The 115,343-nt window shown below is 70.8% G+C and carries 100 protein-coding genes and 1 riboswitch (2 of these 101 only partly in view); of the genes, 56 read left to right on the forward strand and 44 right to left on the reverse strand.

The genetic code is table 11. The features are described from left to right. The 5 genes from GKS42_RS23000 to GKS42_RS23020 form a co-directional block, all read left to right on the forward strand. A protein-coding gene (locus GKS42_RS23000; protein ID WP_435529651.1) for an ABC transporter permease crosses the window boundary here: on the forward strand, positions 1–909 show its 3' portion. Its footprint begins 108 nt before the window's first position; 909 of the gene's 1,017 nt are visible here — the last part of the coding sequence; its start codon lies off the left edge, out of view; the stop codon is at positions 907–909. A 29-nt stretch (positions 910–938) separates the two neighbouring features. Then, positions 939–1,838 carry a carbohydrate ABC transporter permease gene (locus GKS42_RS23005; RefSeq protein WP_435529681.1) on the forward strand — a complete coding sequence of 300 codons (900 nt, stop codon included), beginning with the start codon at positions 939–941 and terminating at the stop codon, positions 1,836–1,838. Positions 1,839–1,909: 71 nt separating this feature from the next. Then, positions 1,910–3,580 (forward strand): ABC transporter substrate-binding protein, encoded by a 1,671-nt coding sequence (locus GKS42_RS23010; protein WP_154795940.1) that lies wholly within the window; start codon positions 1,910–1,912, stop codon positions 3,578–3,580. Between the two features lie 135 nt (positions 3,581–3,715). Then, entirely contained in the window at positions 3,716–4,402 is a 687-nt protein-coding gene (locus tag GKS42_RS23015) for a DUF624 domain-containing protein (RefSeq protein ID WP_168217960.1), read from the forward strand. Next, on the forward strand, positions 4,395–6,485 hold the full coding sequence (locus tag GKS42_RS23020; protein WP_154795942.1) for a beta-galactosidase: 2,091 nt from the start codon (positions 4,395–4,397) through the stop codon (positions 6,483–6,485). Before GKS42_RS23015 ends, GKS42_RS23020 begins: the two co-directional genes overlap by 8 nt. Positions 6,486–6,492: 7 nt before the next feature. Here GKS42_RS23020 and GKS42_RS23025 read toward each other — a convergent pair whose 3' ends face one another. Then, positions 6,493–7,491, reverse strand: coding sequence for a magnesium and cobalt transport protein CorA (locus GKS42_RS23025; protein WP_154795943.1), 999 nt, complete (start codon positions 7,489–7,491; stop codon positions 6,493–6,495). Between the two features lie 102 nt (positions 7,492–7,593). Here GKS42_RS23025 and GKS42_RS23030 point away from each other — a divergent pair, with 102 nt between their 5' ends. Beyond that, positions 7,594–9,015: an MFS transporter gene (locus GKS42_RS23030; protein ID WP_154795944.1), complete on the forward strand. Its 1,422-nt coding sequence runs from the start codon at positions 7,594–7,596 to the stop codon at positions 9,013–9,015. Between the two features lie 6 nt (positions 9,016–9,021). Here GKS42_RS23030 and GKS42_RS23035 read toward each other — a convergent pair whose 3' ends face one another. Continuing rightward, on the reverse strand, positions 9,022–9,318 hold the full coding sequence (locus tag GKS42_RS23035; protein WP_154795945.1) for a helix-turn-helix transcriptional regulator: 297 nt from the start codon (positions 9,316–9,318) through the stop codon (positions 9,022–9,024). Between the two features lie 66 nt (positions 9,319–9,384). Here GKS42_RS23035 and map point away from each other — a divergent pair, with 66 nt between their 5' ends. After that, entirely contained in the window at positions 9,385–10,176 is a 792-nt protein-coding gene (map, locus tag GKS42_RS23040; protein ID WP_154795946.1) for a type I methionyl aminopeptidase, read from the forward strand. A gap of 100 nt (positions 10,177–10,276) precedes the next feature. Continuing rightward, positions 10,277–10,939, forward strand: a complete 663-nt coding sequence (locus GKS42_RS23045) for a Type 1 glutamine amidotransferase-like domain-containing protein (RefSeq protein WP_154795947.1) — start codon at positions 10,277–10,279, stop codon at positions 10,937–10,939. A 14-nt stretch (positions 10,940–10,953) separates the two neighbouring features. Here GKS42_RS23045 and GKS42_RS23050 read toward each other — a convergent pair whose 3' ends face one another. Next, positions 10,954–11,529, reverse strand: a complete 576-nt coding sequence (locus tag GKS42_RS23050) for a CGNR zinc finger domain-containing protein (RefSeq protein ID WP_154795948.1) — start codon at positions 11,527–11,529, stop codon at positions 10,954–10,956. A gap of 102 nt (positions 11,530–11,631) precedes the next feature. Here GKS42_RS23050 and GKS42_RS23055 point away from each other — a divergent pair, with 102 nt between their 5' ends. After that, positions 11,632–12,804 (forward strand): epoxide hydrolase family protein, encoded by a 1,173-nt coding sequence (locus tag GKS42_RS23055; RefSeq protein ID WP_154795949.1) that lies wholly within the window; start codon positions 11,632–11,634, stop codon positions 12,802–12,804. A 1-nt stretch (position 12,805) separates the two neighbouring features. Here the strand turns inward: GKS42_RS23055 and GKS42_RS23060 are convergent, their stop codons facing one another. The 4 genes from GKS42_RS23060 to GKS42_RS23075 form a co-directional block, all read right to left on the reverse strand. After that, positions 12,806–13,822 (reverse strand): BadF/BadG/BcrA/BcrD ATPase family protein, encoded by a 1,017-nt coding sequence (locus tag GKS42_RS23060; RefSeq protein WP_154795950.1) that lies wholly within the window; start codon positions 13,820–13,822, stop codon positions 12,806–12,808. Next, complete coding sequence (locus GKS42_RS23065; protein ID WP_154795951.1) at positions 13,819–14,541, reverse strand: copper homeostasis protein CutC; 723 nt, start codon at positions 14,539–14,541, stop codon at positions 13,819–13,821. The genes GKS42_RS23060 and GKS42_RS23065 overlap by 4 nt, the downstream gene beginning before the upstream one ends. Before the next feature lie 5 nt (positions 14,542–14,546). Next, positions 14,547–15,884 carry an NADP-specific glutamate dehydrogenase gene (gdhA, locus tag GKS42_RS23070; RefSeq protein WP_154795952.1) on the reverse strand — a complete coding sequence of 446 codons (1,338 nt, stop codon included), beginning with the start codon at positions 15,882–15,884 and terminating at the stop codon, positions 14,547–14,549. Positions 15,885–16,045: 161 nt separating this feature from the next. Then, on the reverse strand, positions 16,046–16,471 hold the full coding sequence (locus GKS42_RS23075; protein WP_232847814.1) for a hypothetical protein: 426 nt from the start codon (positions 16,469–16,471) through the stop codon (positions 16,046–16,048). A 224-nt stretch (positions 16,472–16,695) separates the two neighbouring features. On the opposite strand from GKS42_RS23075, the gene GKS42_RS23080 reads away from it, so the two are divergent. Together GKS42_RS23080 and GKS42_RS23085 are read left to right on the forward strand one after the other, a co-directional pair. Continuing rightward, entirely contained in the window at positions 16,696–20,685 is a 3,990-nt protein-coding gene (locus tag GKS42_RS23080; protein ID WP_154795953.1) for a golvesin C-terminal-like domain-containing protein, read from the forward strand. Positions 20,686–20,712: 27 nt separating this feature from the next. Beyond that, positions 20,713–21,237 carry a tetratricopeptide repeat protein gene (locus tag GKS42_RS23085; protein ID WP_154795954.1) on the forward strand — a complete coding sequence of 175 codons (525 nt, stop codon included), beginning with the start codon at positions 20,713–20,715 and terminating at the stop codon, positions 21,235–21,237. Here GKS42_RS23085 and GKS42_RS23090 read toward each other — a convergent pair. The 9 genes from GKS42_RS23090 to GKS42_RS23130 all read right to left on the reverse strand — a co-directional run bounded on the left by GKS42_RS23090 (position 21,180) and on the right by GKS42_RS23130 (position 33,111). After that, complete coding sequence (locus GKS42_RS23090) at positions 21,180–22,418, reverse strand: LLM class flavin-dependent oxidoreductase (RefSeq protein ID WP_210769247.1); 1,239 nt, start codon at positions 22,416–22,418, stop codon at positions 21,180–21,182. The genes GKS42_RS23085 and GKS42_RS23090 overlap by 58 nt on opposite strands. A 23-nt stretch (positions 22,419–22,441) precedes the next feature. Then, positions 22,442–23,716: an NtaA/DmoA family FMN-dependent monooxygenase gene (locus tag GKS42_RS23095; RefSeq protein WP_154795955.1), complete on the reverse strand. Its 1,275-nt coding sequence runs from the start codon at positions 23,714–23,716 to the stop codon at positions 22,442–22,444. Beyond that, a complete protein-coding gene (locus GKS42_RS23100) occupies positions 23,716–25,365 on the reverse strand; it encodes an ABC transporter substrate-binding protein (protein WP_168217961.1) in 1,650 nt (549 codons plus the stop codon). The genes GKS42_RS23095 and GKS42_RS23100 overlap by 1 nt, the downstream gene beginning before the upstream one ends. Positions 25,366–25,491: 126 nt before the next feature. Next, the gene (locus GKS42_RS23105) at positions 25,492–26,643 is read right to left on the reverse strand and encodes an LLM class flavin-dependent oxidoreductase (RefSeq protein WP_154795957.1); all 1,152 of its coding nucleotides are present in this window, start codon (positions 26,641–26,643) and stop codon (positions 25,492–25,494) included. 105 nt (positions 26,644–26,748) lie between these two features. Further along, a complete protein-coding gene (locus GKS42_RS23110; RefSeq protein WP_154795958.1) occupies positions 26,749–28,377 on the reverse strand; it encodes an ABC transporter substrate-binding protein in 1,629 nt (542 codons plus the stop codon). Positions 28,378–28,417: 40 nt separating this feature from the next. Beyond that, the gene (locus tag GKS42_RS23115) at positions 28,418–30,121 is read right to left on the reverse strand and encodes a dipeptide ABC transporter ATP-binding protein (protein ID WP_154795959.1); all 1,704 of its coding nucleotides are present in this window, start codon (positions 30,119–30,121) and stop codon (positions 28,418–28,420) included. Beyond that, a complete protein-coding gene (locus GKS42_RS23120) occupies positions 30,118–31,038 on the reverse strand; it encodes an ABC transporter permease (protein WP_154795960.1) in 921 nt (306 codons plus the stop codon). Before GKS42_RS23120 ends, GKS42_RS23115 begins: the two co-directional genes overlap by 4 nt. Continuing rightward, positions 31,035–32,030: an ABC transporter permease gene (locus GKS42_RS23125; RefSeq protein WP_154795961.1), complete on the reverse strand. Its 996-nt coding sequence runs from the start codon at positions 32,028–32,030 to the stop codon at positions 31,035–31,037. The genes GKS42_RS23120 and GKS42_RS23125 overlap by 4 nt, the downstream gene beginning before the upstream one ends. Positions 32,031–32,382: 352 nt before the next feature. Then, positions 32,383–32,489, reverse strand: a riboswitch (SAM riboswitch). Positions 32,490–32,649: 160 nt separating this feature from the next. Next, positions 32,650–33,111, reverse strand: coding sequence for a carboxymuconolactone decarboxylase family protein (locus GKS42_RS23130; protein ID WP_154795962.1), 462 nt, complete (start codon positions 33,109–33,111; stop codon positions 32,650–32,652). Positions 33,112–33,229: 118 nt separating this feature from the next. Here GKS42_RS23130 and pdxR point away from each other — a divergent pair, with 118 nt between their 5' ends. Beyond that, positions 33,230–34,663, forward strand: a complete 1,434-nt coding sequence (gene pdxR, locus GKS42_RS23135; RefSeq protein ID WP_154795963.1) for a MocR-like pyridoxine biosynthesis transcription factor PdxR — start codon at positions 33,230–33,232, stop codon at positions 34,661–34,663. Between the two features lie 114 nt (positions 34,664–34,777). Beyond that, complete coding sequence (locus tag GKS42_RS27050; protein WP_435529682.1) at positions 34,778–35,011, forward strand: BP74-related protein; 234 nt, start codon at positions 34,778–34,780, stop codon at positions 35,009–35,011. A gap of 9 nt (positions 35,012–35,020) precedes the next feature. Here the strand turns inward: GKS42_RS27050 and GKS42_RS23140 are convergent, their stop codons facing one another. Both GKS42_RS23140 and GKS42_RS23145 read right to left on the reverse strand, forming a co-directional pair. Next, positions 35,021–36,445, reverse strand: a complete 1,425-nt coding sequence (locus GKS42_RS23140) for a mechanosensitive ion channel family protein (RefSeq protein ID WP_154795964.1) — start codon at positions 36,443–36,445, stop codon at positions 35,021–35,023. Between the two features lie 2 nt (positions 36,446–36,447). After that, positions 36,448–38,763: an adenylate/guanylate cyclase domain-containing protein gene (locus tag GKS42_RS23145; RefSeq protein ID WP_154795965.1), complete on the reverse strand. Its 2,316-nt coding sequence runs from the start codon at positions 38,761–38,763 to the stop codon at positions 36,448–36,450. A 104-nt stretch (positions 38,764–38,867) separates the two neighbouring features. Here GKS42_RS23145 and GKS42_RS23150 point away from each other — a divergent pair, with 104 nt between their 5' ends. Together GKS42_RS23150 and GKS42_RS23155 are read left to right on the forward strand one after the other, a co-directional pair. Beyond that, positions 38,868–41,162, forward strand: a complete 2,295-nt coding sequence (locus tag GKS42_RS23150) for an MSCRAMM family protein (RefSeq protein ID WP_154795966.1) — start codon at positions 38,868–38,870, stop codon at positions 41,160–41,162. Positions 41,163–41,208: 46 nt separating this feature from the next. After that, a complete protein-coding gene (locus GKS42_RS23155; RefSeq protein ID WP_154795967.1) occupies positions 41,209–41,592 on the forward strand; it encodes a VOC family protein in 384 nt (127 codons plus the stop codon). A gap of 244 nt (positions 41,593–41,836) precedes the next feature. Here GKS42_RS23155 and GKS42_RS23160 read toward each other — a convergent pair whose 3' ends face one another. Continuing rightward, positions 41,837–43,258, reverse strand: a complete 1,422-nt coding sequence (locus tag GKS42_RS23160; RefSeq protein WP_154795968.1) for an NtaA/DmoA family FMN-dependent monooxygenase — start codon at positions 43,256–43,258, stop codon at positions 41,837–41,839. Then, positions 43,255–44,541 (reverse strand): LLM class flavin-dependent oxidoreductase, encoded by a 1,287-nt coding sequence (locus tag GKS42_RS23165; RefSeq protein WP_154795969.1) that lies wholly within the window; start codon positions 44,539–44,541, stop codon positions 43,255–43,257. The genes GKS42_RS23160 and GKS42_RS23165 overlap by 4 nt, the downstream gene beginning before the upstream one ends. A 404-nt stretch (positions 44,542–44,945) precedes the next feature. On the opposite strand from GKS42_RS23165, the gene GKS42_RS23170 reads away from it, so the two are divergent. The 5 genes from GKS42_RS23170 to GKS42_RS23190 all read left to right on the forward strand — a co-directional run bounded on the left by GKS42_RS23170 (position 44,946) and on the right by GKS42_RS23190 (position 50,400). Continuing rightward, the gene (locus GKS42_RS23170) at positions 44,946–46,076 is read left to right on the forward strand and encodes an LLM class flavin-dependent oxidoreductase (protein ID WP_154795970.1); all 1,131 of its coding nucleotides are present in this window, start codon (positions 44,946–44,948) and stop codon (positions 46,074–46,076) included. Further along, the gene (locus GKS42_RS23175) at positions 46,073–47,479 is read left to right on the forward strand and encodes an NtaA/DmoA family FMN-dependent monooxygenase (protein WP_154795971.1); all 1,407 of its coding nucleotides are present in this window, start codon (positions 46,073–46,075) and stop codon (positions 47,477–47,479) included. The genes GKS42_RS23170 and GKS42_RS23175 overlap by 4 nt, the downstream gene beginning before the upstream one ends. Continuing rightward, entirely contained in the window at positions 47,476–48,804 is a 1,329-nt protein-coding gene (locus tag GKS42_RS23180) for an amidohydrolase (protein WP_154795972.1), read from the forward strand. Before GKS42_RS23175 ends, GKS42_RS23180 begins: the two co-directional genes overlap by 4 nt. A gap of 50 nt (positions 48,805–48,854) precedes the next feature. After that, positions 48,855–49,856 carry an ATP-grasp domain-containing protein gene (locus GKS42_RS23185; protein WP_154795973.1) on the forward strand — a complete coding sequence of 334 codons (1,002 nt, stop codon included), beginning with the start codon at positions 48,855–48,857 and terminating at the stop codon, positions 49,854–49,856. 67 nt (positions 49,857–49,923) lie between these two features. Continuing rightward, entirely contained in the window at positions 49,924–50,400 is a 477-nt protein-coding gene (locus GKS42_RS23190) for a hypothetical protein (RefSeq protein WP_154795974.1), read from the forward strand. A gap of 30 nt (positions 50,401–50,430) precedes the next feature. Here the strand turns inward: GKS42_RS23190 and GKS42_RS23195 are convergent, their stop codons facing one another. Together GKS42_RS23195 and GKS42_RS23200 are read right to left on the reverse strand one after the other, a co-directional pair. Continuing rightward, a complete protein-coding gene (locus GKS42_RS23195) occupies positions 50,431–52,581 on the reverse strand; it encodes an MMPL family transporter (protein ID WP_210769248.1) in 2,151 nt (716 codons plus the stop codon). A gap of 322 nt (positions 52,582–52,903) precedes the next feature. Further along, positions 52,904–53,968: a polyprenyl synthetase family protein gene (locus GKS42_RS23200; RefSeq protein ID WP_168217962.1), complete on the reverse strand. Its 1,065-nt coding sequence runs from the start codon at positions 53,966–53,968 to the stop codon at positions 52,904–52,906. A gap of 139 nt (positions 53,969–54,107) precedes the next feature. Here GKS42_RS23200 and GKS42_RS23205 point away from each other — a divergent pair, with 139 nt between their 5' ends. Both GKS42_RS23205 and GKS42_RS23210 read left to right on the forward strand, forming a co-directional pair. Further along, complete coding sequence (locus GKS42_RS23205) at positions 54,108–54,674, forward strand: MarR family winged helix-turn-helix transcriptional regulator (protein WP_435529652.1); 567 nt, start codon at positions 54,108–54,110, stop codon at positions 54,672–54,674. Positions 54,675–55,075: 401 nt separating this feature from the next. After that, positions 55,076–55,579, forward strand: coding sequence for an FBP domain-containing protein (locus GKS42_RS23210; RefSeq protein WP_154795977.1), 504 nt, complete (start codon positions 55,076–55,078; stop codon positions 55,577–55,579). Positions 55,580–55,617: 38 nt separating this feature from the next. On the opposite strand, the gene GKS42_RS23215 is transcribed toward GKS42_RS23210, so the two are convergent. The 6 genes from GKS42_RS23215 to GKS42_RS23240 form a co-directional block, all read right to left on the reverse strand. Beyond that, a complete protein-coding gene (locus GKS42_RS23215) occupies positions 55,618–58,050 on the reverse strand; it encodes a polysaccharide lyase 8 family protein (protein ID WP_154795978.1) in 2,433 nt (810 codons plus the stop codon). A gap of 101 nt (positions 58,051–58,151) precedes the next feature. Further along, positions 58,152–60,467: a phosphoribosylformylglycinamidine synthase subunit PurL gene (purL, locus tag GKS42_RS23220; protein ID WP_232847816.1), complete on the reverse strand. Its 2,316-nt coding sequence runs from the start codon at positions 60,465–60,467 to the stop codon at positions 58,152–58,154. 527 nt (positions 60,468–60,994) lie between these two features. Then, on the reverse strand, positions 60,995–61,657 hold the full coding sequence (locus GKS42_RS23225; RefSeq protein ID WP_154795980.1) for a TetR family transcriptional regulator: 663 nt from the start codon (positions 61,655–61,657) through the stop codon (positions 60,995–60,997). A gap of 65 nt (positions 61,658–61,722) precedes the next feature. Continuing rightward, a complete protein-coding gene (locus GKS42_RS23230; protein ID WP_232847817.1) occupies positions 61,723–62,547 on the reverse strand; it encodes an HAD-IIA family hydrolase in 825 nt (274 codons plus the stop codon). A gap of 62 nt (positions 62,548–62,609) precedes the next feature. Continuing rightward, the gene (locus GKS42_RS23235; protein ID WP_154795981.1) at positions 62,610–63,077 is read right to left on the reverse strand and encodes a hypothetical protein; all 468 of its coding nucleotides are present in this window, start codon (positions 63,075–63,077) and stop codon (positions 62,610–62,612) included. 68 nt (positions 63,078–63,145) lie between these two features. After that, a complete protein-coding gene (locus GKS42_RS23240) occupies positions 63,146–63,373 on the reverse strand; it encodes a hypothetical protein (RefSeq protein WP_154795982.1) in 228 nt (75 codons plus the stop codon). A 267-nt stretch (positions 63,374–63,640) separates the two neighbouring features. Between GKS42_RS23240 and GKS42_RS23245 the strand changes: the two genes are divergently transcribed. From GKS42_RS23245 to GKS42_RS23260, 4 genes are read left to right on the forward strand one after another with little or no spacing between them, the layout of a single operon-like run. Continuing rightward, on the forward strand, positions 63,641–64,171 hold the full coding sequence (locus GKS42_RS23245; RefSeq protein WP_154795983.1) for a universal stress protein: 531 nt from the start codon (positions 63,641–63,643) through the stop codon (positions 64,169–64,171). Next, positions 64,168–64,605: a fluoride efflux transporter FluC gene (locus tag GKS42_RS23250; RefSeq protein ID WP_154795984.1), complete on the forward strand. Its 438-nt coding sequence runs from the start codon at positions 64,168–64,170 to the stop codon at positions 64,603–64,605. The genes GKS42_RS23245 and GKS42_RS23250 overlap by 4 nt, the downstream gene beginning before the upstream one ends. Beyond that, positions 64,602–64,988: a fluoride efflux transporter FluC gene (locus GKS42_RS23255; protein ID WP_232847818.1), complete on the forward strand. Its 387-nt coding sequence runs from the start codon at positions 64,602–64,604 to the stop codon at positions 64,986–64,988. The genes GKS42_RS23250 and GKS42_RS23255 overlap by 4 nt, the downstream gene beginning before the upstream one ends. Positions 64,989–64,995: 7 nt before the next feature. Beyond that, the gene (locus GKS42_RS23260) at positions 64,996–65,463 is read left to right on the forward strand and encodes a spore germination protein GerW family protein (protein ID WP_154795985.1); all 468 of its coding nucleotides are present in this window, start codon (positions 64,996–64,998) and stop codon (positions 65,461–65,463) included. Here GKS42_RS23260 and GKS42_RS23265 read toward each other — a convergent pair. Next, positions 65,460–67,505 (reverse strand): heparinase II/III domain-containing protein, encoded by a 2,046-nt coding sequence (locus GKS42_RS23265; protein WP_168217963.1) that lies wholly within the window; start codon positions 67,503–67,505, stop codon positions 65,460–65,462. The genes GKS42_RS23260 and GKS42_RS23265 overlap by 4 nt on opposite strands. 225 nt (positions 67,506–67,730) lie before the next feature. Here GKS42_RS23265 and GKS42_RS23270 point away from each other — a divergent pair, with 225 nt between their 5' ends. The 11 genes from GKS42_RS23270 (at position 67,731) to GKS42_RS23325 (ending at position 80,612) form a co-directional block, all read left to right on the forward strand. Next, the gene (locus GKS42_RS23270) at positions 67,731–68,951 is read left to right on the forward strand and encodes a hypothetical protein (RefSeq protein ID WP_210769249.1); all 1,221 of its coding nucleotides are present in this window, start codon (positions 67,731–67,733) and stop codon (positions 68,949–68,951) included. Beyond that, positions 68,948–69,553, forward strand: coding sequence for an acyltransferase (locus GKS42_RS26820; protein ID WP_154795987.1), 606 nt, complete (start codon positions 68,948–68,950; stop codon positions 69,551–69,553). Before GKS42_RS23270 ends, GKS42_RS26820 begins: the two co-directional genes overlap by 4 nt. Positions 69,554–69,777: 224 nt before the next feature. Further along, positions 69,778–71,751 (forward strand): ABC transporter substrate-binding protein, encoded by a 1,974-nt coding sequence (locus GKS42_RS23280; protein ID WP_154795988.1) that lies wholly within the window; start codon positions 69,778–69,780, stop codon positions 71,749–71,751. 103 nt (positions 71,752–71,854) lie between these two features. Beyond that, entirely contained in the window at positions 71,855–72,847 is a 993-nt protein-coding gene (locus GKS42_RS23285) for an ABC transporter permease (protein ID WP_154795989.1), read from the forward strand. Then, positions 72,844–74,019, forward strand: a complete 1,176-nt coding sequence (locus tag GKS42_RS23290; RefSeq protein ID WP_154795990.1) for an ABC transporter permease — start codon at positions 72,844–72,846, stop codon at positions 74,017–74,019. Before GKS42_RS23285 ends, GKS42_RS23290 begins: the two co-directional genes overlap by 4 nt. Positions 74,020–74,027: 8 nt before the next feature. Continuing rightward, positions 74,028–76,493, forward strand: coding sequence for an ABC transporter ATP-binding protein (locus GKS42_RS26305; protein ID WP_210769250.1), 2,466 nt, complete (start codon positions 74,028–74,030; stop codon positions 76,491–76,493). A 56-nt stretch (positions 76,494–76,549) separates the two neighbouring features. Next, the gene (locus GKS42_RS23305; protein ID WP_168217964.1) at positions 76,550–77,365 is read left to right on the forward strand and encodes a helix-turn-helix domain-containing protein; all 816 of its coding nucleotides are present in this window, start codon (positions 76,550–76,552) and stop codon (positions 77,363–77,365) included. 124 nt (positions 77,366–77,489) lie between these two features. Then, a complete protein-coding gene (locus tag GKS42_RS23310) occupies positions 77,490–78,155 on the forward strand; it encodes an RraA family protein (RefSeq protein ID WP_210769251.1) in 666 nt (221 codons plus the stop codon). A 16-nt stretch (positions 78,156–78,171) separates the two neighbouring features. Beyond that, entirely contained in the window at positions 78,172–78,879 is a 708-nt protein-coding gene (locus GKS42_RS23315) for an SDR family NAD(P)-dependent oxidoreductase (protein ID WP_154795993.1), read from the forward strand. A gap of 30 nt (positions 78,880–78,909) precedes the next feature. Beyond that, positions 78,910–79,995 (forward strand): glycoside hydrolase family 88 protein, encoded by a 1,086-nt coding sequence (locus tag GKS42_RS23320; RefSeq protein WP_154795994.1) that lies wholly within the window; start codon positions 78,910–78,912, stop codon positions 79,993–79,995. A 59-nt stretch (positions 79,996–80,054) separates the two neighbouring features. Further along, on the forward strand, positions 80,055–80,612 hold the full coding sequence (locus GKS42_RS23325) for a pyridoxamine 5'-phosphate oxidase family protein (protein ID WP_154795995.1): 558 nt from the start codon (positions 80,055–80,057) through the stop codon (positions 80,610–80,612). Between the two features lie 20 nt (positions 80,613–80,632). On the opposite strand, the gene GKS42_RS23330 is transcribed toward GKS42_RS23325, so the two are convergent. From GKS42_RS23330 to GKS42_RS23345, 4 genes are read right to left on the reverse strand one after another with little or no spacing between them, the layout of a single operon-like run. After that, complete coding sequence (locus GKS42_RS23330) at positions 80,633–82,120, reverse strand: gluconokinase (protein WP_154795996.1); 1,488 nt, start codon at positions 82,118–82,120, stop codon at positions 80,633–80,635. Between the two features lie 34 nt (positions 82,121–82,154). Beyond that, positions 82,155–83,168: a GDSL-type esterase/lipase family protein gene (locus GKS42_RS23335; protein WP_154795997.1), complete on the reverse strand. Its 1,014-nt coding sequence runs from the start codon at positions 83,166–83,168 to the stop codon at positions 82,155–82,157. Positions 83,169–83,188: 20 nt separating this feature from the next. After that, entirely contained in the window at positions 83,189–84,049 is an 861-nt protein-coding gene (locus tag GKS42_RS23340) for a phosphotransferase family protein (protein ID WP_154795998.1), read from the reverse strand. 4 nt (positions 84,050–84,053) lie between these two features. Further along, a complete protein-coding gene (locus tag GKS42_RS23345) occupies positions 84,054–85,247 on the reverse strand; it encodes an aminotransferase class I/II-fold pyridoxal phosphate-dependent enzyme (RefSeq protein ID WP_154795999.1) in 1,194 nt (397 codons plus the stop codon). Positions 85,248–85,656: 409 nt separating this feature from the next. Here GKS42_RS23345 and GKS42_RS26310 point away from each other — a divergent pair, with 409 nt between their 5' ends. Further along, complete coding sequence (locus GKS42_RS26310; protein WP_210769252.1) at positions 85,657–86,442, forward strand: DUF222 domain-containing protein; 786 nt, start codon at positions 85,657–85,659, stop codon at positions 86,440–86,442. Positions 86,443–86,460: 18 nt separating this feature from the next. Continuing rightward, on the forward strand, positions 86,461–87,099 hold the full coding sequence (locus GKS42_RS26315; RefSeq protein ID WP_210769253.1) for an HNH endonuclease: 639 nt from the start codon (positions 86,461–86,463) through the stop codon (positions 87,097–87,099). 12 nt (positions 87,100–87,111) lie between these two features. Here the strand turns inward: GKS42_RS26315 and GKS42_RS23355 are convergent, their stop codons facing one another. The 4 genes from GKS42_RS23355 to GKS42_RS23370 are packed head-to-tail and all read right to left on the reverse strand — an operon-like array spanning position 87,112 to position 90,385. After that, positions 87,112–88,158, reverse strand: coding sequence for an Rv2578c family radical SAM protein (locus tag GKS42_RS23355; RefSeq protein WP_154796000.1), 1,047 nt, complete (start codon positions 88,156–88,158; stop codon positions 87,112–87,114). Between the two features lie 55 nt (positions 88,159–88,213). After that, a complete protein-coding gene (locus GKS42_RS23360; protein WP_232847819.1) occupies positions 88,214–89,053 on the reverse strand; it encodes an alpha/beta fold hydrolase in 840 nt (279 codons plus the stop codon). A 25-nt stretch (positions 89,054–89,078) separates the two neighbouring features. Further along, on the reverse strand, positions 89,079–89,480 hold the full coding sequence (locus GKS42_RS23365; protein ID WP_154796001.1) for a (R)-mandelonitrile lyase: 402 nt from the start codon (positions 89,478–89,480) through the stop codon (positions 89,079–89,081). Continuing rightward, a complete protein-coding gene (locus GKS42_RS23370; protein WP_154796002.1) occupies positions 89,477–90,385 on the reverse strand; it encodes a helix-turn-helix transcriptional regulator in 909 nt (302 codons plus the stop codon). Before GKS42_RS23370 ends, GKS42_RS23365 begins: the two co-directional genes overlap by 4 nt. 102 nt (positions 90,386–90,487) lie before the next feature. Here GKS42_RS23370 and GKS42_RS23375 point away from each other — a divergent pair, with 102 nt between their 5' ends. From GKS42_RS23375 to GKS42_RS23400, 6 genes are all read left to right on the forward strand, one after another. After that, positions 90,488–91,954: an MFS transporter gene (locus tag GKS42_RS23375; protein ID WP_154796003.1), complete on the forward strand. Its 1,467-nt coding sequence runs from the start codon at positions 90,488–90,490 to the stop codon at positions 91,952–91,954. 9 nt (positions 91,955–91,963) lie between these two features. Continuing rightward, positions 91,964–92,851, forward strand: a complete 888-nt coding sequence (locus tag GKS42_RS23380; protein ID WP_154796927.1) for an aldo/keto reductase — start codon at positions 91,964–91,966, stop codon at positions 92,849–92,851. 55 nt (positions 92,852–92,906) lie between these two features. Continuing rightward, complete coding sequence (locus tag GKS42_RS23385; RefSeq protein ID WP_174791111.1) at positions 92,907–93,956, forward strand: zinc-binding dehydrogenase; 1,050 nt, start codon at positions 92,907–92,909, stop codon at positions 93,954–93,956. Between the two features lie 53 nt (positions 93,957–94,009). Beyond that, on the forward strand, positions 94,010–94,375 hold the full coding sequence (locus GKS42_RS23390) for a DUF2255 family protein (protein WP_154796004.1): 366 nt from the start codon (positions 94,010–94,012) through the stop codon (positions 94,373–94,375). Between the two features lie 141 nt (positions 94,376–94,516). Next, complete coding sequence (locus tag GKS42_RS23395; RefSeq protein WP_154796005.1) at positions 94,517–95,848, forward strand: hypothetical protein; 1,332 nt, start codon at positions 94,517–94,519, stop codon at positions 95,846–95,848. A gap of 26 nt (positions 95,849–95,874) precedes the next feature. Further along, entirely contained in the window at positions 95,875–96,861 is a 987-nt protein-coding gene (locus tag GKS42_RS23400; protein ID WP_154796006.1) for an aldo/keto reductase, read from the forward strand. 55 nt (positions 96,862–96,916) lie between these two features. On the opposite strand, the gene GKS42_RS23405 is transcribed toward GKS42_RS23400, so the two are convergent. Beyond that, positions 96,917–97,945: an LLM class flavin-dependent oxidoreductase gene (locus tag GKS42_RS23405; protein WP_154796007.1), complete on the reverse strand. Its 1,029-nt coding sequence runs from the start codon at positions 97,943–97,945 to the stop codon at positions 96,917–96,919. 44 nt (positions 97,946–97,989) lie between these two features. Continuing rightward, entirely contained in the window at positions 97,990–98,847 is an 858-nt protein-coding gene (locus tag GKS42_RS23410) for a siderophore-interacting protein (protein WP_154796008.1), read from the reverse strand. Positions 98,848–98,928: 81 nt separating this feature from the next. On the opposite strand from GKS42_RS23410, the gene GKS42_RS23415 reads away from it, so the two are divergent. Further along, on the forward strand, positions 98,929–99,690 hold the full coding sequence (locus tag GKS42_RS23415) for an MBL fold metallo-hydrolase (protein ID WP_154796009.1): 762 nt from the start codon (positions 98,929–98,931) through the stop codon (positions 99,688–99,690). Positions 99,691–99,711: 21 nt separating this feature from the next. On the opposite strand, the gene GKS42_RS23420 is transcribed toward GKS42_RS23415, so the two are convergent. Further along, on the reverse strand, positions 99,712–101,799 hold the full coding sequence (locus GKS42_RS23420) for an acyl-CoA dehydrogenase family protein (protein WP_154796010.1): 2,088 nt from the start codon (positions 101,797–101,799) through the stop codon (positions 99,712–99,714). Further along, the gene (locus GKS42_RS23425) at positions 101,796–102,497 is read right to left on the reverse strand and encodes a TetR/AcrR family transcriptional regulator (protein WP_154796011.1); all 702 of its coding nucleotides are present in this window, start codon (positions 102,495–102,497) and stop codon (positions 101,796–101,798) included. The genes GKS42_RS23420 and GKS42_RS23425 overlap by 4 nt, the downstream gene beginning before the upstream one ends. Positions 102,498–102,659: 162 nt before the next feature. Between GKS42_RS23425 and GKS42_RS23430 the strand changes: the two genes are divergently transcribed. The 3 genes from GKS42_RS23430 to GKS42_RS23440 are packed head-to-tail and all read left to right on the forward strand — an operon-like array spanning position 102,660 to position 106,239. Then, positions 102,660–103,976: an acetyl-CoA C-acetyltransferase gene (locus GKS42_RS23430; protein WP_154796012.1), complete on the forward strand. Its 1,317-nt coding sequence runs from the start codon at positions 102,660–102,662 to the stop codon at positions 103,974–103,976. Continuing rightward, positions 103,973–105,322, forward strand: a complete 1,350-nt coding sequence (locus tag GKS42_RS23435; RefSeq protein ID WP_154796013.1) for a 3-oxoacyl-ACP reductase — start codon at positions 103,973–103,975, stop codon at positions 105,320–105,322. The genes GKS42_RS23430 and GKS42_RS23435 overlap by 4 nt, the downstream gene beginning before the upstream one ends. Then, a complete protein-coding gene (locus GKS42_RS23440) occupies positions 105,319–106,239 on the forward strand; it encodes a MaoC/PaaZ C-terminal domain-containing protein (RefSeq protein WP_232847820.1) in 921 nt (306 codons plus the stop codon). Before GKS42_RS23435 ends, GKS42_RS23440 begins: the two co-directional genes overlap by 4 nt. Positions 106,240–106,731: 492 nt before the next feature. Here GKS42_RS23440 and GKS42_RS26825 read toward each other — a convergent pair whose 3' ends face one another. Continuing rightward, the gene (locus tag GKS42_RS26825; RefSeq protein WP_290368038.1) at positions 106,732–106,854 is read right to left on the reverse strand and encodes a hypothetical protein; all 123 of its coding nucleotides are present in this window, start codon (positions 106,852–106,854) and stop codon (positions 106,732–106,734) included. 219 nt (positions 106,855–107,073) lie between these two features. Here GKS42_RS26825 and GKS42_RS23450 point away from each other — a divergent pair, with 219 nt between their 5' ends. The 3 genes from GKS42_RS23450 to GKS42_RS23460 are packed head-to-tail and all read left to right on the forward strand — an operon-like array spanning position 107,074 to position 110,221. Continuing rightward, positions 107,074–108,399 carry an ABC transporter substrate-binding protein gene (locus tag GKS42_RS23450; RefSeq protein WP_154796014.1) on the forward strand — a complete coding sequence of 442 codons (1,326 nt, stop codon included), beginning with the start codon at positions 107,074–107,076 and terminating at the stop codon, positions 108,397–108,399. Between the two features lie 3 nt (positions 108,400–108,402). After that, complete coding sequence (locus tag GKS42_RS23455; protein ID WP_154796015.1) at positions 108,403–109,359, forward strand: carbohydrate ABC transporter permease; 957 nt, start codon at positions 108,403–108,405, stop codon at positions 109,357–109,359. 10 nt (positions 109,360–109,369) lie between these two features. Beyond that, positions 109,370–110,221, forward strand: coding sequence for a carbohydrate ABC transporter permease (locus GKS42_RS23460; protein ID WP_413230923.1), 852 nt, complete (start codon positions 109,370–109,372; stop codon positions 110,219–110,221). Positions 110,222–110,314: 93 nt separating this feature from the next. Here GKS42_RS23460 and GKS42_RS23465 read toward each other — a convergent pair whose 3' ends face one another. Beyond that, complete coding sequence (locus tag GKS42_RS23465; RefSeq protein ID WP_168217966.1) at positions 110,315–111,088, reverse strand: sugar phosphate isomerase/epimerase family protein; 774 nt, start codon at positions 111,086–111,088, stop codon at positions 110,315–110,317. Between the two features lie 107 nt (positions 111,089–111,195). On the opposite strand from GKS42_RS23465, the gene GKS42_RS23470 reads away from it, so the two are divergent. Further along, complete coding sequence (locus GKS42_RS23470; protein WP_154796018.1) at positions 111,196–111,798, forward strand: HEAT repeat domain-containing protein; 603 nt, start codon at positions 111,196–111,198, stop codon at positions 111,796–111,798. Positions 111,799–111,821: 23 nt separating this feature from the next. Here GKS42_RS23470 and GKS42_RS23475 read toward each other — a convergent pair whose 3' ends face one another. Continuing rightward, positions 111,822–112,820, reverse strand: coding sequence for a LacI family DNA-binding transcriptional regulator (locus GKS42_RS23475; protein WP_154796019.1), 999 nt, complete (start codon positions 112,818–112,820; stop codon positions 111,822–111,824). A gap of 132 nt (positions 112,821–112,952) precedes the next feature. Between GKS42_RS23475 and GKS42_RS23480 the strand changes: the two genes are divergently transcribed. From GKS42_RS23480 to GKS42_RS23490, 3 genes are all read left to right on the forward strand, one after another. Continuing rightward, the gene (locus GKS42_RS23480; RefSeq protein ID WP_154796020.1) at positions 112,953–113,951 is read left to right on the forward strand and encodes an ABC transporter permease; all 999 of its coding nucleotides are present in this window, start codon (positions 112,953–112,955) and stop codon (positions 113,949–113,951) included. Continuing rightward, on the forward strand, positions 113,948–114,874 hold the full coding sequence (locus GKS42_RS23485) for a carbohydrate ABC transporter permease (RefSeq protein WP_154796021.1): 927 nt from the start codon (positions 113,948–113,950) through the stop codon (positions 114,872–114,874). The genes GKS42_RS23480 and GKS42_RS23485 overlap by 4 nt, the downstream gene beginning before the upstream one ends. A gap of 63 nt (positions 114,875–114,937) precedes the next feature. After that, positions 114,938–115,343, forward strand: the start of a protein-coding gene (locus GKS42_RS23490; protein WP_154796022.1) for an extracellular solute-binding protein. It continues 1,223 nt past the right edge of the window; the window shows 406 of its 1,629 coding nt (coding positions 1–406); the start codon lies at positions 114,938–114,940; its stop codon lies off the right edge, out of view.

Below are 115,343 nucleotides of genomic sequence, written 5' to 3' on the forward strand. Positions count from 1 at the left end.
GGCGGCAAGGTGACGTGGCGGCAGGCGCTGCGCAAGGACTGGCGCCTGTACACCTTCCTCGTGCTGCCCGTCGTCTTCCTGATCATCTTCCGGTACGTGCCGATGCTCGGGAACGTCATCGCGTTCCGCCGGTTCCGACCGGGCGGATCGATGTTCGGCGACGAGTGGGTGGGCCTGTACTACATCGAGATGTTCATCAACGACCCGACGTTCTGGCGGGTCTTCACCAACACTCTGATCCTCGGGGCGCTGACCCTGATCATCGTGTTCCCGCTGCCGGTCGTCCTCGCCCTGCTGCTCAACGAACTGCGCTCGCGCAAGTTCAAGCGGTTCGTGCAGACCGTGACCTACCTCCCGCACTTCATGTCGATCGTCATCGTGGCCGGGATCGTGCTGCAGCTGACGTCGCTGAACGGCACCATCAACCAGATCCTCGGTGCGATCGGCGCGGAGCAGATCTCGTTCATGCAGGAGCCGTCCTGGTTCCGGCCGATCTACGTCTCCTCCGAGATCTGGCAGACGGTCGGGTGGGGCACGATCCTCTACCTCGCCGCGTTGACCACGATCGACGACCAGCTGTACGAGGCGGCCCGGATCGACGGTGCGAACAGGTGGCGCCAGACCTGGCACATCACGCTGCCCGGCATCCGCCCGACGATGGTGGTGCTGCTGATCCTGAACATCGGCACGTTCATGGCGGTCGGGTTCGAGAAGGTCCTGCTCCTGTACAACCCGCTGATCTTCTCGACGGCGGATGTGATCTCCACGTACCTCTACCGGGTCGGCATCCAGTCCGGGAGCTACTCCTACTCCACGGCCATCGGCCTGTTCGAGGCACTCATCGGCCTCACCCTCGTCATGTCCGCCAACGCGATCTCGCGTCGAGTCGTCGGGAGTTCCCTGTGGTGACCACCGATCCGATCCAGGCCGCGTCCGACGTGCCGGACGTGAGCGCCGTGCGCCGGTCCACGACCGCGATCAAGGACACTCGCGGGTACCGGGCGTTCAGCGTCGTGAACGTGGTGGTGCTCACCCTCATCTGTGCGCTCACGCTGTACCCCTTCATCAACCTGGTCGCGAAGGCGTTCAGCTCGGAGGGGTTCATCATCGCGGGCCAGGTGAACCTGATCCCCCGCGGGTTCAACATCACCACGTTCACGGCGGTGCTGAGCGACGACATGTTCTGGATCAACTACAAGAACACGGTCATCTACACCGTGGTGGCGACCGCCATCGCGATCGCGATGACCACCACGTTCGCGTACGCGATCTCCCGCAAGGAACTGAAGGGGCGCCAGTTCTTCATCGGGCTCGCCGTGTTCACGATGTTCTTCAGCGGCGGCCTGATCCCGAACTACCTGCTGATCAACGAGCTCGGATTCAAGAACACGATCTGGGCGATCGTCATCCCGAACGCGATCAGCGTCTTCAACCTGCTGATCATGAAGTCGTTCTTCGAGAACTTCCCCACCGAGCTCGAGGAGGCGGCCGCGATCGACGGCCTGTCCACGTACGGGGTGTTCTTCCGGATCGTGATCCCGCTGAGCAAGGCGGTCCTGGCGACCATGGTCCTGTTCTACGCGGTGGCGTTCTGGAACTCGTGGTTCAGCGCCTTCCTGTACCTGGACCGGGCCGAGCTGTACCCGGTCACGGTCTATCTACGGAACCTGCTCGCGGCCGCCACCGGCACCGAGGGCCTTGGCTCCGACGGCGCGCAGATCGCCGCCAATGTGCAGTCCGTGACGATGGTGCTGACCGTGCTTCCGATCATCTGTCTCTACCCGTTCATCCAGAAGTACTTCGTCTCGGGCGTGATGCTCGGCTCGGTCAAGGGCTGAGTCGCGTCCGAATCCCCACCCGCAAGATCCCAACCCGTCGTGGACGACGACGTTCAACCCCGGAGGAAACAATGAATAGGAATACAAGAAGGGCCGCCGCCGGCCTGTTGACCGCGGCACTGGCCATCACACTCGCGGCGTGCAGCTCGGACGGCGGCGACGAGGGTGAGAACGGCCCGGAGCCGGGTGCGCTCGACGACAACATGGTCGGCGCGATGGAGGACTACGGCGTCGGGACCACGTTCGTGGCCACCGAACCGATCGAGTTCTCCCTGCTCTACCGCGACCACCCGAACTACCCCTTCGATGCGGACTGGTCGATCCTGCAGCACCTCGAGGCGGACAACAACGTCACGTTCGACTTCGTGAACGTGCCGCTCTCGGACTGGAACGACCGCCGCTCGCTGCTGATCAGCGCCGGTGACGCCCCGATGCTGATCCCGTCCACGTACAACGCGGACATCCAGCCGTTCACCGGCAGTGGCGCCGTGCTGCCGATCTCCGAGTACCTCGACTACCTGCCGAACTTCGCCGAGAAGGTGGAGGAGTGGGGCCTGCAGGAGGACCTCGACCTGCTCCGCCAGGAGGACGGCAACTACTACCTGCTGCCCGGCCTGCATGAGAACCCGAAGCCGGCCTACTCGATCGCCATCCGCGCCGACCTGTGGGAGGCCGCGGGGATCACCGAGGACCCCGAGACCTGGGAGGAGTTCACCGAGCAGCTGGAGATCGTGAACGAGGCCTTCCCCGACCTCGCCTACCCCTACTCCGACCGCTGGTCCGCGAACGGCCCGCTGGAGGCCACCCTCCAGGCGGCGTCCGGCAACTTCGGCACCGAGGCCGGCTGGGGCTACGGTGACGGCGTCATCTGGGACCCCGAGGCCGAGGAGTACGTCTACACCGGCGCCTCCGACGGCTACCGGGACCTGGTCACCTACTTCGCCGACCTGGTGGAGCGGGGCCTGCTCGACCCGGAGTCGCTGACCCAGGAGGATGACGCCGCGATCGCGAAGTTCACCTCCGGTCAGTCCGCCGCGATCGGCGTGAACGACCAGGAGATCCTGCGCTACCGCGACGCCTTCGCCGACGCCGGGAACACCGAGGCCGAGGTGCGGTACCTGACCGTGCCCGCCGGCCCGGCCGGCAACATCATGGACGCAAGCACCGGTGGCCGGTTCGAGTCCGGGATCGCGTTCTCGGCCGATGCTGCCGACTCGCCGAACTTCGTGGCCATGCTGCAGTTCGTCGACTGGCTGTACTTCTCCGACGAGGGCCTCGAGTTCGCCAAGTGGGGCGTGGAGGGCGAGACCTACAACACGGCTGCCGACGGCACCCGCACCCTGGTGGAGACCATCGACATCAACGGCCTCAACCCGGGCGCGCCCGAGACCCTGAACACCGACTACGGCTTCCACAACGGTGTCTGGATGCTCAACCACGGCGCGACCGCCGACCTGGTCCAGTCCATGCTGCGCCCGGAGGTGGTGGACTTCCTGAACGCGATGAACGAGAAGGACGTCGCCCCGAGCGGGCCGGCGATCACGATGGACGAGATGCAGCGCGAGCAGGCGTCGCTGCTGCAGACCGCCCTGCAGGACAACGTCATGCAGAACACGGCCGCGTTCATCCTCGGTCAGCGCTCGCTCGACGAGTGGGACGCCTACGTCGCCGAACTCGAGGCGGCCGGGATGTCCCAGTACGTCACCCTCGTGAACGAGGCCGCCGACGTCACGACCGGCTGACCCCGGTTCTCCCCGGGTCGTCCCGCGTTCCGCCGCCGCCCGGCACCCTCCCCGGTGCCGGGCGGCGGCGCGAGGGCCGACCCGACCCGCAGACCCCCGTCCGCCGACCCGCCCCGGAGCGACACAATGACGTCCATGGCACAGCGCGAGTTCTCGAGCCGACCCATCTCCCGGGCGGCCGCGGTGATCCACTGGCTCGTGGTCCTGGAGGTGTGCTGGGTGCTGGCGTCGCTGCCCGGCCTGGCCCTGCTGCTCCTGCTCGCCCCGGATGCCAGCAACCTCCCGCTGATGGCCCTCGCGCTGGTGCCGCTCGGCCCGGCCACCGGCGCGGTCGTGTACTCCTGGCGGGCGTTCGGCGATGACGGCGACCCCGAGCCGGCCCGCTACTTCCTGCGCGGCTACCGGCGCTGCGCCTGGGACGTGCTGCGCTGGTGGTTGCCCGCGCTCGCCGCCCTGACCCTGCTCGGCATCAACCTGACCAACCTGGACGCCGTCACCGGACCACCGGCCTTGCGCACCGTCCTCGGGGCGGTGAGCGCCGCCGTCGGGCTCGGACTGATCGTGGCCAGCGGCCACGCCGTGGTGATCTCGTCCCTGTACAAGCTGCGCACCCGGGACGTCGCCCGGCTGAGCATCTACTACCTGACGGCGAAGCCCATGGCGAGCATCGGCGTCGCCGCGCTCGTCGCGGTCGTGGTGGGCGCGGCGCTCGGCGTCTCCGACTGGCTGCCCGTGCTCGCCGCCGCGCCGCTGATCTGGCTGCTGCTGCGCGGGGAGCGCCCCGTCCGCGACCATCTCGAGGAGAACTTCATCGATGCCTGACCACCAGCTGTCCGCGCTCGCCTACGGCGGCGACTACAACCCCGAGCAGTGGCCCGAGGAGGTCTGGGCGGCCGACCATCACGCGTTCGGGCTGGCCCGCATCGACACCCTCACCGTCGGGGTGTTCGCGTGGGCCCACCTGCAGACGGCCGAGGACACCTACGACTTCAGCACATTGGATGCGATCGTGACCCGGATCGTCGCCGAGGGCCGCCAGATCGTGCTGGCCACCGCGACCGGGGCGCTGCCGCCGTGGCTCGCGAAGGCACACCCGGAGGTGACCCGCACCGACTTCGAGGGCCGCCGGCACCGGTACGGGCAGCGGCACAACGCGTGCCCGAGCTCGCCGGTGTTCCAGCGCCTCTCGGCCGCACTGGCCGGGCGGATCGCGCAGCGGTACGCGGGCACCCCGGGCCTGATCGCCTGGCACGTCGGCAACGAGTACGGCGGCGCCTGCTACTGCGACAACTGCGCCGCCGCGTTCCGCGCCTGGCTGCGCGAGCGGTACGGCAGCCTGGACCGGCTGAACCGGGCCTGGAACGCCACGTTCTGGTCGCACACGTTCACGGACTGGGACGAGATCGAACCGCCGAGCGCGCTCACCGAGCACTGGCGCGGACCCAACCACACGGCGTTCCAGGGCATCACGCTCGACTACCTCCGGTTCACCTCGGAAGCGATGCTGCGCAACTTCACCGACGAGAAGGCCGCGATCCGCGAGCACGACGCCGGCACCCCGGTGACCACGAACTTCATGGGCATGTACCGCCCGATCGACTACCACCGCTGGGCCGAGCACCTGGACCTCGCGTCCTGGGACAACTACCCGCCGAACGAGCAGTCCCAGGCCCGGATGGCGTTCACGCACGACCTGATGCGCGGACTGAAGGGCGGCGACCCGTTCTGGGTGATGGAGCAGACCCCGACCACCACCGCGAGCCGGGACGTGAACCCGGTCAAGCGGCCCGGGGTGCTGCGGCTGTGGTCGTGGCAGGCGGTCGCGCACGGCGCCGACGCGGTCCTGTACTTCCAGATGCGCCAGTCCGTCGGGGCGTGCGAGAAGTACCACGGCGCCCTGCTCGACCACACCGGACGGACGGACACCCGCGCGTTCACCGAGGCCGCCACGCTCGGCGCCGAGCTGGAACGCCTCGGCGACGCGGTGCTCGGCGCGCGGACGCCGGCCCGGGTGGCGCTGCTGTTCGACTGGGACAGCTGGTGGGCGGCCGAGATCTCCGACGGCCCGAACCGGCACGTGCGCTACCCGGACGTGGTGCTGGGCTATCACCGCGCGCTGTGGGAGGCGAACGTGGACCTGGACGCGGTCCCGGTCACCGCGGACCTGACCGGTTACGACGTGGTGCTCGCGCCGCTGCTGCACATGGTCAAGGGCGACCTCACCCAGCGGCTCGCCGCCGTGGTCGCTCGCGGCGGCACCGTGATCACGTCGTTCCTGTCCGGGCGGGTGGACGCCGACGACAACGCCTTCCTCGGCGACGACCCGGCCGGCTTCACGTCCCTGTTCGGGGTGCGGGTGACCGAGACGGACGCGCAGCCCCCGGAGGTCGCGAACCCGGTCAGCCTCGCCGATCCCGACCGGCCGGACCGCACCGACTCGCTCACCGCCGACGGCCGGCTGGTCATGGAGGTCCTCGTGCCCGAGGGCGCCGAGGTGATCGGCACCTACGGCGCGGACTTCTACGCCGGCGAGCCGGCGGTGACCCGGTACCGGCCCGGTGCCGCCGGTGCCGGCGGCGCGGTGCGCGGTGTCGACGCGGCCGGGCGGTCGGGCGAGGCCTGGTACGTGGGCACGCAGTTGGCGTCCGACGGCGTCGCATGGGTGGTGCGGGCGGCGCTCGCTCCGTACGGGCTGGTCGGGCCGCACGCGGACATCGCGGACCTCGAGGTGAGCGTGCGCGAGCGCGACGGGGTGCGGCACACGTTCGTGCTCTGGCACGGCGACGCACCGGTCGAGGTGCCCGCGCACGTCGGTGGCACCGAGCTGCTGACCGGACGGTCGATCACCGCGGGTGAGACGCTGCGGCTCGCGCCGAAGGAGGTGCTGGTGATCCGCGAGGGATAGGCCCCCGCTACATCCATTTGCGCCACTTGAAGATGCGCCACAGGGTCAGGCTCGTCGCCGCCATGAGGGCGAGCGCGAAGGGATAGCCCAGCGCCCAGTGCAACTCGGGCATGTGGTCGAAGTTCATGCCGTAGATCGCGCCGACGAGCGACGGCCCGAACAGGATGGCTGCCCAGCCGGAGATCTTCTTCACCTGGTCGTTCTGCTCGAGCGCGGTCTCGGTCTGGCGCTGGGTGACGATCGTGGCATTGACCGTGAGGGCGTTGGTGAGGATGGCACGGAACGAGGCGATGCGGTCCGTGACCTGGATGACGTGGTCGGCGACGTCGCGCAGCAGACGCTGGAGCTCGACGTCGACGCCGTACTTCTCGCCGCCGCGCTGGAGGGCGTCGAGCATCCCGGCCAGCGGCTGGGTACCCCGTTGGAACGCGATGACCTCGCTGGAGAGCTCGTAGATCCGCCGCGAGAGCGCCATCCGGGTGTCGCTGAAGAGCGCGTCCTCGATCTCGTCGATGTCGTTCTCGACACCGCGGATGACCGGCTCGTACTGGTCGACGACCTCGTCGAGGATGGCGTAGAGCACGGCCTCGGCACCGCGGGCGAGCAGCTCGGGTTCGGTCTCCAGCCGGCTCCGCACGTGGGAGAGATCGGGCGCATCGCCATGGCGCACCGTGACGACGAAGTCACGGCCGACGAAGACGTGCAGCTCACCGAACTCGACCGTCTCGGTCGCGTCCTCGTACCAGGCCGGCCGCAGCACCACGAAGAGCGTGTCCCCGTAGCGTTCGAGCTTCGCACGCTGATGGCCGGTGCGCGCATCCTCGACGGCGAGCCGATGCAGCCCGAACTCGTCCGCCACGGTCGTCAGCTCGTCGTTCGTGGGCCGCAGCAGGCCGATCCAGCCCAGCCCGCCCTTCGCACGCAGGTACTCGAAGGTCTGGTCCAGGCTGGTGGGATCGGCGATCCGCGCGCCGTCGACGTACACGGCGTTGTCGATGAGGGGCACCTCTGCATTGTCCGTGCCCGCACGTGGGCGCGGGAGGGACACGCCGGTCACGGGCTGGGCACCTGACTCGGGTGTCGGGGCTGCGTGGTAGACCTAGCCCTGATGCCCACCACCCCACCGGCCGCCGTGAGTCGTCCCTGGCAGGCCTTCGCGGTCTGCCTGACGGCGGGCTTCATGACCCTGCTCGACGTCTCCATCGTGAACGTCGCGCTGCCCTCGATCGAGGGCGCCCTGTCCGCGAGCCCCTCCCACCTGCAGTGGATCGTGGCCGGGTACACGCTCGCGTTCGGCCTGGTGCTGGTGCCCGCCGGCCGGCTCGGGGACATGTTCGGGCGGCGGGTGATGTTCCTGATCGGGCTGACCCTGTTCGTGCTGACCAGCGCGCTGTGCGGGCTGGTGGTGTCCGCGCCGATGCTGGCCGTGGGCCGGCTGCTACAGGGCGCCGCCGCTGGCCTGCTGAACCCGCAGGTGATCGCGATGATCCAGGAGCTGTTCCGCGGCCCCGACCGCGGCCGCGCGTTCGGCTGGTTCGGTGCCACCGTGGGTTTCTCGACCGCCGTCGGCCCGCTGCTGGGCGGCGCGCTGATCGCCGCGTTCGGCCCGGAGCAGGGGTGGCGGGCGGTCTTCCTGGTGAACGTCCCGGTGGGCCTGGTCGCGCTCGTGCTCGCCTGGCGGCTGCTGCCGCGGGTGCGGCCGGCCCGCGACGGCGGGGCGAAGGTGAGCCTGGACGCGCCCGGGCTGGTGCTGCTCGGGATCGCCGTGGTGAGCTTCCTGTTCCCGTTCGTGCAGGTCTCCGAGGGCTCGATCACCGACGCGCCCTGGTGGCTGCTGGTCGTGGCCGCACTCGCCCTCGTGACGTTCCGGTGGTGGGAGCGTCGGCTCGAGGCGCGCGGCGGCCAACCGGTGATCACCACGGATCTGCTGCACACGCCGTCGTACATCCGCGGCGCGACGCTCGGGATGGCCTACTTCGGCGGGTTCACCGGAATCTTCCTGGTGTCCACGCTCTACCTGCAGAACGGGTTGGGGCTCGAGGCCTGGCAGGCCGGGCTGGTGCTCACCCCGTTCGCACTCGCCGGATCACTCTCGGCCTGGCTCGGTGGCCGGTGGGTGAACCGGTACGGGCGGCGGCTCGTCGTCGTCGGGATCATCCTAATGCTGATCGGGGTGGCGGCCACCGACGTGCTCGTGAGCCTGTTCGACGGCGCATCGATCGTCTGGTGGATCGCGGCGGTCCTGATCATCTCCGGCTTCGGTAACGGCATCGTCATCTCGCCGAACCAGGCGCTCACCCTCGCCGACGTGCCGGTGCACCATGCCGGTGTCGCCGCGGGTGCCCTGCAGACCGGGCAGCGAGTCGGCACCTCGGTGGGCGTGGCCGCCACCGCCGCCGTGTTCTTCTCCACCCTCGCCGCGTCGGGCGATTACGACCACGCCATGTCCCTGAGCCTGCGGGTGGTGCTCGTCATCGTGGCCGTCGCCCTGGTGATCGCCGTCGTGGACGAGCGGCGCCGGCTGGCCTGATCGGACCTAGGCCGATCGCTCCCGGGCGCGAGGGGAACGAGCGGGCTCAAGACCACGTTCGGGTTCGCTGATCTCGGCCCAGACCACATCGAGGGAGAGCCCGAGGACGTCGGCGATCGCCGCGATGGTCGGGAACGCCGGGGTCGCGACGCGGCCCGACTCGATCTTCCGCAGCGTCTCGGGTGAGACGCGCGCGGCGAGCGCGACCTCGAGCATCGAGCGCTCTCCCCTAGCTCGCCGCAACAGCGCACCGAGGCGACGGCCGCGCGCGACCTCTGCGGGGGTGAGCGGCAACCGGACCATGGCCCCAATAGTAGTACCGGGATAATATGGCCGGGATAGTTATTGGAAGCACTCGGAAGGCACCACATGATCGAGATCCTCAAGCCCACCGAGCTGGCCCAGGCGCGACGCACCGGCGGCCTCGTCGCCGACATCCTGCAGGAGCTGAAGAACCGCAGCCTGGTCGGCACGAACCTCCTCGACCTCGACCGGTGGACCGAGGCGATGATCGCCGAGGCCGGGGCGCAGTCCTGTTACGTCGACTACGCGCCGTCGTTCGGACGCGGCCCGTTCGGCCACTACATCTGCACGGCCGTCAACGACGCCGTGCTGCACGGGATGCCGCACGACTACACCCTCGCCGACGGCGACCTGCTCACCCTCGACCTCGCCGTCTCCCACGGAGGTATCGCCGCGGACGCCGCCATCAGCTTCATCGTGGGCGACGCCCGCCCGACGGATCGCGCCGAGAGTGTCGCGATGATCGAAGCAACCGAGCGCGCACTGACGGCGGGGATCGCGGCCGCCGGGCCGCAGGCACGCCTGGGCGACGTCTCCCATGCCATCGGCGAGGTCCTGACCGCGGCCGGGTACTCCATCAACACCGAGTTCGGGGGCCATGGCATCGGATCGACGATGCACCAGGACCCGCACATCGTGAACACCGGGCGACCGGGACGTGGCTACCGGCTGCGCCCCGGACTGCTGCTGGCGCTGGAGCCGTGGGTCATGGCCGACACCGATGAACTCGTCACCGACGCCGACGGGTGGACGCTCCGGAGCGCGACCGGTTGCCGGACCGCGCACAGCGAGCACACGATCGCCATCACCGACGACGGGGCCGAGATCCTCACCCTGCCGCGGGCCGCCGTTCGATGAGCCGTGTGCGGGCCGCGAGGAGGCTGCCCGGACGTCGATGAGTTCCGGCACCCACCCGGGTCTGACCGGACATCCATCGGTCGCGAACTCTGGAGGCACCGTGAAACTCCTGCTCACGTCAGGCGGCGTCACGAACCCGAGCATCCACTCCACACTCGAGCACCTTCTCGGCAAGCCGGTCGCCGAGTCACACGCCCTCTGCATCCCGACGGCGCAGTGGGGTCACCCGATGTGCGGTCCGAGATCGGTGCGGGGCCTCATCGCAGCCGAACCCGATTTCCAGTACTTCACCGGCCTCGGCTGGGCGTCGCTCGGCGTCCTCGAGCTCACCGCGCTGCCCACCATCGGCGCCGACCGGTGGGTCCCCTGGGTCCGGGAGGCCGACGTGCTGCTAGTCGACGGCGGCGACGCGACCTTCCTGAGCCACTGGATGCGGGAGTCCGGGCTGGCCGAGCTGCTGCCCTCCCTGCCCGACACGGTCTGGGTGGGCGTGAGCGCCGGAAGCATGGTGATGACGCCCCGGATCGGGGAGTACTTCGTCGAATGGCCGTCCGCACCGGACGACCGCACCCTCGGCGTCGTCGACTTCTCGATCTTCCCGCACCTGAACGCGTTCCCACAGAACACCCTGGCCGACGCACAGCGGTGGGCCGCCGACATCGACGGCCCGGCCTACGCCATCGACGAACAGACGGCCATCAAGGTCGTCGACGGCGACGTCGAGGTGGTCTCCGAAGGGCAATGGACGGCGTTCGGGTCATGACGACCGGGCCAGGATCATGTCGCCGAACCGGAGCCGTTGCGCCGGTTGGCGTTGAAGCGCGCCTTCTTCTGACGATTCCCGCACGTGTTCATGTCACACCATCTGCGGGTGCGACTCTGGCTGGTATCGAAGAAGGCCGCCTGGCAGGTCGGTGAGGCGCACAGGGCCAGTCTTCCGGCTCGCTCGCCCGCGATGATGCTGATCGCGTCGGCGGCGATCACGCCGAGAGCATCGTCCACGCGGGAGGCCGAGCCGAGCCGCCAACGCCGCTCACCGTCGGACGTCAGGACGGCTGCGGCCCGACCCTGAGCACTGCGCTCGTTGATGACCCGGACAGCAGCTGCGGGGAGCGCGTCCTGGGTCGCGGCCGCTGTCGCGGCGGTGTGGATCGCCTCCCGCAGTTCCCGAGCGAGGGCGAGCTGGACAGCGGTGCAGGAGTCCACGGCGAGACCGCTGACCGCCAGCCAGTCCATGAGTCGGCGTGGGGTGGGAATGCGCTCCACAGCGGTGCCACGCCGCTCCGTCAGCGTCGCCGTGAAACTGGTCGCGAGCTCGGTGCCGAGGCGGAAGTCAGGGAACTCGGCGGGCATGGAACCACCTTAGCCGGTTGCGGACGGGCCAGAGAGTTGGTAGAACCGTCTAAGCCGGTTCGCAATCGATAGTTGCCGGTGCCACGACAGCCAGGAGGTCCCATGCCCCGTCCAAGCAACGGCGTGCATGCGTTCGAAGCCCACGCAACCGACGCCGATCTCGACGATCTGCGCGCGCGACTGGCTGCGGCGCGGTTACCGGAGGCCGAGACGGTCCACCGTGCCGCGCCAGACCCGCACCGCTGGGACCAGGGCGTTCCTCTCGCCGACCTCGTCGAGGTCGTGGACTACTGGCGCACGGGGTACGACTGGCGCTCGTTCGAGGAGCGCCTCAACCGGACCGGCCAGTTCCGCACGAGCATCGACGGTCTGGCAATCCACTTCCTGCACCGCCGGTCCGCGCGCGCCGACGCGACACCGCTGATCCTGACGCACGGCTGGCCGGGCAGCATCGCCGAGTTCATCGATGTCGTTGACGAGCTCGCAGATCCGGAGGATGCGGACGCGCCGGCGTTCCACGTCGTGGTTCCGTCGCTACCGGGCTTCGGCTACAGCGACAAGCCGGCCAGCACCGGGTGGGGCACCGAGAAGATCGCCGCCGCCTGGGTGGAGCTGATGGGACGGCTCGGCTACCGCACGTTCCTGGCCCACGGCGGCGACTGGGGAGGCAACATCACCACGGTCCTCGGAGGCAGGTTCCCGGCGCACGTTCTCGGCATCCACACGACGTTCGCGCAGGGACCGCCCGGGCTGACAACGGACGGCCTGACCGCCCTCGAGCGCACCTGGACCGAGGAGACCCGCGACTTCTGGCACCACCGCGCGGCGTACGCGAAGCAGCAGGCCACCCGACCGCAGACGATCGGCTACTCGCTCGTCGACTCACCGGTCGGGCTCCTTGCCTGGATCCTCGACAAGTTCGCCGAGTGGTCGGACACCTCGGACAGCCCGTTCGAGACGATCTCGAGGGACCGCGTCCTTGACGACGTCACCCTCTACTGGCTGACCCGGTCCGGCGCATCGTCGGCTCGCATCTACTACGAGAGCCACAACTCGCTCGACCCCGACCTCCGGGTCGACGTCCCGGCCGCGATCACCATGTACCCCCGCGACATCGAGAAGTATCCACGCGCCTGGGCCCAGGAACGCTACCGACGGATCGTCCGATGGAGGTCGCCCGCACGCGGGGGACACTTCCCGTCGCTGGAGGTACCCGGCTACTTCGTCAAGGACCTGCAGGAGGGTCTCGCGGCAGTGCTGGCTGCCGGTCGCTGAGCTATCCGGAGAACGCCAGGGCCGTAACCAGTCGCTCGACGAGCTGGCGGCTCGCGTCGATGCCGGCGAGTTCGTAGGCGATCAGGGCGGCGCCACCCAAGGGATCCATGACCGAGGCAACGAGACGGGTCGGCACCCCTCGGGCGGCGCTCAGGGCGTCGCCGAGACGGCTGACGAACGCCGGATCGCCGGCCAGCGAGCCGGAGACGGCCACCGGCACCGGCCGTGTCCCGATCGACGGCGCCAGCACGGCAACGCCGTCGGCGGTCTTCGACGCGAGCGAGCGCAGCGCGGCGTCGGCCAGCGCAGACTCATCCGCGGCCGCGGTGACAGTGGGTGCGAGGTCGCCGTAGCGGCGCTTGCGGACATTCCGGTCGACGTTGCCGAGTTCCAGGACGATCCGGCGCAGGTCCGACAGGTCGGCGGCTCGCCAGTACTCCAGGACCTGACGCACGAGCGGGTCGGCCGCGAGCGGGTCGGCCGCGAGCGGGTCGGTCTCGCTGAGCAGGCGGTGCATCACGTCGAAGACCAGGTGCCGAGCGCCACCTGCGTAGTGCTCGAACTGTCCACTCTCGAGCTCGGTGCCATCCTCGGTGATCGCCAGGATCATCGATCCCGTCCCGGCGACGACGACGATCCCCGGTCCCCCGACCAGTGCGCCACGATGCGCGACGACGGCGTCGTTGACGATGGTCCGCGGGCACCCGAGACCAGGCACTGCGTAGTACTCCTGCGCCCAGTCGTTGCGGCCGTCGCCCTGGTTGGACCCGACACGGCTGAAGCCGGAGGTCCCCGCGGCGAGGGCGAGCGCGAGGGCGGGGTCCAGGCCCGCTGATCGTAGGGCCGTGGTCAGCGCGCGGGACACGTTCTCGGCGGCATCATCGTTGTGCAGCGGGCTTCCGCCCGGTCCGACGGCGGCCGAGAGGACCGCACCGTCCAGGTTCAGGCAGGCCACTCGCGTGTGAGTGCCTCCGGAGTCCACGGCGATGACGAACGGTTCCGCCGCCGCGGGCCTCATGTCAGCGCAGCGGCGGCGTGCGCGATCATCTCCGGGTCGGCGATCGAGTAGACGGCCGCGCCCCCGCCGGGTCCGGCGGCACCCGCGTCGTCGCGGTGGACCCGGGCGGACAGGTGCACCGCGTCCACGCCCGCCTCGAGCAGCAGCGGGATGTGCTCGGGATCCACGCTCCCGCCGGCCATCACCTCGATCCGACCGGCCGCCGTCTGCGTGAGGGCCGCCAGCACGTCGAGACCGTCCACGGCCCGCGTCGCGCCACCGGAGGTGAGCACCCGGCGCACGCCAAGGTCGGCAAGTTCGGCCAGCGCCCGGCGGGCGTCGGCGACCACGTCCAGCGCCCGATGGAACGTGACCTCGCGCCCCTCGGCAGCGCGCACCAGTGACTTGACCGCATGACGGTCGATCCCCCGGTCGGGGGTGAGCGCCCCGATCACGACGCCGGCGACGCCCGCGTCCACGAGGTGCTCCAGATCGCGGACCATGACCTCCACCTCGGTGGCGGTGAACACGAACCCACCGGGGCGCGGACGAACCAGCACGTGCAGGTCGATGCCGACGGCGGCCACCGCGTCCACCAGGCCGAGGCTCGGTGTCAGCCCGCCGAGCTCGAGCGCACTGCACAGCTCCACCCGGTCCGCCCCACCGTCGCGTGCGGCGCGGGCGCCCTGCACCCCCGTGATCGCGATCTCCAGGGCTGCGGCCCGGACGCGAGTCGCCACCGGGATCAGATCACCCCGAGCGCGATGACCGCGTCGGCCACCTTCGTGAACCCGGCGATGTTCGCGCCGACCACGTAGTTGCCGGGCTGCCCGTACTCCTCGGCCGTGGTCGCACAGTTGTGGTGGATCGTGGCCATGATCTCGGCGAGCCGCTCCTCGGTGTGCTCGAACGACCACGCGTCCCGGCTCGCGTTCTGCTGCATCTCCAGCGCGGAGGTGGCCACGCCGCCGGCGTTCGCCGCCTTGCCGGGCGCGAACAGCACGTCCGCTTCCTGCAGGAGCTGCACGGCCTTGGGGGTGGTCGGCATGTTGGCGCCCTCGGCGACCACCTTGACACCGTTCTTGACCAGCGTGACCGCGTGGTCCTCGTGCAGCTCGTTCTGGGTGGCGCACGGCAGTGCCACCTCGGCCGGTAGGTCCCAGATGGACCCCTCGGACACGAGGGTGGCGCCCGGGCGGCGGGCGACGTACTCGCTGACGCGGCCGCGCTCGACCTCCTTGATCTGACGCAGCAGGCCGACGTCCACACCGGCCTCGTCCACGACGTACCCGGAGGAGTCGGAGAATGCGACCACGTGCGCGCCGAACTGCTGCGCCTTGTCGATCGCGTAGGTGGCCACGTTCCCGGAGCCGGAGACCACGGTGCGCTTGCCGTCGAAGCTCTCGCCCCGGGTCTTCATCATCTCGTTCGCGAACAGCACCGTGCCGAAGCCGGTGGCCTCGGTGCGCACCAGCGAGCCACCCCAGGTCAGGCCCTTGCCGGTGAGCACCCCGGACTCGTACCGGTTCGTGATCCGCTTGTACTGGCCGAACAGGTAGCCGATCTCGCGCCCGCCCACGCCGATGTCACCGGCCGGCACGTCGGTGTACTCACCGATGTGCCGGTACAGCTCGGTCATGAAGGACTGGCAGAACCGCATCACCTCGCCGTCGCTGCGGCCGCGCGGGTCGAAGTCCGACCCACCCTTGCCGCCGCCGATCGGCATGCCGGTGAGGGCGTTCTTGAAGACCTGCTCGAAGCCGAGGAACTTCACGATCCCGAGGTAGACGGACGGGTGGAACCGCAGGCCGCCCTTGTACGGGCCGAGCGCGGAGTTGTACTCCACCCGGAAGCCGCGGTTGATCCGGATCGTGCCCTCGTCGTCCACCCACGGCACCCGGAAGATGATCTGACGCTCCGGCTCGCAGATCCGCTGCAGCACGGCCTCATCGGCGTAGTGCGGGTTCTTCTTCAGCACCGGGCCCAGGGAGTCGAACACCTCGCGCACGGCCTGGTGGAACTCGACCTCGCCGGGGTTGCGGCGTAGCACGAGGTCGAAGACGGCATTCAGATCGGGTTCCACAAAGGCTCCTTGGTTCTTCGCGTGCGCGCCGCAGGCGGTCCTGATCGCCGCGCTCGGGGGTGGGCCGGCTCAGGCCTGGTTAACTCAGCCGTCACGCGCCCGGTACAGGATAGAAACATCGGGCCCCACACGCGAACAGCGTCCGCCGGATGGACGACCGATCACCAGTGCCAGCCGCGCGAGCTCAGCTCCAGCTCGCGGCGCTCGCGCTCCTCCTCCGGCACCGGGGTGGTGAGCGCCTGCCCCGGGAACGGCAGCCCGGCCAGGGCACACGCCTGCGCCAGCATCGCGTCATAGGCCGCGAGCGCGGCCCGCAGATGGTGCGCCTGGGCGTACATCCCGGGTGTCGACTCGACGAGTTGCACCTCCGCGGCGAGCTCCGCCAGCCGGATCTGCACCTCGAGCACCACGAGAGGGTCGACGGCGGGTGCTCGCTTGCCCCGGTCCGGCCAGATCGCCCGGGTCGGGTTGGCGGCCTCGGCCCGCCTGCGGCGCTCCCGGGCCCGGCGCCGGGCCGTGAGGAACCCCCACGGCCACACCGCCACGGTGAGGGCCACGGCCCACAGCAGGAGCATCCAATAGATCACCGGCTCGCCACCTCGTCGAGTCCCTCCATTGTCCGTTCTCGCGCGCGCCTGCGCCAGTGGCGGCAACGGTTGGGACGGCCGGCGAAGCGCCGGACCAAGCGACCGGTGCGGTCCAACCCCTGGGACTGCCACGAACAACCCTTGACATCCCCTCGGATGGTTCGTTGAATCACTATATGAACTCAGCGTCGAGTATGCAGATCGTCAATGGCTCTTCTGATGGAATGAGCCGCAGGAACGCCGTGCGGCTCCTCCTGACCGCGGCGGTTCTGCCTCCGGTCATCGGCGCCCTTGCCGATCCCACCCAGGCAGCCTCCCGCGGGCCACGCCCCCGCGACACGACGGCGCCGCCGCCCGCAGACGCGCTGCGGCGGGTGGACAAGCCGAACCTGACCGTCACCCCGATCACCACGCTCACCGGTCCGCGGCACCGCGTCACGTTCTCGGACGCCGTCTGGGACGGCGGCCGCACCGTGGTCCGGGACCTGGAGGTCGCCGTCGGCGGTGAATGGGTGCCCGTGACCACCGAGGCGGGCCGGTTCGACGAGCAGTGGGTCGTCTTCACCGGCGCCACCGAGGGCGACTCCCTCTACATCTACGACGCCCTCGAGACGCACTGGGTGGCGTTCGACTCCTGCACCCAGGTCGGCGAGCGCACGGTCGAGCTGCACGCGGCCGCCGAGGGAGTGTTCGACCTCGTGCTGCGCTGGTCCCTCGACGGCGACAACCCCGAGCTCCAGTACACGCTCGAGGCGCTGCGCGACGATGATTTCCTGGTCGGCTACCAGAGTTTCGACGTCACCGACCTGGCCGGGGTGGACGAGGTGCTCTGCGGAGCCCTGCAGCACGCCCGAGTGGTTCAGAACGACTACGCACCCAAGTCCGCGTGGGAGATGTTCGCCCCGATGACCCTGACCCAGCGCACGCTCGGCGCACAGGTCGCCACGCTCGGGGTCTACATCCCTGCCGAGGTCCTCGCGTTCGAGCACGAGCGCGCGCTCGGCGCGGACCGGCAGCCGTTCGGCCTGAGCCTGCGCAACGACTCCCTGGACGTGGTGCCCTCCGCCTACGCCCCGCAGGTTGGCCGCCGGACCCCGATGGCGGCCGGCGAGAAGCGCGGCTACGCCCTCGGGGTGTGTGCGCTGCCCACCGCGCTCTTCGACGCCTACACCGACCTCGCCCGCGGCGAGTACGCCTACGCCAGCTACCGGCAGAACGTCTACGACACCTCGCTCACGGACGCCATCCACAACATGGTCGACCTGCTCAGCAACGGCCCCGACGCCGACGACTCGGTGGACTTCGTGCCCTCCTACTCGGGCTGGTGGAGCCGGGCGAAGGGCTTCATCGACGTCGAGAACGACGACGCGGTGCGCACCGCCGTCGCCGGGGTGCTGCTCTCGGCGCACTACCTGACCACGCCCGTCGGGGCCGAGGCGGGCACCGACCTCTACACCCGCCGCGGCCGGGACATGATCGAGTACCACCTGTCCCGGACCGGCACCGGGTTCACACCGATCAAGGGCAGCGACGTCTATGACGACGTGAACCTGTACCGCCTCGGCGGCATCCCGTTCGACGCGGTCACCCTCAACTCCATCGACCAGCTCACCCGCCGCCAGAACGGTGGCGTGCACGCCCGCGGCCTCGAGCTCGCGCTGGCGAACAAGCAGGGCGGGCACCGGAGCCCGTTCGCCGTCGCGCTCGCGGCTCACGAGCTCACCGGGGACCCGTCCTGGCTGCGCCAGGCGCGCCTGATCGCCGATGCCTACGTGCGCGACGACATCGAGACGCCGTACACGACGAACAACGGCGAGTCCTCCTTCGGCTACGGCTACAGCCGGTACTGGTCCGACCTGGTGCTGCTCTACGAGCTCACCGGCGAGGACGTCTTCCTCACCGGAGCCCACCGGGAAGCACAGCGGTTCGTCACCCAGACCCAGATGCGACCGGTCCCGGGCGGTTCGGTCACGGTTGGCGAGGGGCCGACGGTCCTGCAGCAGTACGACTGGGACCCGTCCGCACTGCCCGACTACCCCGCCACGGAGGTGAGTCCCGAGGAGGTGCCGGCGTGGACCGTGTCCACGAACGGTCTGACCTTCGAGCAGCTCTCCACCCTCAAGGTCGGCGACTCCACCACCCCCAACCCCGGCGGCGGGTTCGTCCTGAACCCGTGCTGGGCCGGCTCGCTGCTGCGCCTCGCCCACTACACCGGGGACGAGCTGCTCGGCGACATCGCCGAGAACCTGGTGGTCGGCCGGTTCGGGAACTACCCGGGCTACTACAGCCGCCAGCACCAGGCCGTGCCGATGCGGCCGGACTTCCCGCTCACGGGTCCGGTCGGCGTGTCCGGGGTGTACTTCCACCACGCGCCCGGCCAGCTCGCGCTCGCCCTCGACTACCTGTTCAGCGAGCATTTCGTCCGCTCGAACGGTGCGGTCGACTACCCCCGAGCCTTCGAGGCGAACTTCGTCTACTTCAAGTTCAGCACCTACGGTCACCGCCCGGGCACGTTCTACGGCGAGGACGGCGTCTGGCCGTACTTCCCGAAGGGGCTGGTCGAGGTCGACAACCCGCTCGTGAACTGGCTCGCCGGCGTCGGGAACGACTCCCTCTACCTGAGCCTGACCAACTCCTCCGCGCAGACCCAGACGGTGCGCATCGACGCCGCGAACGCCCTGACCGGGCTCGGCCCGAGCGGCGGGCGCCGCAACGCCGTCGAGCTCGTCACGCCCGACGGCGCCCGCAGGTCGCGTACGGCCGTCGCCGGGCAGGTGGTCGTCCAGGTGCCCCCGAAGGGGATCGCCTCCGTCGTGATCCGGGACGTGACCATCGCCGCGCCGTGGCAGCTCGAGCCCGGCGGCGTGGACCGGGGTCTGGCCTCGCACCACGGCGAGGACACCGACCCGGACTCGGACTTCGGGCTCACCCGGGGCACACTCCTGGTGCGGCCGGACTCCGCGGGCTACGACGCCTATGTCTACATCGACACCGAGGAGGCCGCGACGCTCCGGTACCGGATCGGCGACGGCCCGAGTCAGGACACCCCACCGAAGACCTACCCGAACGAGTGGACCATCGGCGTCGACGACCTCGCGGCCACCTTCAGTTACCAGGTCGTCACCGCGAGCGTGACCACGGACGAGGTGACGCTGCACCTGCCGGCGGCCGTCGCCGGGATCGCGACGGGCGCCGTCGGCGGTGAGATCGGTGGGCCGACGAGCGCGACGGCGAGCGACGCCGTCGACCTCGTCGTGACCGTCCGCAACGGCACCGACGCGGCACTGACCGGCCTCGTGGTGACCCCCACCGTCCCGGACGGGTGGACGCTGACGCCCGTCGACGCACCCACCGAGGTGCCGGCCGGCGGGACCGCGAGCACCACCTACACCGTGACCGTGCCCGCCGGGGCGACGCTCGGCGCGTACCCGCTCACGGCCGTCGCCGCCTGGACAGGTGGCACCGCGGACCTGGAGCCGGCGCAGCTGACCGTGCGGGACGCACGCGCCGTCCTTTCCCTGCGGGTCGACCCGCAGGTGCTGGACGCACCCGGGGACACCGTCCGGTTCACTGCCACGATCGCGAACGCCGGTGCCGCGCCGGCGACCGGGCCGCTCGTCCTCGCCGGCCAGACGGGCTGGCAGATCACCGACCGTCAGCTCGACGTGACGGTGGCACCCGGCGAGGTCCGCACCCACACCTGGGACGTGGTCTCACCGACGGCGGCCACGTTCGGCTCCTCCTACCAGTTCCGGGTCCGCTGGGACACCGTGCACACCGCGATCGCCCAAGCCCGGATCCGGGACGCCGGCATCGTGATCCACAACGAGTTGCTGGCGCCCGCCTACACCGAGACCGGCGAGTGGCTGCGAAGCTCGCTGACCGGCTGGAACGGGATCAGGTCCCGGTACAGCGCGCCCGAGGCAGTCGGCGGCACCGCCACCTGGACGCCGAACCTCCCCGAGGCCGGCACCTACGAGGTGGCCGTCTGGTACCCGAGCAACGCCGAGACCACCGACTCGGCCGCCTACGTGGTCACCCACGCCGGCGGCACCGACGAACTCGTGATCAGCCAGCGGTCGGCACCGAACAACTGGCGCACGCTCGGCACGTACGAGTTCGCGGCCGGCACCGCCGGAAACGTCACCCTGGAGGTCCGCAACGCCGCGTTCCACCGCACCAGCGCGGTACGGTTCCTGCCGATCGAGCTGTGATGGTCACCGACACGACATCATGGCTCCATGGACGCCTCCGCACCGAACTGGCACGACACGATCACCGAGGTCTGGGCGGATGCCGAGGGCCGGGACCCAAACGAGGTCCTCGCGGAGATCGAGAAGCTCGTGGCAGGGCACGAACGCGACCCGCTGGCCGCGTTCGAGGTCGCCGGCGCCTATGACTACGCGGGCCACGAGGCCCGCGCCGAGGCGCCCTATCGGCGGGCGCTCTCGGGCGGGCTCGACCCGGCCCGCCACCAGCAGGCGACCATCCAGCTCGCGTCGACGCTGCGGAACCTCGGCCGGGCGACCGAGGCCGCGGACCTGCTCCGGGCCGAACTCGGTGCCACGCTCGTGGCGCCCTACGCGGCGGCCGCCCGCGCCTTCCTGGCCCTCACCCTGCTGGACCTGGGGGAGGATCGGCGCGCCGCCGTCGTCGCACTCGAAGGGCTCCGGGACAGCCTGACCACCTACGCCGGCCCGGTGGGCCGCTACCTCGCGGACGTCACCGACGCCGACGACGAACCGACCCGCGTGCCCACCGGCTGACCCCAGGCCCGCGACAGGAGTCCGAAGGAGCGGAGCCGGTCGGCGGGATCGTGCGTGGCGGTGGTGACCAGGACCTCGTCCGCGCCGGTGACCCGCACGAGGGACTCGAGCCGCTCCAGCACGGTGGCGGGGGACCCGACGAACCGCGCGTCGATCCGGTCCCGGACGAGGGCCTGCTCGGCCGGGTCCCGGTCGACCCACGCAGTGGTCGTGCCCGGCCGCGGGAAGGCGACCGCGCCGCCGGCGGTCCGGCGCACGGACAGCACCCAGTCCACGAACGGCTCCGCGAGCTCGCGGGCGTCGGCGTCGGTGTCCGCGACGAGCGCGTCGACCGAGACCAGCACGTAGGGCTCGGACAGCGAACCGGGGCGGAACGCGTCCCGGTAGGCGCTCACCGTCTCCAGGATGCTGGACGGGCTCACGTGGTAGTTCGCCGCGAGCGGCAGCCCCAGCTCGCCGGCCACCCGGGCGCTCTCCCCGCCGCTGGAGGCGAGCACCCACACCTCGAAGTCCGCGCCGGCGGCCGGCGGGCTGACCGTCGCACTCTCGCCGGGCCCGACCGGCGGGCCGACGTGGTCCCCGGCGCGCAGTCCGAGCACCAGGTCCACCTCGGCCCGGAAGCTCTCCGGGGCGCGGCTCCGCCCGATCAGCGCGACCCGACGGGCGAGCCGCTTGCGGAACCCCTCGTCATCGGTGCCCCCGGCCGGGGTGGCCGGCACGTGCAGTCCGTCGACGTCGCGGGCCTGCGTGTGGGTCGACCGGCGCCGCCACGCGGGAACCGCAGCGGGCTCCCCCTCCGGCGCTGCGCCGTCGGGCGTCTCGTTCTTCGGGGGCGGCACGAACGCCCTCCCGAGGCCAAGGTCGGTGCGCCCGGGGTGCAGCGCCGCGATCGTGCCGAACTGCTCCACGGCCTGGAGCGGGCTGGTCGCACTCAGCGCGATCGCCCCGGAGCCGACCCGGATCCGGCTGGTCCGCTCTGCGGCGAGCGCGGCGAGCACGGCCGGTGCCGCGGACGCGACGCCCGCGGCCAGGTGGTGCTCGGCGAACCAGATCCGCCGGTAGCCGAGGTCCTCGGCGGCCGCGGCCAGGTCGAGGACGTCCCGGATCGCCTGGGCGCCGGTGCCGCCCTCGGGCACGATCGCGAGATCCAGGATGGACAACGGCACGCGCGGTGCGCTCACGTCGTCACCTCTCGTCGGGTCGGTCACGGGAGCTCCGGCAGTTCGAGGTTCTCGCGGAACGTGTCACCCACGCGGTCACGACGCAGCCGTCCACGGCGGCGCAACTCCTCCAGGAGCCCGTTGACGACGAGATCGTGGGTGACCGGGTCGCCGATCCCTCCGATGGAGAGCACGTCGAGCACGCCGGCGTCCATCCGCTCCTCGACGGCGTCCGCGAGCTGCTCGGGGGTGCCGACGGGAGCCCAGTGGCCGGTGTCCTGGGCGGCGATGATCAGCTCCCGCAGGGTGCGCCCCTCGGCGACCTGCCGACCGAAGACCTCGACCCGCCCACGGCGCCGGTTCACGCTGCCCAGTTCCGGCACCCGTTCGATCGGCACCGGGCCATCCAGCGGCAGGTCGGAGAGGTCGATGCCACCGAGCATGTCCTCCAGCACGGCGCGCCCGGCGACGAGGTCGATCGCCTCCTGCTTCTCGCGGCGCAACCGCAGCGCCTCGGACTCGGTGGCGCCGAACGTCGCATGGAACGAGCTCATGATCAGCGGCAGCCCCTCGGGACGGCCCAGTTCCGCGGCCCGACGGCGCAGCCTCGTCACGAAGTCGAGCGCCACGTCGAGGGTGGGCAGGGACGTGAACACGACCTCCGCGTACCGGGCGGCAAGCTCGAGCCCGGCCGCGGACTGGCCGGCCACGAACTGCACCGGCCGCCGCTGCGGCAACGGCGGGATGTTCAGCGGTCCCGCCACCGTGAAGAAGGTGCCCTTGTGGTCGATCGGGCGGACCCGGCTCGGGTCGAACCGGACGTGGCCCTCCTCGTCGTGACCGAGCGCCCCCTCGCCCCAGCTGTCGTAGAGGGCGTTGATCACGTCGAGGGACTCCGCGGCCCGGGCGTAGCGCTGCTCCGGGCTGGGCAGGTCCTCGCCCGAGTAGTTCTCCTCACCGATGGAGGACGTGACCAGGTTCCAGGCCGCGCGGCCGTTGCTGATGTGGTCGAGGGTGCCGAACTGACGGGCCAGGTTGAACGGGTGGTTGAACGTCGTGGTGACCGTGGAGATCAGCCCGACATGCTCGGTGACCAGGCTCAGCGCCGCCATCACCGTCAGCGAGTCCTGGCTGCCGATGCTCCCCTGCCCGTTGAAGCTGAGCAGGTCCGGGGTGAACAGGGCGTCGAACCCGGCCCGTTCGGCGAGCCCGGCGACCTCGACGGCGGTCTCGAGGGTGTGCCGCTTCGGGTCGAGGGCCAGCTCGTAGGCACCGGGCCGGCCACCGGCCCCGGTGACGGTCTTCAGGTAGCGGCCCATCAGGCGGCCCCGCCCTCGAGGAACGCGTCCACCAGGGACGTGAGTCTGGAGTCGGCACCGAGCGCCACGCCGTGCACCTCCTCGGTCGTGCCGAGCACCGACGTGAGCTCGAACGTCGGGATGTGGAACGCGATCTCCAGGATCCGCTCCTGCGCCCGGGCCAGGACCTCGTTGCGGGCAGCGACGTCGGTGAGCCCTCGCTGCTCCTCCAGTAGAACGTTCAGCTCCTCGTCGGCCACCCGGTACGGATCCTCGTCACCGAACGCGAAGCTCGTGCGCAGGATGTCCCCGTCCGCACGGCTCAGATTGCCGTAGGTGAGGTCGAACTCGCCGGCCTCACCCTTCGCCGTGCGCTCGGAGACGTCACCGGTCCACAGCTCGACCTCGATGCCGACCTCCTTGGCCTGCTGCTGGAGCAGTTCGAGCGCCGATTGGTTCGCGACGAAGTTGTTGCTCCAGGCGATGACCAGCGCGAGCCGCTCACCGTCACGCTCGCGGATGCCGTCGGCGCCCGGCACCCACCCGGACTCCTCCAGCAACCGGGCCGCTTCGTCGACGTCCTGCTCGAGGTACTCGCTCAGGTCCACCCACCCCGGTGTGGTCGCTGCCAGCGGGCTCGTCGAGACCGCGTACGACTCGTTCAGGGTCGCGTCCCGCAGATCCGTCCGGTTCAGTGCCAGGGAGAGAGCCCGGCGCACGTTCACGTCCCCGACGATCGGCTTGGCGTTGTAGGGCGTCAGTCCGAAGGTCGTGCCAGGGTTGCCACGGGCCACGATGGTGTAGCCCGAACCCTCGAGGGTGGCCTGGTCCTGCGGCGGGACGCCGCCGATCACGTCGACCTGACCCGAGGAGAGGGACCCGGTGCGCACGCTCGCCTCGGGCACGATCTGGAACACCACCTCGTCCAGGTAGGCCTCGCCGGTGTTCTGGCTCAGCGACGAGGGCCAGGCGTACCCCACGCGCCGGGAGAGGACCACCTCGGTGTCCTTGGTGTAGCGGTCCAGCACGAACGGTCCCGTGCCGATCACCCCTCCGGAGACGCGTTCCTCCCACGGCAGCGCCAGGGTGGAGGCCGCGAGCGGGCCGAAGATCGGCTCGGTCAGGGCCTGCAGGAACGGGGCGCTGGGGACGTCGAACCGGACGATCGCCGTCTGCTCGTCGACGACCTCGGTGTCGACGTAGCCCGCCAGGTGCTCGATGGCGTAGCTCGCCTGTGCACCCTGGGCGAGCACGTCCGCGAAGTTGTCCTTGATCGACTGCGCCGTCAACGGTGTCCCGTCCGAGAAGGTGACGCCCTCCCGAAGGTGGAAAGTGAACTCGGTCGCCTCCTCGTTGATCTCCCACTCCTGCGCCAGCCAGGGCGCGAGCTCACCCGTCTCGGGATCCTGGTCGAGGAGCGAGTCGACGAGCTGGCGCGTCACATAGCGCGCGTCGTTGCCGGAGCCACCGCCCTGGGGCGTGAGGCTGGCGGGGTCGTTGGCGACGGCGAAACGCAGGGTTCCACCCGCCGTCGGCTCCGCTTCGGTGCCGCTCGGACCGGTCGAGGCACCGGTGCCGGCATCGCCCCCGCCGCAGGCGGCCAGGCCGAGAACGCCGGCGGAGAGGCCGCCGATGAGGACGGCACGGCGGGAGATCGGGGGAAGGGACATCGGGTACTCCTTGAGCATGAGAGGGGGCGACGCCGGGTGGCGTCGGGTGGTGAGGTCGGCAGCGGAGGGGCGCGACGGCGGCGACCCGGATCGCGTGGATCGGATGACGCGACCGGGCGGAACGGGTCAGACCGTGACGGGGGCACCCAGGCGACGGTCCTGACTGCGGCGGCCATGCTGGTCCGGTGCGGTGAAGCCGCGGGCGCGGCCGGCGTCCGCGGCGCTCCAGAGGTCGGTGCCGAGTTCGGCGTTCACGAGCGGGATGACCTCCTCGGCGAACTGGCGCAGCACGTCCTGCTGGGCCTCGTGGGGAAGCAGGTGGTTGGCGGAGATCGCCTGGACGTGGTGGCCGAGCGAGTCGTGGAACCGGACGATCTTCTCGGCCACTCGTTCCGGGGTGCCGACCAGGGCCGTGCCGGTGTCGGCGGCCTCCTCGACCGTGGTGAACACGGAGACCTTGCCGAGGGTGTTCGGGCCGTGGTCACGCAGGCTGGCGCGTGCACGGTTCGCCTCGAACACCGGCCGGTACTGCTCGATGGCGGCCTCGTTCGTCTCGGCGAGGTACAGGCCGCCCGAGCCCGCGCCCACCCAGGCGAGGGCGGGATCGCGTCCGTGGAACTCCCACCGCTCGCGGTAGTGGTCAAGCAATCGCTTGTAGTTCACGGTCGGCTGCAGGGTGTGCGAGGAGAACACCGGGTCGCCCCATTTCGCGGCGAGCTCGACGGCATCGGTGGAGGTCGCCGAGCCGTGCCAGATCCGCCAAGGGCCGTCGAAGGGGCGCGGCAGGGTGGTGACGTGCTCCAGCGGTGCGCGGTGGGCGCCCGACCAGGTGACCCCCTCCTCGCTCAGCAGCCGACGCAGGAGTTCGTAACTCTCGACGAGGTACTCGTACTGCAGCGCGCCGTCCTTGCCGAAGATCGGGAAGTGCTCCACCTCGTTGCCCTTGCCGATCACGATCTCCAGGCGTCCGCCGGAGAGCACGTCAACGGTCGCGTAGTCCTCGGCGGCGCGCACCGGGTCCAGCAGGGACAGCACGGTCACCCCGGTGGAGAGCAGGATCCGGTTCGTGGCCGCTGCGATCGCGCCGAGCAGCACGGTCGGCGCCGAGGACAGGAAGTCGCCGTAGTGCCGCTCCCCCACGGCGAACGAGTCGTAGCCGAGCTCCTCGGCGAGGACGGCGGCGGCGACCACCCGCTCAAGGCGCTCGGTGGGGCTGATGGGGACGCCGTTCACGTCCTGTGGCTGGTACGGGACGATGTCCTGGATCCGGAATCGCATGCTGCTCCTTGTAGGTCTGGGGTGGGGGTCGAGTGGTCTGTGGTGGTTTACGGTGTGTGCCGGACCGGGAGGTGCGGACCGGTCGGGTGGGCTAGCCGCGGGTCCTCACGCGTCGAGCCAGGCGGAGGAGAGCGAGCCGAGCCGGGAGTCGGCCGCGAGCCACACGCCGTGGGTCGTCGCGGTGGTGCCGAGCACGGTGGTCAGCTGGAACGTCGGGATGTGGCGGCCCTGCTCGAGCAGGTACCGCTGGATGTCGGCCAGCAACGCGTTCCGCTCGGTCGGGTCGACGATCGCCCGCTGCTGCTCGAGCAGGGCGTCGAGCTCGGGATCGGCGGCCGTGAACGGGCGCCCGGACTCGGACGAGAAGCTGGTCCGCAGGACGTCGCCGTCGGCGCGACTGGAGTTGCCGAAACGGAAGTCGTAGTCGCCGCTGCCCTCGCCCTCGGTGATGTCCGGCACCGTGCCCGAGACCAGCTCCACCTCGATCCCGACCTGGGCGACCTGCTGCTGGATCAGCTCGACGGCGCTCTGGTTGGCGACGAAGTTCGTCTGCCAGGCGAGCACCAGGGACAGCCGCTCGCCGTTCTTCTCCCGAACGCCGTCGGAGCCCTCGGTCCAGCCGGCGTCGTCCAGCAGCCGTGCGGCCTCGGCCGGGTCGTGGCCGAGCAGCTCGGACTGGTCGGACCAGCCTGGCGTGGTGTCGGAGAGCACGCTGCGGGAGACGGCGTAGTCGGCGTTGAGGGTGGCGTCCCTGATCTCATCGCGGTTCAGCGCCAGGGAGAAAGCCCGCCGGACGTTGACGTCGTCGACCCCGGGGTTCTCCGTGTACGGAGTCAGGCCGAACGTGGTCCCCGGATTGGCCCGGATCACCAGGGCGGCGCCACCGGCCTCAAGTGTCTCCTGATCCTGTGGGGGCACGCCGCCGATGACGTCGACCTGCCCGGAGGTGATCAGCCCGCTGCGCACGCTCGCCTCCGGCGCCACTTGGAACAGCACCTCGTCCACGTAGGCCTCGCCGTCGTTCTGCGACACCTCGGACGGCCACGCATACCCGGGCCGCTTGAGCAGCAGGACCTCTGTGTTCGCGGTGTAGTGGTCCACGGTGAAGGGACCCGTTCCGATCACGCCGCCCGCGGCTCGTTCCTCCCACGACTGCGCCAGCGTGGCGGCCGCGAGCGGGGCGAGCGCCGGGCCGGCGAGCGCCTGGATGAACGGCCCGTTCGGGGCGGTGAAACTGACCTGCGCCGTGTACTCGTCGACGACGAGCGTCTCCTTGTAGTCCCCGAAGTAGGCCACCGCGACGTTCGCGTTCGCGCCCTGGGCGACGATGTCGTCGAAGCTCGCCTTGACGGACTCCGCGGTGAAGGGAGTGCCGTCGGAGAAGCTCACGTCCTGACGCAGGGTGAACGTGAACACGCTCGCGTCGTCGCTGATGGTCCATTCGGTGGCGAGCCACGGGACGATCTCGCCGGTCTCGGGACTCTGGTCCACGAGCGAGTCCACGAGCTGCCGGGTGACGTACTGGGTGTCGTTGCCCGAGCCGCCGCCCTGGGGGTTGAGCGTGATCGGGTCGTTCGCGATCGCGAAGGTCAGCCGGCCGCCGGGTCGGGGCTGCCCGGCCTCGGTGCGCTGCTCGTCGGCGTCGGCGTCCGAGCCGCAGGCGGCCAGGCCGAGCGCGAGCGAGGACAGGGCTCCGGCGGTGAACGCGCGCCGGCTCAGGGGAAGGTGACTCATCGCGGGCTCCAGACGAGCGGAGGAGGGGTGGTCGGGGAGGTCATTGCGGAACCGCTACGTCCTGGCCCGGGATGGCGGCCAGGAGCTCGCGGGTGTACTCGTGGCCGGGACGGAGCAGGACCTGTGCCGCCGGCCCCGTCTCGAGGACCCGGCCGTGCCGCATCACCGCGATGGTGTGCGACACCTGCCGAACGACGGCGAGGTCGTGTGAGATGAACAGGTAGCTGACCCCGAGGTCGACCTGAAGGCCGGCGAGAAGGTCCAGGATCTGCGCCTGGACACGCACGTCCAGCGCGGAGACGGGCTCGTCGAGGACCACGAGCTCGGGGTTGACCGCGAGCGCCCTGGCGATCGCGACGCGCTGGCGCTGCCCGCCGGAGAGTTCCAACGGCCGGCGTGCTGCGAACGACGTGGGCAGCCCCACGTGGTCGAGCAACTCGACCGCTCGAGCGCGACGCTCGGCGCGGGTGCCGATCCGCAGGGAGTGCAGCGGCTCGGCGATCAGCTGGCCGACGGACAGGCGCGGGTTCAGCGACGCGTAGGGATTCTGCTGGACCACCTGCAACCGGTGCCGCAGGGCACGCAGCGCGGACCCGCGCAGGTGCGTGATGTCGGCCCCGTCGAAGCTGATCGTGCCGTCGTCCGGCTCGAGCAGCCGCAGGATGAGCCGGGCCGTCGTCGACTTGCCGGAGCCGGACTCGCCGACGAGCGCGAGGGTGCGCCCGCGTCGGATCGTCAGGCTGACGTCGTCGACGGCGCGGAAGACACCACTCGGTTCGACGGCGCGCGGCACGCTGAAGTCCTTGACCAGACCCTCCGCCCGGACCACCACGTTCGCCTCGTCGGAACCATCACCGGCGCCGACCTCGGGCGGTTCCGCCTCGTCGACGCTCGCCGGCCCGACCGCGCTGTGCAGGCTGATCAGCGTGGGGGTGGCGGTCTGCAGGCTCGGCGCGGCGGCGATCAGCGATCGCGTGTACGGGTGGTGCGGGTCCGTGAGGATCTGCTCGGGCGTCCCGATCTCGACGATCCTCCCCTCGGACATCACGGCGATGCGCGCGGCCCGGTCGGCGGCCACGCCGAGATCGTGGGTGACCAGCAGCACGCCGGTGTCGGCGTCCGCGGTGAGCGCCTCGATGTGGTCGAGGATCTGCTTCTGCACCGTGACGTCGAGTGCGCTGGTGGGTTCGTCGGCGATGACCAGTGCGGGCCGGGCGACCGTGGCGATGGCGATCAGGACGCGTTGCCGGAGCCCACCGGAGAGCTCATGCGGGTACTGGCGCGCGCGGAGCTCCGGGTTGTCCAGTCCGGCATCCGCGAGGGCGTCCAGGGCGCGATACCGGGCGCTCCTGGCGTCCGCGAGCCCGTGGATGCGGAGCACCTCGGCCACCTGGTCACCGATCCGGGTGACCGGGTTCAGCGAGACGGTCGGGTCCTGCGGGATGAGCCCGATCCGCGCACCGCGCACCCGCTCCAGCTCGCGCCGGCTCACGCCGCGCAGATCCTTGCCCTCGAAGAGGATGGTGCCCTCGGTCACCTCGGCGGCGGCCGGCAGCAGCCGTACCACGGCGTGGGCCGTTGTCGACTTCCCCGACCCGGACTCGCCGACCAGGGCGACCGTCTCCCCGGCGTGGATGTCCAGCGAGAGCCCGTCGACGGCGGTCACCACCTGGCGCCGGGTCCGGTAGCGCACGTGCAGGTCGCGGATGCTCAGCAGCGGCGTGTCCGCTCGGGCGGTGCTCATCGGGCGTACTTCCGTTCCGAGTCGAGGGACCGGGCGATGTGGTTGGCGGCGAGCACGGTCGCCACCACGGTCAGGCCGGGCAGCGCGGTCAGCCACCACGCCGTCGCCAGGTAGTCGCGCCCCTGGGCCACCAGGGCGCCCCACTCCGGGGTGGGCGGTTGCACGCCGAACCCGAGGAAGCTGAGCGAGGAGACGGCGAGGATGGCACCGCCGAGGTCCAGGGCGGCGAGCACGAGCACGGGCGCGGCGGAGTTCGGCAGGATGTGCCGGACGAGCACCCGCCACCGCGTCGCGCCGCCGGCGATCGCGGCCTCGACGTAGTCACTGGTCCGCACCGAGAGCACCTGCGAGCGCATGATGCGTGCGCAGGATGCGACCGACCCGACGCCGACCGCGATCGCCACGTTGATCGTGCCGAAGCCGAGCGCGGTGATCATGGCCAGCGACAGCAGGATGCCCGGGATCGCCAGAAGCACGTCGACGAAGCGCATCAGGGCCGAGTCCGCCCACCCGCCGAAGAAGCCCGCGACCAGGCCCACCAGCGAGCCGGTGCTGAGTCCGAAGACCACCGCGAGGGCGGCCGAGGACAGCGACAGCGCGGACCCGTGGACGACCCGGGTGTAGAGGTCGCGGCCGAGCTGGTCGGTGCCGAACAGGTGCTGTCCTGACGGGGCCTGCATCCGCTCGGCCGGGACGGCCGCGTAGGGATCGCCGGAGGTGAGGACCGTGGGCCAGAGCGCCGCGACGAGAGCGACGGCCAGCACGGCGAAGGCCAGGAGCAGGCCGGGGCGCCGCACGAGCGAGCGTGCGCCGTCGCCGAGCCGGTTGGCCACGCGCCGCTCCTGCACGCGTGCCGGTGCGCTCGTCTCGGTGGCTGCGTCCGGTAGCAGGACCGCCGTGGTGGTCGTGTCGGTCATGTCGATGCTCCCTCTGGAGTCGGGATGGCGGTGGTGGCACGGCCGATCGGAGTGCGGCGGCGGGTGGTCACGACGCGTGGGTCCACGAGTGGATAGACGAGGTCCACGATCAGGTTCACGACGACGTACACGGCGGCCGCGATCACCACGATCCCGAGCACCGTGGGCACGTCCCGGGCGCTCACGGACGTGGCGGTCAGCCGACCGAGACCGGCCCGGGAGAACACGGTCTCGGTGACCACCGAGCCGCCGAGCACACCACCGACCATCAGTCCGGCCAGGGTGAGGGTGGGCAGCGCCGCATTGCGCAACGCGTGGCGCAGGTGGACGCGCCGCCGGGATGCCCCCTTGGCCCTCGCGGTCTCGATGTAGGGCTGGCCGAGCGTGGTCTCCAGGCCCTTGTTGAGCAGTTGCGCCACCGTGGCCGCGTTCGGGATGGCGAGCGTGATCGCGGGCAGCACGATGCTCGCGAGGCCCTCGTTACCCATCGCCGGGAGGAGCCCGTACCGGAACGAGACCACCTGCAGGAGCATCAGCCCGAGCCAGAACGAGGGCACCGCCACGCCGAGCGGCGGGATCGCCGTCAACAGGCGACTCAGCCAGGCGAACCGGGTGTAGGTCGCCGCGATCGCGATCGCGGCGCCGAGGGTCACCCCGAGCGCGAGGCCCGCGAACGCGATCTGGGCCGTCTGCGGGATCGCCTCGGCGATGAGGTCGGCGACCGGGCGGTTGCTCGCATAGGACATGCCGAGGTCCCCGGTGAGCAGCCCGCCGAGCCGGTTCAGGTACTGCTGGTACAGCGGCAGGTCGAGCCCGTACTGCACCCGGACCGCGTCGAGCTGCTCGGCGGTCAGGTTGTTCTCCCCGTCCTCACCGAGCAGCAGGGACACGGCGTCGCCCGGCAGGGCATACAGGATCAGGAACGTGATGGTGAAGGCCGCCCAGAGGACGAGAACGGCCTGCCCCACGCGGGCAAGGAGGTATCGGGGCATGGAGGGTCCATCGGTCGGCCGGCGGCGTGGCCGGGTACCGGCGCGTAGCCGGGTCGGGTGCGGGCAGGTTCGTGCGCAGGCGCGCTCGGCGGCGCCGGGTCGGGTGGGATCGGCCAGCGGGTCCGCCGTGATGCCGGGCGGGCTCGAGGGGTGGGCTCGGCGCCGCCGGATCAGCGTCCCTGGGCGAGGTGCCGCGGGCGGGGCGAGCCCGGCCCGGTCAACTCGTCAGGATCGGGTCAGCGACAGCTCGGGGCAGCGGCGCGACGACGGCTGCGCACGTATGGCGCGACGACCGGCGCGGCCATCGCGCGGGTACGGCCAGGGTGCTGAGTGTCCCTGCGGTCCATCGGGTTCTCCTCGATTGCGGGTTGCGCGTCTCGCGCCGGGTCGTCACCTGGGGCACCCCCGCCAGGGTTGCCGTCCAGTCAGCCAGGGCAGTCATGACTGGAACTCGTGACCTGCGGACCATGCTGCCGTGGTTGAGCGGGAACGGAAACGGACCCACCCGCGTGTCTCAGAGGCTGAGATGGCAGGTGGGTCCGGGGGCGGCTGGTCCAGGGGCCGGGGCGGCACCGCCGGCCGGCCGGCTGGTCGATCGAGGCGCCGGCGGGTCGGGTCCTCAGGCGGCGTCGGCGAACGACTCCGGCACCATCCGCGTGGTCACACCGATCCGGTTCCAGGCGTTGATCATCGTGATCAGCATGATCAGGGCGGCGAGATCCTCGTCACCGAACTGTGCCCTGGCGGCCTCCCACACGCCGTCGGCCACCCGGTCGCCCCCTTCGCTCAGCCGGGTCATCGACTCCGTCAGGTCGAGTGCGGCACGTTCGGCATCATCGAAGCACGGCGCCTCGCGCCAGGTCGCGACGGCCCAGAGCCGGTTGTCCGCGACGCCCGCCTTCTTGGCGTCGGCGCTGTGCTGGTCCACGCAGTAGGCGCATCCGTTGATCTGACTCGCGCGCACGCGCACCAGCTCCTGCAGCGGCTGGGGCAGGTCGCTCGAGCCGGCCACGGTGTCGAGCCGGACCATCGCCTTGTAGGCGGCCGAGGCCAGCTCGGAGACGATCAGTCGTGCGGTCATGGGATCTCCTTCCGTCGGCGCCTCCCGATGAGGCTCCGAATGCGACCGTAGGTCCGATATTGGCTCTTGGTAAGGTCCAAGTGTCACGATCCTGATTGGGCCAATCGGAGCGTCTCCCATGGAACTCCACATCAGCCTCGAGGGGCACCCCACGGTCGTCGGCGCGATCTACCGTGGCGTCCTCGAGGCGATCCGGGACGGCCGGATCCCTGGCGGGCGGCGGCTGCCGCCGACGCGCCAGCTCGCCTCGGACCTCGGCGTCTCCCGTAACTCGGTGGCGGGCGCGTACGAGCGGCTGACCGCGGAGGGCTACCTCGAGGCGCGGGTCGGATCGGGGACGTATGTGCGCGCGGCACCCCCGCCGCGCACGACCGTGACACCCCGCCGCCGCGAGCCCGGGTTGCGCCCGCTGGCGGTCTGGTCCCGGATCCCGGCGGGGATGCCTCGGGTGGGATCGAACCCGCGGTTCGACTTCTCGGTCGGGATGCCCGACGGCGACCTGTTCCCGCTCGCGACCTGGCGGCGCCTGCTCTCCCGCGAACTCCGGGTGACGAACCTCGACCTGGGTCGCTACGCCGCGCCGTCGGGCGTACGACCCCTGCGGGCCGCGATCGCGCGGCACGTGGGTGCCTCCCGTGCCGTCCGTGCCGCGCCGGACGACATCATGGTCACGAACGGCGCCCAGCAGGCGCTCGACCTGATCGGCCGGGTGATGGTCGGCCCGGGCGACGTGGTCGCCGTGGAGGAACCGGGCTACCCGCCCGCGCGGCGCGTCTTCGAGGCACTCGGCGCCCGCGTGATCGGCGTCGGGGTGGACGGCGAGGGCCTGATGGTGGACGCACTCCCGGCCCGCGCCCGGCTGGTGTACGTGACGCCGTCGCACCAGTTCCCCCTCGGCGCGGTGATGTCGCTGGCCCGCCGGCAGGCGCTGCTGCGCTGGGCGCGGGAGGTCGGCGCGACCATCGTCGAGGACGACTACGACTCCGAGTACCGGTACGCCGCCCGTCCGCTCGACCCGTTGCAGAGCCTGGACCCGGACGGGCACACCGTGTATGTCGGCTCGTTCTCCAAGACCCTCTCCCCCGCGCTTCGACTGGGCTTCGTCGTCGCCCCGGAGGCGCTGCGCGGACCGCTCCAGATCGCCCGGTCACTGGCCGACTGGCACGGGAACCCGATCACCGAGCTCGCCCTGGCCCGGTTCATCGAGGACGGGGAACTGGCCGCGCACCTGCGGCGGACCACCCGGGTCTACGCGGACCGCCGGGCCGGCCTCCTGGACGCGCTCGCGGCCTGGCCACCGGGGCGGCTCGCGGTGATCCCGTCCGTGGCGGGCCTGCACGTGGCTGCGCGGCTCGGCGCCGGCGTGGATGCTCCGACGGTCGCCGCCCGGGCCCGGGCGGCCGGGATCGCGGTGCACCCGATCTCGCACTTCGCCGCCGACCCGGCCACACCGGACGGACTCGTGCTCGGCTACGGCGTGATCGACGCGGAGCGGATCGGACCTGGCCTGCAGCGGCTCGCCCGGCTCATCGACGACTCCGTCGAAGGCTGAGGCCTGAGGCGGTCGCGGTGGGCTAAAGATCGAGTTCGCCACCCTCGAACTGGTCGAACACGCCGAGCCCCGCTCGACGGTGAGGACGTGGCGGCGATCCCGTTCGGGGTCGTCGTGCGCGACGACCCCGGGGTGAACGCGCCGTGGACCTGGCACATCGACCCGGCGAGCCTGGAGTTCGCCGACCAGACGATCGAGGTCTGCGAGGCATGCCCTCGCATGTCGAGGACGGGGTCGTCACCTCCGAGAACTACTGCTCCTGGTCGGCACGCATCATCGCGATCGACTGAGCCGGACGCCTCCCGCGACGTTCACGGCGACGGCGTCGATCCTGTCGCCCACCCGTGACTGCCTGCTCTATGCGGATCGAATGCTCCTTGCTGGAATTCCCGATGCGCCGAGCGCCTCCTCGGCGATCTTCCGCTTCAACTCGAGCGACTCACCGATCTCGGCCGCGAGCCGCGGTCGGGTGCGGATCAGCGCATCGACGGTGTGGAGCGGGAGAACGAGAACGGTGAGGACCTCGGCCGCGACCGTGACCGCCTGGGTGCGCTCACGAGTCAGCGCGGTCTGGCCGACGAGCTCTCCCGGTTCAGCACGCCCGACATCGATCCTGCCTCCGTCGACCTCCACGGCGAGGGTGGCGCTGCCCGAGACGACGATCAGCACCTGGTTCGGAACGACCCCTGCGGGCAGCACCACCTCGCCGGCGCCGTAGCGCTCCAGGTGCGCGGACGCCAGCACCTGCTCGCGGTCCTCGTCGCGCAGGTGCAGGGTCGGCGCCACCGTCTGGACCGCGGCGGCCAGGCGTTCCGGCGCCGTGACGGGATCCGTGTCATCGCCGTCGAGGGCGAATCCATGCCGACGTGCGGCGTACCAGAGCCAGGCGAGGTACATCGACAATGTGCGTGCTGCCTCGGAAGGGCCGGACACGGGTATCGACACGCTGAACGCGGCGGCGCCGCTGTACTCGGCACGGGCGCGCACGCCCGGGAGCCGCATCGGCAAGGCATCCGCGACCTCGACCAGCAGTGCCATGACCTCGTGGGGCGGGTCGTCCGTCGAGAACGTGATCGATGCGTGCGCCGAGTAGGGTCCGGGCGGCTCCGACAGATTCGTGAACGAGGCTCCGGACAGGGAGGAGTTCGGAACGATCTGGATCCCGGATCCGGTGTCGATGTGCACGGCGCGCCAGTTCACCTCGACGACGCGTCCCCTGACGCTGCCGATGTCGAGCCAGTCCCCGATCTTGAAGGGCTGCTCGAACAGCAGAAGGAGGCCGGAGATGACGCCGCCGACGGCGTTCTGGAGCGCGAGGCCGATGACGATCGACCCCACACCGAGGGCTGTGAGGAGGCCGCCGACGTCGGCTCCCCACACCCACGAGAACAGCAGCGCCAGGCCGACGACAACCAGTGCGAGGCGGGCGATCTCGACGAAGATCGTCGGGATGCGCTCGCGCCAGGAGCCGGGGGTCGCGTTGGCGAACAGCGCGACGTTGAACGACGACAGCACGAGCAGGATGACGAGGAATCCGAACACGGTCGCCACGACCCGCACCCACACCTGGTCCGCCGGAGACTGGACCGCGAACGCCAGCAGTGCGAACAGGGCGCCGGCGGGCAGGACCCAGTTTCGCAACAGCCGGACCGGCCCCGCGAGCGGGCTGTTGCGTCGGCTCAGGGCTGCAAGAGACTCGGTGAGCAGCACGAGCAGGACGGGCACGCCGATCGCGAGAGCGATGACCCACCATGCCGACCCGTCCTGGAACGCATCCTCCATGATCAGCTCACCCGCCAGACGGTCTCGGTCTTCCCACGGATCTCGACCGTTCCGGCCTCGACGTAGTTGACCATCTCCTGGGTCCGGTCATGGACGGTCTGACTGACGTAGATGCCCGGCTGGCCGGTGACCGAGCGGACGCGGTACGCGAGGTTCACGGCATCCCCCCACAGGTCGTAGGCAAGGCTGGCACGGCCGACGAGCCCGCTCGTGACGGTGCCGGTGTCGACACCGGCACGCAGGGCTATCGAGGTGCCGTTCTGGGCGTTGAAGCGCTCCAGGACGCCCAGGAGCTGCTGCGCGAAATCGACGCTTCGGCGCACGTTGTCGACGCGTGGAACGACCATCCCGGACGAGGCAAGATAGCCGCCGCGCAGAGTGCGGACCTTCTCGACCCCGGCCTTGGCGGCCGCTTCGTCGAACCCGCGCATGAGGGTGTTGAGCTGACCGATCTCCTCCTCACCCGTGAGCCCACGCGCGTATTCGTCGAAGCCCACCAGTTCGGCGAAGACCACGGACACGTTCTCATGGGCTTCTGTGATGGCCTCATCGCCCTGTTTGTAGCGTGCTGCGACGCTCTCCGGCATCAAGGTCAACAGGAGCTTCTCGTTCTCAGCCTGCTGCTCGTCGATGAGTTGCTGCTTGATGCGCAGACTGGACGCCATGTCGTTGAATGCGCTGCCCAGGTCTCCGAACTCGTCGCGAGAGCCCTGTGGGACCTTGACGTCGAGATCCCCTTCGGCGACTCGGTGGACGGCACCGACGAGACGGTGGATCGGGCGCGTGAACACCTGCGCGAGAAGGAGCGAGAGGAGGGAGACGGCGAGGAGAATGCCCAACAATGACAGCAGCACGGTGCGGGTGAAGTCGGTGACCGGGGCGAAGGCCTCCGCCGAGTCGATCCGCGCGATGATCACCCAGTCCAGCCCTTCGAGCTCCAACGGCGCGTACGCGGTGACGCTCGGCCGACCGAGGTAGCCCGACCCCACGATCGTGCCGCTTCGACCGGCCTGCGCCTCCCCGACCGCGAACGTGTCGACCGGAAGGAGGAGCACCGTGCCTCCGACCTCCACGACCCGCTCGGCGATGCTCGGGGCGATGCCACCCTCGATCGCCAGTTGCGCGAACGTGTCAGGACTCTCGACGAGCGATCTCGACGTGGAGCGCATGAGGTCGTCCCGTCCGACCAGGTAGACCTCGCCGGTGTCACCGAGCCCCTGATCGTTCCACTGCTCCCCGCCGGTCATCAGGTCGTTGATCGCGTCCAGCGAAACCTGCACGGCGAGGGCGCCGGTGATTCCCGCGTCGTTGCCGATCGGCGAGATCGCCCACATCGTCGGCATGTTCAGCGACGGGATCCAGCGTTCGAAGTCGGTGAGGATGATCGTTCCGACGGAGTTCGTGGCGATCGCGTCCCGATAGGCCTGCGCGAGGGCCGTCTCTCCGTATGGCCCCGTGTCGACATTCGTACCGAGCTCGACTCCCTTGTAGGCCGAGTACACGACGTCACCGTCGAGATTCAGCAGCAGCGCATCCTCGTATCCCGCCTCCGTGACCAGCCGCTCGAAATAGTCCCCGTACCGGCCGGCAGCGGCCGAGTACGACGTGCCGTCTCCGGAGTCGTTGAGCGTGAGCAGCGTGTCATAGTCGGCATCGAAGTCCAGATTGCGCGTCGTGTACTGGGACTGCAGGTACTGACCGGCGGGCGACTCCGGGATGAACGCCGAATCGCCGAACTCGGTCCCTGACCGCGCTTCCAGTTCCGGGATGAACGTGTCGGCGTAATACGCCTCGAGTCGCGCACTCTGGTCGGAGGTGACCTCCCGGTCCTGGAGCTCGTCGAAGGCCTGGTTGAGCGTCGTGGACATCGTCTGCGCGCTCAGATTGCGAGACTGCAGCGACGCATCCCGGCGGATGGCCTCGATCTGGGTGGTGACCTCGGCGGCACGCATCGAGCGGATGGTGATCAACTGGTCGACAGCCGAGTCGTGCAGCGACTGGCGGCCGTTGACGAACCCGAGGGCTCCGACGATGACCGAGGAGACCAGACTCACCCCCAGCAGCATGATGAGGAGTTTGGACTGGATACTCAGTCCACCGCGCCGAGAACGCGATCTCGCCGAGACTTGCCCCTTTGCCGATTCCGTATTCAACGCTTCCGACACCGTTGCCCCCCGTCTCGCACCGTCATGGTCGACCGGCGCATTTCCCCGACTCGGCGCTTCCCCCACGCAGAAGGTCGCCCCACTCCCGTCTGTGACACACAACCTATCGTGGCCCGGTAAGGCCGCGGCAAGGGGTAACACGGTCAGATCCATGGTGGATTGAGAAATCTCCCTTACCGGTGGGCGCTGAGACGAAACCGTCCCGAAACCTGGCCTCCCCCTGGCGCTTTAGGCAATCCCTCTTATACCTTGCGGGGGTGACTCGAGCGCGCAGTACGTGGAACGTCGTCGTCGTGACCCTTCTTGCCGTTGTCCTGGCCGTGCTGCCGACGGCGGCCGTCGCGGCAACGACGGCAGGCTGGGCCACCTGGCAACCGCTCACCGGTTCGACGGGGTCGTTCACCACCACGATGCAACTGCCCGCCGCAGGATTCCCGGCCGCGACCGTCACGACCGACTCCCGCGGCGGACAGGTCGGCGTCCAGACCGGAGCGAGCATCTGGCTGGGCGCCGCCACTCCCCCCGGCGCGGTGTACGGGTCGAGCAGTGGTCAGCAGTACCTGAACCTGCGACCGCGAGCAGACAACGCCACCTCGCCGTCGACGACGACGTACACGTTCGAGCGCCCCACCCCTGCCGGCGGCTGGGCGTTCGTGCTCGGCGACATCGACGCCGACCGCGCCGTGGTCATCGCGCGGGGCGAGGACGGCCAGCTCCTGACCGGCGCCGAGCTCGGCTGGCAGGGCGGCTTCAACTACTGCGCAGTCTCTCCGAGCCCTTCGTGCACCGGCGACGCGACCGACGTCGCGAGGTGGGATCCGGTCACCGGTGAGGTGATCGGCAACGCGACCGGGCTCGACACGTCGGGGGCCGCCGGGTGGTTCGAGCCCACCGTCGCGATCACGAGCCTGACGATCTACTTCTACCAGCGGTCCGGCTTCCCGGTGTACCAGACGTGGTTCGCCTCGCTGGCCCGGGACATCACGGGAGTCGTGACGCACGATGTCGACGGGCCGCTCGGCGGTGCCACGCTCACTCTCCTCGGACCGGACGGTACGCAGCTGGCCACCACGACGTCGGCGGCCGACGGCACGTACTCCTTCCCTGGCTACACCGCAGCGGACGGCTACACGGTCGAGATGCGAGTGCCCGCTGACCCCGACGGTCCCGGATACATCGCAGTCGGGCCGACGGTGCTGGCGGCAGACCTGTCCACGACCGACGCGACCGACGTGGACTTCGCGGTCCGGGACATCGTGCCGGTGCCCATCAGTGGCACCGTCACCGACGAGGACGGCAACCCCGTCCCGGGAGCGACGATCACCCTGACGCCGACCGATGGTGGCACGCCCGTCTCCGTCGTCAGCGACTCGACCGGTGCCTATCTCTTCGACACGGTGCAGCCCGGCGAGCACGTGCTCTCCATCGATGCCCCACCTGGGTACACGGTGATCGAGAGCCCGGGACCGGTCACGGTGCCGACCGGTTCCGAGGAACCGATCACGGGCCAGGACTTCGTCGTCCAGGCGCCGGCCTCGGTGTCCGGGACGGTCACCGGTGGTGGCCAGGGCGTCGCCGGTGCCGTCGTGACGATCACCGGGCCCGGGGGCACGTTCACGACGCCGACGGCGGCAGACGGCGGTTACTCCTTCCCGGGCCTGCCGCCCGGGCAGTACACCGTCACGCTCGAGGTGCCGTTCGGGTACACGGCCGACGGACCAACGAGCCAGCAGGTGACGGTGACGGCGGAGGACGTGACGAACGTCGACTTCGCCGTGGAGAAGCCGGGTGCGATCGGCGGCGTCGTGACCGACGACGGCGGGGCTCCGATCCCGGGCGCAACCCTCGTCATCAGCGGGCCGGGCGGGGATGTCACCCTCACGACCGACGATGCCGGCGGGTACTTCGCCGACCAGCTCCCGGCGGGTGACTACGCGATCACGCTCACCGTGCCCGACGGCTACACGACCGACGTCACCGAACGCGTCACGACCATCACCGGCGCGGGCGAGAGCCGCCTCGACCAGGACTTCGAACTCACCGCCGACGCGCCGGCCCCGCCGGTCCAGGTGGGTGGCACGGTCACGGAGGCCGACGGTCGGCCGGTACCCGGCGCAGAGGTGACCGTCAGGGACCCCGACGGCGCCATCGTGGCAACCGTGACCACCCTCGACGACGGCACCTGGTCGGCCGACCTGCCGCCCGGCGCCGGATACACCGCCGAGATCACGCCGCCCGACGGGTACGCGGTCGACGGCGAGCCGGTACTCACGTTCGACGTGGTGGACGTCGCCGTCCTCGGGCTCGACTTCGTGCTCCAGGTCGTGACCGCACCGACGCCGCCTGCGCCGGGCGATCCCGGACCCGATCCCGGCACCGCCGGACCAGGCACGGCGCCGAACCGGCTTCCCGCGACGGGGGCCGACATCGACACCCTGATCCTCGGAGCGGCGCTACTGACCGCGGCCGGCCTGGTGCTCGTGGCCGCCGGCAGACGGCCGGCCGCAGCCACCCGCTCGGGGGGTCGGCACGTGGCCCCCGACGGGGACTGACGGCCGGGGATGCCGTCGGGTCATGACGGCCGCTACCGTGGCTGCCATGCACCGAAGCAGGATCGGCGTCGTCCTCATCGACCACCCGGCGGACCTCTACCCGGCCGCGGCCCGGTTCTGGGCGGCCGCCACCGCCGGGCCCGCGACTGGTGCGCCGCCCCCGGAGAATCCCTACGAGCACCTGGCCGCCCTCGGCGGCGACGTCAGCCTCGTGCTGCAGCGCACCGGTACGGGCACGCCGTCTCGGCTGCATCTGGACATCGAGACCGACGACGTCCCGGCCGAGACGGCCCGGTTGCTCGCACTCGGCGCACGCATGGTCGTCGAGCACGAGGAGTACCGCATCATGGCGGACCCCGGTGGCCTGGTGTTCTGCATCGTCCCCGTTCAGACGAACGACTTCGCCGAGCGCGCACGGGTCTGGCAGTAGCGGCGCCGGAGCATGCGCACGCCCGTCGCGTGCGGCTGCGCCACCAACAGCCGGGGGCAGTGGCGGCCGCCCCCGGCCGTGGTGTCCGACGGCCCGTAGGGCCGCCGAGGTTCCTTCGGTCCGGGGGCCCTAGTCCCCGGACCGAAGGGTCCAACGCGGGCCGCCCACCGCCCCCACGGCGGCGGCGACCCGCAGTCTCATCCGGCCGGCCCCCGCCGTCCGGTCCGCCGGGCCCCGCGGCGGTTCACCCGACCGCTCCCGCGGTCTCGGGTCGGAACTCGGCGGCGTCGAACGGGCGCACGCCGGGCCGGGCGCCGGGTGCCTGCGGGGGCAGCCCGAGGTTCTCGCGGAAGGTGGCGCCGGGGGTGTACTCGGTGCGGAGCACGCCCCATTCCTGGAGGAACGGCACCACCTTGTCGACGAACTCGTCCAGGCCGTAGGGCACCAAGTGGGAGCCGATGACGAACCCGTCCGCGGCGTCGGTCTGCACGGCGTCGTTGATTCGTTGCGCCACCTGCAGCGGCGTCCCCGCGAACGCCGCCCGGTGCGCCCGCGCGATCACCAGCTCCCGGATCGAGAGTCGGTGCTCGCGGGCGTAGGCGTACCATTCCCTGGCCTTCTCGAGCGGGTCGCCGGTGCTCGTGGTGCGGCCGCGGGAGATGCCGACCTCGACGCCGTCGGCCTCCACCGGCGGGACCGGGCCGTCGGGGTCGTGATCGCTGAGGTCCCGCAGCCAGGTCTGCTCCAGGAGCGCCAGCGCCGTGGCCGGCGTGACCTGGGCCAGGGCGACCTCACGGGCGCGCTCGGCCGCCTCGCCCGGGGTGTCCCCGAGCACGAAGCTGGCTCCGGGCAGGATCTTCAGCGTGTCCGGGTCCCGGCCCGCACGGCGTGCCCGGCCCTTCACGTCGGCGTAGAACTCCCGGCCCTGGCCCGGCTCGCCGAACGGGGAGAAGATCGCGTCCACGGTGCGGGCCGCGAACTCCCGGCCCTCGTCCGAGACGCCGGCCTGGACGAGCACGGGGTGGCGCTGCGGCGCCGTCGGGACGGGGAAGGTGCCCTCGATGTCGAAATGCTTGCCGTGGTGGGCGAACCGACCTGCGCCCGGGTCGGTGACGAACTCGCCGCCGGCGGTTCCGAGCGAGTCGGCCGGCCAGCTGTCCCAGAGTTCCAGCGCCGTCCGGACGAACTCGGCGGCCCGCTCGTACCGCTCGCCGCGGGGCAGGTAGCCGCCCCGGCGGAAGTTCTCGCCGTGGAACGCGTCGGAGGTCGTGACGACGTTCCAGCCGGTGCGCCCGTCGGAGAGATGGTTCAGGGTTGCGAGCTGACGGGCCAGGTCATACGGCTCGTTGAACGTGGTGTTGATCGTGGCGAGGAAGCCCAGGTGCTGGGTGACACCGGCCAGGGCCGCCTGGACGACGGCGATGTGCGGCCGCCCGGCGATGTCCAGTTCGTAGAACCGCCCCTTGTGCTCACGCACGCGCAGACCCTCGGCCTGGAAGAAGAAGTCGAAGCGACCCCGCTCGGCCGTCTTGGCCAGGTGCACGAAGGACTCGATGGCGATCTGGCTGCCGGCCCTCGGGTCACCCCAGACGGTGTGGTGGTTCACCCCCGGGAAGCTGGCGCCGAGGATGACCTGCTTGCCGTTCGCCGGCCGTCGCGCGGTCATCGGGCGGCCGCCGTGGTCTCGAGGGTACGGCGGGTGGCCAGCGGTGCCAGATCGTCGTGGTACCGGTTCGGTGGCCGGTCCAGACCGAAGCGCGCCCGCAGCGGAACGGGGCCGTCGGCGGCCCGGGACCCGCCGGACCAGCCCGGGCCGAGCGGCACCTGGCCGTCGGGGTCGAACAGGTCGCGGCGGATCAGCTCGGGGACCAGCAGCCCGGTGATGGCGGGGAGGTCCTGGAGGTTCTCGGCGGGCCGCAGGCGGAAACCGTCGACGCCGGCCGCGGCCCAGCTCTCCAGCAGCCGGGCCACCTCGTCCGCGGAGCCCGCGACCAGCGTGGCATCGCTGGACCGCACCCGATGTCCCTGCAGTTCCGCCAGCCGCAGCAGCGCGGCCGCGCTGGTGATGTCGATGACCACCTCGACGTCGGCGATGATCCGCAGCGGCGTGCCGATCCGGCCGACCGCCCGCTCCGCGGCCCGGACCTCGGCGATGATGTCGCGGACGTGCTCGCCGTCGCGGGGGGTCACGAACACCACGTCGGCGCCGAGCGCGGCGAGGCGGTAGGCGACGTCGCCGTGGGCGAGCGCAGTCACCAGGACCTGGCCCTGCGGGGGCCGCGGCACGATCGACGGGCCGGCCACCGTGAACCATTCGCTGCTGGCGTCGACGTGGTGCAGCTTGTCCGCGTCGAGGAACCGACCGGTCGCCACGTCGCGGATGACCGCGTCGTCGTCCCAGCTGTCCCACAGCGCCCGCGCCGTCTCGATGACGGCGGCGGCCTCGTCGAACAGGCCCTGCACGAAGGAGTCGTCCAGGTCGAGCAGGGGCACGTCGGGCACGGTGCGCCTGCCGGTCAGCTGCGCCTCGGGGTGCCGGGGGGAGACCCGCACCTGCCATCCGGCCCGGCCCTTGCTCGCGTGGTCCAGCGTGGCCAGCGCCGTGGCCAGGTGGTACGGCTCGGTGTGCGTGACCGTCGCCGTCGGGACCAGACCGATCCTGGACGTGACCGTGGACAGGCGTGCGGCCAGCAGGAGCGCGTCGAGCCGGCCACGGACCGCATCGGTGCCGAGGGCCGGATCGGTGCTGGCGGCGCTGGGTGAGGCACCGGAGAACGCGTCCTCGAACGTGACGAAGTCGAGGCCGGCCCGCTCGAGGGCGCTCACCTGATCGACCCAGTACCGAGCGGAGAAGAGCGTGCCCGGTTCGAGCCCGGAGCGACGCCAGGCGGCGGGGTGCCAGCCGGCGTTGTCGAGGGCGACGCCGAGACGGGGAACACGGTGGGACATCAGGACTCCGGTGTGAGTGGGCGGCGCGGGGCAACGCCCCCACGTGTCGTTCGCTCGATCCAGCGATCGGTGCGTCGCCGACCGGTGCGTCGGCGAGGGTGCCAGCGTGGGGCCGGGCCGAACCCGGCGCCATGACCCCAGGACCGCGTCTCAGTGCGTGAGATCGGACGCCGAACCGACCGCGTGGGAGGTCCGCTCACCCGTCGCCGGTCTCGCCGTGTGGGCACTTTACGTCTCATTCAGCAAGACATCGGAACCCGTTCGGTCGGTTGACTCCGTGCGCTCCTAACGTCCGAACTCCAGGCCGGTTGTCACCGGACCCCGCTCGTCGGACCGCGCCGTCCACTCGGACTGCGCCGGCCGTCACTTCGTCCACGCTCCGCCAGCCGGAAGGTTCTCGACCGATGACCGATGCACCCACGTTCACCCTCGCGCTCGAGGTGGACGCCGACGGGGTCCACCCGAACGCGTGGCGCCGGGCCCACCACGCGCCGGGCGAACTGCTCAGTGCGGCGCGACTCCTTCACGTCGTGCGCGGCGCCGAGAACGCCGGGTTCGCGCTCGTCACCATCGACGACTCCCTGCTCCCGGTGGACGGCAGCGTGGCCGGCCGGATCGACGCCGTCACCCGGGCCGCGTTCGCGTCGGGCCGGACCACCCGGCTCGGCCTGGCCCCACGGGTGCATCCGCGGGCCGTCGAGCCGTTCCACCTGGCCGCCCAGTTGGCTTCCCTCGACCACGTCAGCCGCGGTCGCGGCGCCTGGCTCGTCGGCGATGACGCGCTGCCCGGGCTGGACCGGGCGCTCGACCGGACGGTGCCCACCGGCGCCGAGGAGCGCGCGGCCGAGGTCCGGGCCGTGGTCACCACGGTGCGTGATCTCTGGGACTCCTGGGACGACGACGCGGTCATCAGGGACTCCACCACGGGCCGCTACATCGACTCCGACCGGGTCCGGTACGTCGACGCCCGGACCCCCACGTTCTCCGTCAAGGGTCCGTTGATCACGCCACGGCCACCGCAGGGCCAGCTCGTCGTGATCGCACCCCTCGGCCTGGTGCCGGCGCACGACGTGGACGTGACGCTGATCCGGGCCGCCACCACGGCCGACGGCGTCAGGGCGGCCGCCACGGCCGGCACGCCCCGGTCCCTGCTCGACCTCCAGGTCACCCTCGACACCGAGGACACCACCGGCACCCAGCGCCTGGACGCTCTCGGCGCCGATCCGGCCGGGACCGACCGGCCGCACTTCGTCGGCTCAGCGCAGGGCCTGGTGCTGCTGCTGGAGGACCTCGCCCACGCCGTCGGCCCGACGGGTGGCGTCCGGATCCTGCCGACCGTGATCGACGAGGACCTCCCCCAGCTGTCCCGGCACGTACTGCCGGCCCTACGGGCCTCGGGGCTGCTGCGCGGCCCGCGACCCGCAGCCACGCTGCGCGACACCCTCGGCCTGGACCGCCCGGCCAACCGGTTCACCACCCGGCCCCAGACCCCAGCCCCCACCCGGCAAGAAACTGCACAGGAGTTGTCCGCATGAGCCACCCGATCACCCGACCCGACGCGCAGGTCCACTTCGGGGTGTTCTTCCAGGGCGTCAACCATCACACGGTCTGGTCCGATGCCGAGTCCGGTTCGCAGATCGACCCGGACAGCTTCCTGCGGGTCGCCCAGGTGGCCGAGCGCGGCCTCTTCGATGCGTTCTTCCTCGGCGAAGGGCTGCGGCTGCGCGAGTCGCACGGCCGCGTGCACGACCTCGACGTGGTGGGCCGTCCGGACGCCCTCACCCAGCTCGCGGCACTCGCCTCGGTCACCACCCATCTGGGTCTGGTGGCGACCCAGAACACGACCTACAACGACCCCGCCGACCTGGCCCGGCGCCTGGCCGGCCTCGACGTGCTCAGCGGCGGTCGCGCCGCCTGGAACGTGGTCACCACGGACAACGCCTGGACCGGGGAGAACTTCCGCCGCGGCGGCTACCTCGACCATGCCGACCGGTACGTGCGTGCCGAGGAGTTCGTCCGGGCCGCGCAGGCCATCTGGGACTCCTGGGACGACGACGCGATCGCGCCGGACACCGATGCCGAGCACTGGGCGGCGCCGGATGCCATCGAGACGGTGGTCCGCGACGGTGCCAGCGTCCGGATCCAGGTGCGCCCCACCGTGCCGCGCAGCCCGCAGGTGCACCCGGTCCTGTTCCAGGCCGGTGACTCACCCGCCGGGCGGGACTTCGCCGCGCGCAACGCCGATGTGATCTTCTCCGCGCACGGGTCCGACCTCGACGACGCGCTCGCGTTCGCGGCCGACGTCCGCACCCGGGTCCGCGCTGCCGGGCGGCCCGCGGACGACCTCCTGATCCTGCCCGGCACGTTCTTCGTGCTCGGGGACACCGACGCCGAGGCCGAGGAGAAGTACGCCTGGCTCAAGCGCGCCCAGGTCACCGGGGCCACCGCACTCTCCCTGCTCGGCTACATCTGGGGCCAGGACCTGTCCCACCTCGATCCCGACGGCCCACTGCCGGACCTCGAGGCCACGGCGGTCGAGTTCGACGGCACCCGTGGAGCCGGCCTGAAGGAGGGCGGCCGCCGCAAGCTCGCCGAACAATGGCGCGCCCGGGCCGAGGCCGAGAACCTGTCCATCCGGGAGCTCGTGATCGCGCAGGAGGCGCGCCGCGGTTTCGTGGGGACGCCCGGCAAGGTCGCCGACCGGCTCGTCGAGTTCGTCCGCACCGGCGCCGTCGACGGCTTCAACATCTCGCCGTGGATCGTGCCGGACGGCCTCGATGACATCGTGGAGACGCTCGTGCCGGCGCTGCAGGAGCGTGGCGCCTACCGCACGGCCTACACCTCGACGACCCTGCGTGGTCACCTCGGGCTGCGCGCGCCGCTGAGCCACCGCGAGGCGGCCGGCGACATCGTCGACGCGGAGCAGATCGCCGGATGAGCGCCGTCACCGCACCGAGCCAGGTGCCCCCGCCGAGCCGCGCGTACCTCGATGCGCTCGCCGAGACCACCCGGCGTCGTACCGAGGCGTTCGTTCCGCTCGCCTCGCCGCACCCGGGTGCCCCGAGCTCCGCCGTCGAGAGCGTCCGGGCTCGCCTGACGCAGCGCTCCGGCGCCGTGCTCGACCTGGCCCACGCCGTCTTCGGCTACGCCGAGGAGGCGTTCGAGGAGGTCCGCAGCGTCGAGGCGATCGCCGCCACGCTGCGCGCCCACGGCGTGACGCCCGAGGTGGGCACCCATGGTCTGGCGACGTCGTTGCGGGCCTCGCTCGGGCCGGACGACGGCCCGACCATCGCGATCCTCGCCGAGTACGACGCCCTGCCGGAGATCGGTCACGCCTGCGGGCACCACCTGATCGCCGCCGCCGCGACCGGCGCCTTCCTCAGCCTGGCCGGCGAGGACCTGCCGGGCCGTGTGTTGCTGCTCGGCACCCCGGCGGAGGAGGGCAACAGCGGCAAGGAGCTGCTCGCCCGGGAGGGCTTCTTCGACGGCGTGGACGCAGCGATCATGGTGCACCCGTTCGGCTACGACGTGGTGGACCAGCCGTTCCTGGGCCGCCGTCAGCTCGTGGTCCGCTACCGCGGCGTCGCGGCGCACGCCTCGGCGCAGCCCTACATGGGCCGCAACGCCCTGGACGCGGTGGCCCTGAACTACCAGGCCGTCGGACTGCTGCGTCAGCACCTGCCGCCGAGCGACCGGGTGCACGGAGTGATCCGGGAGGGCGGTACCAGGCCCTCGATCGTGCCGGAGACGGCGGTCGTGGAGTACTACGTGCGGTCCGCGCAGGCCGCCACCCTCAGGGACCTCTCCGCACGGCTCGAGGACATCGCCAACGGCATCGCCCGGGCGACGGGCACGGTCGCCGAACTGACGTGGGACCCGAAGCCGTTCACCCTGCCGTTGCGTACCAACTCGCCGCTCGCGGCACGGTGGGCCGGGCACCAGGCGGCTCGCGGCCGAACCGTGCTCGCCGGTGGGGTGGTCCCCGAGGAGCTGGCCGCGTCCACCGACTTCGGGAACGTGAGCGTCCGGATCCCGTCGATCCACCCGATGATCGCGGTCTCCGATCCCGACGTCGCGCTGCACACCCGCGAGTTCGCGACCGCGGCCGGCTCCCCGGCCGGTGACGCCGCCGCCCTCGACGGCGCGGACGGCCTCGCCCTGACGGCCCTCGACTGGCTCCACGACGCCGACCTGCGCGCCGCCGTCCGTGCCGACTTCGAGGCCGCCGGCGGCGAGCTCGACGTGCCGGGCTACTTCGACTGACCCACTGCGACCGATACCCCCACCGACCCCACCGAGCAGGAGCACCCGCCATGACCGAACCCGTCGTGCACGTCATCCACGAGAACCCGGACTGGTTCGCGCCGTTCGCCGCCGCCTTCGAGGCCGACGGCGTGCCGTACCGGGAGTGGCTCCTCACCGGAGGCGCCCTCGACCTCGGCGAGGTGCCGCCGCCCGGGGTGTACTGGTCCCGGTTCAGCGCCTCCGCACACACCCGCGATCATGGGCACTCCAAGGAGCACACCCGGGCCGTGCTGGCGTGGGCCGAGGCCGCCGGGCGGCGGGTCGTGAACGGCCGGGGCGTGCTCGAGTTCGAGGTGTCCAAGGTGGTCCAGCTCGCGTCCCTGCGGGCCGCCGGGATCGACACCCCGCTCACCCGGGTGGTCATCGGCACAGACAACCTGCTCGCCGCGGCCACCGGCTTCCCGACGCCGTTCGTCACCAAGCACAACCAGGGCGGCAAGGGGCTGGGGGTACGCCGTTACGACGCGGTCGCGGACCTGGCCGCCGACCTCGCCTCGGGCGTCTACGAGGAGCCGGTCGACGGCGTCACCCTCCTGCAGGAGTATGTCGCCCCGGCGGACGGCTCGATCACCCGGGTGGAGATCGTCGGCGGAGAGTTCGTGTACGCGATCCGCGCGGACACGGTGCACGGCGGGTTCCAGCTCTGCCCGGCGGACGCGTGCGCCCTCGACCCGGAGACCGGCCGCCCGATCCTCCCGCCGGGGGCCACCCTCGCCCCCGTGCCCGGCCAGTCGCTCTTCTCACTGCGGGAGCACGTCGACCCGGCACTCGTCGAGTCCTACCTCGCGTTCACCGCGCGGCACGGCATCGAGATCGCGGGGATCGAGTTCCTCGAGTCCGCGGACGGTCGGGTGCTGACCTACGACGTGAACACGAACACCAACTACAACGCCGAGATCGAGGCGGTTGCCCCGCGCAGCGGACCCGGTCAGATCGCTCGGTACCTCGGCGCTCTGCTGGAGTTGGAGCGCTCGACAGGATCGGACGTCGAGGCATTGTGCGCCGGGTGAGCCGGCGCGACCACCGGCGAGGACCCACACTCGTACGCTGGGGCGGGTGAGACGAAGGAGCCGCAGGATGTTCGAAGGTTGGCGGGCGCGCCGACGCGAGAAGGCCGCGACGCAACGGTCGCGGGAGGGACGGCAACAGGTCATTGACGACGTGCGCGACGCCGTCGGCGCTGCCGACCCGGGCCGGGTGGAGGCGGCGACCAAGCAGGCGCTGGACGACGCCCTCTCGGGCGCCGCCGGACGCTCACTGACGGGCGCCCTGGACGTGCACGCGCGGACCGCGCTGCCCGACTTGAGGGCGACGCTCGACGACGCCATGGATGGCCAGGCGGTGCAACGGCTCGCCGAGGCGATCGACGCGGGCGCTGATGCGACCTCGACCCCGAACGACCTGCTCGAGGCGATCGAGAACTGGGCCGCCTACCTGGCCGACCCGGCGCGCGACCGCGCGCACTTGGAGAGCGTTCTGTGGCTCACGGTCCTGGCGCACGATGACACCGCGGCTGCACTCGAGACGGTACGTATACGGCTCGGCGTCGCCTGAAGACCCGAGGGCCCGCTCAGCCGGCCCGCCTCAGCGCTCGCTGCGAGCCAGCTTGGACGGCCACCAGATCGTGCGGCCGATCGAGTAGGACAACGCCGGGACGAGCAGCGAGCGCACCACGAGCGTGTCCAGCAGCACGCCGAACGCCACGATGAAGGCGAGCTGGGCGAGGAACAGGATCGGGATGACCGCCAGGGCAGCGAACGTGGCGGCGAGCACCACGCCTGCGGACGTGATCACGCCCCCGGTCAGGGACAGCCCCCGCAGGATGCCGGTCCGGGTGCCGTGCACGAGCGACTCCTCCCGGACCCGGCTCATCAGGAAGATGTTGTAGTCGATCCCGAGCGCCACCAGGAACACGAATCCGAAGAGGGGCACGGCCGGGTCCGCCCCCGGAAAGTCGAAGGCGTGGTTGAACACCAGCGCCGAGACCCCCATCGTCGCGCCGAAGGACAGCACGACGGTGGCGACCAGCAGCACCGGGGCGAGGATCGCTCGCAGCAGCACCATCAGGATCAGGGCGATGACGGCGAGGATGAGCGGGATCAGGAGGGTGCGATCCCGGGTGGAGGCGTCGTTGGAGTCCACGGCGGTGGCGGTGACGCCCCCGATCAGGATGTCGTCGCCGAGGCTCGCCCGTAGCTCGCGGACGGTGTCCTCGGCCGCGTCGGAGTCCGGCGGGTCCGTGAGGGTCGCCTGCAGCATCACGCGGCCGTCCACCTCGGTGAGGGCGGGGGCGGGCATGCCGTCCGCGAGCGGCTGCACGCCGTCGGCGCTCACCTGCGCGGTGCCGCTGGGCGAGTCCGCGCTGACCGCGGCGAGCGAGGCGACGCCCGGGTTCTCCAGGATCGTGGTCGCGACCGACTCGAGCTCGTCGGCGTCGGCGACCACGAGCGCGGGGCTGCCCGACCCACCGGGGAAGTGCTCGCCCAGTGCCTGCTGCCCGTCGCGGGCGTCCGAGGCCGTGAGCACGAAGTCGCTGCTCGCCACGCCCGACGCCTTGAGCTGGGGCACGAACGCGCAGGCGATGAGCAGCACGACGGCGGTGCCGATCCAGATCTGGTTCGGTCGCCGTGCGATGGCGCTGCTGAGGCGGGCCCACAGGCCCGTCGTGGGGACCTCGTCCTCGTCGCCGATGGTCGGGTCATACGCCGGCCGCCGCGGCCAGAACACGCCGCGGCCGGTCAGCAGCATCAGCGCCGGCAGCAGCGTGAGTGCGGCCAGCAGCGCGAAGGCGATCCCGATCGCGGCGACCGGGCCGAGCGACCTGTTGGAGTTCAGGTCGGACAGCAGCAGGCACAGCAGGGCGGCGATCACCGTGCCGCCCGAGGCGAGGATCGGCTCGAAGGAACCGCGCAGCGCCGCCTTCGTGGCGCCCCACGCGGTCGGGCTGCCGCGTAGCGCGTCCCGGTACCGGGCCACGTACAGCAGTGCGTAGTCGGTGGCCGCGCCGATGACGAGGATGAACAGGATGCCCTGGGTCTGACCGCTGAGCAGCACGATCCCGGCCTTGGCGAGCCACCAGACGGTCAGCAGCGCGGCGCACAGCGCGCTCAGGCTCGTGGTCAGCACCACCAGTGGCAGGAACGGGGACCGGTAGACGATCACGAGGATCACGAACACGGCCCCGAGGGCAACCATGAGCAGGATCCCGTCGATGCCCCCGAAGGCGTCGACCAGGTCCGCGGTGAACCCGGCCGGCCCGGTGACGTGCACCTGCACGCCGTCGGGTGGGTTCGCCCGAAGCTCGGCCCGCACCTCGTCGACGGCCACCGGGATGTCCGCGTCGGGATCGAGGGTCAGGAACACCTGCGCGGCCAGTCCGTCGGTCGACGGCACCGGAGGCGAGATCCCGTCGGTGACGCCGGAGACGTCGGTGAGGGCCGCCGTCGACTCCTGGATCTGGGCGAGCTGGTCCTCGGTGAGCTCCGTCTCGGAGGTGTACACGACGAACGCTGGGATGGCATCACTCCCGGCGAACTCGGAGAGGAGCGCCTGCACCTCGGTCGCGTCGGCGCTCGCCGGCAGGAAGGAGGTCTGATCGTTGGTCGAGACCTCGTCGACCCGGCCGAAGTACGGTCCGCCGATCGCCGCCGCGGCCAGCCACGCGCCGACCAGGAGCAGCGGGATCAGGATCCTCAGCCACCGTGAGGGTTGCGCGGTCGCTGGCGGTTCGTGCATCGTCGAGGTCCTCGACATCGGTCTCCTTGAGCATGGTGTGGCGGACGCTGTGGATCGGAGTCAGGTCGTCAGGGCGCGCCAGATCGATGAGGAAGCCCACGACGTAGTTGATCAGAAGGATCTTCGTCCAGCCACCGCGGTCACGGTCACGGTCACGGTCACGGAGGCGAGCGTAGGGCAGCACGGCCTGCACGGCGCCGAAGGCGTGGGAGACGATTCCCCAAGCCCCGCGGACAGCACGGTCACCGCGGTGGAGCTGAACGTGGCCCCGGCGGAGACGAAGCCGTACACGGCAGGCTGACGAAGTGCGTCCGCGGGTGACTCATCGGGTCCTCCGGCCGACCGTGCGGGCAGTCGTGGCGAGGGCCTGCCGGAGTCCGTCCGGCACGTCGAGGGCGGCGAGCAGCGACTGTGCGGTGGCGACCTCCTTCGCGATCAGCTGCTCCACGGCGTCCAACGCACCACAGCCACGGATCGCTTCGCGGATCCGCTCCGCCTGAGCCTCGTCCAGGTCACGGCGGCCGAACGCCTCGGCGGCTGCGGCCCAGTCCGGGTCCCGGCGGGCGTACGCGATCAGCGTGGTCGCCTTCCCCTCGCGTAGGTCACCGATCGCGCTCTTGCCGGTGGCCTCCTCGCTACCGAACACCCCGAGCACGTCATCGCGAAGCTGGAACGCGACGCCGAGGTGCCCGCCGACCCGGCCGAGACCGTCGAGCACGGCCGTGGCCGCACCGGCGAGCAGCGCGCCCGCCTGCAGCGGGGCCCCGAACGAGTAGGAGACCGTCTTGGTCTCGATGACGGCGAGCGCGTCCGTCTCGCCGGTCCTGCCACTCATGGCGGCCCACACATCCGCATGCTCGCCGGCCACCGTGCGGAACACGCATCCGTCGATCAGGTCGAGGAGGCGGCGCCGGATCCCGGCCCGTGCAGCCAGTCCGGCAACAATGAGATGCGCGCCGCTGATCAGGAGGTCTCCGGCGAGGATCGCGGCAGCCTGACCGTAGTCGGCGGCCCGGTCCGGGCCGGCCCCTTGGTCGATGGCAGCTATGACGGCGCGGCTCTGCACGTTCGGGCGACCGCGCCGGACCAGGTCATGATCGATGACGTCATCGTGGATCAGGAATGCGGTGTGCAGGAGTTCGAACGCTGCCGCCATTTCGACGGCGTCGGCTCGTTGGAGGGAGCGCGCACCCGGCGCGAGGTGGCCGTGGGCCAGCAGCAGCAACCTGGGGCGAAGGCGCTTGCCGCCGGCCCCGGTATCCCGGGCGGACTCCCACAGGCGCCGATAGTGCGCCCCGTACGAGGCCGCCCGTTCGATCTGCTGCACGAAGTAGTGGTCGAGGTAGGCGGCGACGGTGTGCTCATCGTCCTCAGCGATGCGTGTCACCGAAGCAGAGGTGGTCACATCGCACCGTCATGACAGCGTGCCGCGCCAGCCCGCTCGGTCCTGGAGAACATGACTCTCCTGTCTAAATACTTGCTTTAGTTATTTCCAGCTTAGCATGATTATCTCGTCGTCGGCTAGCATGTTGCCCGTGAAGAGAGCACGTGACGAGGTCGCGGCAGCCATGCACGACCCGCGCGTGGGGGATCCAGTCGGCGAACTTGTGGACCGCACCGGCTTGAGCGAGACAGATGTCGAGCAGGTGGTCCGGGTCATGAACGCACTTCGCGACTGGCATGAAGCAGCAGAACGGATGAGTGAGTCCTCACGCCGCTACATGCGACTGAACGAGACGGACATGCGCGCGCTCCGCTACCTGATCGCGGCTCACCATCAGAAGCGCCAAGTCACACCTGGCGCCATCACCGACTACCTCGGCATCTCGAGCGCGTCCACCACGAAGTTGCTCGACCGTCTGGAGAGGGGCGGACACGTGCGACGCGCGCCACACCCGACCGACCGGAGAGCCCTCACCGTCTCGGTCACGGAGTCGACCCGCAAGGATGCGCGCGAGAGCGTCGGCCGACAGCACGCTCGCCGCTTCACCGTCGCGGCCGAACTGAGCCCCTCCGATCGCGACGTCGTCATCGCCTTCCTCGAGTCGCTCAGCGCCACCGAGGTCATCGACCCCGACGGACCCGGCGACTGACAGTGACCACCGCACGCTCCCAGTCTGCGACGGGCTCGGGAATCGCAGCGAAGGATGGGTGCACGCGTATTCGCCTGGCCACGGACGCGTACCCTGTATGAGGCGGTTCGCACCGGCGAGCCCAGCCGATCGGACGAGGAGCGAGCAGATGCGGCATCTCACCGCGGGGAGCGGGGTGGCCGTCCTGGCCTGCTCAGGCTCGGCCCGGACTCGCGTCGACCTCATCTGATCCGCATCCGGAACACCTGCGAGCCCGCTCGCGGGTGGTTCGTGTGCCGACCAGCCGGTGGACCGACGCGGACGTCGCATGCCCCGCCCCGTTCCGCCGTTCCAGACCGCGCGCCCACGCGTCGCAGGTCGCGCCGATCGGTGGCATCGTCCCGATCGAGAAGAGCCGACCCATGAATCCCCTGACCGAGAAACAGATCCGCACGTCCTTCATCAACGCCTCCCGTGGCGAGGCCAACAGGGCCGTCCTGCCCGATCTCGACGAGATCGCCTGGGACGGCCTCGACTACCTGGGCTGGCAGGACCCGAAGTCTCCGCTGGCCGCGTACGCCGTGCTCGAGCTCGACGGCGCACCCACGGGCATCCTGCTCCGCTCCGGCGACGCCCGCACCGGCCGAGTTCGGCGGCAGGCCATGTGCGCCTGGTGCGAGGACGTCATCGACACCGGGGACGTGGTGCTCTACGTGGCCCGCCGCGGTGGCGATTCCGGGCGACGCGGCAACACGATCGGCACGCTGATCTGCCGGCAGTTCGCCTGCTCGGCAAACGTGCGCAGGACCCCGACCGCCGTGGAGGCGAACGATGCAGCCGGCCGTGAGCTGATCGTGCGCCGGCGGATAGCAGGCCTGCGCGAGCGGTCCGAGCAGTTCGTCCGCGAGATTCGCAGCACCCGCTGAGCGCCGGCCCGCCCTGTGTCGATCGGATCAGAACACGGTCACCCGCGACGGCGTCCGACGAACGTCAGGCGGTGTTCGGCGCCGCGCGACGCCGACACGTCCACGCTCACCCGCAGCGGTGACTCACTGACCACGGTCACCGAGTCATCACCGCCGACCACGGAGCCGGGCGCGTCGAAGGGGAACTCCACGGTCAGCGTGCCACCGGTCTTGGTCGGCTGGGAGATCACCAGTTCGGTCCGGACCTCGGCGGCGCCGGCCCGGCCCGGCCCTGCCGCGACCTGGCGGTGGCCCACGGCGCACGGCCCGCTGACGGTGTACCCGGCCCAGGCACCGGCGGCGAAGAAGTGCCCCATCCGGGCGCCGTCGAGTGCCTCGATGAGATGCGCCCGGTCCTCGGCGAGCAGCACGCTGACCCGTGGCCGCCGCATCGTCTCCCCGACGGACGCGAGCGGAAGCACCTCGTAGGCGTACCAGCCGCCGCCGGCCCCGTGGGTGTGTTCGATCCGGACGAAGTCGCGGGTGACCTCGTCCGTGGACCCGGCGGTGTCGCCACCGGAGTTGATCGCGTACCAGGTGCCGGTGCGCCGCTGTGAGCGGACCCCGAACCGCTGTTCGTCGCGCCCGGGTGCAGGCAGCGCCACGAACCCGGCGTGCCCCTCCACGTGCACGTTCCGCGCCGGCTTCGGCTCATCGGTGAGCATGGCGGGCCGGCCGTCGATCCGCACGAGCGGCAGGGCATCGACGGCGAACGACCGGTTCTCCGCGATCGTGCGCACCGGCGTGCCGGACGTGTCGGCGATGTTCGATCCCACGCACACGACGGAGTCGGGCAGGAAGTACCAGGACTTGTTCGCCGTCAGCGTGCCGGTGGCGTTGGTCAGATCCATCGCCGTGGTGCCGATCTCCCCGTCGATGGTCAAACCGCCGGCGTACTGGTTGTTCGCCCTCGGGATCCCGGTGCCGGCCGCCTCCCCACTGGTCCGGGTCTCGCCGTTGACCGTGATGCCGGGCAGCGCGTACGGGTCGACGGTCGGCCAGAAGTCGGCAGAGAACTGGGCCGGGTCCTCCCGGTGGTAGACGAACAGCACACCGTCGCCCTGGTACCAGCCGAGGTTGTTCTCGTTGTTACCCCACTCGTAGCGGCCGATCCGCCTCGAGGAGGTGTTCACGACGGCGGCCCAGTCGCCACGGTGCTGAACGATCCGTTCCTGGTTGTAGGTGTTGGTGATGCCCACTCGGGGCGGCGCCGCCGTCACGCCCGCGTCCTCCACGACGGCCAGGCTGCGCGCGGATGCGGCAAGGGTCTGGTCGTTCGCGGCCACCGTCTGGTCGGTGGTGCGCTCCAGCCACCCCTTCACCAGCGCCCGGTACCGTGCGCGCTGGTCGGCCGGGGCGGAATCGGCGAGCACCAGGATCGCGGACGCGATCGCGAAGCCGGAGTCGTAGTCGTGCTCGCCCTGCCTCGACACGGCCCGGCCGCGCGTGCTCTCCATGGTGCGCACGTCCCACTGGAACGGTGCGAAGGTCGTGTCCACCGCGCCCAGCAGGTTGGCCAGGTTCGGGTCCGTGACCGCCCACTGGCTGCCGGCGAGCATCGCCAGCACCTCGGCCACCCCGGTGATGGCCACGCCGCCATAGGTGCCGGAGTAGGGCAGGTAGCCGTGCTGAACGAAGGAGCCGTCGGCGTAGAAGCCGTCGCCCGAGGTGACGACCCGGAACAGACTGTTGCGGCCGCCGTCGGCCACGTCGGAGAGGGCGTCACGGCCGAGCGTGACGTCGGCGTCGGACGTGGTCAGCAGCCCCCGGACGATGCAGGAGAGTGCCTTGTCCACGCGGTTGGCGCCGGTCTCCTTGAGGGTGGAGCCGCGTCGCACGTTCGGGTCCGGGGCGTGGAAGCGCACCGCCGCGATCAGCTTGTCGAAGGTCTCCGTCGGCACGTTCGGGCCGAGCAGGGTGAGGGTGTCCGCCAGTTGCCGAGGCAGCCCGATCTCCCAGAACCACCAGTTGCCGGGGCGCGCGCGGTCGGCCCGGTACTGGCCGGACAGGAACGCGAGCCCGCCCTGGAGGTCGGCGAGCAGGCCGGCATCGTTGTGGTGCCGACTGCCGGCGGACGCCCAGGCGGTCGCGAGCATGGTGAGCTGATTGGCGGTGACCCCCATGTTGCCCACCTCGGCAGTGTTGCCGGCGCCGTTCACCGGGAGCTCCGGCCACAGGTAGGTGCGCCCGGGGGCGCGGTTGAAGGCGGCGAGCAGCCCGGCGACACTCTCATCGATCGCGGCCCGCTTGGCGGCCAGCCCGGCGTGCGAGGCCGCCACCGCTCCACCGGTCAGGAACTCACGCCGCCGGGCCAGCAGTTCCTCGTACGGATCGGCGGCCGAGGCCGGCAGCGCGAGGCCGCCGCCGGCGAAGAATGCTGCGGCGGCAGAGGCCCCGAGCAGGAACTGACGACGGGAGGGCGTGAAAGACATGTTCAGGTCTCCGTTGACTCGCTGAAAATCACTAACACGCGTAGTCAAGCAGCAAGCGGGGCACCGCTGTCAATCCCCTGCCCGGCGCACGGCCGGGCGATTCAGCCGAAGACGCGGGGCAGGGTGCCCTCGTGGACCTCGCGGAGCTCGTCCAGGCCGAGCTCGAATGCACCGTCGACGACCAGGCCCGCTCCGCCGTCGAGGGTCTCGCCCAGCCGAAGCAGCGGCACGAAGTGGGAGGCAGCGAGCGCCTCGAACGCGGCCGCGTTCTCGGCCTCCACGGCCACGAGCGCGCGGGCGCCGGACTCCGAGAACAACGCGGTGGCGGCATCGATCTCGTCCCGGGGCATCAGTTCCGCCAACGAGACGCGAGCGCCGACGCCGTAACGCAGCACCGCGTCCGTCAGGGCCTGCGCGAGGCCACCGGCGGACAGGTCGTGCGCGGCCGCGGCCAGGGACTGCCTGGCAGCGTCGATCAGCACCTGCGCGAGGGCACGCTCGGCGTCCAGGTCCACCACCGGCGGATGGCCGCCGAGGTGGTGGTGCACGACACCGGCCCAGACCGACCCGGAGAGTTCGGTACGCGTGGCGCCGAGCAGGTACACGTGCAGGCCCGGCTCGGACCAGCCGGACGGGGTGACCCGGGCGACGTCCTCGAGCACGCCGAGCACGCCGACGACCGGGGTCGGGTTGATGGAGGCGTCGATGTGGCCCTTGCCGACCTCGCCCGCGAGGGTGGAGTTGTACAGGGACACGTTCCCGCCGGTGACCGGCACCCCGAGCTCCACGCAGGCGTCGGCGAGGCCGGTGATGGCCTCCACCAGCTGCCACATCGCGTCCGGGTCCTCGGGCGAGCCGAAGTTCAGGCAGTCGGTGACCGCGAGCGGGGTGGCACCGACGGTGGCGACGTTCCGGTACGCCTCCGCCAGGGCCTGCTGGGCGCCCGTGTACGGGTCGAGCTTGGTGAAGCGCCCGTTCGCGTCCGTGCTCAGGGCGACCCCGAGCCCGCTCGCCTCGTCGACCCGGACCACGCCGGCGTCGTCGGGCTGGGCGAGCGCGGTGTTGCCCTGGACGTACCGGTCGTACTGGTCGGTGACCCACGCCTTGGACGCGAGATTCGGGGAGGCGATCAGGGCGAGCAGCTGGGAGCGCAGCTCCGCGGGTGTCGTGGGACGCGGCAACCTCGCGGCGTCGTCGGCGTTGAGGGTGTCCTGCCAGGCCGGGCGGGCGTAGGGGCGGTCGTAGACGGGGCCGTCGTGGGCGACGGTGCGCGGGTCGACGTCCACGATCCGGTGCCCGTTGTGGTCGATCGTGAGCCGCCCGGTGCCGGTGACCTCGCCGATGACCGAGGTCTCCACGTCCCACTTCGCGGTGATTGCGAGGAACTCGTCGAGCTTGCCCGGGGCCACCACGGCCATCATGCGCTCCTGGGACTCGCTCATCAGGATCTCGCCGGCCGTCAGTGTGGGGTCGCGCAGCAGCACGCTCTCGAGGTCGACGTGCATTCCTCCGTCCCCGTTGGAGGCGAGCTCGGAGGTGGCGCAGGAGATCCCCGCGGCGCCGAGGTCCTGGATGCCCTCGACAACGCGCGCGGCGTAGAGCTCGAGACAGCACTCGATGAGGACCTTCTCCATGAACGGGTCCCCCACCTGCACGCTCGGGCGCTTGGAGGGCTTGTCCGCGTCGAAGGTCTCCGAGGCGAGGATCGACGCGCCGCCGATGCCGTCGCCGCCGGTGCGAGCGCCGAACAGGACCACCTTGTTGCCGACGCCCTCGGCGTTCGCGAGGTGGATGTCCTCGTGCCGCAGCACGCCGAGGCAAAGTGCGTTGACGAGCGGGTTGCGCTGGTAGGAGGCGTCGAACTCGACCTCGCCGCCGATGTTCGGCAGGCCGAGGCTGTTGCCGTAGCCGCCGACGCCGGAGACCACGCCGTGCACCACGCGCTGGGTGTCCGGGTGGTCGATCGCGCCGAACCTGAGCTGGTCCATCACCGCGACCGGGCGGGCGCCCATCGAGATGATGTCCCGGACGATCCCGCCGACACCGGTGGCCGCGCCCTGGTAGGGCTCCACGTAGCTCGGGTGGTTGTGGGACTCCACCTTGAAGGTCACGGCCCAGCCGTCGCCGATGTCCACGACGCCGGCGTTCTGGCCGATGCCCACGAGCAGGTGCTTGCGCATCTCCTCGGTGGTCTTGTCCCCGAACTGGGACAGGTGGCGCTTGGAGGACTTGTACGAGCAGTGCTCGGACCACATGACCGAGTACATCGCCAGTTCGGCGGCCGTGGGGCGCCGGCCGAGGATGTCGCGGATCCGCGAGTACTCGTCGTCCTTCAGTCCGAGCTCGGCGTAGGGAAGTTCGACGTCCGGGGTGGCGGCGGCGTTCTCGACGGTGTCGGCGCTGGGCGCGTTGGTCACAGTGGTCCTCACGGAAGGCGCAGGGGGAACTGGAGGCAAATCTACCCGGCCCGGATCGATCGCCCTCGCCGACCGGATCTCGCGGACCCCTTGTCAGTATTAGGACATGTCTCCTAATGTCACCTACATCGGCCAAGAGGGGGGCGGATGCACATGTTTTTGGTTTCCCGCAGGAAGGTCAGCGTCGAAAGGGGCGCCGCGGCCACCGCGTCGGGCGGCGGCGGCGGGGGCGGCACTGCCGTGCCCGCCGTCGGCGGGGATCCCGGTCCTCCGGTTCGTGGCGACGCCCGACGGGCGGCGGGCGGGCGGTGACCGAGGTGGGGAGTCCACGCACAGGGACCTCGGTTCAGCAGCCGGGCGGCGGACCGTCCGACATCATGATGGGCGCGGGCAGCAGCTCGCACACCGTGGCGCACCGCACCGATGACGGGCCACCGACTCAACCGCTCGACCTGACGGAGATGTTCCGCCGGGAGGCCGAGCGCCGCGGCGACAGTTGAGCCGGATCGACTCCTTCGGCGTGAGCGTCAACTCGTCAGGGCCACCGAGCCGAGCCGCACCGCCTGTTCGGCCAGCCGCTCCAGGGGGACCGTGTCGAGCTCCCTCCGCTCGACGTCGGCTTCCCAGGCGGCCATGGTGGCATTGATGGAGCGCACGATCACCGCGACGCGGAGCCCGGCGTCCGGCTCCCGCCCGCCACACGCGACCGCACGCATCATGTCGAACAGCTTCAGAGTGACGTTCAGGGGCACCTCGATGTCATTGAACCGCTTGACGTCCCGACGCACCTCATCCATGAAGATCAACGGACGGCTGGCCAGCGAAGCCACCGTGTACCGAGCCCAGAAGCTCGGGCGCAACGCGTCGAGTGCCGTCGCGTAGGGCTCGACGAAGGCTCGCATGAGTGCCTCGGGATCGGCGTCCCTGCCGTGCGCCACGAGCTCGTCGACCATGGCGCTTCGGTGCGCGTTGATCGATCTGCTCCGCCAGTGGTAGACGGAGTCGATCAGCCCTTCCCGGGATCCGAAGTAGTAGTTGATCGCCGAGTGGTTGCGGTGTCCGGCCGCCTGGGTGATCGCACGTGAACTGGCGCCGTCGAAGCCGCGCAGGGCGACGAGTCGCTCCGCCGACTCCATCAGGCGCACCTGAGCCGGGGACGGCTCCATCACCGGGATCAAGACCTCACGCATCTACGCGATGATAGCGACGCGGGCCCGTCGATGTGGTTCGCCGGCGCGACCGCCTGCCGCGCGGATCAGGCCCCGGGCAGCAACGCGTCGATCCGGTCGAGCACATAGGTGGGGTGCTCCTGCGGCGGCAGCGCCGCCGCCTCGGCCGCAGTGGAGTCTCCGGTGAGCACCAAGGCGGAGGCCATTCCGCCGTCGACCGCCATCTTGATGTCCGTGGCGAGCCGGTCGCCGACCATCAGCGCCCGCTCGGGACGGACGTCAAGGCCGGCCAGCGCAACCTCGACCATGGCCGGGTCGGGCTTGCCGAAGTGACGCTCGCACGTCACCCCCGTGGTCGCCTCGATCGCGGCGACGATGCCGGCGGCGTCCGGCTCGCCACGACCGCCGGGGAACGGGCAGTACCGGTCCGGGTTCGTCGCCATCAGCCGGGCCCGCTTGTGGAACCAGATCGCGTCGAAGGCGATCTGCAGCTTGGCGTAGTCGAACGTGCGGTCATAGCTGGCCAGCACGATGTCGATCTCGGCCGGGTCGGCCGAGGTCGTGATGCCGGCGGCGTGCAGCGCGTCCACGACCGGCCGCTCGGCGATCGGGAAGACGACGGCGTCCGGTGCGTTCGCGTGTAGCCACCGGGTGGTCGTGACGACCGTGTTCGCGATCTCCTCGACCGGGGTCGGCAGGCCGAGCCGCTCGAGCTTCTCCGCGTAGGCGGTCGGATCCTTGGTCGGATTGTTGGACAGGAACCGCACGGGCAGACCGCGCTCGCGCAGACCCTGGACGAGGTCCTTCGCGCCGGGCAGGAGCTCATCGCCGAGGTAGATGGTGCCGTCCATGTCGAAGACGTACGCGTCGTAGTGCTCGATCGGACGGTCGTTACGGTCGGCCTTCGGCACGGGCGCTCCTCGGTGGCATGCGGTCGGTGGCGGGGACCATCATGCCCGCGTCGGCGTGCGCCTCAGAACCTGGGGTCGTCCCGACGATCGCCGTTGGGTCGGAGCGGCGTGCGCTCGGGGTCCGGGAACCGGCCGCCGGAGCGGTCCTTGATGGCCTCGAGGATGTCGAGCATGTCCGCGTCGAGCATGTCCATCGGGATGACGGGCGGGGTCAGGCCCGGCCCCATGGTGATGGTCCACAGGAGCGCGTCCCGGGTCCGCTCGCGGATGGTCGGCCGCTCGGGCCGCGGGTGGTCCGTGCGGCGCAGCACCAGGTACCGACGGCGCGCGTTGCCGATGAGGTGCACGGTCTCCAGCTCGTCCCAGGTCGCGGCGAAGGACGAGCGGCCGCGCACCTCGATGCCGGTGGCTCCGACCCGCACCTCGAAGGGGCGCCGGACCAGGTTGGCGGCGTCCAGAACGCGGCCCTGCCACCCCTCGACGCCCGGCGCGTACGCCACGAATGTTCCGTCAGGCTCGACGCTGCCCATCGGACCCCCCTCACTGTCGTGGGCACTGTCGCCCCTCGTGCCGAGCAGTCAAGGTATCCGGCGGTGGTTCAGGCCTCGGAATCCTCGGCGGTGGAGTTCTGCCCATCGGCATCCGTGTCCTCGGCGGCGTCGGCCGAGCTCTCGGCGCTCTCTGAGTCCGCTGCGTCCTCTGAGCCCGCTGCGTCGGCGTCCGCCGCCGCGGCGTCCTCGTCCTCACCCGACGGTGCGGACTCCTCGACCGGCTGGGCCTCGGGGGTGGCGTCCACCTCGACGCCCTCGCGCACATGACGTCCCATCGTGACCACTTCCCTCCCACACCCGGCCCACGTCGGACCGGTGGGAAACCATCATCCGCTGCGACGGGGTTTCCGCAACCAGACGGCTGTGACGGACGCCACTACCCCTCGGCGGACCGCACCTGGCTCGGTTCGCCGGCACCAGGACCGGTCCGACGCAGGCGCAGCTGCGTCCGTTCGCCCCTCGGCCCGCGTGATGATCGCGGCGCGCGGGCCGGCCCGGAGGACCAGCGCGCGTAGAGTTGGCGCCCGGTGGGAGGTACACAGATGAGCGCGTCACGACCATGGCCGGGCCCTGCTCCCGAGGCCCCGTTGGTGCTGGGCGTCGAGCCGGACCAGGACCGTCACCTCGTGGTCCGCGCCGCGCGGGTCGCCGCTCGGATGGGCACCGGGGTCGTGTGCACCTGGGTGGACCCCACCCACGTGCCGGCCGCGGAGAGCGTCGTCGGCATCGACGGAACGATCCCGACCGCCCCACTGGATCCCGACAGGGTCGACGATGACACCGACGCCGAGGAACCCTCCGCGATCCTGGTGGCCCGCCTGGCGGAGGTTCTCGACCCGCTGCACGTGCCCTGGTGCTTCGCCTACCGGGTCGGCGAGGCCACCCGAGGTCTGACCGCGGAGGCACGGGAACGAGACGCGGCGATGATCGTGGTCGGCGCGCGCCGACCGGGGTTCGGCGGCTGGATGAACGAGATGATCGGCGGCTCCGTGGCAGGCCGTCTCGCGCACACCCAGGCGGTCCCGGTGCTCGTGCTCCCGGCGAAGCACGAGGGCGAGTTGACGGCCCGTTGAGCCGCCCGCTGCACGCCGACCCAGGGTTCCTCGCGGTGGTGGCGCTCGGCGGCGCCGTCGGCACCCTTGCTCGCTACGGCCTGACCCACCTCATCCCCCGCGACGGCGGCGTACCGGTCGCGACCGCCGTCGAGAATCTCGTCGGCGCGTTCGCGCTCGGCCTGCTGCTGGAGGCGCTGGTGCGCCGCGGTGCCGAGAACCGCACTCGTCGGCTGGTGCGGCTCGGACTCGGCACCGGGGTGCTCGGGGGCTTCACCACGTTCTCCAGCCTCGCCCTTGAGGTCCAGCAACTGCTCGCCGACGGTCAGGTCGCACTCGGCCTCGGGTACGGGGTGGGCAGCGTGGTGCTCGGTTTCGCGACCTGCCTGCTCGGGGTGGCCCTCGCCGGTGCGCTGCATCGTCGCCACCCTCCCGGCTCCGGGGCGGCCCCGTGAGCCCGGTCCTGCTGGCCGTCCTGGTCGGCGTGCTGGGCGGCCTCGGCGCCGCGACCCGGTTCGCAGTGGATGGGATGATCCGCGGCCGGTGGTCACGACTGCTACCGGTCGCCACGATCACCATCAACGTCTCGGGGTCGGCGCTGATCGGGGTGCTCGCCGGTGCCCTGACCGCGGGCGCGATCTCCGCCGACGTGTACACGATCGCGGCCACCGGATTCTGTGGTGGCTACACGACCTTCTCGACGGCGATGGTGGAGTCGGTCCGCCTGGTCGCCTCCGGCGACCTGCGCCGTGGTGCCGTGAACGCCTTCGGGACCCTCGCGGTCACCGTGATCGCCGCGGCGCTCGGCCTCGTATTGGGGTTGCAGTTCGGGTCATGATGGGGAGATGGACGCACCCGAGGAATCAACGGCAGGTCACGACCACCCGGAACGGAGCGAGCCGGCCCCGAGGCGCCGCGAACCTCGCCCGCCGCACGGCGACCCGCGGCTGCCGATCGAGGCAGCTCGCGACGCGCTCACCGTCAAGCGGGTCTTCGGAGACGCCTACGTGGCCGACGGCGTCACGGTGATCCCCGTCGCCAAGGTCTACGGCGGCTCCGGGATGGGCTACGGGGACGGCACCGGCCAGGGCCCTGCCGGCGAGGGCGCCCCGCACGCGGAGGGCTCCGGCGGCGGCGGCGGCTTCGGCCTGGTCGCACGTCCGGCCGGGGCCTACGTGATCCGCGACGGCAAGGCGTCCTGGCAGCCGGCCGTGGACGTGAACCGGGCCATCCTCGGCGGGCAGCTCCTCGGTGCCATCGTCGCGGTCTCGGTCGCCTGTGTGTTGCGGGCGCGGCTGCGCCGGCGCCGTTAGGCGGGCGCCTCGACCCGGGTCGGCGCGAGGGTGCTGCCGGCCGTGGCGACCCGGCCGCCGGCCAGCCGCAGGTCCAGGTAGGGCTCACCGTCCCGGGTGAGCACGAGTCCGTCCGTCACGCTGCCGGCGACCTCCCAGCGATCGACCTCGTCCGCGTCGTCCAGCACGACGGCGTGGACCGCGAGATAGTCGGTGGTGCTCCGGTCGGTGCTGAACGTGTAGATGCTGGCTGACCCCTCGCGACCCTGACCCACCTGGTTCGGCTCCGGGTGGTAGAAGTCGTGGACGTACCCCCAGCGCCGCTGCGGGGTCTGCTCGAGGTCCTCGCCCTCGCCGGTGCTCGCCGCGCGCACCAGCCGGGCGCCGGCGCCGTGCCGTGCCACGGTCAGCGCAGCGGGACGCTCCGGGTCCCGGAACAGGTCGTGTTCGTCGACCCGCAAGGCGCCGTCGCGATTGTTGAGGACGAAGTGGGTCTCGACCCGCACCGGCTCGTCGGCCGTGACGTGGTCGACGATGAACAACGCGTGCGGCAGCCGGCTGACCCAGGTCCGCTCCACGGCCTTGATCGGGTCCGGGTAGGCACCGCCCGCGTCGGAGCGCACGATCGTGACGTCGCCGTCGGTCTCGACGCTCGGCCGCGTGCCGGGGTACTGCAGGGAGTGCACGGACTTCAACTGCTCGATGGGGCCGTCGGCACCGACGAACGACAGGGTGTTGTGCGATGACGAGAGGGTGGCGATCCGCTGGGTCTCCAGCCGGTAGCAACAGTGGCCCGGGTCCACGAAGATCCGCTCGCCCTGGTGCACCAGGATGAAGCTGTTCTGATCGGCGTGCCGGTGGGACGCGACCTTCATCGGGTCATGGCTGCCGTGTACGCCGAGGACAGTCTGCGGTACCTCCCACCGGTCCCGCACCACGGCGGTCCCCTCGGCGAACGATCGGGCCAGGTCCAGGCCGGCGGCAGTCGGGCTCAGCGGGGCGACGGCCTCGCGCAGCAGGAGCAGGCTGCTCCATCGGAACGAGTTCACGAAGCCGAAGCTCTCCCCCTCGCTCCGCCCCTGCTCCGGACCTGCGTACGTCTCCTCGAGCAACCACCGTGCCAGCCCAGCCTCGGCGGGGTGGCTCTGCGCCCCCCGCGCCGCAACGTGCACCAACACGTCCGCGCTCGGACGGAAGGTCGAGCCCGAGTCCCCGAAGTTGAGAGCCCGGGGCTGAGGCTGGTCCCCATGCCCTGCGAGCGGCTTCATGTGCAGGTGGGAGGAGACCACCCAGGGCACGCACCGCGTGTAGCAGTCGAGATCCAGGCCATCGGCGAGGTCCGGGTCGGATGCTCGGATCACCTCGTGCAGGTGGGACAGCTGGCTGGCTGCGTAGTTCCAGTACTGCACCGACTCGCCATAACTGTCGGACTCGAAGAGCTCGGTGAGGAGCCCGAACCGTTCGATCGTCTCGGCGATCCCGTCACGGTCCTCCAGGAACGCCGAGGCCGTGCCGTAGCCGTTCAGCAGCACCATGGCCCAGTTGTTCAGCTCCCGCCGCGGCCCCGCCGGCCCGGTCGCCACCGGGATACCCTCCGAGCGATCCAGGAAGCGCTTGCACAGGACCTGGCCGCGGTCGCGGAGAACAGCCCTGATCTCATCATGCTCGCCGGCGTCGAAGGCGTCCGGGCACAGAGCCGCGGCCGTGCTCACCGCGAGCGTCAGGTGAGCGGTCTCGAGGGCACCGATCGCCACCGGGCCACGTGTCCTGAAGAAGGGACCGATCCACGCATCCTCCGATGCCCGCACGATCCGCAGCGTCTCCTCGTGGAGCCAGGTCGCGTACTGGTCGGTCGGCTCCAGCCGCTGCATGGCGGCGACGTCGGCGACCCGTTCCCAGGAGACGTGCCACCACTTCATCGTGCCCCCGGGAGTCGTCAGGCCAGGGGTTCGGGACCACCGGCCCGCGCGCTCCCGGAGCGCCCGGTAGAGCGTGCCGTCCACCGCGTCGGAGTCCGCGGTGCGGCGCAGTCGGTCGACATCGTCGTCGGTCAGCACGAGCATGGGTTCATCTCCCGTTGTTCGAAACGTGTGATCCCACTCTGGTGTCCCGCAGCAGCACCCTGCCATGGACGCGCGGACGACCCTTTGCACGGATCGCCACGGAACACGCTCCCGCAAGTGGGACTGCCAGTCCGGCGGACCCGACTCCGTTCCATCGTCGAATCGTACAAACGATCACGGTTCCGTGCATTGACGGACGACGTCGTGTTCCACCAAGGTGCACCCATGGCAATGGCGCAGGTCCGACCCGACGAACCGCGGCTGCTCCGACGTTTCCGGGTGCCGGACCGCTGGCTGGTCCACGCGTACTACACCGTGAGCCCATACGCCCCCGATGGCACCGATCGCGTTCTGGTTGCCGGGGCGGACCTGGACCGGAACCTCTGTGAGGTGCTGATCCTCGGCCCCGACGGTGACGTGCTCGACCGGTTCGGCACGAACCCGATCCGCACCTCGTTCTTCCACACCGGTCGGTGGCAGACCTGGAGCGCTGACGGCAGCGCCGTCTACTTCGACAGCGGAACCGTGACCGAGCCGCGATTCGTCCGGCGGGACGTCGCGACCGGCCACGAGACCGTCGTCCCCGGCAGCCTCGATGGCGGGACTCCGTCGGACGGACCGCTGATCTCCGGACTGCTCGCCATGCACGATGCCGCCAGCGACGCCGTCGCCGGCTACCGACCCGACGCCTCGCCGGTTCCGTTCCAGGCGCGCGAGGAACACGGGCTCTTCGAGTACGCGCTCGACCCGCCCTCGGCCATCCTGCGGCTCAGCGTGGCCGAGATCCTCGCCCGGCACCCCGATCGCGACCTGCTGCACGCGGCCGATGCGGCCGTTCGCCGCCGGCTCGGCGACGACGCCGAAGGGCTGACCCTGCTGACGTTCTGCGTGCGGTGGAGCCCGGACGGGTCGCGGCTGCTGTTCTTCTTCGGCAACAACGGCGTGCCGGACGACCGGACGGAGCCTCGGGTCAAGTACGTCATGACCGCCCGGGCCGACCTGACCGACCTGCACGTCGCGATGGACCTCGGCTCGGCACCCGGGGTGCACTGGTCGTGGCAGCCCGACAACGTCACCCTGATCGGGTACGGCCCGGACCCCGAGAATCCGGATCGCCTGTGTCTCGCGGAGGTTCGCTTCGACGGCACGGGCTACCGCAAGCTCGCCGAGCACACGAGCGGCGGACATCCGAGCGTCTCACCCGTCGACCCGGACCTGCTGGTCACCGACCACTACCCGCCGCACGGGCGCGTCTCCTTCCTGACCCGCGACGGGCAGCTCGTCGGCTCCCGAGCGCTGCGGCTGCACGACGGTCAGAGCCTGCGTGGCCGCAGCCCGCACCGGATCGACGCACACCCGGTCTTCCACCCGTCGGGCGACCGGGTCCTGTGCAACAGTCTGCCCGGCCGGCACGCCGAACTCATCGAGCTCGAGGTGCCTCGATGACCCTCTGGCAGTGGTTCGACCGTGGCCTGAGCATGCCCAGCGGGGAGGGACGCGGTCAGCGGTTCGTCGAATGGTGGGGGCTGCACCAGGCGCGGCGGCACCGGAGGTTCAGCGCCCCCGACGACGTGCGGATCCACCCCGAGTCGCGGATCAATCCCCGCGGGGGCGAGCTCACCCTCGGCCACCGCTGCTCGGTCGCCCCTGGTGCGGTGCTGCAGGGGAACATCCGACTCGGCGACGACTGCTCGGTACAGGCCTACTCGGTGCTGGTCGGCTACGGCAGCGCCGCGGAGGGCACCGGGCTGATCCACATCGGTGACCGGGTGCGCATCGCCCCGCACGTCATGATCATCGCGGCGAACCATCGTTTCGCACCGGGCCGGCCCATCCACGGGCAGGGGCTGGAGTCGGCCCCGGTGGTGATCGAGGACGACGTCTGGCTGGCGGGCCGGGTGAGCGTCATGGCGGGCGTCACGATCGGCCGGGGCAGCGTCATCGGCGCCGGCTCGGTGGTGACCCACGACATTCCCGCGGACAGCGTGGCCGTTGGCGTGCCGGCGCGGGTGATGCGCTCGCGCAGCGACGTCGGGCCGTTGGCATGAGTGCCCGCGACGAGGGTCGTGCACGTGCAGGGACGGTCGTCGATCCGTGCAAAAGGTTGGTAGAGCGTCTATGGAGCCAAAGCCCGCGGGCTCGCCATACTCGGACCACCAGGGGCGCCGATAGGCGTCCCGTCCGGCAATCGGGCAGCACAAGCCAGGAATGACCCTGGGTTCCCCCCTCCCGACCCGCCACGCCCTGCACTCGATGAAGAGAGAGGCCTGAGATGAATCGATCTGCGAAGCACCATCGCAAACTCCGGCACGGACCTGCCCTACGTGGCCTCGCGCTCGTGCTGGTGGCCGGCCTGGTCGCCGCCGGCTGCACCGAGGCCGACCCCGAGGAGGGCCCCACGGCCACCGCGGAGCTCGGCGGGGAGGCACCCGCACTGGCGGCGCTCGTCGAGTTGGGCGACCTGCCCCCGGTGGAGGAGCGAATGCCCGCGGAGCCGGTCGTGGTCACCCCGAACGAGAGCCTCGGCCAGTACGGCGGCACTTGGCGGACCGTCACCCAGGGGCCCGGGGACGAGGTGTGGTTCCAGCGCACGATCGGCTACGAGCCCATCGTCAGGTGGATCCCCGAATGGACCGGTGCCCCCGGTGACGCCGAGGTGATCCCGAACATCGCCGAGTCCTACGACGTCAACGACGACGGCACCGTCTACACGTTCCACCTGCGCGAGGGCATGCGCTGGTCCGACGGCGAGCCGGTGACCACAGCGGACGTGCAGTTCTACTACGACCTCATCAGCAACCCGGAGGTCACCGGAACCGTCGACGGGATCTCCGATGCCATCGTGAAGAGCTCGACCGGTGAACTGGCGACCCTGGAGATCGGTGACGACTACACGTTCACGATCACGTTCCCCGAGCCCAGCGGCGTGTTCCTGCCGAGTCTGGCCGAGGGCACCAGCCTCATGGTCCCGCGCCACTACCTGGAACAGTTCCTGCCCGAGTACAACGACGACATCGACGCACTGGTCGAGTCCGAGGGCTTCACGACCTGGGCCGAGCTGCTCGCGGCGAAGTTCGACGCCTGGACCAACACCGACCTCCCGGTCCTGAACCCGTGGATGGTGACCGAACCGCTCGGCACGAGCACCGCCGTCGTGGCGGAACGGAACCCCTACTACTGGAAGGTCGACACCGAGGGGAATCAGCTCCCCTACATCGACACGGTCCGGTACACGGTCATGAACGAGCCGGAGGTCATGCTGGCCGCCGCGATCCAGGGCGACATCGACATGCACGTGCGGCACTTCAACACCGCGGTGAACAAGCCGGTCCTCGCCCAGGCGCGCGAGGACGCGGGCTTCGACTTCTTCAACCTCATCCCGGGTCTGGCCAACGAGATGGTGATCATGCTGAACCTGACGCATGAGGACCCGGTCATGCGGGAGATCTTCAACAACATCGACTTCCGGATCGGACTGTCGTACGCGATCGACCGCGAGGAGATCGTCAACACCGTGTACCAGCGGCAGGGGACCCCGTCGCAGGTCTCACCGCAGCCGGAGTCGCCGTTCTACTCCGAGGACCTCTCGACGCAGTACACCGAGTACGACGTCGACCTGGCGAACGAGGCGCTCGACCGCGCGGGCTACGCCGAGCGGGATGCCCAGGGCCGCCGGCTCGGGCCGGACGGGCAGCCGATCACCTTCACTGTCGACAACCCGGGGCAGCCCGGCTTCGACGACTCACTCGCGCTCATCTCCGGGTACTGGGCCGAGGTCGGCATCACGATGACGCCGAACACGATGGACCGCTCGCTGTACGAGGAGCGCCGCTCCGCGAACATCCCCGACGCCGGAGTCTGGTTGGCCGGGGGCGGCACCGACGTGGTCCAGAACCCGTACTGGTACCTGCCGGTCTCGAACCGGGCCGACTACGCCCAGTTGTGGGCGACGTGGTACACGACCGACGGTGCCGAGGGCGAAGCGCCGCCGGAAGCGACGCAGCAGCAGATGGCGCTCTACGACGAACTGCGGGCCACGTTCGACCCGGACCGTCAGGCCGAGCTGATGACGCAGATCCTGGAGATCTCGGCCGAGCAGTTCTACCACATCGGCACCGTGCTGCCGGCCTCCGGGTACGGGATCGTGAGCAACGACTTCCACAACGTCCCCGAGCTCATCCCGGACAGCTACCGGGTGGCCACCCCGGCGCTCACGAACCCGGAGCAGTACTGGATGTCCCAGTAGCCACGGGGCGACGAACGGCTCGTGGCGTGACCGGACACCGAATGCGGTCACGCCACGAGCAGAACGAGTCAAGAGGATCGACGGCGACGAGGAAGGACGGCCGGTGCTGACGTTCATGGGAAGACGGCTCCTGTACATGGTGCCGACGCTGTTCGCCATCTCGCTCGTGTCGTTCCTGATCATCCAACTGCCCCCGGGTGACTACATCACCACGTTGGTCGCGCAGATGGAGAACGACGGACAGTCGCTCGATGCGGCGACGATCGAGGCCTTGCGGGTCCGCTACGGGCTGGACGAGCCCTTCATCGTCCAATACTGGTTGTGGATCTCGAACATCCTGTTCCACGGGGACTTCGGGCAGTCGTTCCAGTGGAACCAACCGGTGGCCGTGCTCCTCGAGCGGACGCTGCCGTTCACGATCCTGCTGACGTTCTCCACGTTGTTGTTCACCTGGGTGATCGCGTTCCCGATCGGGATCTACTCCGCGGTCCGGCAGTACTCCCCCGGCGACTACCTGGCGACCACGATCGGCTTCCTGGGGCTGGCCATCCCGAACTTCCTCCTTGCGCTCGGCCTGATGTACGTCGCCCTGTTCTTCTTCGGGCAGTCCGTCGGTGGCCTGTTCTCGCCCGAGTACGAGACCGCGCCGTGGAGCCTGGCCAAGATGGGTGATCTGCTGGGCCACCTGTGGATCCCGATGGTGGTCCTGGGCACCGCCGGCACCGCGGGGCTGATCAGGGTCCTGCGGGCGAACCTGCTCGACGAGCTGCGCAAGCCGTACGTCGTGGCCGCGCGTTCGCGTGGGCTGTCGGAGCGGCGGATCCTGCTCAAGTACCCGTTGCGCGTCGCCGTGAACCCGTTCCTGTCCACGATCGGCTGGGTGCTCCCGGCGCTGGTCTCGGGCGAGATCATCGTGTCCCAGGTGCTCTCCCTGCCGACGACCGGGCCGCTGCTGCTCGGCGCCCTGCGCAGTCAGGACATGTACCTCGCCGGGGCGGTCATCTTCATCGTCAGCGTCCTGACCGTCGTCGGGACGCTGCTGTCGGACATCCTGTTGGCCAAACTCGATCCGCGCGTGCGGTTGGGGGCGAAATGAGCATCAACATCGCATCCGAGGAAGCCGTGGCCGAGGTGGCCACCGAGGAGCCCGGTGTGGAGCCGGAGGCTCCGGAGGGCACCGCGAAGGTCGACCGGGACCGGGCCAACCAGTGGCGCCTGGTCTGGTGGCGGTTCCGCGCGCACAAGCTCGCCATGGTGGGGCTGGTGACGATCATCGTCATCTACGTCATCGCCCTGCTGGCGCCGTTCCTCGCCCCGTTCAGCTCGACCACCTTCGACGCCGATTACATCTACGCGCCACCGCAGCGGGTGCACGTCGTCGACGACGACGGCGACTGGGGACTGCACGCGCTCGGGTTCACCCTGGAGCAGGATCCCGAGACGTTCGCCCTCACCCACACCGTCAACCCCGAGGACCGGATCGACCTGGGCTTCTTCGTCCGCGGCGACTCCTACACGGTGGTGGGTCCGATCAGGTGGGACGTGCACCTGTTCGGCCCCACGGACCCGGACCGGGTCGTCTACCTGATGGGTGCCGACCGGATCGGGCGGGACATGTTCTCGATGCTCATCCACGGCACCCGGATCTCGATGACGATCGGTCTCGTGGGCGTCGCCCTGGCGTTCGGGCTCGGGGTCCTACTCGGCGGGATCTCCGGCTACGTCGGCGGCGCCGTCGACACGATCATCCAGCGCATCGTGGAGTTCTTCATGTCGCTGCCGACCCTGCCACTGTGGCTCGGCCTCGCGGCCGCCCTGCCACAGGACTGGAGTTCGACGAGACGCTACTTCGCGATCACGATCATCCTCGCGATCATCGCCTGGACCGACCTGGCCCGGGTGGTGCGCGGGAAATTCCTGTCACTGCGCACGGAGGAGTTCGTCGTCTCCGCACGGCTGGACGGCTCACCGGGCCGGCGGGTCATCTTCCGGCACATGCTCCCCTCGTTCTCCAGCCACCTGATCGCCTCACTGACCCTCTCGATCCCGGCGATGATCCTCGCCGAGACGTCACTGTCGTTCCTCGGCCTTGGCCTGAAGGCACCGACGGTCTCCTGGGGGGTCCTGCTGGAACAGGCACAGAACTTCCGGGTGCTGCAGGACGCACCCTGGTTGTTGCTCCCCGGCGTCGCGGTGGTCATCGCGGTGCTCTCCCTGAACTTCGTCGGCGACGGCCTGCGCGACGCCGCCGACCCCTACCGAGCCTGAGGAGCGACATGCCCGAGAACACCACTCTGACCGGACCCGAGGCACAGTCGGCCCTCCTCGACACCGACGACACCATCCTGGAGATCTCGGGTCTGCGGACCCAGTTCACCACCCGCGACGGTGTGGTCCGAGCCGTTGACGGCGTGGACCTGCGGGTCCCCGCCGGCAAGACCGTCTGCGTCGTCGGCGAGTCCGGCTGCGGCAAGTCGGTCACCGCGCGGTCGGTGCTCGGTCTGGTGGAGCCACCGGGCAAGGTCACCGACGGCCACCTCTGGTGGCGCAGCCCCACGCTCGGTCGCGTCGACCTCAACGCGCTCGACCCCAAGGGCTCGACGATGCGCCGGATCCGGGCACGCGAGATCTCGATGGTGTTCCAGGAACCGATCGCCTCGCTCTCGCCGATGTACACCGTCGGAGCCCAACTGGCCGAGATGCTCCGCGAGCACAAGGGGCTCAGCAAGGAGGCCGCCCGCGAGGCGTCGATCGCGCTCCTCGAGCGGGTCGGCATCCCCCGCCCGGCCTCCCGTGTCGACAACTACCCGTGGCAGATGTCGGGTGGGATGTGCCAGCGGATCATGATCGCGATGGCCCTCGCCTGCGAGCCGGCGCTGCTCATCGCGGACGAGCCCACCACGGCGCTCGACGTGACCATCCAGGCCCGGATCCTCGACCTCTTCTCCAAGCTGCAGGCCGAGACGGGCATGTCGCTGCTGTTCATCACGCACGACCTCGGCGTGGTGGCCGAGATCGCCGACGAGGTCGCCGTCATGTACCTCGGCCGTGTGGTCGAACAGGCACCGGTCGAGGAGTTGTTCGCGAACCCGAAGCACCCCTACACCCGGGCTCTGCTGCGGTCCGTGCCTCGTCTGGGCCGAGCCCACGGGCGCAAGCTCGCGACGATCCGAGGCCAGGTGCCACACGGTGCGCACCGGCCCAGCGGGTGCAGCTTCCGGACCCGGTGCGAAGTCGCGATCGAGGGTCTGTGCGACGTGGTCGAACCGGTCGCGCTGACCACGGCTGGGCACCTGGTGGAGTGCCACCGGTGGGACGAGGACACGTTACCGCCGGCGGTCGGGGCGGGGCTGCCGCCCTTCGACGCCAACGCGACCGCCGAGCAGGTCCGCGCGATGCAGGAGGACGTGCGTGCGGCGAGCGTGGGCGTGACGGCCGACCTCGCCGCCGACACCCGGACCCCGGTGACCGTGACCGACGCCGACGTCCCCATCGCGACCGACGGCCCGACGGCGGACGCCGAGCGGGCCGGGACCGGCGGCCCGGTCGCGGGGCCGGCCCTCACACGAGCGACGCAGCCGGAACCGGCCTCCGCCGTGGACGAGCACCCGCGCGCCCGCGTCACCGAACCGGCCGCGACGGCGACCCCCACGTCCGACGACGCTGCGCCGTCGGGCATCGACGGGAAGCGGCGCACGGCGCCGCTGCTCGAGGTTCGGGACCTGTCCATGCGGTTCCCGGTGAAGTCGGGCTGGTTCGGCCGGAACCAGGCCAACGTGCACGCGCTGACCGGTGTGAACCTGACGATCCGGCCCGGTGAGACCCTCGGCCTGGTCGGTGAGTCCGGCTGCGGCAAGACCACGCTCGGCCGGTGCATCGTCCGGTCGGAGACGCCGAGCGAGGGTCAGATCTGGTACCGCCCGGACGACAGCGAGCGCCGGGACGTCGCGCTGCTGCCCGAACGCCGACTGCGCGACTACCAGCGCGACGTCCGGATGATCTTCCAGGACCCGTTCTCCTCCCTGAACCCGCGGATGACCCTTCGGCAGATCATCGGCGACCCGCTGATAGCGCACCGGATCGCGAAGGGGTCCGAACTGGAGGACCGGGTCGCCCAGATGATGCGCCGCGTGGGCCTGGCCCCGGAGTACATGGATCGGTATCCGCACGCGTTCTCCGGCGGTCAGCGCCAGCGGGTCAACATCGCACGGGCACTGATCCTGCAGCCCCGCCTGGTCGTGGCCGACGAGGCGGTCTCGGCCCTCGACGTCTCGGTCCGCGCGCAGATCCTGAACCTCCTTCGCGACCTCCAGGATGAGCTCGACCTCACCTACCTGTTCATCTCGCACGACCTGTCCGTGGTCGAGTCGATCTGCGACCGGGTCGCCGTGATGTACCTCGGCAAGGTCGTGGAGCTGGCCGACACCGAGGACGTCTTCCTCGACCCGCAGCACCCGTACTCCGAGGCGCTGCTGTCCGCGGTGCCGGCCACGAGCCCGGAGCAACGCGGCAGCACCCGCCGGATCCGGCTCTCCGACGACCTGCCCGATCCGGTCGACCCACCCGCCGGCTGCTACTTCCGGACCCGCTGCCGCTACGCCGTCGAGGGTATGTGCGACCGCGCCGACGCGCCCCCGACCCTCGACCTGGTCTCGCCCGCGGACCGCGCACCACACCTGAGTGCCTGCCTGCGCCACGAGGAGTTGAACCTGGCCGGCATCCGCGAGCGGACCCCGCTGTGATGGCCCGGTCGACGGCTGCCACGACGGAGCGAGTCGTCCTGGGGCAGGCTTGGCTGATGGCCGACGACATCTACGCCGACTACTACGACTTCCTCGTGACCGGCATCGACTTCGTGATCCATCGCGGGCCCGACCCGTCCTGGCACACCCCCACCCGGGACTACGTGGACCCCCTCTCGCACCTGCTCGTCTATGCACTGTCCGGCGTCGCGCACTACGAGCTCGACGGGCGCACGTACGAGGTGCGCCAGGGCGACATGATGTTCTTCCCGAAGGGGCTGCCGCACACGGGGACCAGCGACAAGCAGGACCCGTGGACGTTCATCACGGTGGGCTTCGACGCGTCGTCCACGCGTGGCGACGCCCAGGCGCAGCTCGAGTCGCTCCACCACCACTGGCGTGGCGCCTTCACCGATCAGGCGTCCGCACTCTTCCCGGAGATGTACGCGGCGTGGACGGACAAGAAGCCCGGCCACCTGGTTCGCTGCCGGGCCTTGACGATGACAGGGATCTACACGCTCATCCGCGAGCAGACCCAGCCGCGCCAGTACAGCCCACACACCCAGAAGATCGTGAGCATCATCGAGACGATGCGGGAGAACTACGACCGCAGCTACCCGGTGGAGGCGCTGGCCGAGGGTGCGGGCTTGAGCGCTTCGCACTTCCGGGCCCTGTTCAAGGCGTTCACGGGCCTCACCGTGAAGGAGTACCACCACAAGATCAAGATCAGCAAGGCGAAGGAGTTCCTGCTCAGCGGGGAGTGCAACGTCACGGAGGCCGCGGCTCGGACCGGGTTCTCCGACATCTACTACTTCAGCAGGCTGTTCAAGAAGGTCACGGGCACGAACCCGTCGGAGTACACGAAGCGATGAACCTCACCGACGCAGTCCTCGGTTCGTGCAAATCCTCGGTGCGGGGTCCATGGCTCCCGGAGCCCGGGGACCGGCATCATGGCAACCAATCAGCGATACGACGACGTACCCAACGGAGGTTGAGTTGACGTTACCTCAGACCAGTCCGGTCGAGTTGTTCGCCCGCTACGAGCGGGTCTCGACCGCCATCGTGAACGACGTCCTCCGCTCCGAGGGGCTGCTCGACCAGACCCTCCCGCACGAGATCGTCCCGCTCCAGGAAGGGATGAGGATCGCCGGGTTCGCCTTCACCATCAGCGGTGAACGCAGCCGCGACGGCGCGAACGACATGCCCGACCGTGCGGCCATGCTCGAGGCGATCCCGGACGGCGCCGTGTGTGTCTGGGCCACCGGTGGCGACAACGAGTCGGCGCAGTGGGGTGAGGTCATGACCATGGCCGCAATCCGCCGCGGCTGCCGTGGCGCCGTCATCGACGGTGGCGTCCGCGATACGGATAAAGTCCTCCCCCAGAAGTTCCCCGTGTTCACCCGGTACCGCAGCTCGAACGGGATGATGGGCCGGTTCCGGCTCACCTCCTGGGGGACCGACATCGTCATCGGAGGCGTCACGATCCGCCCCGGCGACCTTGTTCTCGGTGATCTCGACGGCGTGATCATCGTGCCGGCCGAGCTGGCCGAGCGGGTGCTCGGCGAGGCCGAGGCGATTCTGCGCCACGAGGTCGAGATCAAGCAGATGGTCGACGACGGCGCGACCCCGGGCGAGATCGTCTCGCGCGGCGGTTACTTCTGAGAGGAACCGGACAGACGTGACGAAGCTGGACAACCTGCGCGTGGTGGTCACCGGAGCCGCCGGCGGCATCGGCTCCGCGCTGGCCCGACGCCTGCACGCCGCGGGCGCGCGGCTCGCGCTGACGAGCCGCGACGCTGACCGGCTGGACGCCCTCGTGCAGGAGCTGGGTGGGCCGGGCGAGCGACTCTGGGCGCAGACCGCGGACCTCGCCGACGAGCCGTCGGTCGAGGCCTTCTTCGACGGCGCCGGGGCGCACCTCGGATCCCTCGATGCGCTCGTCAACGTGGCTGGGCTGTCGCGACCCGGGCAGATCGTCGAGACCAGCCTGGCGGACTTCGATCAGATCTGGCACGCGAACGTCACGTCGGCGTTCCTCGCGTCCAAGCACGCCGTGCCCCTCATCGACGCCGAGGCCGGCGGATCCGTGATCAATGTCAGTTCCGTCGCCGGGCTGCGCCCCAACGCCACCGCGCCGCTGTACTGCACGGCGAAGGCGGCGCTGGACATGTTCACCCGCGCGTTCGCGCTGCAGGTCAAGCAGCGCCGGATCCGGGTGACCGCGCTCAACCCCGGCGGCACGGACACGCCGTTCTGGGGTGACCGGCCGGTGGACCGCAGCAAGCTCATGTCCGCAGAGGACGTCGTCGACGTGATCGCGTTCGTCCTCGCCACCCCGTCGACGGTGCAGATCAACGCCGTCGAGTTCGAGCCGTTCCATCCCTGACCCGCCGAGCACCACAACCAGGAGAGATCCATGCCCGTCGACGTGCGCACCGTGCCTCTCGAGGCCGCCGTCCAGCTCTACGACCACTACGAGAGCATCGCCGAGGTCAAGGCCTACTACGGCCTGCTCGCCATCTACGGCCTGGCCCGGGCCGCCGAAGCCGGGGCCGACGAGGAACTCTGGGGACGCGTGGAGCGGATCCTGCGACGGTTCCCCGACGAGGTCGACCACCCGCGCTACAACTTCCAGTCCTACCGGATCGGTGGGATCCCGCAGGCGTTCGCCGTGGCCCGTGGCCGGATGCCGGACCGGGCCGAGGCGGTCCGCGAGTACGCCGAGGAGCTGATGACAGCGCCCCGCGATCCGGCCGGGATCCTGGTCATGCCGCGCACCGCGGAACTGAACCAGATCTGGATCGATGCCGCGATGGCCGCCTCGATGTACCTCGTGTTCGCCGGCCGAGCCCTCGGCGAACCCCGCTACTTCGACGAGGCGGTGCACCAGAGCGTCGCCATGTACGACGAGTTCCTCGACCCCTCGAACGGGCTGCTGCACCAGTGCATGAACTTCGTCGGACCCGGCCTGCTCTCCGAGGACCACTGGAGCCGCGGCAACGGCTGGGGCTACATCGCCCTCACCGAACTGGTCGCGGAACTGCCCGAGGACCACCCGGGCCGCCCGGGCGTCGCGTCGAGGTTCGTGGCGCTGTCCGCGGCGATGCTCCCGCACCAGTCCGAGCGTGGCCTCTGGCGCCAGGAGATCAACGACCCCCACGCCTGGGAGGAGACCTCCGGGACCGCGCTCATCCTGTACGGGTACGGTCTCGGGCTGCGCCTCGGCCTGCTCGACGAGGCGACCTACGGCGACGCGTTCCGCCGCGGCATCGCCGGCCTCGCGGCCCACGGCATCAACGGCGACGGCTCAACCGAGGGCTCCTGCCCCGGCTGCCTGTGCCCCGGCGAGGGCGCCGAGAAGGGCACCGTAGCCGCGTACCTGGCGAAGGAGCCCTACCGCGACGAGCCGCACAGCTTCGGCCCGTTCATGCTCGCCCTGGTGGAGGCACACCTGAACGGCGTCGACGCGGTGAGCCTGGGCGGCGCCTCGCCCGGCGAGTGAGCCAGGCCGATCTCCGATAGGTGTTCGGCCCCCGTGCCCGGATCGGCGAGGATGGAGTCATGGCGACCCGCTACGACACCATCGAACCCCAACTCCTCCGGTTCATCGAACGGCAGCAGATGTTCTTCGTCGCGACCGCGGCGGCGGACGGGCGGGTGAACGTCTCCCCCAAGGGTCTGGACGCGTTCCGGGTCCTCGGCCCGAGCCGCGTCGTCTGGCTGAACGGCAGCGGCTCCGGGAACGAGACCGCCGCGCACACCGCCCTCGACCCGCGGATCACGATCATGTTCTGCGCGTTCGAGGGCAAGCCGTGGATCCTGCGGCTGTACGGCACCGCCCGCATGGTGCAGCCCGGCGATGACGACTGGGACGAGCTCATCGACCTGTTCCCGCCCATGCTCGGCGCCCGGCAGGTGTACGACGTCACGGTCACCGAGTGCCAGACGTCCTGCGGCTTCGGGGTGCCCCTGTACGACTTCGTCGGTCAGCGGGACCTGATGCACTCGTGGGCGGACCGGCGCGGTCCGGAGGGCCTGGCGCGCTACCAGCGGGAGAAGAACGCCACCTCGATCGACGGCTTCGATGCGCACCTGCCCGAGTCGCTGCTGGGGGCCTGACCACCACCCGTCGGGTCGCCTCAGCGCACGAGCGCCGCGTAGACCTCCTGGTACCGCCGGGCCCGCTCGTCGTAGTAGCCGCGACGGGCCGGCACCGGCGCGAACGTCGCGCCGATGTCCGGTTCGGAGCGCTCGACGTCCGGGGCGAGCGACTCCAGCGCGAGCAGCACGGTGCCGCGCAGGGTGGTGCGCTTGTTCGTCACGTGCCGAACGTCCGCGTCGAGCGCGTCCGCGACCACCTGCAGCCACGGGGTCAGGTCCGCCGCCACGCGCCCGGCGGCAAGGATCTGCCGGGCATGCCCGCCGGCAGCGCCGGCGAGGGAGTCGGCGACCCGTGCGTAGCTGAGCGCAACACCCTCCATCGCACCCCGGTAGATCAGGTCGGCCGTGGCCGTGGCGCTCAGGTCCGTGATGGTCGCCCGGGCCCCCGCGGCCCAGCCGGTGCTGCGCTCCCCGCTCAGGTAGGGCAGCACGCTCGGGGTGGCCGGGTCCGGGTCGGCGGCGAGGACGGCCCCGGGATCGTCCGGCGCGCGCAGCGTGGCGTCGAGCCAGGTGACCACACGGCCGACGTCGTTCAGCGCACCACCGAGCAGGCTGCGGCGGGCGTCGACGCGGTAGTACCACAACCCGCTCGGGATCTGCTCAGGGATCTGATGCAGGAGCACCCGCATCGCCCCGCTCGTGGCGGCGGACAGACCCACGGTGCCCTCCGCCGTCGCCCCGACGCCGACATTCGCGGCGAGCCCGTCGCCGATCACGGGGTACCACCGAGCCCCAGCGAGGGCTGGCCACCGCTTCACGACGCCTGCGGACACCTCGCGGACCGGGTCGTCCGGGTCGTGGATCGGTGAGAGCGAACCGACGTCGATCCCGGACGCCGCGACGATCGCCTCGTCCCAGGCACCGGTGCGCCGGTCCAGCAGCCCGGTCCACGCGGCCGCCGCGGTGCCGATCACGGCGGTGCCGATGATCCGCAGGTGGATGTACTCGCCGAGCGACATCCAGCGGTCGACGGCGTCGAACCTCGCCCGGTCGGTGGCCGCGAGCCAGCGTAGCCGGGCCGGCAGGTAGCTGCTGTGGATCCGGGTGCCGGTGCGCTGCAGCACCTGGGCCTCGTCGAGTTCCTCGCGCAACTCGCGCACCTGCTCGGTGCAGCGGGAGTCGGCGTAGGTGTAGCACGGCGTGACGGCGTGGCCCGCGGAGTCGACGCCGACGAGCGAGGCGGAGAACGTGTCGATCGCGACGCCGCCGATTCGGCCCTTGAACTCCGGCGTCGCGAGCACCTCGAGGATCTGCTCGATCTCATCGACGACGGCGTCCGCGTCGATCTCGCTGGTGCCGTCGCCCGCCGTGGTGAACGCGTGCGGGACCTTCGCCTTCGGTCCCTCGAGCGGGCGGGCGGCAGCGTCGTAGAGCCCGCCGCGCGACGCGGTCGATCCGACGTCGAGCCCGAGGACGAGCGGGTCGATCGCTTCGGATGGGCTGATCTTGTGCTGGGTCGACGCCATCGTCCGCTCTCCTCGCCGTCCGGAGGTGCCGACGCTAGCGCACGCCGACGGGCAGGGGCAGCCGCGACAGCAGCGGCGCGATCCGGTCCGCCATCAGGCGGTAGCCCTCGCCGTCGGGGTGCAGGTCGTCCGGGAGCAGATGGACGTCCTCGGTGCCGATCACCGTCGGGCCTTCGAACAGGTGCAGGTTCGCGTCCTCGGCCTGCAGCTCGGTGACGGCGGCGCGTACGGCCGCGCGGACCGCCTCCAGGGTCAGGCCGGCGACGTTCGGGGTCTCTTCGCGGGGCGGGCTGAGGATCGGCGTGAGCACGGCGATCGCGGCGTCCGGGTGGGCCTCGCGGACCTGCTCGATGAACCCCGAGACCTGCGGCGCGAGGGAGCGCTCGTTGAAGCTGCCGTTGCCCTGGATGTTGATGCCGAGGCACAGCGAGACGACATCGGCCGGCACGGCGGCGATCGTGCGGGCCGCGATCGGGTCGAGGTGGCACTGGCCCGAGAAGCCCAGGCAGGTCAGGTCCCAGCCGAGCCGGCGCGCCACCAGCGCGGGCCAGGTCTCGCTCGGCCCGAACGCGGCCTGTGCCTGCGTGATCGAGCTGCCGTAGGTGGTCCAGCGCAGCGCCGGTGCCGGTGCCTCGACCAGGTCGGCGCCGGAGAGGACGAGGTCCCCCACCTGGGTGATGCCGCCCTGCGGTAGCCACACCTCGACATCGTGGGCTCCCTCGGGCAGCGGCACCTGCAGGTCGTGGGTGCCCGGCTCGACCGGGAGCCGCGCCACCCGTTCGCCGTCGACGAGCACGTCGACGGGCAGCGCAGGCTCGGCGGCACGGATCCGCAGGCCGACGGCGCTCGCATCGGTGCGCAGTTCCGCCCGCACACCGGCGGCCATCTGCGCGGTGTTGATGAGACCGGGCGCATGCGCCCGGGCCGCCCGGCCGGGCAGCAGCCGCCACGGCTGCCGGAGGCCGTCTGCGGCGGCTACCCAATCGACGGCACCGCGCCAGATCGCGCTCTCGGTGGACGGGGTCAAACTGACATCCTCAGCAGTCACGGCGCAGAGCCTAGCGCCATTCAATCCCGTGGCCGCGCCCCGCCCGGATCGTGACTCGTGCCGTCGGCGAGGCGGCGGGTGAAGTTGCCGAGGGCGAAGTCCCGCAGCTCGGCGTCTCCGGCCAACTGCGCCGCGGCGGCGACCTGGAGGGACAGCGTGGCGCGGTGGTGCATGGCCCGGTCCAGCACCGCGGGCGCGACGATCTCGGCGACCTGCGCGGCGCCGAACTGCCCGATCAGCGGGGCCACGTCGATCGCCGGGTCCGCCCAGGCCGCGTGGTCAAAGTCGATCATCCCGGTGACCCGGGCGTCGGACCAGAGCAGATTGTGCATGCCGAAGTCACCGTGCACGAACACCGGCGGCACGCCGGCCTCGACGGCAACGACCCGCTCGGTGAGCGCGACCGCCTCGGCCGCGACCGCCGTCGGGAGCCGTGGCGCGAGGAACTCGGCCACGATCCGTGGCCACTGCGGGCCGCCGCACCAGGCACGTGCGCCCGGGAGTCCGGCGTCGCCCGGTGCGATCCGGCGCAAACTGTCGAGCAGCGCCACGAGCGGTTCGCGAACCCCCGGCCATGGCGCGTCGGACGCGGCCCCCGGAACGAACGTGGTCAGGATCCCGGCCGCGCCGTCCAGCCGCACGATCTCACCGAGCGGGCACGGCGTGGTCACCGGGAGGCCGAGGTCGGCGACCACGTGCAGCGTGCGCACCTCACGGTCGGTACGTTCGATCGCGTCGGCGCCGAACGCCACCCGCGCCACCACGGTCTGCTCGAGCACGGCGATCCGGTGGAACGCGCCGTGCGCGAGGCGGGCCCGGAACCAGTCGTGCCCCGGCCAGGCGCGGGCCGCCCAGTCGCGGACGTCCGGCGGAGCGGCCACGGGCTCAGCCCTCCTGGAACGCCGCGATGCGCCTCACGGCCTCGGCGACGGCGTCCGGTCCGGCCGCGAAGGACAGGCGCACGTACTCGTGGCCGTGCGTCGGGTCGAAGTCGCTGCCCGGCACCGCGGCCACCCCGGCCTCCTCCAGCAGGGCGCGGCACCACGCCGTCGAGTCGGCGTGAGCGCCGAGCCTGCTCCCGAGGCAGGCGTAGAGGTAGAAGGCGCCGTCGGCCGGGGCGATGGGCCCCCAGCCCAACCCCGGGACCTCGCCGAGCAGCACCTCGCGGGTGCGGGCGAAGGACGAGACCCGCTCGTCCGCCTCCGCGTAGGAACGTTCGGTGAACGCACCGACGGCGGCCAGCTGGGCGGGCGTGGGTGGGCACAGCGCGACGTTCCCGGCCAGGGCGTCGACGGCGGTGCGCAGGTCCTCGGGCACGAGGGCCCAGCCGAGCCGCCAGCCGGTCATGCCCCAGTACTTGGAGAACGAGGAGATGACGACACCGGAGGGGTCCAGTTCCCAGGCGCTGACGCCGCGGGCGTCGGGGTGGGTCGGATCGGCGGGGTAGGTGATGCCGTGGTAGATCTCGTCGCTGATCAGGCGGACGCCGTTGGCCCGGCACCAGGACGTGAGGGCCTCCAGCTCGGCCCGGCTGACCATGGTGCCGGTCGGGTTCGCCGGCGAGGCGAGGATCAGGCCGTCGAGGCTCCCGTGCGTGCGGGCGGCCTCCTCGAGCAGTTCCGGCGTGGGCTGGAAGCGCTGCTCGGGGCCGCACTCGACCTGGACCACCTCGCAGCCGAGGGCGGACAGGATGTTGCGGTAGGCGGGGTAGCCGGGGCTGGCCAGCGCGACCCGGTCGCCGGCGTCGAACGCGGCCAGGAACGCGAGCACGAACGCGCCCGAGGAGCCGGTGGTGATGGCGACGTCGTCTCCGGTGACGTCCAGGTCGTACCAGCGCCGGTAGTGCCCGGCGACGGCGTCCCGCAGCTCGCGCAGGCCGAGCGCGCTCGTGTAGCCCAGGTCGTCGCCGTTGGCGAAGGCGGCGGCCGCGAGGGCATTCACGTCCTGCGGTGCTCCGCCGCTGGGCTCGCCCGCACACAGGGAGATGACGTCGCGGCCCTGAGCACGCAACTGGGCGACCCGGTCCAGGATGCTCATCACCTCGAACGGGGGGACCGCGGCGCGGCGGGCGACCTTCATCTGATCAGGGTGTCACAAGCTCCCCAGCGGTATTCCGATCGATCGGTCGGGGGCGAGTGAGCCATCACGACGCCGCCCATCTCCCTCGACGTGTTCCACATCGCACGCCGTGTCGTGGCATCCGATCTGCAGGCCTCGTGGGGACTGGTGGGGCTCTTTCGTTGGGAGACTCGATGGGGACGCTTCGCGCGGCGATGTAATCGACTACCGCGGGGCCGAGGCGGTCGCCCGCGGGCCGCAACGGTCGCCCGCGGGTCGCAGCGGTCGGACGGCCCCGCGACTTCCCCGGACTTCCGCCATTGTCAGACCCTCCACTTGGGTTGGACACATGTTCGATCCAGGCGGTGCAGCAGACCCGCGGACGGCGACGGCCGACCCTGGTCCGCTTGCTGCGCGGGTGGCGTCATGGATGCTGGAACTTGCCGAGGTCGACCGCGACCTGACCGACGCCGAGCAGATCGACCTGATCCGTGGGCTGGAGGATCTGAAGGCCGGCGCCGCCGCGGCCCAGGCCCGTATCAGTGCCGACCTGGACACCGCACGGCGGGATCAGCGGGCGCGGGACGGCGTGCCGGCCGAACGCCGCGGCGCGGGCATCGCATCCGAGGTCGCCCTGGCCCGGCGCGTCTCACCGGTGCGTGGCGGCCAACACCTCGGACTCGCCAAGGCGCTGGTGCACGAGATGCCGCACGCGCTCCGTGCGCTGACCACCGGTGCCCTGAGTGAGTGGAGGGCCACGCTCCTCGTTCGTGAATCCGCCTGCCTGACGCGGGCCGACCGGATCACGTTCGATGCAGAACTGTGCAGGGACCCGTCCGCGCTCGAGGGATGGGGAGATCGGCGCCTGATCGCCGAGGCGAAGAAGATCGCGTATCGGCTGGACGCTCCGTCCGTGGTGCGGCGCAATCGCAAGGCCGAGAGCGAGCGGCACGTGAGTGTCCGCCCGGCGCCGGACACGATGTCCTACCTGACCGGCCTCCTGCCGGTGCCCCGGGGGATCGCGGTGTACGCCGCGTTGAGCCGACACGCCGACGAGGCCCGTGCCGCGGGTGACACCCGCTCGCGCGGACAGATCATGGCCGACACGCTCGTGGAAGGGGTCACCGGCCAGACCAGGGCCTGCGACGTACGTATCGAGATCCAGTTGGTGATGACCGACCGCACCCTGCTCGGAGGCGATGACGAGCCCGGGTAACTACCGGGCTACGGCACCGTGCCGGCCGAGTGGATCCGCGACCTCCTCACCGGTGGTGACGAGGACGGCAGCGATCCCCGCGCCGAGATCTGGCTGCGGCGCCTGTACACCTCGCCGTCCGGGGCCGAGCTGGTCTCGATGGACTCCCAGGCCCGCCGGGCACCGGCCGGGTTGGCCCGGTTCGTCACGGCCCGAGACCGCACCTGCCGGACGCCGTGGTGCGACGCCCCGATCCGGCACATCGACCACGTGCACGGCCATGCGGACGGCGGCGAGACCACAGCGGACAACCTGCAGGGCCTGTGCGAGGCGTGCAACTACGCCAAACAGGCACCCGGCTGGCGGGCGAGCCCCACGACCGCCCCGACGGGCGACATCAGGTCGCCAGCACCACACCGTCCGGGTACACGTATCGATCGATCCACAGCGCCACCTCCGCCGGGCGGCGACCCACCGGACCGGCCGAACCTCGCCGACCTGCTGCTTCGGGACCTGGTCGAACACGGACCGGGCCCGGGTGGGCGGTGGACGCCGACCTCGGCGCGTCGACCCGACTCAGCGGACCCGGACGTCGCCCCGATCAGCGCCGCAGCGTTCGAAGGCGAGTTGGCCGGCCTCGAACTGGCACTCGCCCGCATCCTCACCCCGGTCGGCTGACCGCCGCGACCGCTAGAACAGCGCCAGCTGTTCCTGACCCACGTCCGACTGAAGGGTCGGGACCGAGGCGGCACCGCCGTCGGGCGTGGTCCCGCGCAGCGGGAACTGACGGTTCTCCCGGGAGACGAACCCGTGCCGCCGCCGGGTGGCGCGAAGCCGCCCGGCGAGCCACTCGCGGTACTCGACGGAGACGTACGAGCCGCCGTCGTAGAGGGTGCGGTACCGGGGCACGAGCTCCGGATGGTCGCGGCCGAGCCAGGCCAGGAACCACTCGCGGGCGCCGGGGCGCAGGTGCAGGGCGCCGGCCGTGATCCAGGTGGCGCCGGCCTCGGCGACGGCACCGAACAGCGCGTCCAGGTGGGCGTCGGAGTCGGTCAGCCAGGGCAGGATCGGCATCGCCATCACGGTGCAGTCGAGCCCGGCGCCGGTGATGGCGCGGACCAGGTCGAGCCGGGCCTTCGGGGTCGGAGTGCCGGGCTCGACGCGCTGCTGCAGGGCCGGGTCGACGAACGCCAGGGAGACCCCGAGGCCGACCTCGACCCGCTCGGCGGCGGCAACCAGCAACGGGATGTCGCGCTTGAGCAGCGGGCCCTTGGTCAGGACCGAGAACGGGGTGCCGGAGCCCGCGAGCGCCTCGATCACACCGGGCATCAGTTGGTAGCGGCCCTCGGCACGCATGTACGGGTCGGAGTTGGTGCCGAGCGCCACGTGCTCCCGCTTCCAGGAGGGCCGGGCCACCTCCTTGCGGAGCACCTCGACGAGGTTGGTCTTGACGATGATCTGGGTGTCGAAGTCGACGCCGGAGTCGAGGTCGAGGTACTCGTGGGTCTTCCGGGCGAAGCAGTACGTGCACCGGTGCAGGCAGCCGCGGGTGGGGTTGATCGTCCACCCGAACGGCATCTCGGAGTTGCCCGGCACCTTGTTCAGGGCGCTGCGGCAGAGCACCTCGTGGAAGGTGACCCCGGCGAACTCGGGCGTGCGGACGCTGCGCACCAGGCCCTTGAGCGGCAGCAGCGCCGCGTCGTCGGTGGTCGTGAGCTCCCGCGCTTCCCATCGCATGCACCCATTCGAACATACATTCGAAGAATGGTCGACGGCATGACACGCGGGGCCGTCACGGTTGGGCGGTCAGGACGATCTCGTGGAGGATCTCGCGGACCTGCTCCGGCTGTTCGACCCACGGCAGATGACCGGCACCGGAGACGATGCGCTTGCGCGGCCGGTGGGCATAGCCCGCGAGGGCCACGACGTTCTCCGCGGGCCGCGGGTCCGCCGTGCCGTGGACGAACGTGATCGGGCAGCCGGCGGTGGCCGCCCAGGCGATCTGGTCCGCGTCGCCGAAGGCCATCAGGCTCCGGTTCGCGACGCGGTTGATCTCGTGCGGCGCCTCGGCCATCGCCCGTGCGAGGTCGTAGCCGGCGACAGGGTCGGCGTAGTCGCTGGCCCACTGGATCCGGCGCCACTCGGTCTCCTCGGCGCGGGTGCGCTCACGCCCGTCCAGGGCGGCGAACCGCTCGGCCCAGGGCGCCCGGCGTCGCGCCTCCTCGGCCCGGGACGCCGTGCGCCAGTCACCGATGCCGGTGCCGTCGAGGTAGCCGAGGGCCGCGACCCGGTCCGGGTGCGTGCCTGCGTAGGCGAGCGCGAGCGTGGCGCCGAACGAGTGCCCGATCACCACCACCCGCTCGTGCCCGAACGTGACCCGCAGCTCGTCGAGGTCGGCGACGAACCGCTCCATCGTGAGCGCGTCCGACGGCGCCGAGCGCCCGCAGCCGCGCTGGTCGTAGCGGTGCACCGTGGCGAGTCCGCCGAGCAGGGCGCCGACCGGCTCGAGGTAGTCCCACAGCCCGGGGCCGCCGTGCACGAGGATCACCGCCGGGCGATCGGCGTCCACCCGGGGAGTCGGCACGGTCCACGTGGCCAGTTGCGCACCGTCGTTCATCTCCACGATGTCCACGGCGGGCAGGCTATCGCGCTACCGATCAGGCGGAGCGGTAGTCCTCGTCGGTGACGTGCTCGAGCCAGACCGTGGTCTGCGCGGGGTCGTCAGCGTTCTCGGTGAACGCCACGTGCTCCATGAAGTCCTCCGGCGTGGCGCCGTGCCAGTGCTCCTCGCCCGGCGCGCAGTACGCGGTCTGACCCGCGCTGACGCGCAGCACCTGGCCGTCCCGGGTGCCGGTCAGGGCAACCCCGGACACCACGTGCAGGTACTGGCCACGGGCGTGCGAGTGCCAGGCCGTGCGCGCGCCGGGCGAGAACCGGACCAGACCGGCGGTCATCCGCTGGTCGCCCTCCTGTGGTGTGACGAGCATGTCCAGCCAGACGTCACCGGTGAACCGCTCCGGCGGGGTCTTCGCGGTGGTGGGCTTGGGCAGGATCCTCATCGGTGCTCCTTCGCATGGGAGTCGGCCTCGGCCAGCGTGGTGGCGGCCCAGGACGCGAGCAGTTTCAGGCCGTCCGCCGACGGCGAGCCGGGGGCGGCCGTGTAGACGTTCATCTGCAGACCGTGGTCGGCGGGCAGCGGCAGCGCCTCGTAGTCGAGCTCAAGGCGCCCGACGGCGGGGTGATGGAACACCTTCGTCCCACTCTGGTGCAGGCGTACGTCGTGCGAGGCCCACATCCGACGGAAGTCCTCGCTGCGGGTGGACAGTTCACCGACGAGCTGGGTCAGGCCCTGGTCGTAGGGGTTGCGTCCCGCCTCGGCGCGCAGGATCGCGACCGCGTCGTGCGCGATCTTCTCCCAGCGCTCGCCCCAGAAGGCGTGCGCGGCCGTGAGGTCGAGGAAATGGAACCTGGCGGTGTTGACCGGACGGTTCGCGATCCGTTCCGGCGAGTCGTACATCGGGGAGTACAGCGCGCGGCCGAGAAGGTTCGCGCCCAGCACGTCCAGGCGGCCGTTCCGCACGAACGCGGGTGTCATGACCATCGAGTCCAGGACGCGCTGCACCACCGGCCGCAGGGTCGGTGCGGGCGTGCGGCGGGCACGCGAGCGGGCGGCGCCGGAGGCGTTCGCGGCGCGGGAGAGGTCGAACAGGTGCAAGCGCTCGGCCTCGTCGAGCTGCAGCGCCTCGGCGAGGGCCTCGAGCACCTCCTCCGAGACGCCGCCGAGATTCCCGCGCTCCAGCCGGGTGTAGTAGTCGACGCTCACGCCGGCGAGCATCGCCACCTCCTCGCGGCGCAGCCCGGGCACGCGACGGTTGCCACCATAGGCGGGCAGGCCGGCGCGGTCCGGGGTGATCCGGGCACGCCGGGTGGCGAGGAACTCGCGGGTCTCTGCCTTCAGGTCCATGTCCACGACGGTACGGCGCAACCGGCCCTGGTGGGAGGTCCTGGCGGTACCCGGAACAACGGGGACTCCCCCGTAGCCCGCTGCGAGCGTGGAATGGTCACCATGACAACGAGCACAACCACGCCGGTCGGCCCGGCATCGCCACCAGCGGCGCCACGCGCCGGATCGCCGGCGGCGATCCTGGCCATCATCCTGGTCGGCTACTTCATGGTGATCCTCGACAACTCGATCGTGATCACCGGACTGCCGCGCATACGCACGGAGCTCGGGTTGTCCGCGACCGCCGTCGCGTGGGTCCAGAACGCCTACCTGCTCACGTTCGGGGGCTTGCTGCTCCTCGGTGCCCGGGCCGGCGACCTCCTCGGTCGGCGCCGCATGTTCGTGCTCGGCCTGGTGGTGTTCACGCTGGCCTCCGTGGCCGTGGGCCTCGCGCCCACCGGTGGGTGGCTGATCGGGGCACGCGCCGCCCAGGGCCTCGGCGCCGCGGTGCTCGCCCCGTCGACGCTGGCCCTGCTGACCGCGAACTTCCCGGAGGGCGCCGAGCGCAACCGTGCGACCGCGGCCTACGGAGCCGTCGCCGGGATCGGCGCCAGCGTCGGCCTCGTCGCCGGTGGCCTGCTGGCCGATCTGGTCAGTTGGCGGGCCGGCTTCCTGATCAATGTCCCCATCGGGATCGCGATGCTGATCGCCGGGTTGCGGGCACTGCCCGAGACCCCACGCCGCCCGGGTCGGTTCGACCTCGCCGGCGCCGTGCTGGCCACCCTCGGCCCCGCCGCAGTCGCCTACGGCTTCGTGCGTGCTGCCGAGTACGGTTGGGCCGACCTCCCCACCCTTGGCCTGTTGGCCGGGGGCGTAGTGCTCCTGGGCGCCCTCGTCGCCGTCGAGCGCGGCGCGGCCCAGCCCGTCATGCCACTGAGCCTCTTCGCCAGTCGGGAGCGCAGCGGCGCCTATCTCGCCCGGATGCTGTTCATCGGCGCCATGATGGGCTTCTTCCTGTTCACCAGCCAGTACCTGCAGGACGAGCGCGGCCTGACCGCGCTTGCGGCCGGCCTCGCCTTCTTCCCGATGACGGTGGTCAATTTCGCCGTCGCGGTCGCCGTGCCCCGCCTGCAGCGACGCACCAGCGGGCCGACGCTCCTCGTCGCCGGGCTCGTCCTCGCGGTGGCCGGGATGGCCTGGCTCTCCACGATCACCGCCGAACGGTCCTACCTGGTCGGCGTGGCCCTGCCGATGGTGCTGATCGGCGCCGGTCAGGGCCTGGCCTTCGCCCCGCTGACGGCCTCCGGGATCGCCGGCGTGGAGCCCGCGCAGGCGGGCGCCGCCTCGGGCGTCGTCAACTCGGTGCACCAGCTCGGCGGTGCGCTCGGAATGAGCCTGGTGCTCGCTGTCGCCGGCAGCTACCCAACGGCGATGCTCGCCGGTGCCGTGCTGCTCGCCGGGGCGCTGGTCGCCGCCCTCGCCCTCGTCCTGCCCGCCCGTCGCCGGCCACAACCTCCGCCGCCGGGAGGTTCCACCGAGCCGGGTACCAACAGGGCCTCCCCCGACCGACCGATCCCTTCTACCGTCTAGCGAGTGACCATGAACCAGATCCCCAACCTCACCCTCAACAACGGCGTCACGATGCCCGCCCTCGGTTACGGCGTCTTTCAGACCCCACCCGAGGAGACAGTCGCCGCCGTCGAGACGGCGCTGCGCACCGGCTACCGACACATCGACACCGCCGCCGCGTACGGCAACGAGCGCGAGGTCGGTGCCGCGATCCGCAACTCCGGCATCGACCGGTCCGAGATCTTCATCGAGACCAAGGTCTGGATCAGCGACTACGGCTACGAGCAGACCTTGCACGCGTTCGACAAGAGCGCAGGCAAGCTCGGCATCGACGTGATCGACCTGCTGCTCCTGCACCAGCCGCTGACCACCGACTTCACCCGCACCCTGGCGGCCTACCGGGCTCTCGAAGAGCTGCATGCGCAGGGCAAGGTCCGGGCCATCGGCGTCAGCAACTTCATGCCGGCCGACCTCGAGGCGCTGCTGGCGACCGCGACGGTTGTGCCCGCCATCAACCAGATCGAGGTGCACCCCTACTTCCAGCAACCCGAGGTGCAGGCGCTCGACGCTGCCAACGGCATCGTGACCCAGGCCTGGTCACCGATCGGGGGAATCACCTTCTACCGCGACGGGGACCACCGCAGCACCCTCGAGGATCCGACGATCGTCGAGATCGCCACCGAGCACGGCAGGACCCCCGCTCAGGTGATGCTGCGCTGGCACCTGCAGCAGGGCCGGTCGGCGATCCCGAAGTCCGTCACCCCGCACCGGATCGAGGAGAACCTCGACGTCCTCGACCTCGAACTCACCGACGCCGACCTTGCCCGGATCGACGCCCTTGACACCGGTGTGCGCGGCGGGCCCGACCCGGCCGCGATCACCCTCGAGACGTTCGGACGCCCGATCCCCGAGGCCTGAGGTCGCGCAGCGGGCACCACACCAAACCCCACTCGAACCGAAAGAGCACCACTGAATGCGAGCAACACTCATGTTCGGAGCCGGCGACGTGCGCGTCGTCGACGTCCCCGAACCGACCATCCTCGAACCGACCGACGCGATCGTCCGGGTCACCCTGGCCTGCGTCTGCGGCTCGGACCTGCACCCCTACCACTCCATGCCCGCCGACGAGACCGGCCGGCCGATGGGCCACGAGTTCATCGGTGTCGTCGACCAGATCGGTGCCGCGGTGACCGACCTGGCACCGGGCGAGCTCGTCGTCTCCCCGTTCGCGTGGGCGGACAACACCTGCCCGATCTGCCGCGACGGGTTCCACACCGCGTGCCCGCACGGCGGCTTCTACGGGAACTGGCAGACCGGAGGCGCGCAGGCCGAGAAGATCCGCGTGCCCCAGGCCTCCGGCACCCTCGTGAAGCTGCCCACCGACGTCGACGAGGCGCGGCTGCCCGCACTCCTGACCCTCGCGGACGTCTATTTGACCGGCTACCACGCCGCCCACATGGCCCGGGTGGGCCCGGGCCGGACCGTCACCGTGATCGGTGACGGCGCGGTCGGCCTGTCCGCGGTCCTCGCCGCGAAGCAGATGGGCGCCGAACGGATCATCCTGATGGGCCGCCACACCGTCCGCACCGACCTCGGCCGCGAGTGGGGGGCGACCGACGTCGTCGCCGAACGCGGCGCGGAGGGCATCGCCAAGGTCGTCGAACTCACCGGCGGTGAGGGCAGCCACGTGGTGCTCGAGGCCGTGGGCCTGATGCCCGCCTACGAGCAGGCCTACGGGGTGCTGCGCCCGGGCGGGGTCATCTCCCGCGTCGGGGTGCCCCAGTACGAGGACGCCCCGGTCGGCTTCGGGTCGCTGTTCGGCAAGAACGCGACCCTCAACGGCGGTCCGGCACCCGTGCGGGCCTACCTCGAGGATGCCCTGGCCCAGGTGCTCGACGGCCGGCTCGGCGGCCGGCTCGATCCTGGCCGGGTGTTCGATGCCGAGACCTCCCTCGACGACATCGCCGAGGCGTACAGGCTGATGGACTCGCGCGAGTCCCTCAAGGTGCTCGTCCGCCCGTGACCGAGGAGTGTGGGGGCGCGCCCCCCGCACCGTCCGAACCCGAGGAGACTCCAATGACCGCCTGGAACCCTGCCGACCTCGCCGCCATCGACGCCGTCGGCGAACTCGACGTCGCCGCGCACCGGCCCGACGGAAGCCTGCGCAACTCCCGCATCGTCTGGCACGTCGTCGTGGACGACGCCCTGTACCTCCGCTCGGTGCGCGGGGAGGAGGGTGCCTGGTACCGCGGCGTGCAGCGCACCGGCACCGGCGTCATCGACGCCGGCGGCGTCCACGCCGAGGTGACCTTCACCCGTGACGACACCCACGACCCGGCGATCGACGCCGCCTACCGCGCCAAGTACGGAAGCAGCTCCGCCGTCCGGGCGATCACGAACGCCGTCGCCACGGCGACGACTCTGCGGGTCGACCCGACGTGATCGGCAGCCTCCGGCATTCGCACCGGATCGGCAGGTCGCTCCGGTGCGGTGCGGGTCGATGGGACGCGGAGGGCCCCTAGCCTCGTGCATGGTCGGGCGCTCGGCCCGGAACCGACACCCGCGACTCATGGGGGAACCCCGATGGACAACTCCGACGACCCGATCCAGACCGGCCTGAGCACGTATCTCGGCGCCGACGCCGCCGAAGCGCTGCTGGACCGGATCAATGGTTTCTCGAACCAGCCCAATGCCATCAAGGGCATGGCCAAGTCCGCCGGCGACCCGCCCGCCGAGCGGGCGGCGCTGGCGCTGGTGGAGGACGCCGGGCTCGCCGTAGCCCTGGGCCTGGCCCCGTCACCCGACCTCGAGATCAGGTTCCTGACGTCCCAGCCCCAGGAGTTCTGGGGGCTGTTGACCCTGGCCGCGCGCGTGGACGTCGGCGTCGTGGACCGCATGGCCGGCCTTCTCGACGGCGATGCGAACGTCGCGAGGAAGCTTGCCTCGATCCGTCGCGCCGCGGCCAAGCACGCGACCGACCTCGCGAAGCCGCCCGCTCCCGCGGTGCCCGGACCCGACCTCCCGAAGAAGGTCTCGGAGGTGAAGCGGTGGCTGGCCGCACACCCGGACGTCGACCCGGCCGACCTCGCCCCGCATCCGGGCCAGAAGGCGGCGGGCCGTAGTGCCGCGATCCGCGCCCTGGGCGCGATCGCCACCCCGGCGGCGCTGACGGTGCTCGGGCGGTACGCGCAGGAGAGCTATCCGGACGCCGTCCTCGACGAGCTGCACAAGGCGTGGGGCAACTTCGACCGCCGCGAGTTCGCGGCCACCATGTTCCGCCAGGCGCCGTACACGCTCGACCTCGGCGTGGCCCCGTCGATCGAGGGCATCGGCGCCGTACCCGACCTGACCAGCCTGGACGTGGTCCTCACCGACGGCGCCGACCTTTCTCCGTTGGCCGAGTGCACCGGCCTGCGCACGCTCAGGGTCGGCGCCGAGGGAGCGCCCGGCCTGCTCGGGGTCGAACCGATCCTCGGCCTGCCAGAGCTGACCGAACTGCATCTGACCCGGACCACCCGCAACGCGGACCTGACCCCCCTCGTCGGTCTGGCCGTGCGGCGGATGCGGCTCGACCTGGACGGCGCCGACGGCGCGTTCCTGCTGGACATGCCCGCCCTGGAGAGCCTGCGGCTCGCCGGTGACCCCGACTGGGACGACGCGCGCGCCGCGGAGCCCGACGCCACGGTCGAACAGGCCAAGGCAGCGCTCGCCGACGTCGTCCTGGAACTGGCCCGTAGGGGCGTCCGGGTCGCGGTCTACAAGCACCAGCGTTCCTGGGTCACCGGGCTGCTCGAGCGGGCCGAGGCGGCCGATGACATCGCCATCGTCGACCGCAGCGGCTACGTCGGTCTCACCAACGACGAGGCGGCCCTCGAGAACATCGGCCGGCACCTCTTCGCGAACCTCCTGCCCTAGGAACACCGAACCAGAAGGAAGACACCATGCACACCCGCACCCTCGGACACGACCTCCACGTCTCAGCCATCGGCCTCGGCGCGATGGGCATGTCGCAGAGCTACGGACCCAACCCCGGAAGCCGCGACGACATGATCGGCGTGCTGCGCGGGGCCGTCGAACGCGGCGTCACGTTCATCGACACCGCGGAGGCCTACGGCCCCTACGTGAACGAGGAACTCGTCGGCGAGGCCCTCGAGCCGATCCGTGGCGACGTCGTCATCGCGACCAAGTTCGGCTGGAACATCGTCGACGGCGCGTCGTCCGGCGTCGACAGCCGCCCGGAGCAGATCCGCCGGGTCGCCGACGCGTCCCTGAAGCGGCTCCGCACCGACGTCATCGACCTCTTCTACCAGCACCGGGTGGACCCGAACGTCCCGATCGAGGACGTCGCGGGGACCGTCGCCGAACTCGTCCAGGCCGGCAAGGTCCGGCACTTCGGCCTCTCCGAGGCAGGGGCCGGCACGATCCGCCGCGCCCACGCCGTGCACCCGGTCACCGCCGTGCAGAGCGAGTACTCGCTGTGGACCCGCGACCCGGAGCCCGAGGTGCTGCCCACGCTCGCCGAGCTCGGCATCGGGTTCGTGCCGTTCAGCCCGCTCGGCAAGGGATTCCTCACCGGCACCGTGGATACGTCCACCAGCTTCGCCGAGGGCGACATCCGCAACCGCGTGCCCCGGTTCGAGGCCGGGAACCTGGCGGCCAACGCAGCGATCGTGGACCACGTCCGCACGCTGGCGGCGACAAAGGGCGTGAGCCCCGGTCAGATCGCGCTCGCGTGGCTGCTCGCGAAGCAGCCGTGGATCGTCCCGATCCCGGGCACGCGACGGATCGCTCGCGTCGAGGAGAACGCCGCGGCGACCGCCGTCGCGCTGTCCGCGGACGACGTCGCCGACCTCGACGCCCTCACCGACCGCATCCCGGTCAGCGGCAACCGCTACAACGACGCCGGCATGGCGATGGTCGGCATCTGACGCAGACGGCGCAGGCACCGCCGGGCGTGGGCCTCACCGCGCCCGGCGGTACCGGTCAGCGCCAGCCGAGCTCGGGCGCGACGTGCGTGAACACCGACTCGAGGACGTGCGCGTTGTAGTCGACGCCGAGCTGGTTCGGGACCGTCAGCAGCACGGTGTCGGCCGCGGCGATCGCCTCGTCACCCCGGAGCTGGGCGACGAGGGCCTCGGGCACGTCGGCGTACGAGCGGCCGAACACCGCCCGCGTGCCGTCGATCTGGCTGAACTGATCCCCACGGTCGCCACTGCCGAGGAAGTAGCTGCGGTCACGGTCGTCAACGATCGGGAAGATCGAGCGCGACACCGACACGCGCGGTTCGAAGCCGTGGTCGTGCTCGGCCCACTCCGCGCGGTAGGCATCGATCTGCTTGCGCTGCTGCACGTGGAACGGCTCGCCCGACTCGTCGAACTTGAGCGTCGAGGACATGAGGTTCATTCCCTCCTGGGCGGTCCAGCGTGCGGTCGCGTCCGAACCCGCGCCCCACCAGATGCGCTGCCGCAACCCTTCGGAGTACGGCTCGACCCGGAGCAGACCGGGTGGGTTGGGGAACATCGGCCGTGGGTTCGGTTCCGCGAACTTCTCGCCGGCAAGGATCCTCAGCGCCACCTCGGTGTGCCGGCGCGCCATGTCCGCGTCCGTCTCCCCCTCGGCAGGCGCGAACCCGAAGTGGCGCCAGCCGTCGACGACCTGCTCCGGTGAACCCCTCGAGATCCCGAGCTGGAGCCGGCCGCCTGCGATGAGATCTGCGGCGCCGGCGTCCTCGGCGAACGCCAGCGGGTTCACGTAGCGCATGTCGATCACCCCGGTGCCGATCTCGATGCGGCTCGTCCTGGCACCGGCCGCGGCCAGGAGGGGGAACGGCGAGCCGAGCTGCCGAGCGAAGTGGTGCACGCGGAAGTAGGCGCCGTCCGCGCCGAGCTCCTCCGCGGCAACGGTGAGATCGATGCTCTGCAGCAGCGCGTCGGCGGCGGTCCGGACGGCCGAGGTGGGATGCGGGGTCCAGTGCCCGAAGGACAGGAATCCGATGTTCTTGCGGGAGCTCATCGCCAGTCAACCTCGCGCCGATCGGCGGTATTCCTCGCCTCCGCTCAGGCGTGCGCCGCCTCCTCGGCGTCCACGGCCGCCTTCCACTCGCGCTTGGCGGCCCGCCACCCCTCGTCGTCCAGGCCCCGGCGCCAGTAGCCGGAGATGGACAGGTCCGCCGTCGGCAGGCGCCGCTCGAAGCGCAGGTACGAGCGGATCTCGCGGACCACGTCCGCGTCCCCGTGAACGAAGGCCTGCACCCGGCCCGGCAGGAACTCGAGCTCCCGCACGGCCTCCACCAGCTCCACCCCCGGCGGGCGCGGTGAGGTCTCCCGGTGGATCCACCGCACCTGCGCCTGCGCGGCCGTCAGCAGGGGTTGCTCCTCGGCCGGGTCGCAGACCTCGATGAACGCGCGCACCGGGATGTCCGTCGGCATCGCCTCCAGGGCTGCCGCGATCGCGGGCAGCGCGCTCTCGTCGCCCATCAACAGGTGCCAGTCCGCCGTGGGATCCGGCGCGTACCCGCCGCCGGGACCCCGGAACTGCACCTCGTCCCCGGGCTCCACCGCGACCGACCACGGCCCGGCGATCCCCTCATCGCCATGGACCACGAAGTCCAGGGTCATCCGGCCGGTCTGGGCGTCCCAGGCGCGGATCGTGTAGGTCCGCAGCACCGGCCACCGCTCGGCGGGAAGCGTCCCCTTGACCTCGTCCAGGTCGAACGGCTCGCTCACCCCGGAACCGGGCCGCGGCAGCACCAGCTTCACGTACGAGTCGGTCAGCCCGCTGAACTCGATCGGCAGCGGCTGCCCGTCGAGACCGGCCAGCACCACTCGCCGCATCTGTGGGGTGACGTTCTCGGCGGAGACCACCTCGGCCCGGATCGCGGACCCTCCACGGCGGTTGGGCTCAGGCTGGGACATGACGAACTCCTCGACTTAGACCAAGGCCACCCTAACCCGGTCCTCGAGGGCGGGCGGTGGGGCCTGCGTCACACTGATCCGATGGACCATGCCGCCGACCCGCTGGAACCGGCTGCGGGCGTCATCGTGCTCACCTCGCGCACGATGCACACGACGACCACGGTGCTGCACGACTGGCGTGAGGCCGTCCTCGTCGACCCCGCCTGGCACGCCGACGAACTCGACGCGATCGCCGAGCTCCTCGCCGCGCGGTCGCTGCGCGTGGTCCTCGGCTGGTCCACGCACGCCCACCACGACCACCTGCTCTGGCACGAGCGATTCGGAACCGCTCCGCGACTTGCCACGACCGCGGCGGCGAGGTCCGCCGTCGGGCATATCGACGAGGTACGCGCCGCGCTGGCGGCGGACCTGCGGCCGCTCGCGGGCCAGGTCACGGCGTACGACGGCGGGGCGTTGCCCTGGGCGGGAGGCGTCGCCGAGGTCGTCGCGCACGACGCGCACGCGCCCGGGCACGGGGCGCTATGGCTGCCCGGGGTGGACGTGCTGATCGCCGGTGACATGCTCTCCGACCTCGAGATCCCGCTGGCCGGCGAGACCGGGCTCGCGGCCTACGCGCGGGGGCTGGACCGGCTCGCGCCGTACGTCGAGAGGGCGGCGGTGCTCATCCCGGGGCACGGGCACCCGGCTCTGGCCGGCACGGCCGACTCCCCCACGGCCCGGCTGACCGCCGACCGCGCCTACCTCGCCGGACTGTCCCGCGAGCCTACGGACGACGACCCGCGCCTGGCCGCCGGTCCCGCCTGGCTGCGCGAGGAGCACGCGGCCAACCGGCGAGCCACCTGACCACGCGCGATGGGGCCTCGGTCAGGCGTTGACCTTGGTCCTGCGCTCCGCCTTCTCCTTGGCCCGGAGCGCCTTCTCCGTGACCGGCTCGTTGCCGCTCGCCCGCTGCTGACGCTTGTACTCGCGCGCCTGTGCCTGGCGCTCGGCCTCCACGCCGGTGCCGATGGTGGCGCCGATGTGCTTGTCGGTGTAGCCGAACGCCTCCACCAGGTCGGCGGCGTGCACCCGCAGGCGGGGCAGCAGCCGGTTGATGTAGGAGGTCACGGTGGCCGCCCGCTGGGTCGAGATCCGCCCGTGGATCAGGTACCAGGAGAGGTTCTTCTCGATGGTCACCAGCCCGAACAGGTCCCGCAGCCAGGTCAGCACCTGGCGGGTGTCCGGGTCCTCGATCCGGGCGAGCGCCTCGGTGAACGCCTCCCACTGGAGCAGTTCGCCATGAGCGCGGGCCGCCTCGATGAGTTCGTGCTGGTTGTCGTTGAACACCTGGGCGCCGACCTCGGGCGAGGCACCCTTGGCGCCCCGGAGCGAGGTGGCGATGCCCTCGATCATGGTCTCGACGCGGTCCTCGAGGAGTTCGCGCTGGGCCTCCGGATCACGGAGCTCACCGGCGGAACGGGCCTTGGAGCCCCAGTCCTGGATGGACTGCGCGGCGCGGCGCAGCGGGGTCCGGTGCAGGGTCATGTCCACCGCGCGGTCGGCCACGTACCGCACCGCTCCCGCGACGTCCATCTTCGCCATGGACCGGCCGTAGTCGGCGAGCAGCCGCTTGCCGACGAGCTGCAGCAGCACCGTGTTGTCGCCCTCGAAGGTGGTGTACACGTCCATGTCCTGGTGCAGGCCGACCAGTTTGTTCTCGGCCATGTAGCCGGCGCCGCCGCAGGCCTCGCGGGCGGTCTGGATGGTCTCCATCGCGAGCCAGGTGCTCAGTGGCTTCGACGCGGCGGCGAGGGTCTCGAGGTCCTGGCGGTCGGAGTCGGTGTCGAACTCGCCGGAGAACACCTCGTGGAAGCGCTGCAGCAGCTGGTTGTGCGTGAACTGGGCCGCATAGGTACGGGCGAGGAGCGGCAGCAGCCGGCGCTGGTGCTGCTGGTAGTCCATGATCACGGTCTCCACCGTGTCGTCGGCGCCGGTGAACTGGCGGCGCTCGTTGCCGTACCGGATCGCCGTGGCCAGCGCCATCTTGGACACCGCCACCGAGGACCCGCCGAGCGAGACCCGGCCCTGGACGAGCGTGCCGAGCATGGTGAAGAACCTCCGCCCGGGGCTGTCGATCGGTGAGGAGTACTCGCCCTCGGGCGTGACGTCCCCGTACCTGTTCAGCAGGTTGGTCCGCGGGATCCGCACGTTCTCGAACGCGAGCCGGCCGTTGTCGACGCCGTTCAGGCCACCCTTGAGGCCGTCGTCCTCGCCCCGCACGCCGGGCAGGAAGTCACCGGTGGTGCCATCCGCCTTCGCGGCCCGGATCGGGGTGTAGAAGGCGTGCACACCGTGGTTCACGCCACCGGTGATCAGCTGCGCGAACACCACCGCGGCCGTGCCGTGCTCACCGGCGTTGCCGATGTAGTCCTTCCACGCACCACGGAACGGGGTGTTGATCACGAACTCCTCGGTCCGCGGGTCGTACGTCGCGGTCGTCGCGAGCTCGGCGACGTCGGAGCCGTGCCCGATCTCGGTCATCGCGAAGCAGCCGGGCACGGTCAGGTCCATGGCGCCGGGCAGGAACGTGTCGTGGTGGTGGTCGGTGCCCAGGTGCAGGATGGCCGCCGCGAACAGACCCCACTGGACGCCGCCCTTGATCTGCAGGGACGGGTCCCCGACCACGAGCTCCTCGAAACCCGCGATGTTGCCGCCCGGGTCGTCCGAGCCGCCCAGCCGCTCAGGGAACGCCCGCTGCACCAAGCCGTTCTCCACCAGGAGCTTGGCCTGCTCGAGGACGCGCGCGCGGTGCTCGCGGTAGGGCTGGCCCTCGATCTTGCGGAACCGCTCGTCCAGCATCCACTCGCGCATCTCGCGGCGGATCTGGGCCCAGCGGCCGTCCACCAGATCGGCGACGACCGCGGTGTCGAAGTGCAGACGCGCGGGGGTGGTGGGCTTGGCGGTGCTGCTCATGCTTCCTCCGTTGGAACTGTCGAGATCCGGGTGATGCCGGGCAGCGGGGCGCTCGCCCCGGCCCAGAGCCAGTTGCTGATGAGGACCACGAGGCGGTCGGGGTCCAGGCGGTCCACGGGGTTCAGGGCGAGCCAGGACTCGGCCGAACCTCGTACGAACCCGACCACGCCGGCCGCCCAGGCGTCGGCCAGACGCGGGTCGGACGTGGATCCGGTCAGTACCTCACGCAGCGGTGCCGCGACGTAGTCGGTGAGGGTGGTCAGGAAGTCGGAGACGTCCGCGTCCGGGCCGGGGGCGCCGTCACCGGACCGGGTCACGAACCGGTAGACGTTCGTCGACTGCGCCAGGGTGCCGACGTAGATCCCGACCATCGCGCGGAGCCGATCCTGTGGGCTGCCGGCGCCGTGCGCGGCCTCCTCGAACGCACCGGACATCTCCGCCAGGACCATGGCCCCGACGGCGGACCGCAGGCCGGCCTTGTCCGTGAAGTACCGGTACACGATCGACTTCGACGTGCCCATCTGGGCGGCCATCTCATCCATCGACAGCTCGGCGCCGCCGTGGTGGACGGCCCGGCGCGCGGCGTGGCACAGCTCGGCCCGGCGCTCGGCACGGTGGGCGTCCCATCGGCGCGAGCGGCCGTCCGCATCGGAGCCCTGCGGCTCCGCCGGTGTCGTGGTGACTGTGGCCCTACTCACGTACTGAGAGTATCAGGTACTGTTGGTAGTAGGCACGTGTCGATGCGGGAGCCGCACCTGACACGCCGGGCTCCGGATGCGATCCGGCGCCTGATCAGGACACGATCAGAGCACGACCACGACCATCAGTTCCGAGTCGCAACGATCAGAACGAGGAGTTCCATGCCCAGCACTTCCAGCCCCCGCCGCGCCGCGGTGATCGGGTCCAACCGCATCCCCTTCGGGAAGGCCGGTGGCGCGTACGCCAACGCCACCAACCTGGACATGCTCGGCGCCGCCCTCTCCGGACTCGTGGCCAGGTTCCAGCTGCAGGGCGAGCGGCTCGGGGACGTGGCCGGCGGCGCAGTGCTCAAGCACTCCCGTGACTTCAACATGACCCGCGAGGCCGTCCTGGGGTCCGCGCTGTCCCCGCAGACCCCGGCGTTCGACGTCCAACGCGCCTGCGGCACGAGCCTCGAGACGGTCACCGCGATCGCGAACAAGATCGCGCTCGGCCAGATCGACTCCGGGATCGCCGCCGGTGTCGACTCCACCTCCGACGCCCCGATCGTGGTCAGCGACCGGCTCCGCCGTACCCTCATCAAGCTCTCCCGCGCCAAGACCCTGCCGGACCGGCTGAAGCTGGTCGCGAGCATCCGCCCCGGAGACCTGGCTCCCGTTGCCCCGGACGTCGCCGAGCCCCGCACCGGGCTGTCGATGGGCGAGCACCAGGCGCTCACCACGTTGAAGTGGAAGATCACCCGTGAGGCCCAGGACGAGATCGCCCTCGCGTCCCACACGAACCTTGCGCAGGCATATGAGGACGGCCTCTTCGATGACCTGATCACCCCCTACCGTGGCCTCGTCCGGGACGAGTCGCTGCGCTCGGACACGTCCGCGGAGAAGCTCGCGAAGCTCAAGCCCGTGTTCGGCAAGGGCCTCGGTGAGGGCGTCGCCACGATGACGGCGGGCAACTCGACACCGCTGTCCGACGGCGCCGCGACCGTTCTGCTCGGCACGGACGAGTGGGCCGCCGAGCGCGGCCTGCCGGTGCTTGCGCACGTGGTCGACGCCGAGGCCGCCGCGGTCGACTTCGTCCGCGGCGAGGAGGGCCTGCTCATGGGCGGTGCCTACGCCGTGCCGCGCCTGCTGCACCGCAACAAGCTGGTCCTCGCCGACTTCGACTTCATCGAGATCCACGAGGCGTTCGCCTCCACCGTGCTCACCACCACGGCCGCGTGGGCGGACGAGAAGTTCATGGTCTCCAAGGTCGGCCTGCCCCCGCTCGGCAAGCTCAACCCGGCCGTGCTCAACGTGGCCGGTTCATCGCTGGCCGCGGGGCACCCGTTCGGCGCCACCGGCGCGCGGATCGTCGGCACCCTGGCCAGCCTGTTGTCCCGGGCGAAGCAGGCCCGGCCCGACGGCGGAGGAGTGCGCGGGCTCATCTCCGTCTGCGCCGCCGGTGGCCAGGCCGTCGCGATGATCCTGGAAGCAGCATGAGCGACGCCTACCTCGAGCTCGTGAACTCGGGCGTCACGAAGACGCTCGCGAAGAAGCTCGGACTGCCACGCCCGGCACACCTGCGCCGCACCGACCCGGCCGCCGTCGATACCCCGCTCATCCCGGGCCGGGCCCTGGTCATCGGCGAGGGTCCGGACACGGACGCGGTCGCCCGGACGCTGCTCGGCTGGGACCTGGACGTGCACCGCAACGTCCCCGATGGCCGGATCGGGGCCGTCGTGGTGGTCCTGACCGACCTGACCCGGCCCGAGCAGGCCTCCCAGCGGGTCCTCGCGCTCGGGTCGGTGCTGCGCTCGCTCGCCCCCGGTGGCCGCGTGGTCACCGTCTCCCGGGCCGCCGGCCCGCACGACGAGCCGGCCGTCGCAGCGGTGCGCACCGGCGTGGACGGCCTGCTCCGCTCGATCGCGAAGGAGCTGCGCGCCGGTGCGACCGGCAACGGAATCGTGCTCGGCGACCAGATCAGCCCCGACGCGCCCTCCGCCGTCGGGGCGCTGCGGTTCCTGTTGTCCGCCCGCTCGGCGTTCGTGGACGGCCAGTTCGTCCACGTGAACACGGCCGACGGCGTCGCACCGGCGGACTGGACGCGTCCGCTCCAGGGGCGGGTCGCCGTGGTGACGGGTGCCGCGCGCGGCATCGGCGCGGAGATCGCCCGGGTGCTGCACCGCGACGGCGCACAGGTGCTCGGCGTGGACGTGCCGGCGGCCGGGGAATCACTGGCCTCGGTGATGAACCAGGTCGGCGGCATCGCGCTGCAGCTCGACATCACCGGCGCCGACGCCGCCGCACGCATCATCGAGCGGGCCAGGTCCCGGTACGGCAGGATCGACATCGTCGTGCACAACGCCGGGATCACGCGGGACAAGCTCCTCGCCAACATGAAGCCGGACCACTGGGACTCGGTGGTCGCCGTGAACGTTCATGCGCAGCTGCGCATGAACGAGGCGTTCCTGGCCACGGACGGCCTGAGCCCGGACGGGCTGCGGCTCGTCTCGCTCGCGTCCACGTCGGGGATCGCCGGCAACCGCGGTCAGACGAACTACGGGTTCTCCAAGGCCGCCGTGATCGGGATGACCCGAGCCCTCGCGCCGCGGCTCGCCCACGGGGCCGGGACCGCGAACGCCGTCGCACCGGGCTTCATCGAGACCGAGATGACGGCGCGGATCCCCGCGCTGACCCGCCAGGTGGCCCGCCGGCTGAACTCGCTGCAGCAGGGCGGCCAACCGGTTGACGTCGCCGAGACGATCGCGTTCCTGGCGTCGCCGCAGGCCGGTGGCATCAACGGTGAGGTGCTGCGGGTGTGCGGGCAGAACCTGGTGGGCCAGTGAGTACCCGCCGCGAGCAGCTCCTGCCGGAGGTTCCCTCGCTCACCTCGCTCTACGGGCAGGCCGTGGCCCGGTCCGCCCGCCTGATGGTGCGCCGGCCCGGCCCGATCGTGGCCCGGTTGCCCGAGATCTCCTACCGGGTCGACGACGTGCGGGTCGACCGGGCCCAGCTGGCCGCCTACCAGCACCTGCTCGGCGAAGCCGGCTCGGACACCCTGCCCGCCGGGTACGTTCACGTGCTCGGATTCCCGGTCGCCATGGCCGTGATGGCACGGGAGGACTTCCCGCTGCCGCTGATGGGCATGGTGCACGTGGCCAACCAGGTCCAGCAGCGCCACCCCGTACACGCCGAGGACGTGCTGACCGTCCGGGCGTGGGCGCAGAACCTGCGCGCGCACCGCTCGGGGACCCAGGTGGACCTGGTCACCGAGGTCGGCCAGGCCGACGGCCTGGACGTGCTGTGGCGCGGGGTGTCCACCTACCTGGCCAAGGGCAAGCCGCTCAAGGGACTGGCTCTGGTGGAGGCGGCCGACGGCGGCGCCTCCTCGGGTGCGTACCCCACCGACACGCCGCTGCCGGAGGCGACCGCGAACTGGCGCCTCGGCGCCTCGACGGGCCGGCGCTACGCCGACGTGTCCGGGGACCGGAACCCGATCCACCTGTCCGGGCTGAGCGCGAAACTCTTCAGCTTCAAGCGGGCGATCGCGCATGGGATGTACACGGCATCGCGAGCGCTGGCCGCCGTCGGTCCGGCGCGGGGCGACGCGTTCACGTGGGAGGTGGAGTTCCGGAAGCCGGTCTACCTGCCCGGGCAGGTCGCCCTGAATCTGACCGCCAGCGATGCGGGCACCACGTTCCTGGGCTGGGACCCGAGAACCGGCACCCGGCACTTCTCCGGGGCGGTCCAGCCGCTGCCGTGAGCCGTACCCGGTGGCGCCGGTCCGCTGCACAGGGCTCGAGCCAGGCCCGTCGGCCCGGCCCGAGGTGCGCCGAGGTCAAGCCGTGGTGACGTCCCGGCGGGCGAACCTGACCAGGCCCACCGCGACCGCACCGGCCGCGACGGCGGTCATCACCACCGAGCACCGCGGAGCCGGTGGCGCCCGTGCCCTCCGGATCCAGCCCGAACACGATCGAGGACGGGGGGATGCCCACACCGGCGATCAGGGCTGAGGGCGGTCACCACGGCGTATCCGGCCGACGACTGCGCATGGATCCCGAGCCTGCGGGACCGGAGCAGTTCGGTGCGGCCCAGCTCCTCCTCGCCACGCCCGTTGCAGGTCACCAGGAAGGCCACGCCCAAGGCCAGAGCGACGGCGCCGGTGATCCAGATCTTCGTCCAGACGGCGCCACCGAGGGTGTTCGCGGCCGCGGGGATGAACCCTGGGTGCGCCCACCCGCCAGGGTCGCGGTGGTCATCGTCCCGCTCCGTTCAGCGCGGCGAGCTCGTCCCCGTAGTGGCTGAGGAAGAGCTCCTCCGGCGACGGCGGTGCGGCAGCGATGGACCTCGGCTGCAGCCGGGCGACCTCGGCCAGCATCGTCGGGAGTCGGCGTCGTCCACAGCGAACGTGACGTACTCGCCGTCGGCGTCCAGGTCGCGCATCCTTCCCGGAGGCGTCCGCCCGTCGTGCGAGCACGGCCGTCCGAGAGATCGGTTTCCGATCATTCGGGCGATCTCTTGTCCTTGATTCTCCAACGTTGTAATCTTGGCGGCTCGCGCTAGTTGACCGATTCAACGATGAAGACGAGAGACACCAATGACGACGACACGACGCCAGTTCCTTGCCATGGCCTCGATGGGGGCTGCCGGCCTCGGCCTCGCCGGCTGCAGCCGCGGAGACACCGGTGATGGTGACGGCGGCGGTGGTGGCGGCGGCGGCGGTGATGGAGACAGCACGTCCCTGACCCTCACCTGGTGGGGCAACCCGACCCGCAATCAGAACACGACCGACGCCATCGACGCGTTCACGACCGAGAACCCGAACTTCTCCATCGAGGCCCAGCCCGGCGAATGGGCCAGCTACTGGGACAGGCTGGCCACCCAGACCGCCGGGAACACGGCGCCCGACATCATCCAGATGGACATGGCCTACATCAGCGAGTACGGGCAGCGCGGGGCACTCCTGGACCTCGCCGAATACGGACTCGACACCAGCAAGTTCATCGAGGGCACCGCGGACTCCGGCGTCATCGAGGGCACGAACTACGGCGTCAACGCCGGCATCAACTCCCCCTCGGTCCTGTTCAACGCGGCCATGTTCGAGGAACTCGGCGTTGACCTCCCCGATGACACGACCTGGACCTGGGACGACTGGCTGACGACGGCCATCGCGATCACCGAGGCGTCCGGCGGGGAGATCATCGGCACGACGGCCTTCATCTCCAACGACGTGATGCTCAGCGCCTGGTTGCGGCAGCGGGGCAAGGAACTGTTCATCGAGGGCAACCAGCCCGGTTTCGACGTGTCCGACATCACGGAGTGGCTCGAGTACCACCTGCAGTTCGCCGACGCCGGCGCGATGCCCTCGGCCTCCCAGATTACCGAGGAGGCCTCACTGCCGTTCGACCAGGGCCGGCTCCTGACCGGCACCGCGGCCATGTCGATGTACTGGTCGAACCAGCTGGACGCGGCCGAGGCCGCGGGCGGCACCGAGTACGCGATGCTGCGCTACCCGAGCTTCGACGGCGACGCCACCACCCGCAAGGCCTGGTACAAGGCGTCGATGCTGTGGTCGGCCTCTGCGCGCACCGAGAACCCCGAGGCGGCCGTCGAGGTCATCAACTGGTGGGTCAACAGCACCGAGGCCGCCGAGATCTGCCTCTCCGAGCGCGGTATCCCCGCGAACGGCGAGATCGCGGAGCACATCAGTTCGATGCTGTCCGACCCCCAGCAACGGGTCGCGGCCTTCATCGCGGACATCGAGCCCGAGCTCGGCGACACCCCGATCGCGCCGCCGCCCGGCGGTGGCCAGCTGGGATCCCTGCTCCTGCGCTACTCGAGTGACCTGCTGTTCGACAAGCTCACTGTCGAGGAGGCGGCCACCGGCTTCTACGACGAGCTCGTCACGAGCCTCGGTGGCTGACGCGTGAGCGCCCTCTCCGAGCTCTCCAAGCTCAGGACCGGCGGTCATCAGACCCCGGAACAGCGCGCGGCTCGGCGCAAGGAGACGAGCCGGGACAACCGGGCCGGGTATGCGTTCCTGGCACCCTGGCTCGTCGGTCTGTTCGCATTCACGATCGGCCCGATGCTCGCGTCGCTCTACCTGTCGTTCACCGACTACAACCTGATCCAGTCACCGAACTTCACCGGGTTCGACAACATCGTGCGGATGCTCGGTGACGACCGGCTGCACCAGTCGCTGCGGGTGACGTTCACCTATGTGCTGGTGGGCGTGCCTCTGCAGCTGATCGTCGCACTCGGGATCGCGCTGCTTCTGAACAAGGGCATGCGGGGGCTGCCGTTCTACAGGTCCGTGTTCTACCTACCCTCCATGCTCGGCGGGTCGGTCGCGGTCTCGTTGCTGTGGCGACAGATCTTCGGGACCGACGGTCTCATCAACCAGCTCCTGCGGGCGCTCGGCGTCGACGCCACCATCGGCTACGTCTCCCATCCGGACTATGCCCTCTGGACGCTGATCCTGTTGCACGTGTGGACATTCGGGTCACCGATGGTGATCTTCCTCGCCGGGCTGCGGCAGATCCCGACGATGTACTACGAGGCGGCCGCCCTGGACGGTGCCAACTCGCGCAAGATCTTCCTGAGGGTCACCCTGCCGTTGCTCTCCCCGATCATCTTCTTCAACCTGGTGCTGCAGGTCATCGGTGCGTTCCAGTCCTTCACGCAGGCCTTCATCGTCTCCGGTGGGTCCGGCGGGCCGTCCGACTCGACGTTGTTCTACACGCTCTATCTGTATGAGCGCGGCTTCACCAACTTCCAGATGGGCTACGCGTCTGCCATGGCCTGGCTGCTCCTCGTCATCATCGCCGCCTTCACCGCGATCAACTTCTTCGCCGCAAAGTATTGGGTCTTCTACGATGACTGATGTCGAACTGATGGCCGGGCCACGACCCGATGCGGTGAGCCGGCTGCGCTCGGTCGGCAAACATGCACTGCTGATCGCCGCGAGCCTGGTGATGATCTACCCGCTCGTCTGGATGCTTGTCAGTTCACTACGCCCCACCGACGTGATCTTCCGGACCCCGGGGCTCTGGCTCAACGAGCTCTACCTGGACAACTACATCGAGGGCTGGACTGCGCTGGCCCGCCCGTTCGACTGGTACATCGTGAACTCGGGCATCGTCGTCGTGGGAGCAGTGGTGGGGAACCTGCTGTCCTGTTCGCTCGCGGCCTACGCATTCGCCCGGCTGAAGTTCCGGCTGCGCACCCTGTGGTTCGCGATCATGCTGATGACGATCATGCTGCCGTTCCACGTCGTGATCGTGCCCCAGTACATCGTGTTCAACACCTTCGGGATGGTGAACACGTTCCTTCCGCTGGTGCTGCCGAAGTTCCTCGCCACCGATGCGTTCTTCGTGTTCCTCATGGTCCAATTCATCCGGGGCATCCCGCGCGAACTGGACGAAGCGGCACGCATCGATGGCTGCGGGCATTTCCGCATCTTCTTCCGGATCATCATCCCGCTGATGGTGCCGGCCCTGGCGACTGCGGCGATCTTCACCTTCATCTGGACCTGGAGCGACTTCTTCACGTCGCTGATCTATCTGACCGCGCCGGATATGTACACCGTGCCCCTGGCCCTGCGTTCCTTCCTGGACGCAACCTCGGGCAGCAACTGGGGCGCGATGTTCGCCATGTCGATCGTGTCGCTCGTGCCGCTGTTCCTGGTGTTCCTGTTCGGTCAGAAGTACCTGATCCAGGGCATCGCCACCACCGGCGGCAAGTAGCGGGCCGCCGAGGACCGCACCTGCTCGCCGAGAGTCAGCGACGACAGGTGCGGTCCGACGGTCGGCCGGGCGGCGGGCGACCCCGAGACGGGCTCAGGCCGCCGCGTCGAGCGCGCGCAGGTGGGCGAGGGAGTCCCGGAGCTCCGGTTCGAAGTCGCTGAAGTGGCACTCCACGCTCACCGGCCCGGTGTAGCCGCCCTCACGCAGTGCCGTGAGGAACGCCGCCAGCGGCCAGTCCCCCTGCCCGGGCGGGATGCGCCCGGAGTCGGCGATGTGGGCGTGCCCGATCCGCGCGCCTGCCACCCGGACCACGTCCAACGGCTCCGCCTCGGTCATGATGTGGAACAGGTCCGCCACCACCTGGACATCGGCGATGGCGAACTCGTCCAGGAACGCCACGGCCTCGGTGATCGAGTTGATCATGTTGGTCTCGCCGCGGTGCAGTGGCTCGAGGAGGACCCGCAGGTCGTGCCGGGCAGCCACGTCCCGGGCCCGGGTGAGCACCCGCGCGAGCAGCGCACGACCCTGCGCCTCGTCCACGCCGTCGGGCAGCGTCCTGGCCCGACCGCTGCCGAACACGATCTTGGCGCCGGGCTGGGCCGCGGAGCCGACGATCGCCATCGCCGACTCCAGGTAGGCGTCGATGCGCTCGGTCGGGAAGTTCGGATCCGCCAGTTGCAGCTCTCCGGGAAACAGGATCGCGAACGACGGGCTCAGAGCCCCGTCGTAGTGCGGAGAGCGCATCCACCCCCCGTCCTGGCTCGGGACCACGAGATTGCCCACGATCGTCGGCTCCACGTAGTCCACGCCGGCCGACCAGGCGGCACCGACGCCGTCGGTCCCCACGATCACTCCGAAATCGGTCACTGCATGCTCCTCAGGATTTCCATGCCACGATCCTTGCCGATCCGGCGGGTGGGCGCGGCACCGACGCGCGGGCTTGCCCGGGATGCGACCCATGTCAGGCTGGGTGGATGAGTCAGGCGAGCGACGGCCCCGACGACCCGGGCGCCCATCCGAGTGTCTGGGTTGCCCAGGCCGAGCGCGAGCTCGGCACCTCCGAGCTGCTCGAGTGGTGCACCGACCTGCTCGCCGGCGCCGACCCGTTGACCAGCCCTCATCCACTCGCGTGGATCGGCGGGACCCCGGGAGCGGCTCTGCCGGGCAACCTCACCGGCCCCCGCGGCGCGATGTTCGAGTACTGGTCGCGGGTGTGGGCGGCCCGAGCGATGCGCTACTGCTGGGCGGAGGGCACACCGGCAGCCGAGGGTGCGGCCATGGCTCTGCTGGGTGCCCTCACGGATCCGCACTGGCGGGTCCGGGAGATGGCCGCGAAGGTGGTCGGCCTGCGCGAGGTCGGCGCGGGCGCCGACCGGCTCGCCACGCTCCTGGACGACGGCGTCCCCCGGGTCCGCGCGGCCGCCGCCACGTCTCTGGGCGCCGTGGGCGAACACGAGCACCTGGGCCGGCTTGCCGATGTGACACGGTCCGACCCGGACCGTGCGGTGCGCGCGGCGGCCGCTCGAGCACGGACCGCGATCGCGGACCGGGTGGACCTTCCGTCGGACGAGTACTGACGCGCCCGGCGGGCGCCGCGGCCTCAGGGTCGCGGCGGCGGTCCGGTGCTGCCACGCAGGGCTATCCGGGTGAGCGCGGTTGCTGGAGGCTTGGGCTCGGGCTCGCCACGGATCGCGGCGATCAGTCTCCGCATGGCATGACGCCCCGCGCTCTCCCGATCGACGACGACCGTTGACAGCGGTGGGGTCGAGTAGCGCATCAGTTGCATGTCGTCCCAGCCCGTCACGCTGAGCCTGCCCGGCACGTCCCAGCCACGTTGCGCGGCTGCGGACAGCACGCCGGCCGCGATGCGATCGCTCGCGGCCACGACGGCGGTGACCGGCGAGTCCGCACCGATACCCGCGACGGCCGCGATCCCCGTCTCGGGATGCCAGTCCCCGTCGGGTTCGCCGTGCGAGGTCAACCCCAGCTCCTCGATCGCGGTCAGGTACCCCTGCAACCGCAGTTGTGCCGAGGTCCAGCCCTTCGGCCCGGCGGCGTGCAGGAAATGACGGTGACCCAGTTCGGCGAGGGCTCGCACGAGCGACGCCATCGTGTCGACGTCGCCGGCGACAGCCTCGACCGCGCGCATCCGCTGGTCGTACTCGCCGGTATCGATCACGGCACCGGTGCGGTTGGTCGAGGCGATGATCGGCGCCACCGAGAGCACACCCTCGACCTGTCCACTGTCCAGCAGGTCACGCGCACGTGCGCTCAGCGCGGCGGCACTCTCGTCGACGCCGATGATGACCTCGACCCGGAATCCGCTGGCGCGGGCCTCCTCGACCGCGGCTTCGACGGTCCGCTCGGGCCCGGTCATCGTGGGCAGGACGATCGCTACCGCGCCGGACCGTCTGGTGCGCATCGAGCGGGCAGCGAGATTCGGCCGGTACCCGAGCGCCGCCACCGCGTCCTCGACGACCTTGCGGGTCTGCGGGCGAAGAGTGGGATCGTCGCGCAGGAAACGCGAGACCGTCTGGTGGGACACGCCGGCGAGTTTGGCGACCTCTCGGATCGTCGGGCGTCGTCGGGATTGGCTCATGCGCTCACTGTAGTTGACGCAGAGTGAACGATCACTTAAAGTCCGAGTGAACGATCACTTACGGCCCGAAGGAGCGCCAGTGTTGGACTTTCCACCACGCTCGAACACACGCGCCGCACTGCGGTGCGCCTCATGACGGCGACGCGCGAGACGCGCGCGCCGGCACCTGTACCTTCCGCTGAGCCAGGCGGCGGAACCAGCAAGCCCAAGCGCCGCGAGAGCCAGGGCTTCTGGGCGCGGCTGCGCCGCGACCACCCGGTACTGCTGTTGGCGCTGCCCGGCATCGCCGTCGTGATCGTCTTCCAGTACGTGGCGCTGGGCGGCAACGTCATCGCGTTCCAGGACTACCAGCCATATCTCGGTATCGGGCGGAGCCTGTGGGTCGGCTTCGAGAACTTCACGATCCTGTTCTCCGGCGATCCGGAGTTCCTGAACGCCCTGCGCAACACGCTCTACATCACACTGCTGCAGACGATCTTCGTGTTCCCGGCCCCGATCATCCTGGCGCTGCTGCTCAACAGCCTGGTCTCCAACAAGGTCAAGCAGGCCGTGCAGTCCGTGCTCTACCTCCCGCACTTCCTGTCCTGGGTCATCGTCGTGGCCGTGTTCCAGCAGATGCTCGGCGGGGCAGGCATGATCAACAACTTCCTGCGCAGTCACGGCTGGGACACGGTCGACATCATCGGCAACCCGGACGCCTTCTACGCGCTGATCACCTCGCAGGTGATCTGGAAGGACACCGGTTGGGCCACGATCCTGTTCCTCGCGGTCCTCTCGCAGATCGACCGGTCGCTGTACGAGGCCTCGGCGATGGACGGCGCCACGAGAATGCGCCAGATCTGGCACGTCACGTTGCCCGGGATGAAGCCGATCATCGTGCTGCTGCTGATCCTCAAGCTCGGCGACTCGCTGTCGGTCGGCTTCGAGCAGCTGCTCCTGCAGCAACAGGCCGTCGGCAGAGGCGTCTCAGAAGTCCTCGATACCTACGTCTACAACAACGGTGTGATCGGTGGTGCCTGGGGTGTCTCCGCCGCCGTCGGGCTCGTCAAGGGGCTGGTCGGTCTCGTGCTGGTCCTGGTGGCCAACAAGATCGCGCACATCCTCGGCGAGGAAGGGGTGTACCGCGCATGAGCACCACCACTGCACCACGCCGGCGCAAGGCCGGCTCCGGAACGCTGATCGACGGCGTCCCGCGCCCCGGCCGGGTCGAGACCGTCGTCAAGGCGATCGTGCTGACGATCGTCTGCGGCCTGGTGATCCTGCCATTCGTCGGCATCATCTCGACGAGCCTGGCTCCGGCCGAGCAGGTCAACACGGCCGGTGGCTTCGTGCTGCTCCCCGAAGGCATCGACTTCACCGCATACCGGTCCATCCTGACCGGTGGCGTCGTCACCAGGGCGCTGCTCATCAGCGCCGGCGTCACCGCCGTCGGAACGGTCCTGAGTCTGTCCCTGACGGCGATGCTCGGCTGGGCGCTGTCGCGCCGCCAGACGGTCGGCAACCGGCAGCTGCTGCTGCTCGTACTCGTGAGCCTGCTCTTCAACCCGGGCATCATCCCCAGCTACCTGGTCGTGCAGCAGCTCGGCATGCTCGACTCGCTCTGGGCCATCATCGTTCCGACGTCGGTGTCGGCCTTCAACGTCATCGTGGTGCGGGCCTTCTTCGTGGGACTGCCCCAGGAGGTCATGGACAGCGCGCGCATCGACGGCGCCGGTGAGTGGAAGCTGTTCTGGTACATGGGCCTGCCGCTGGCCCGCCCGGTGCTCGCCGTCGTCGGGCTGTTCTACGGGGTCGGCTATTGGAACGCGTTCTTCAACGCGATGCTCTACCTGAGCGACTCCGCACTGTGGCCACTACAGCTGGTGCTCCGCACCTACGTCGTCGACGGCACCCAGCTCGGAGCCCAAGATCTCGGCGCCGAGATGTCGCTGCCGCCGCAGACGACGATCCAGATGGCGATCCTCGTCATCTCGATCGTCCCGATCCTCATCGTCTACCCCTTCCTCCAGCGGCACTTCGCCAAGGGCATGCTCACCGGCGCCGTCAAGGGCTGAGCCGGCTCGCCACCACACCCGTCCGCACTGCTGCGGACGTCACCACGACAAAGGAGTAACCACATGTCAGAGATCCGGATCGCACGCCGGCAGCTGCTGCAGGGCACGCTCGGCCTCGGTGGCCTCGCCGCGCTCGGTGGCCTCGCGGGCTGCAGCAACGAAGGCCGCGGTGACGCCGGCTCGCAGGCCGAGAACAGCACGGTCACGCTGCCCACCTACATCCCCTACGACGGGTTCACCGCGGACCTGCCGGGTGAGAACGGTGTCAGCGACACCATGCTGACCTACCCGGCCGACCCGCAGCCGATCACCGACGGCCCTCCCGGCGACGGGCAGGACGTCTCGGCGTTCGCCCTCACCAACAACCCGGTGCCGCCCGCCATGGACCAGAACGCGTTCTGGCAGGAGCTGAACGAGCGGCTCGGGTTCACGCTCTCGGTCTCCCTCGTGCCCAGCGGCGACTACACCG

Origin of the sequence: Occultella kanbiaonis (assembly GCF_009708215.1) — a bacterium.
GTDB classification, from domain to species: Bacteria; Actinomycetota; Actinomycetes; order Actinomycetales; family Beutenbergiaceae; genus Occultella; species Occultella kanbiaonis.

Bases quoted from the DNA above. Each gene is read 5' to 3' on its own strand.
- GKS42_RS23010 (WP_154795940.1), top strand. From the start codon at position 1,910: ATGAATAGGAATACAAGAAGGGCCGCCGCCGGCCTGTTGACCGCGGCA.
- GKS42_RS23015 (WP_168217960.1), top strand. From the start codon at position 3,716: ATGGCACAGCGCGAGTTCTCGAGCCGACCCATCTCCCGGGCGGCCGCG.
- GKS42_RS23020 (WP_154795942.1), top strand. From the start codon at position 4,395: ATGCCTGACCACCAGCTGTCCGCGCTCGCCTACGGCGGCGACTACAAC.
- GKS42_RS23030 (WP_154795944.1), top strand. From the start codon at position 7,594: ATGCCCACCACCCCACCGGCCGCCGTGAGTCGTCCCTGGCAGGCCTTC.
- GKS42_RS23035 (WP_154795945.1), bottom strand. From the start codon at position 9,318: ATGGTCCGGTTGCCGCTCACCCCCGCAGAGGTCGCGCGCGGCCGTCGC.
- map (WP_154795946.1), top strand. From the start codon at position 9,385: ATGATCGAGATCCTCAAGCCCACCGAGCTGGCCCAGGCGCGACGCACC.
- GKS42_RS23050 (WP_154795948.1), bottom strand. From the start codon at position 11,529: ATGCCCGCCGAGTTCCCTGACTTCCGCCTCGGCACCGAGCTCGCGACC.
- GKS42_RS23055 (WP_154795949.1), top strand. From the start codon at position 11,632: ATGCCCCGTCCAAGCAACGGCGTGCATGCGTTCGAAGCCCACGCAACC.
- GKS42_RS23060 (WP_154795950.1), bottom strand. From the start codon at position 13,822: ATGAGGCCCGCGGCGGCGGAACCGTTCGTCATCGCCGTGGACTCCGGA.
- GKS42_RS23080 (WP_154795953.1), top strand. From the start codon at position 16,696: ATGAGCCGCAGGAACGCCGTGCGGCTCCTCCTGACCGCGGCGGTTCTG.
- GKS42_RS23085 (WP_154795954.1), top strand. From the start codon at position 20,713: ATGGACGCCTCCGCACCGAACTGGCACGACACGATCACCGAGGTCTGG.
- GKS42_RS23095 (WP_154795955.1), bottom strand. From the start codon at position 23,716: ATGGGCCGCTACCTGAAGACCGTCACCGGGGCCGGTGGCCGGCCCGGT.
- GKS42_RS23100 (WP_168217961.1), bottom strand. From the start codon at position 25,365: ATGTCCCTTCCCCCGATCTCCCGCCGTGCCGTCCTCATCGGCGGCCTC.
- GKS42_RS23105 (WP_154795957.1), bottom strand. From the start codon at position 26,643: ATGCGATTCCGGATCCAGGACATCGTCCCGTACCAGCCACAGGACGTG.
- GKS42_RS23110 (WP_154795958.1), bottom strand. From the start codon at position 28,377: ATGAGTCACCTTCCCCTGAGCCGGCGCGCGTTCACCGCCGGAGCCCTG.
- GKS42_RS23115 (WP_154795959.1), bottom strand. From the start codon at position 30,121: ATGAGCACCGCCCGAGCGGACACGCCGCTGCTGAGCATCCGCGACCTG.
- GKS42_RS23120 (WP_154795960.1), bottom strand. From the start codon at position 31,038: ATGACCGACACGACCACCACGGCGGTCCTGCTACCGGACGCAGCCACC.
- GKS42_RS23125 (WP_154795961.1), bottom strand. From the start codon at position 32,030: ATGCCCCGATACCTCCTTGCCCGCGTGGGGCAGGCCGTTCTCGTCCTC.
- GKS42_RS23130 (WP_154795962.1), bottom strand. From the start codon at position 33,111: ATGACCGCACGACTGATCGTCTCCGAGCTGGCCTCGGCCGCCTACAAG.
- pdxR (WP_154795963.1), top strand. From the start codon at position 33,230: ATGGAACTCCACATCAGCCTCGAGGGGCACCCCACGGTCGTCGGCGCG.
- GKS42_RS23140 (WP_154795964.1), bottom strand. From the start codon at position 36,445: ATGGAGGATGCGTTCCAGGACGGGTCGGCATGGTGGGTCATCGCTCTC.
- GKS42_RS23145 (WP_154795965.1), bottom strand. From the start codon at position 38,763: ATGGATCTGACCGTGTTACCCCTTGCCGCGGCCTTACCGGGCCACGAT.
- GKS42_RS23155 (WP_154795967.1), top strand. From the start codon at position 41,209: ATGCACCGAAGCAGGATCGGCGTCGTCCTCATCGACCACCCGGCGGAC.
- GKS42_RS23160 (WP_154795968.1), bottom strand. From the start codon at position 43,258: ATGACCGCGCGACGGCCGGCGAACGGCAAGCAGGTCATCCTCGGCGCC.
- GKS42_RS23165 (WP_154795969.1), bottom strand. From the start codon at position 44,541: ATGTCCCACCGTGTTCCCCGTCTCGGCGTCGCCCTCGACAACGCCGGC.
- GKS42_RS23170 (WP_154795970.1), top strand. From the start codon at position 44,946: ATGACCGATGCACCCACGTTCACCCTCGCGCTCGAGGTGGACGCCGAC.
- GKS42_RS23175 (WP_154795971.1), top strand. From the start codon at position 46,073: ATGAGCCACCCGATCACCCGACCCGACGCGCAGGTCCACTTCGGGGTG.
- GKS42_RS23180 (WP_154795972.1), top strand. From the start codon at position 47,476: ATGAGCGCCGTCACCGCACCGAGCCAGGTGCCCCCGCCGAGCCGCGCG.
- GKS42_RS23185 (WP_154795973.1), top strand. From the start codon at position 48,855: ATGACCGAACCCGTCGTGCACGTCATCCACGAGAACCCGGACTGGTTC.
- GKS42_RS23190 (WP_154795974.1), top strand. From the start codon at position 49,924: ATGTTCGAAGGTTGGCGGGCGCGCCGACGCGAGAAGGCCGCGACGCAA.
- GKS42_RS23195 (WP_210769248.1), bottom strand. From the start codon at position 52,581: ATGCACGAACCGCCAGCGACCGCGCAACCCTCACGGTGGCTGAGGATC.
- GKS42_RS23205 (WP_435529652.1), top strand. From the start codon at position 54,108: ATGTTGCCCGTGAAGAGAGCACGTGACGAGGTCGCGGCAGCCATGCAC.
- GKS42_RS23210 (WP_154795977.1), top strand. From the start codon at position 55,076: ATGAATCCCCTGACCGAGAAACAGATCCGCACGTCCTTCATCAACGCC.
- GKS42_RS23215 (WP_154795978.1), bottom strand. From the start codon at position 58,050: ATGTCTTTCACGCCCTCCCGTCGTCAGTTCCTGCTCGGGGCCTCTGCC.
- GKS42_RS23225 (WP_154795980.1), bottom strand. From the start codon at position 61,657: ATGCGTGAGGTCTTGATCCCGGTGATGGAGCCGTCCCCGGCTCAGGTG.
- GKS42_RS23235 (WP_154795981.1), bottom strand. From the start codon at position 63,077: ATGGGCAGCGTCGAGCCTGACGGAACATTCGTGGCGTACGCGCCGGGC.
- GKS42_RS23240 (WP_154795982.1), bottom strand. From the start codon at position 63,373: ATGGGACGTCATGTGCGCGAGGGCGTCGAGGTGGACGCCACCCCCGAG.
- GKS42_RS23245 (WP_154795983.1), top strand. From the start codon at position 63,641: ATGAGCGCGTCACGACCATGGCCGGGCCCTGCTCCCGAGGCCCCGTTG.
- GKS42_RS23260 (WP_154795985.1), top strand. From the start codon at position 64,996: ATGGACGCACCCGAGGAATCAACGGCAGGTCACGACCACCCGGAACGG.
- GKS42_RS23265 (WP_168217963.1), bottom strand. From the start codon at position 67,505: ATGCTCGTGCTGACCGACGACGATGTCGACCGACTGCGCCGCACCGCG.
- GKS42_RS23270 (WP_210769249.1), top strand. From the start codon at position 67,731: ATGGCAATGGCGCAGGTCCGACCCGACGAACCGCGGCTGCTCCGACGT.
- GKS42_RS26820 (WP_154795987.1), top strand. From the start codon at position 68,948: ATGACCCTCTGGCAGTGGTTCGACCGTGGCCTGAGCATGCCCAGCGGG.
- GKS42_RS23280 (WP_154795988.1), top strand. From the start codon at position 69,778: ATGAATCGATCTGCGAAGCACCATCGCAAACTCCGGCACGGACCTGCC.
- GKS42_RS23290 (WP_154795990.1), top strand. From the start codon at position 72,844: ATGAGCATCAACATCGCATCCGAGGAAGCCGTGGCCGAGGTGGCCACC.
- GKS42_RS26305 (WP_210769250.1), top strand. From the start codon at position 74,028: ATGCCCGAGAACACCACTCTGACCGGACCCGAGGCACAGTCGGCCCTC.
- GKS42_RS23305 (WP_168217964.1), top strand. From the start codon at position 76,550: ATGGCCGACGACATCTACGCCGACTACTACGACTTCCTCGTGACCGGC.
- GKS42_RS23320 (WP_154795994.1), top strand. From the start codon at position 78,910: ATGCCCGTCGACGTGCGCACCGTGCCTCTCGAGGCCGCCGTCCAGCTC.
- GKS42_RS23325 (WP_154795995.1), top strand. From the start codon at position 80,055: ATGGCGACCCGCTACGACACCATCGAACCCCAACTCCTCCGGTTCATC.
- GKS42_RS23330 (WP_154795996.1), bottom strand. From the start codon at position 82,120: ATGGCGTCGACCCAGCACAAGATCAGCCCATCCGAAGCGATCGACCCG.
- GKS42_RS23345 (WP_154795999.1), bottom strand. From the start codon at position 85,247: ATGAAGGTCGCCCGCCGCGCCGCGGTCCCCCCGTTCGAGGTGATGAGC.
- GKS42_RS26310 (WP_210769252.1), top strand. From the start codon at position 85,657: ATGCTGGAACTTGCCGAGGTCGACCGCGACCTGACCGACGCCGAGCAG.
- GKS42_RS23355 (WP_154796000.1), bottom strand. From the start codon at position 88,158: ATGCGATGGGAAGCGCGGGAGCTCACGACCACCGACGACGCGGCGCTG.
- GKS42_RS23365 (WP_154796001.1), bottom strand. From the start codon at position 89,480: ATGAGGATCCTGCCCAAGCCCACCACCGCGAAGACCCCGCCGGAGCGG.
- GKS42_RS23370 (WP_154796002.1), bottom strand. From the start codon at position 90,385: ATGGACCTGAAGGCAGAGACCCGCGAGTTCCTCGCCACCCGGCGTGCC.
- GKS42_RS23375 (WP_154796003.1), top strand. From the start codon at position 90,488: ATGACAACGAGCACAACCACGCCGGTCGGCCCGGCATCGCCACCAGCG.
- GKS42_RS23380 (WP_154796927.1), top strand. From the start codon at position 91,964: ATGAACCAGATCCCCAACCTCACCCTCAACAACGGCGTCACGATGCCC.
- GKS42_RS23385 (WP_174791111.1), top strand. From the start codon at position 92,907: ATGCGAGCAACACTCATGTTCGGAGCCGGCGACGTGCGCGTCGTCGAC.
- GKS42_RS23390 (WP_154796004.1), top strand. From the start codon at position 94,010: ATGACCGCCTGGAACCCTGCCGACCTCGCCGCCATCGACGCCGTCGGC.
- GKS42_RS23395 (WP_154796005.1), top strand. From the start codon at position 94,517: ATGGACAACTCCGACGACCCGATCCAGACCGGCCTGAGCACGTATCTC.
- GKS42_RS23400 (WP_154796006.1), top strand. From the start codon at position 95,875: ATGCACACCCGCACCCTCGGACACGACCTCCACGTCTCAGCCATCGGC.
- GKS42_RS23405 (WP_154796007.1), bottom strand. From the start codon at position 97,945: ATGAGCTCCCGCAAGAACATCGGATTCCTGTCCTTCGGGCACTGGACC.
- GKS42_RS23410 (WP_154796008.1), bottom strand. From the start codon at position 98,847: ATGTCCCAGCCTGAGCCCAACCGCCGTGGAGGGTCCGCGATCCGGGCC.
- GKS42_RS23415 (WP_154796009.1), top strand. From the start codon at position 98,929: ATGGACCATGCCGCCGACCCGCTGGAACCGGCTGCGGGCGTCATCGTG.
- GKS42_RS23420 (WP_154796010.1), bottom strand. From the start codon at position 101,799: ATGAGCAGCACCGCCAAGCCCACCACCCCCGCGCGTCTGCACTTCGAC.
- GKS42_RS23430 (WP_154796012.1), top strand. From the start codon at position 102,660: ATGCCCAGCACTTCCAGCCCCCGCCGCGCCGCGGTGATCGGGTCCAAC.
- GKS42_RS23435 (WP_154796013.1), top strand. From the start codon at position 103,973: ATGAGCGACGCCTACCTCGAGCTCGTGAACTCGGGCGTCACGAAGACG.
- GKS42_RS26825 (WP_290368038.1), bottom strand. From the start codon at position 106,854: ATGCTGGCCGAGGTCGCCCGGCTGCAGCCGAGGTCCATCGCTGCCGCA.
- GKS42_RS23450 (WP_154796014.1), top strand. From the start codon at position 107,074: ATGACGACGACACGACGCCAGTTCCTTGCCATGGCCTCGATGGGGGCT.
- GKS42_RS23460 (WP_413230923.1), top strand. From the start codon at position 109,370: ATGGCCGGGCCACGACCCGATGCGGTGAGCCGGCTGCGCTCGGTCGGC.
- GKS42_RS23470 (WP_154796018.1), top strand. From the start codon at position 111,196: ATGAGTCAGGCGAGCGACGGCCCCGACGACCCGGGCGCCCATCCGAGT.
- GKS42_RS23475 (WP_154796019.1), bottom strand. From the start codon at position 112,820: ATGAGCCAATCCCGACGACGCCCGACGATCCGAGAGGTCGCCAAACTC.
- GKS42_RS23480 (WP_154796020.1), top strand. From the start codon at position 112,953: ATGACGGCGACGCGCGAGACGCGCGCGCCGGCACCTGTACCTTCCGCT.
- GKS42_RS23485 (WP_154796021.1), top strand. From the start codon at position 113,948: ATGAGCACCACCACTGCACCACGCCGGCGCAAGGCCGGCTCCGGAACG.